The organism is Bradyrhizobium jicamae (genome assembly GCF_018130215.1).
Taxonomy (GTDB): domain Bacteria; phylum Pseudomonadota; class Alphaproteobacteria; order Rhizobiales; family Xanthobacteraceae; genus Bradyrhizobium; species Bradyrhizobium jicamae_A.
The window spans coordinates 1-110,896 of sequence record NZ_JAFCKQ010000022.1 but is presented as its reverse complement, the minus strand read 5'-3'; the positions used below and the strand labels follow the sequence as shown (position 1 = coordinate 110,896).

The 110,896-nt window shown below is 63.4% G+C and carries 106 protein-coding genes, 3 tRNA genes, 2 pseudogenes and 1 riboswitch (1 of these 112 cut by a window edge); of the genes and pseudogenes, 54 read left to right on the top strand and 57 right to left on the bottom strand.

Features of this window, described 5'->3' with window-relative positions:
• Positions 1-552: the end of an acetylornithine deacetylase gene (gene argE, locus JQ586_RS23010; protein ID WP_212396895.1), read on the top strand. It extends 621 nt beyond the left edge of the window; 552 of the gene's 1,173 nt are visible here — the last part of the coding sequence; its start codon lies off the left edge, out of view; it ends in the stop codon at positions 550-552.
• 110 nt (positions 553-662) lie between these two features.
• Here the strand turns inward: argE and JQ586_RS23005 are convergent, their stop codons facing one another.
• Positions 663-1,016: an NIPSNAP family protein gene (locus JQ586_RS23005; RefSeq protein ID WP_212396894.1), complete on the bottom strand. Its 354-nt coding sequence runs from the start codon at positions 1,014-1,016 to the stop codon at positions 663-665.
• Between the two features lie 59 nt (positions 1,017-1,075).
• On the bottom strand, positions 1,076-1,990 hold the full coding sequence (locus tag JQ586_RS23000) for a DMT family transporter (RefSeq protein WP_212396893.1): 915 nt from the start codon (positions 1,988-1,990) through the stop codon (positions 1,076-1,078).
• A gap of 420 nt (positions 1,991-2,410) precedes the next feature.
• Between JQ586_RS23000 and JQ586_RS22995 the strand changes: the two genes are divergently transcribed.
• Positions 2,411-3,760 carry a hypothetical protein gene (locus JQ586_RS22995; protein WP_212396892.1) on the top strand — a complete coding sequence of 450 codons (1,350 nt, stop codon included), beginning with the start codon at positions 2,411-2,413 and terminating at the stop codon, positions 3,758-3,760.
• Between the two features lie 91 nt (positions 3,761-3,851).
• On the opposite strand, the gene JQ586_RS22990 is transcribed toward JQ586_RS22995, so the two are convergent.
• Together JQ586_RS22990 and JQ586_RS22985 are read right to left on the bottom strand one after the other, a co-directional pair.
• Positions 3,852-4,910, bottom strand: a complete 1,059-nt coding sequence (locus JQ586_RS22990) for a phosphotransferase family protein (RefSeq protein ID WP_212396891.1) — start codon at positions 4,908-4,910, stop codon at positions 3,852-3,854.
• A 146-nt stretch (positions 4,911-5,056) separates the two neighbouring features.
• A complete protein-coding gene (locus JQ586_RS22985; RefSeq protein WP_212396890.1) occupies positions 5,057-6,289 on the bottom strand; it encodes an acyl-CoA dehydrogenase family protein in 1,233 nt (410 codons plus the stop codon).
• Between the two features lie 193 nt (positions 6,290-6,482).
• Here JQ586_RS22985 and JQ586_RS22980 point away from each other — a divergent pair, with 193 nt between their 5' ends.
• Complete coding sequence (locus JQ586_RS22980; RefSeq protein WP_212396889.1) at positions 6,483-7,172, top strand: TetR/AcrR family transcriptional regulator; 690 nt, start codon at positions 6,483-6,485, stop codon at positions 7,170-7,172.
• 73 nt (positions 7,173-7,245) lie between these two features.
• Here JQ586_RS22980 and JQ586_RS22975 read toward each other — a convergent pair whose 3' ends face one another.
• Both JQ586_RS22975 and JQ586_RS22970 read right to left on the bottom strand, forming a co-directional pair.
• The gene (locus JQ586_RS22975) at positions 7,246-7,641 is read right to left on the bottom strand and encodes a RidA family protein (RefSeq protein WP_212396888.1); all 396 of its coding nucleotides are present in this window, start codon (positions 7,639-7,641) and stop codon (positions 7,246-7,248) included.
• 109 nt (positions 7,642-7,750) lie between these two features.
• The gene (locus JQ586_RS22970) at positions 7,751-8,977 is read right to left on the bottom strand and encodes a CaiB/BaiF CoA-transferase family protein (protein ID WP_212396887.1); all 1,227 of its coding nucleotides are present in this window, start codon (positions 8,975-8,977) and stop codon (positions 7,751-7,753) included.
• A 236-nt stretch (positions 8,978-9,213) separates the two neighbouring features.
• Between JQ586_RS22970 and JQ586_RS22965 the strand changes: the two genes are divergently transcribed.
• On the top strand, positions 9,214-9,456 hold the full coding sequence (locus tag JQ586_RS22965) for a hypothetical protein (protein WP_212396886.1): 243 nt from the start codon (positions 9,214-9,216) through the stop codon (positions 9,454-9,456).
• Between the two features lie 37 nt (positions 9,457-9,493).
• Here the strand turns inward: JQ586_RS22965 and JQ586_RS22960 are convergent, their stop codons facing one another.
• Positions 9,494-11,269 carry an acyl-CoA dehydrogenase family protein gene (locus JQ586_RS22960; protein ID WP_212396900.1) on the bottom strand — a complete coding sequence of 592 codons (1,776 nt, stop codon included), beginning with the start codon at positions 11,267-11,269 and terminating at the stop codon, positions 9,494-9,496.
• 255 nt (positions 11,270-11,524) lie between these two features.
• Between JQ586_RS22960 and JQ586_RS22955 the strand changes: the two genes are divergently transcribed.
• On the top strand, positions 11,525-12,463 hold the full coding sequence (locus JQ586_RS22955) for an IclR family transcriptional regulator (protein WP_212396885.1): 939 nt from the start codon (positions 11,525-11,527) through the stop codon (positions 12,461-12,463).
• Positions 12,464-12,521: 58 nt separating this feature from the next.
• Here JQ586_RS22955 and JQ586_RS22950 read toward each other — a convergent pair whose 3' ends face one another.
• The 3 genes from JQ586_RS22950 to nirB are packed head-to-tail and all read right to left on the bottom strand — an operon-like array spanning position 12,522 to position 18,019.
• The gene (locus JQ586_RS22950; RefSeq protein WP_212396884.1) at positions 12,522-15,221 is read right to left on the bottom strand and encodes a nitrate reductase; all 2,700 of its coding nucleotides are present in this window, start codon (positions 15,219-15,221) and stop codon (positions 12,522-12,524) included.
• A gap of 12 nt (positions 15,222-15,233) precedes the next feature.
• A complete protein-coding gene (gene nirD, locus JQ586_RS22945) occupies positions 15,234-15,563 on the bottom strand; it encodes a nitrite reductase small subunit NirD (protein WP_212396883.1) in 330 nt (109 codons plus the stop codon).
• The gene (gene nirB, locus JQ586_RS22940; protein WP_212396882.1) at positions 15,560-18,019 is read right to left on the bottom strand and encodes a nitrite reductase large subunit NirB; all 2,460 of its coding nucleotides are present in this window, start codon (positions 18,017-18,019) and stop codon (positions 15,560-15,562) included. The genes nirD and nirB overlap by 4 nt, the downstream gene beginning before the upstream one ends.
• Before the next feature lie 623 nt (positions 18,020-18,642).
• Here nirB and JQ586_RS22935 point away from each other — a divergent pair.
• From JQ586_RS22935 to JQ586_RS22925, 3 genes are read left to right on the top strand one after another with little or no spacing between them, the layout of a single operon-like run.
• Entirely contained in the window at positions 18,643-19,902 is a 1,260-nt protein-coding gene (locus JQ586_RS22935; protein WP_212396881.1) for an MFS transporter, read from the top strand.
• 32 nt (positions 19,903-19,934) lie between these two features.
• Positions 19,935-21,644 carry a bifunctional protein-serine/threonine kinase/phosphatase gene (locus JQ586_RS22930; protein WP_212396880.1) on the top strand — a complete coding sequence of 570 codons (1,710 nt, stop codon included), beginning with the start codon at positions 19,935-19,937 and terminating at the stop codon, positions 21,642-21,644.
• 50 nt (positions 21,645-21,694) lie between these two features.
• Positions 21,695-22,732 carry a phosphotransferase gene (locus tag JQ586_RS22925; protein WP_212396879.1) on the top strand — a complete coding sequence of 346 codons (1,038 nt, stop codon included), beginning with the start codon at positions 21,695-21,697 and terminating at the stop codon, positions 22,730-22,732.
• A gap of 3 nt (positions 22,733-22,735) precedes the next feature.
• On the opposite strand, the gene JQ586_RS22920 is transcribed toward JQ586_RS22925, so the two are convergent.
• Positions 22,736-23,443 carry an NrtR DNA-binding winged helix domain-containing protein gene (locus tag JQ586_RS22920; RefSeq protein WP_212396878.1) on the bottom strand — a complete coding sequence of 236 codons (708 nt, stop codon included), beginning with the start codon at positions 23,441-23,443 and terminating at the stop codon, positions 22,736-22,738.
• A gap of 119 nt (positions 23,444-23,562) precedes the next feature.
• On the opposite strand from JQ586_RS22920, the gene JQ586_RS22915 reads away from it, so the two are divergent.
• Together JQ586_RS22915 and JQ586_RS22910 are read left to right on the top strand one after the other, a co-directional pair.
• The gene (locus JQ586_RS22915) at positions 23,563-24,609 is read left to right on the top strand and encodes an SPFH domain-containing protein (protein ID WP_212396877.1); all 1,047 of its coding nucleotides are present in this window, start codon (positions 23,563-23,565) and stop codon (positions 24,607-24,609) included.
• Positions 24,593-25,528 carry a sugar kinase gene (locus tag JQ586_RS22910; RefSeq protein ID WP_212396876.1) on the top strand — a complete coding sequence of 312 codons (936 nt, stop codon included), beginning with the start codon at positions 24,593-24,595 and terminating at the stop codon, positions 25,526-25,528. Before JQ586_RS22915 ends, JQ586_RS22910 begins: the two co-directional genes overlap by 17 nt.
• An 18-nt stretch (positions 25,529-25,546) precedes the next feature.
• Here the strand turns inward: JQ586_RS22910 and JQ586_RS22905 are convergent, their stop codons facing one another.
• From JQ586_RS22905 to JQ586_RS22880, 6 genes are all read right to left on the bottom strand, one after another.
• On the bottom strand, positions 25,547-26,065 hold the full coding sequence (locus JQ586_RS22905) for a GNAT family N-acetyltransferase (RefSeq protein ID WP_212396875.1): 519 nt from the start codon (positions 26,063-26,065) through the stop codon (positions 25,547-25,549).
• Positions 26,066-26,164: 99 nt separating this feature from the next.
• The gene (locus JQ586_RS22900) at positions 26,165-26,908 is read right to left on the bottom strand and encodes an HAD family acid phosphatase (RefSeq protein WP_212396874.1); all 744 of its coding nucleotides are present in this window, start codon (positions 26,906-26,908) and stop codon (positions 26,165-26,167) included.
• A gap of 39 nt (positions 26,909-26,947) precedes the next feature.
• Complete coding sequence (locus tag JQ586_RS22895; protein WP_212396873.1) at positions 26,948-28,891, bottom strand: GMC family oxidoreductase; 1,944 nt, start codon at positions 28,889-28,891, stop codon at positions 26,948-26,950.
• Positions 28,892-28,902: 11 nt separating this feature from the next.
• Entirely contained in the window at positions 28,903-29,646 is a 744-nt protein-coding gene (locus JQ586_RS22890) for a hypothetical protein (protein WP_212396872.1), read from the bottom strand.
• Positions 29,647-29,709: 63 nt separating this feature from the next.
• Entirely contained in the window at positions 29,710-31,293 is a 1,584-nt protein-coding gene (locus JQ586_RS22885; RefSeq protein ID WP_212396871.1) for a hypothetical protein, read from the bottom strand.
• A gap of 62 nt (positions 31,294-31,355) precedes the next feature.
• Complete coding sequence (locus JQ586_RS22880; RefSeq protein WP_212396870.1) at positions 31,356-32,576, bottom strand: metallophosphoesterase; 1,221 nt, start codon at positions 32,574-32,576, stop codon at positions 31,356-31,358.
• Between the two features lie 352 nt (positions 32,577-32,928).
• On the opposite strand from JQ586_RS22880, the gene JQ586_RS22875 reads away from it, so the two are divergent.
• Complete coding sequence (locus tag JQ586_RS22875) at positions 32,929-34,440, top strand: ATP-binding protein (RefSeq protein WP_212396869.1); 1,512 nt, start codon at positions 32,929-32,931, stop codon at positions 34,438-34,440.
• 47 nt (positions 34,441-34,487) lie between these two features.
• Here the strand turns inward: JQ586_RS22875 and JQ586_RS22870 are convergent, their stop codons facing one another.
• The gene (locus JQ586_RS22870; RefSeq protein WP_212396868.1) at positions 34,488-35,138 is read right to left on the bottom strand and encodes a GntR family transcriptional regulator; all 651 of its coding nucleotides are present in this window, start codon (positions 35,136-35,138) and stop codon (positions 34,488-34,490) included.
• 116 nt (positions 35,139-35,254) lie between these two features.
• Between JQ586_RS22870 and JQ586_RS22865 the strand changes: the two genes are divergently transcribed.
• From JQ586_RS22865 to JQ586_RS22855, 3 genes are all read left to right on the top strand, one after another.
• Positions 35,255-36,499: an OpgC domain-containing protein gene (locus tag JQ586_RS22865; RefSeq protein WP_212396867.1), complete on the top strand. Its 1,245-nt coding sequence runs from the start codon at positions 35,255-35,257 to the stop codon at positions 36,497-36,499.
• 157 nt (positions 36,500-36,656) lie between these two features.
• Positions 36,657-37,826, top strand: coding sequence for an OpgC domain-containing protein (locus tag JQ586_RS22860; RefSeq protein ID WP_212396866.1), 1,170 nt, complete (start codon positions 36,657-36,659; stop codon positions 37,824-37,826).
• A 338-nt stretch (positions 37,827-38,164) separates the two neighbouring features.
• Positions 38,165-39,736 carry a hypothetical protein gene (locus JQ586_RS22855; protein WP_212396865.1) on the top strand — a complete coding sequence of 524 codons (1,572 nt, stop codon included), beginning with the start codon at positions 38,165-38,167 and terminating at the stop codon, positions 39,734-39,736.
• Between the two features lie 12 nt (positions 39,737-39,748).
• Here the strand turns inward: JQ586_RS22855 and JQ586_RS22850 are convergent.
• Positions 39,749-39,822: transfer RNA gene (locus tag JQ586_RS22850), tRNA-Gly, on the bottom strand.
• Between the two features lie 539 nt (positions 39,823-40,361).
• On the opposite strand from JQ586_RS22850, the gene JQ586_RS22845 reads away from it, so the two are divergent.
• Positions 40,362-40,748 carry a YciI family protein gene (locus JQ586_RS22845; RefSeq protein WP_212396864.1) on the top strand — a complete coding sequence of 129 codons (387 nt, stop codon included), beginning with the start codon at positions 40,362-40,364 and terminating at the stop codon, positions 40,746-40,748.
• Positions 40,749-40,801: 53 nt separating this feature from the next.
• Here the strand turns inward: JQ586_RS22845 and JQ586_RS22840 are convergent, their stop codons facing one another.
• Positions 40,802-41,605 (bottom strand): lytic transglycosylase domain-containing protein, encoded by an 804-nt coding sequence (locus tag JQ586_RS22840; protein ID WP_212396863.1) that lies wholly within the window; start codon positions 41,603-41,605, stop codon positions 40,802-40,804.
• A gap of 240 nt (positions 41,606-41,845) precedes the next feature.
• Between JQ586_RS22840 and JQ586_RS22835 the strand changes: the two genes are divergently transcribed.
• The 3 genes from JQ586_RS22835 (at position 41,846) to JQ586_RS22825 (ending at position 43,891) form a co-directional block, all read left to right on the top strand.
• Positions 41,846-42,187, top strand: coding sequence for a MerR family transcriptional regulator (locus tag JQ586_RS22835; RefSeq protein ID WP_212396862.1), 342 nt, complete (start codon positions 41,846-41,848; stop codon positions 42,185-42,187).
• Positions 42,188-42,215: 28 nt separating this feature from the next.
• A complete protein-coding gene (locus tag JQ586_RS22830) occupies positions 42,216-42,602 on the top strand; it encodes a VOC family protein (protein WP_212396861.1) in 387 nt (128 codons plus the stop codon).
• Between the two features lie 143 nt (positions 42,603-42,745).
• Positions 42,746-43,891, top strand: coding sequence for an L-dopachrome tautomerase-related protein (locus JQ586_RS22825; protein WP_212396860.1), 1,146 nt, complete (start codon positions 42,746-42,748; stop codon positions 43,889-43,891).
• Here the strand turns inward: JQ586_RS22825 and JQ586_RS22820 are convergent.
• Positions 43,879-44,211 (bottom strand): hypothetical protein, encoded by a 333-nt coding sequence (locus JQ586_RS22820; RefSeq protein ID WP_249147972.1) that lies wholly within the window; start codon positions 44,209-44,211, stop codon positions 43,879-43,881. The genes JQ586_RS22825 and JQ586_RS22820 overlap by 13 nt on opposite strands.
• A gap of 191 nt (positions 44,212-44,402) precedes the next feature.
• Here JQ586_RS22820 and JQ586_RS22815 point away from each other — a divergent pair, with 191 nt between their 5' ends.
• Positions 44,403-44,789, top strand: coding sequence for an NUDIX hydrolase (locus JQ586_RS22815; protein WP_212396859.1), 387 nt, complete (start codon positions 44,403-44,405; stop codon positions 44,787-44,789).
• Between the two features lie 26 nt (positions 44,790-44,815).
• Here JQ586_RS22815 and JQ586_RS22810 read toward each other — a convergent pair whose 3' ends face one another.
• From JQ586_RS22810 to JQ586_RS22800, 3 genes are read right to left on the bottom strand one after another with little or no spacing between them, the layout of a single operon-like run.
• Positions 44,816-46,060 (bottom strand): amidohydrolase family protein, encoded by a 1,245-nt coding sequence (locus JQ586_RS22810; RefSeq protein ID WP_212396858.1) that lies wholly within the window; start codon positions 46,058-46,060, stop codon positions 44,816-44,818.
• Positions 46,061-46,078: 18 nt separating this feature from the next.
• Entirely contained in the window at positions 46,079-46,585 is a 507-nt protein-coding gene (locus JQ586_RS22805; RefSeq protein ID WP_212396857.1) for a GAF domain-containing protein, read from the bottom strand.
• Complete coding sequence (locus JQ586_RS22800) at positions 46,582-47,940, bottom strand: MFS transporter (RefSeq protein WP_212396856.1); 1,359 nt, start codon at positions 47,938-47,940, stop codon at positions 46,582-46,584. The genes JQ586_RS22805 and JQ586_RS22800 overlap by 4 nt, the downstream gene beginning before the upstream one ends.
• Before the next feature lie 90 nt (positions 47,941-48,030).
• On the opposite strand from JQ586_RS22800, the gene JQ586_RS22795 reads away from it, so the two are divergent.
• Positions 48,031-48,957, top strand: coding sequence for a LysR family transcriptional regulator (locus JQ586_RS22795; protein WP_212396855.1), 927 nt, complete (start codon positions 48,031-48,033; stop codon positions 48,955-48,957).
• Between the two features lie 71 nt (positions 48,958-49,028).
• Here the strand turns inward: JQ586_RS22795 and JQ586_RS22790 are convergent, their stop codons facing one another.
• Positions 49,029-49,595, bottom strand: a complete 567-nt coding sequence (locus JQ586_RS22790) for a MarR family winged helix-turn-helix transcriptional regulator (RefSeq protein WP_212396854.1) — start codon at positions 49,593-49,595, stop codon at positions 49,029-49,031.
• Between the two features lie 410 nt (positions 49,596-50,005).
• On the opposite strand from JQ586_RS22790, the gene JQ586_RS22785 reads away from it, so the two are divergent.
• The gene (locus JQ586_RS22785) at positions 50,006-51,871 is read left to right on the top strand and encodes a tannase/feruloyl esterase family alpha/beta hydrolase (protein ID WP_212396853.1); all 1,866 of its coding nucleotides are present in this window, start codon (positions 50,006-50,008) and stop codon (positions 51,869-51,871) included.
• Positions 51,872-52,037: 166 nt separating this feature from the next.
• Positions 52,038-52,463, top strand: coding sequence for a hypothetical protein (locus JQ586_RS22780; RefSeq protein ID WP_212396852.1), 426 nt, complete (start codon positions 52,038-52,040; stop codon positions 52,461-52,463).
• Positions 52,464-52,468: 5 nt separating this feature from the next.
• Here JQ586_RS22780 and JQ586_RS22775 read toward each other — a convergent pair whose 3' ends face one another.
• A complete protein-coding gene (locus JQ586_RS22775) occupies positions 52,469-52,921 on the bottom strand; it encodes a universal stress protein (RefSeq protein WP_212396851.1) in 453 nt (150 codons plus the stop codon).
• Between the two features lie 126 nt (positions 52,922-53,047).
• On the opposite strand from JQ586_RS22775, the gene JQ586_RS22770 reads away from it, so the two are divergent.
• On the top strand, positions 53,048-53,446 hold the full coding sequence (locus tag JQ586_RS22770) for a hypothetical protein (RefSeq protein WP_249147968.1): 399 nt from the start codon (positions 53,048-53,050) through the stop codon (positions 53,444-53,446).
• A 37-nt stretch (positions 53,447-53,483) separates the two neighbouring features.
• On the opposite strand, the gene JQ586_RS40595 is transcribed toward JQ586_RS22770, so the two are convergent.
• The 4 genes from JQ586_RS40595 to dctP form a co-directional block, all read right to left on the bottom strand.
• Positions 53,484-53,759 (bottom strand): hypothetical protein, encoded by a 276-nt coding sequence (locus tag JQ586_RS40595; RefSeq protein WP_249147979.1) that lies wholly within the window; start codon positions 53,757-53,759, stop codon positions 53,484-53,486.
• A gap of 253 nt (positions 53,760-54,012) precedes the next feature.
• Positions 54,013-55,293 carry a TRAP transporter large permease gene (locus JQ586_RS22765; RefSeq protein WP_212396850.1) on the bottom strand — a complete coding sequence of 427 codons (1,281 nt, stop codon included), beginning with the start codon at positions 55,291-55,293 and terminating at the stop codon, positions 54,013-54,015.
• Positions 55,294-55,326: 33 nt separating this feature from the next.
• Positions 55,327-55,905: a TRAP transporter small permease gene (locus JQ586_RS22760; protein ID WP_212396849.1), complete on the bottom strand. Its 579-nt coding sequence runs from the start codon at positions 55,903-55,905 to the stop codon at positions 55,327-55,329.
• Position 55,906: 1 nt separating this feature from the next.
• Entirely contained in the window at positions 55,907-56,941 is a 1,035-nt protein-coding gene (gene dctP, locus JQ586_RS22755) for a TRAP transporter substrate-binding protein DctP (protein ID WP_212396848.1), read from the bottom strand.
• Between the two features lie 324 nt (positions 56,942-57,265).
• On the opposite strand from dctP, the gene JQ586_RS22750 reads away from it, so the two are divergent.
• The 5 genes from JQ586_RS22750 (at position 57,266) to JQ586_RS22730 (ending at position 63,015) form a co-directional block, all read left to right on the top strand.
• The gene (locus tag JQ586_RS22750; RefSeq protein ID WP_212396847.1) at positions 57,266-58,399 is read left to right on the top strand and encodes a sugar ABC transporter substrate-binding protein; all 1,134 of its coding nucleotides are present in this window, start codon (positions 57,266-57,268) and stop codon (positions 58,397-58,399) included.
• Between the two features lie 66 nt (positions 58,400-58,465).
• A complete protein-coding gene (locus JQ586_RS22745; RefSeq protein ID WP_212396846.1) occupies positions 58,466-60,013 on the top strand; it encodes a sugar ABC transporter ATP-binding protein in 1,548 nt (515 codons plus the stop codon).
• Entirely contained in the window at positions 60,006-61,118 is a 1,113-nt protein-coding gene (locus tag JQ586_RS22740) for an ABC transporter permease (protein ID WP_212396845.1), read from the top strand. The genes JQ586_RS22745 and JQ586_RS22740 overlap by 8 nt, the downstream gene beginning before the upstream one ends.
• The gene (locus JQ586_RS22735) at positions 61,115-62,074 is read left to right on the top strand and encodes an ABC transporter permease (RefSeq protein ID WP_212396844.1); all 960 of its coding nucleotides are present in this window, start codon (positions 61,115-61,117) and stop codon (positions 62,072-62,074) included. Before JQ586_RS22740 ends, JQ586_RS22735 begins: the two co-directional genes overlap by 4 nt.
• Before the next feature lie 41 nt (positions 62,075-62,115).
• On the top strand, positions 62,116-63,015 hold the full coding sequence (locus JQ586_RS22730) for an SMP-30/gluconolactonase/LRE family protein (RefSeq protein WP_212396843.1): 900 nt from the start codon (positions 62,116-62,118) through the stop codon (positions 63,013-63,015).
• 52 nt (positions 63,016-63,067) lie between these two features.
• Here the strand turns inward: JQ586_RS22730 and JQ586_RS22725 are convergent, their stop codons facing one another.
• From JQ586_RS22725 to JQ586_RS41590, 4 genes and pseudogenes are all read right to left on the bottom strand, one after another.
• Positions 63,068-64,384, bottom strand: coding sequence for an MFS transporter (locus JQ586_RS22725; protein ID WP_212396842.1), 1,317 nt, complete (start codon positions 64,382-64,384; stop codon positions 63,068-63,070).
• A 218-nt stretch (positions 64,385-64,602) separates the two neighbouring features.
• Positions 64,603-65,709 (bottom strand): ABC transporter ATP-binding protein, encoded by a 1,107-nt coding sequence (locus tag JQ586_RS22720; protein ID WP_212396841.1) that lies wholly within the window; start codon positions 65,707-65,709, stop codon positions 64,603-64,605.
• A gap of 11 nt (positions 65,710-65,720) precedes the next feature.
• Positions 65,721-66,536 carry a substrate-binding domain-containing protein gene (locus JQ586_RS22715; protein ID WP_249147966.1) on the bottom strand — a complete coding sequence of 272 codons (816 nt, stop codon included), beginning with the start codon at positions 66,534-66,536 and terminating at the stop codon, positions 65,721-65,723.
• Between the two features lie 45 nt (positions 66,537-66,581).
• A pseudogene (locus JQ586_RS41590) lies at positions 66,582-66,704 on the bottom strand (LacI family DNA-binding transcriptional regulator); the annotation flags it as partial.
• Positions 66,705-66,972: 268 nt separating this feature from the next.
• On the opposite strand from JQ586_RS41590, the gene JQ586_RS22710 reads away from it, so the two are divergent.
• Genes JQ586_RS22710 through JQ586_RS22695 form a run of 4 tightly spaced genes read left to right on the top strand, consistent with a single transcriptional unit; the run spans position 66,973 to position 70,448 of the window.
• Positions 66,973-68,223 carry a sugar ABC transporter substrate-binding protein gene (locus tag JQ586_RS22710; protein WP_212396839.1) on the top strand — a complete coding sequence of 417 codons (1,251 nt, stop codon included), beginning with the start codon at positions 66,973-66,975 and terminating at the stop codon, positions 68,221-68,223.
• Between the two features lie 58 nt (positions 68,224-68,281).
• Positions 68,282-69,220: a carbohydrate ABC transporter permease gene (locus tag JQ586_RS22705; RefSeq protein ID WP_212396838.1), complete on the top strand. Its 939-nt coding sequence runs from the start codon at positions 68,282-68,284 to the stop codon at positions 69,218-69,220.
• Positions 69,220-70,035 carry a carbohydrate ABC transporter permease gene (locus JQ586_RS22700; protein WP_212396837.1) on the top strand — a complete coding sequence of 272 codons (816 nt, stop codon included), beginning with the start codon at positions 69,220-69,222 and terminating at the stop codon, positions 70,033-70,035. The genes JQ586_RS22705 and JQ586_RS22700 overlap by 1 nt, the downstream gene beginning before the upstream one ends.
• Positions 70,032-70,448: a carboxypeptidase-like regulatory domain-containing protein gene (locus tag JQ586_RS22695; RefSeq protein WP_212396836.1), complete on the top strand. Its 417-nt coding sequence runs from the start codon at positions 70,032-70,034 to the stop codon at positions 70,446-70,448. The genes JQ586_RS22700 and JQ586_RS22695 overlap by 4 nt, the downstream gene beginning before the upstream one ends.
• Before the next feature lie 4 nt (positions 70,449-70,452).
• On the opposite strand, the gene JQ586_RS22690 is transcribed toward JQ586_RS22695, so the two are convergent.
• From JQ586_RS22690 to JQ586_RS22675, 4 genes are all read right to left on the bottom strand, one after another.
• Entirely contained in the window at positions 70,453-71,124 is a 672-nt protein-coding gene (locus JQ586_RS22690) for an SDR family oxidoreductase (protein WP_212396835.1), read from the bottom strand.
• An 18-nt stretch (positions 71,125-71,142) separates the two neighbouring features.
• Complete coding sequence (locus tag JQ586_RS22685; protein WP_212396834.1) at positions 71,143-72,318, bottom strand: Gfo/Idh/MocA family protein; 1,176 nt, start codon at positions 72,316-72,318, stop codon at positions 71,143-71,145.
• Entirely contained in the window at positions 72,315-73,382 is a 1,068-nt protein-coding gene (locus tag JQ586_RS22680; RefSeq protein WP_212396833.1) for a sugar phosphate isomerase/epimerase, read from the bottom strand. The genes JQ586_RS22685 and JQ586_RS22680 overlap by 4 nt, the downstream gene beginning before the upstream one ends.
• Before the next feature lie 137 nt (positions 73,383-73,519).
• Positions 73,520-73,605: transfer RNA gene (locus JQ586_RS22675), tRNA-Tyr, on the bottom strand.
• Positions 73,606-73,802: 197 nt separating this feature from the next.
• Between JQ586_RS22675 and rlmB the strand changes: the two genes are divergently transcribed.
• The gene (rlmB, locus tag JQ586_RS22670) at positions 73,803-74,630 is read left to right on the top strand and encodes a 23S rRNA (guanosine(2251)-2'-O)-methyltransferase RlmB (protein WP_212396832.1); all 828 of its coding nucleotides are present in this window, start codon (positions 73,803-73,805) and stop codon (positions 74,628-74,630) included.
• 165 nt (positions 74,631-74,795) lie between these two features.
• On the opposite strand, the gene JQ586_RS22665 is transcribed toward rlmB, so the two are convergent.
• From JQ586_RS22665 to JQ586_RS22650, 4 genes are all read right to left on the bottom strand, one after another.
• Entirely contained in the window at positions 74,796-75,221 is a 426-nt protein-coding gene (locus JQ586_RS22665; protein ID WP_212396831.1) for a hypothetical protein, read from the bottom strand.
• Between the two features lie 76 nt (positions 75,222-75,297).
• Complete coding sequence (locus JQ586_RS22660; RefSeq protein WP_212396830.1) at positions 75,298-75,792, bottom strand: hypothetical protein; 495 nt, start codon at positions 75,790-75,792, stop codon at positions 75,298-75,300.
• Positions 75,793-75,963: 171 nt separating this feature from the next.
• Complete coding sequence (locus tag JQ586_RS22655) at positions 75,964-76,677, bottom strand: urease accessory protein (RefSeq protein WP_212396829.1); 714 nt, start codon at positions 76,675-76,677, stop codon at positions 75,964-75,966.
• A gap of 72 nt (positions 76,678-76,749) precedes the next feature.
• Complete coding sequence (locus JQ586_RS22650; RefSeq protein ID WP_212396828.1) at positions 76,750-77,466, bottom strand: dienelactone hydrolase family protein; 717 nt, start codon at positions 77,464-77,466, stop codon at positions 76,750-76,752.
• Between the two features lie 212 nt (positions 77,467-77,678).
• Here JQ586_RS22650 and JQ586_RS22645 point away from each other — a divergent pair.
• From JQ586_RS22645 to JQ586_RS22620, 6 genes are all read left to right on the top strand, one after another.
• Positions 77,679-77,753, top strand: a tRNA-Thr gene (locus tag JQ586_RS22645).
• Positions 77,754-77,874: 121 nt separating this feature from the next.
• Positions 77,875-78,063 carry a hypothetical protein gene (locus tag JQ586_RS22640; protein WP_212396827.1) on the top strand — a complete coding sequence of 63 codons (189 nt, stop codon included), beginning with the start codon at positions 77,875-77,877 and terminating at the stop codon, positions 78,061-78,063.
• Between the two features lie 183 nt (positions 78,064-78,246).
• Complete coding sequence (locus JQ586_RS22635; RefSeq protein WP_212396826.1) at positions 78,247-78,645, top strand: hypothetical protein; 399 nt, start codon at positions 78,247-78,249, stop codon at positions 78,643-78,645.
• 75 nt (positions 78,646-78,720) lie between these two features.
• Positions 78,721-78,900, top strand: a complete 180-nt coding sequence (locus tag JQ586_RS22630; protein WP_212396825.1) for a hypothetical protein — start codon at positions 78,721-78,723, stop codon at positions 78,898-78,900.
• A gap of 302 nt (positions 78,901-79,202) precedes the next feature.
• Complete coding sequence (locus JQ586_RS22625) at positions 79,203-79,829, top strand: hypothetical protein (RefSeq protein ID WP_212396824.1); 627 nt, start codon at positions 79,203-79,205, stop codon at positions 79,827-79,829.
• A 393-nt stretch (positions 79,830-80,222) separates the two neighbouring features.
• Complete coding sequence (locus JQ586_RS22620; RefSeq protein WP_212396823.1) at positions 80,223-80,477, top strand: hypothetical protein; 255 nt, start codon at positions 80,223-80,225, stop codon at positions 80,475-80,477.
• A gap of 70 nt (positions 80,478-80,547) precedes the next feature.
• Here the strand turns inward: JQ586_RS22620 and JQ586_RS22615 are convergent, their stop codons facing one another.
• From JQ586_RS22615 to JQ586_RS22600, 4 genes are all read right to left on the bottom strand, one after another.
• On the bottom strand, positions 80,548-80,793 hold the full coding sequence (locus JQ586_RS22615; RefSeq protein WP_249147965.1) for a hypothetical protein: 246 nt from the start codon (positions 80,791-80,793) through the stop codon (positions 80,548-80,550).
• A 174-nt stretch (positions 80,794-80,967) separates the two neighbouring features.
• Positions 80,968-81,693, bottom strand: a complete 726-nt coding sequence (locus JQ586_RS22610; RefSeq protein ID WP_212396822.1) for an outer membrane protein — start codon at positions 81,691-81,693, stop codon at positions 80,968-80,970.
• A 277-nt stretch (positions 81,694-81,970) separates the two neighbouring features.
• Positions 81,971-82,369, bottom strand: coding sequence for a hypothetical protein (locus JQ586_RS22605; RefSeq protein ID WP_212396897.1), 399 nt, complete (start codon positions 82,367-82,369; stop codon positions 81,971-81,973).
• A 549-nt stretch (positions 82,370-82,918) separates the two neighbouring features.
• Positions 82,919-83,245, bottom strand: a complete 327-nt coding sequence (locus JQ586_RS22600) for a His-rich protein BRANT (protein ID WP_249147961.1) — start codon at positions 83,243-83,245, stop codon at positions 82,919-82,921.
• Positions 83,246-83,535: 290 nt separating this feature from the next.
• Between JQ586_RS22600 and JQ586_RS22595 the strand changes: the two genes are divergently transcribed.
• Positions 83,536-84,087 (top strand): lipopolysaccharide assembly protein LapB, encoded by a 552-nt coding sequence (locus tag JQ586_RS22595; protein WP_212396821.1) that lies wholly within the window; start codon positions 83,536-83,538, stop codon positions 84,085-84,087.
• 202 nt (positions 84,088-84,289) lie between these two features.
• Here JQ586_RS22595 and JQ586_RS22590 read toward each other — a convergent pair whose 3' ends face one another.
• The 5 genes from JQ586_RS22590 to JQ586_RS22570 form a co-directional block, all read right to left on the bottom strand.
• Positions 84,290-84,571, bottom strand: a complete 282-nt coding sequence (locus JQ586_RS22590; RefSeq protein ID WP_212396820.1) for a hypothetical protein — start codon at positions 84,569-84,571, stop codon at positions 84,290-84,292.
• A 74-nt stretch (positions 84,572-84,645) separates the two neighbouring features.
• Positions 84,646-87,795, bottom strand: coding sequence for an efflux RND transporter permease subunit (locus JQ586_RS22585; protein WP_212396819.1), 3,150 nt, complete (start codon positions 87,793-87,795; stop codon positions 84,646-84,648).
• The gene (locus JQ586_RS22580) at positions 87,792-89,243 is read right to left on the bottom strand and encodes an efflux RND transporter periplasmic adaptor subunit (RefSeq protein ID WP_212396818.1); all 1,452 of its coding nucleotides are present in this window, start codon (positions 89,241-89,243) and stop codon (positions 87,792-87,794) included. Before JQ586_RS22580 ends, JQ586_RS22585 begins: the two co-directional genes overlap by 4 nt.
• On the bottom strand, positions 89,240-89,641 hold the full coding sequence (locus JQ586_RS22575) for a FixH family protein (protein WP_212396817.1): 402 nt from the start codon (positions 89,639-89,641) through the stop codon (positions 89,240-89,242). Before JQ586_RS22575 ends, JQ586_RS22580 begins: the two co-directional genes overlap by 4 nt.
• A 100-nt stretch (positions 89,642-89,741) precedes the next feature.
• Positions 89,742-90,128 (bottom strand): hypothetical protein, encoded by a 387-nt coding sequence (locus JQ586_RS22570; protein WP_212396816.1) that lies wholly within the window; start codon positions 90,126-90,128, stop codon positions 89,742-89,744.
• 253 nt (positions 90,129-90,381) lie between these two features.
• Here JQ586_RS22570 and JQ586_RS22565 point away from each other — a divergent pair, with 253 nt between their 5' ends.
• The 6 genes from JQ586_RS22565 to JQ586_RS22540 all read left to right on the top strand — a co-directional run bounded on the left by JQ586_RS22565 (position 90,382) and on the right by JQ586_RS22540 (position 96,322).
• Entirely contained in the window at positions 90,382-90,588 is a 207-nt protein-coding gene (locus JQ586_RS22565; RefSeq protein WP_212396815.1) for a GDCCVxC domain-containing (seleno)protein, read from the top strand.
• Positions 90,589-90,809: 221 nt separating this feature from the next.
• Positions 90,810-91,361 carry a hypothetical protein gene (locus JQ586_RS22560; RefSeq protein WP_312017001.1) on the top strand — a complete coding sequence of 184 codons (552 nt, stop codon included), beginning with the start codon at positions 90,810-90,812 and terminating at the stop codon, positions 91,359-91,361.
• 177 nt (positions 91,362-91,538) lie between these two features.
• A riboswitch (ZMP/ZTP riboswitch) is annotated at positions 91,539-91,624 on the top strand.
• A gap of 34 nt (positions 91,625-91,658) precedes the next feature.
• On the top strand, positions 91,659-92,951 hold the full coding sequence (gene glyA, locus JQ586_RS22555; protein WP_212396814.1) for a serine hydroxymethyltransferase: 1,293 nt from the start codon (positions 91,659-91,661) through the stop codon (positions 92,949-92,951).
• Between the two features lie 195 nt (positions 92,952-93,146).
• A complete protein-coding gene (locus tag JQ586_RS22550; RefSeq protein ID WP_249147959.1) occupies positions 93,147-94,145 on the top strand; it encodes a putative zinc-binding metallopeptidase in 999 nt (332 codons plus the stop codon).
• Positions 94,142-95,176, top strand: coding sequence for an ATP-grasp domain-containing protein (locus JQ586_RS22545; protein ID WP_212396812.1), 1,035 nt, complete (start codon positions 94,142-94,144; stop codon positions 95,174-95,176). The genes JQ586_RS22550 and JQ586_RS22545 overlap by 4 nt, the downstream gene beginning before the upstream one ends.
• Before the next feature lie 102 nt (positions 95,177-95,278).
• Positions 95,279-96,322: an ABC transporter substrate-binding protein gene (locus tag JQ586_RS22540; protein WP_212396811.1), complete on the top strand. Its 1,044-nt coding sequence runs from the start codon at positions 95,279-95,281 to the stop codon at positions 96,320-96,322.
• Between the two features lie 22 nt (positions 96,323-96,344).
• On the opposite strand, the gene JQ586_RS22535 is transcribed toward JQ586_RS22540, so the two are convergent.
• Complete coding sequence (locus JQ586_RS22535) at positions 96,345-96,818, bottom strand: cupin domain-containing protein (protein WP_212396810.1); 474 nt, start codon at positions 96,816-96,818, stop codon at positions 96,345-96,347.
• Positions 96,819-96,882: 64 nt separating this feature from the next.
• Here JQ586_RS22535 and JQ586_RS22530 point away from each other — a divergent pair, with 64 nt between their 5' ends.
• Positions 96,883-97,365, top strand: coding sequence for a MarR family winged helix-turn-helix transcriptional regulator (locus tag JQ586_RS22530; RefSeq protein WP_249147957.1), 483 nt, complete (start codon positions 96,883-96,885; stop codon positions 97,363-97,365).
• Between the two features lie 270 nt (positions 97,366-97,635).
• Here JQ586_RS22530 and JQ586_RS22525 read toward each other — a convergent pair whose 3' ends face one another.
• On the bottom strand, positions 97,636-97,878 hold the full coding sequence (locus JQ586_RS22525; protein ID WP_212396809.1) for a DUF6894 family protein: 243 nt from the start codon (positions 97,876-97,878) through the stop codon (positions 97,636-97,638).
• A 330-nt stretch (positions 97,879-98,208) separates the two neighbouring features.
• On the opposite strand from JQ586_RS22525, the gene JQ586_RS22520 reads away from it, so the two are divergent.
• Both JQ586_RS22520 and JQ586_RS22515 read left to right on the top strand, forming a co-directional pair.
• Complete coding sequence (locus JQ586_RS22520; protein WP_212396808.1) at positions 98,209-98,838, top strand: DUF1326 domain-containing protein; 630 nt, start codon at positions 98,209-98,211, stop codon at positions 98,836-98,838.
• A complete protein-coding gene (locus JQ586_RS22515; RefSeq protein WP_212396807.1) occupies positions 98,835-99,650 on the top strand; it encodes a DUF2182 domain-containing protein in 816 nt (271 codons plus the stop codon). Before JQ586_RS22520 ends, JQ586_RS22515 begins: the two co-directional genes overlap by 4 nt.
• A gap of 145 nt (positions 99,651-99,795) precedes the next feature.
• Here the strand turns inward: JQ586_RS22515 and JQ586_RS22510 are convergent, their stop codons facing one another.
• Positions 99,796-99,987, bottom strand: coding sequence for a hypothetical protein (locus tag JQ586_RS22510; RefSeq protein WP_212396806.1), 192 nt, complete (start codon positions 99,985-99,987; stop codon positions 99,796-99,798).
• A gap of 267 nt (positions 99,988-100,254) precedes the next feature.
• Here JQ586_RS22510 and JQ586_RS22505 point away from each other — a divergent pair, with 267 nt between their 5' ends.
• The 3 genes from JQ586_RS22505 (at position 100,255) to JQ586_RS22495 (ending at position 103,243) form a co-directional block, all read left to right on the top strand.
• The gene (locus JQ586_RS22505; protein WP_212396805.1) at positions 100,255-101,505 is read left to right on the top strand and encodes an LssY C-terminal domain-containing protein; all 1,251 of its coding nucleotides are present in this window, start codon (positions 100,255-100,257) and stop codon (positions 101,503-101,505) included.
• A 227-nt stretch (positions 101,506-101,732) separates the two neighbouring features.
• On the top strand, positions 101,733-102,614 hold the full coding sequence (locus tag JQ586_RS22500) for a dienelactone hydrolase family protein (RefSeq protein ID WP_212396804.1): 882 nt from the start codon (positions 101,733-101,735) through the stop codon (positions 102,612-102,614).
• A gap of 95 nt (positions 102,615-102,709) precedes the next feature.
• Positions 102,710-103,243: an invasion associated locus B family protein gene (locus JQ586_RS22495; RefSeq protein WP_249147973.1), complete on the top strand. Its 534-nt coding sequence runs from the start codon at positions 102,710-102,712 to the stop codon at positions 103,241-103,243.
• A 12-nt stretch (positions 103,244-103,255) separates the two neighbouring features.
• Here the strand turns inward: JQ586_RS22495 and JQ586_RS22490 are convergent.
• The 3 genes and pseudogenes from JQ586_RS22490 to JQ586_RS22480 all read right to left on the bottom strand — a co-directional run bounded on the left by JQ586_RS22490 (position 103,256) and on the right by JQ586_RS22480 (position 106,367).
• Positions 103,256-104,425, bottom strand: a pseudogene (locus JQ586_RS22490) (OpgC domain-containing protein).
• 253 nt (positions 104,426-104,678) lie between these two features.
• On the bottom strand, positions 104,679-106,070 hold the full coding sequence (locus tag JQ586_RS22485; protein WP_212396802.1) for a serine hydrolase: 1,392 nt from the start codon (positions 106,068-106,070) through the stop codon (positions 104,679-104,681).
• A gap of 21 nt (positions 106,071-106,091) precedes the next feature.
• A complete protein-coding gene (locus JQ586_RS22480; RefSeq protein WP_212396801.1) occupies positions 106,092-106,367 on the bottom strand; it encodes a hypothetical protein in 276 nt (91 codons plus the stop codon).
• Between the two features lie 1,350 nt (positions 106,368-107,717).
• Here JQ586_RS22480 and JQ586_RS22475 point away from each other — a divergent pair.
• A complete protein-coding gene (locus JQ586_RS22475; RefSeq protein WP_212396800.1) occupies positions 107,718-109,493 on the top strand; it encodes an adenylate/guanylate cyclase domain-containing protein in 1,776 nt (591 codons plus the stop codon).
• Positions 109,494-109,620: 127 nt separating this feature from the next.
• Positions 109,621-110,577 (top strand): dihydrodipicolinate synthase family protein, encoded by a 957-nt coding sequence (locus tag JQ586_RS22470; RefSeq protein WP_212396799.1) that lies wholly within the window; start codon positions 109,621-109,623, stop codon positions 110,575-110,577.
• Positions 110,578-110,896: the final 319 nt, after the last annotated feature.

Below are 110,896 nucleotides of genomic sequence, written 5' to 3'. Positions count from 1 at the left end.
GCAGAGCTGATATCGGAAATCCGCCGCCGCGCCGCGCTGCTGGCCGCGGATGTCGAGCCGGGCAGCCTCTACGACGTGCCGCACTCCACCCTCCTCACCAGCATCGTGCACGGCGGCGCGGCGCTGAACATCGTGCCCGACCATTGCGTCGTCGAGTTCGAATGCCGCGGCATCGGCATCACCGAATCCAGGGAAGTGACGGATGCGATCATCGCCTGGGCGAAGGCCGAGATCGAGCCGGCGATGCGGGCGAGGCATCCGGAATGCGGCATCGATTTCGAGGAGATCCTCGACTATCCCGCACTCGACACCAGGGCGGACGCGGCCATCGTCACGCTCGCCAAGCAGCTCGCCGGACGCAACGACCACGCCAAGGTCGCCTTCGGCACCGAGGCCAGCCTGTTCGTCGACATGGCCGACGTGCCGTCGGTGGTGATAGGTCCCGGCGGAATCGCGCAGGCCCACACGCCGGATGAGTTCATAGAGATGTCGCAGCTCGAGAGCTGCGGGGAATTCGTCGCGCGGCTGATCGCGCATTGTGCGAAGGGCTAGCGCAGATTCCTGGCCCGCATGCACGAAGCGACACGGGGGGCAGCTTCCCGGATATCGCCGCTTCCTTTGCCACCACGGACAAGTCACCCGGGCTACGGACTCGTCCGCCCCTACCCGGCCGCCAGCAAGCTGCGTGCCCGCGCCGGCGAATAATCCACCGGCGTCAGCAGCCGGTCCTCGATCTGGCCGACCATCAGGCCGTGCTCGGCATGGGTCACCCGCTTGATCTCGGACCATTCGGCATCGGCCATGAAGGCCGCCCAGGCCGCGGTCTTGGCCGCCTCGTCGGGCCATTCCAGCAGATAGACGAATTCGGTGCGGTCACCGAACTTCGTCTCCCACATGGCGGCGAATTTGAAGCCGTATCGTCCCGTCATGATGCGGGCCGCATGGTCGCGGAAGCGGGCGTGAAACGCGGCCTTGTTCTTCTCGAATATCTCGTAGATGCGCAGTTGCTGGATCATCGCCGCCTCCTGTTGCCCGCAGAGATGGGGACGCGGTGCCGGCCTTCAAGCGCGCCCGTTCACAACCCGTCCGGCGGGAGGCCCGGCGCCGTTGCGGCCGGGCGGAGCTTGTCGCGCTTTCGCTCGCGGTAGAAGGCGTAGAGGCCGGAGGCAACGATGATCCCGGCACCGGCGAGCATCGCCGCGTCGGGCCTGTGGCCGAACACGAGATAGCCGAGCAGCATCGCCCACAGCAGCGCGAAATAACGGAACGGCGCCACCGCCGAGATGTCGCCGGTGCGCAGTGCCACGATGATGCATTGATAGCCGATCAGGATCAGCACCGCGGCGAGCGCGAGCAGGCCGAGCGCGTGGCCGGACGGCGGGCGCCAGCCGCCGAGCGGAACCAGACTGACTGCGCCCGCCGTCGTGACCGTCACGGTCGTCACCAGCGTGATGAACAGGGTCGGCAATTCGGTCGGGATGCGGCGCGTCGCAAGATCGCGCACCGCACAGAAGCCGACCGAGGCCAGCGCCAGCAATGCGGCCTGGCTAAAGCCCTCCGCGCCCGGCCGGACGATCACCAGCACGCCGATGAAGCCGGCCGTGATCGCCAGCCAGCGCCGCCAGCCGACCGGCTCGCCGAACACCAGCGCCGCGCCGAGCGTGATGACAAGCGGCAGCGCCTGGAAGATCGCCGACGCGTTCGCAAGCGGGATCTGCGAGAGTGCCGCCATATAGGTCAGCGTGCCGCCGATCTCGCCAAACACGCGTAATGCCACCGGACCGATCAACAGAACGCGGAACGAGCGCAATGCCCCACGATGCGCGGCAAGCGCCGCGACCAGCACCATCGACACCAGGCCGCGGACGACGAGGATCTCGCCGATATTGACCTCCGCGGATACCGCCTTGGTGATGGCGTCGTTCATCGTGAAACTGGCCATGGCCGCGGCCATGAACAGGCCGCCGCTTATGTTTGGAGATAGCTTCAAGATGAGAAATTCGGTTCGGGACAAGGGCAGGTTTTCTGACCAATCCCATTGCCAAAGCGCAGCGGCAAACTCAAGCCGCATGCCGCATTTTGTCGCTCCGTGGTGTCGCGCTGCCGGCATTGCGAAAGCTTGCGCGCAGATACCATCCATGGTTGAATAGAAAGATAGTGAACGTTTAAAATTGAACGCAAATCCATTGCTGGACGTTTGTTCCGGAATTTTCTTGTCGCGCCCTTCGACGCACAAGAGGTGCAGTTTCGACGTGTAGGCGCCAATCGCTCGTCCCGTCTCCGGCACACGATTGATGCGCGCGAGCAGAACGCCGTTGCACGCCGCAGGAGGCCCGCTTGAGTGCCGCAAGGGCCAAAGAACGTCTCGAACGACGTCGATGACGTTCCTTGGAGCCAAAGGCGATTACTCATGTCCAATCTTGCAGAAATTCTCAGCGACGGCGTGCTTCGCGCAGTCGCCATCGCCACCTTCAGCCTGCTCGTTCCGCTCGGCGTCTATGTCGGCCGCATGAACGTGCGGGCCTCGCGCCGCGAGGTCGTGCTCGATCTCGAGCGTCTGTTCCAGTTCGCCAAGTCCGATGGCCGTCCGATCATCCTGCCGTCGTTCGAGCTGGTCAAATACAAGTACGATCCGGATTCCAATCCCGAGCGGGCCGGCTCGACCAACGCCAATTCGATCCGCTTCTACATTTTCCCGGTCGCGATCTACGTGCTGCTGGCGTTCCTCTGCTTCGAGTTCGCATTCTCGCCGACGCCGCGCCAGCCGGGCAATCCGAGCTTCTATGCAAGCCCCACGGGCTGGCAGGGAATGGTGACCTACACGTTTCTCAGCAGTTACGTCTGGACGCTGCAATACCTGGTGCGGCGGATCGCGAATTTCGACCTGTCGCCGATCTCGTTCTTCACCTCGTTCCTGCACATCACACTGGCCCTGTTCGTCAGCGCGGCGGTGGCGCAGAGCGGCGTCCTCGACGCGCTCGGCGACAAGCCGAAGATCGCCGCGGCGTTCGTGATCGGGTTCGTGCCTGACCTGTTCATCTCTGCGCTGATCGCGAAGTTCCCATGGATCCGGCTGCGCCGCGTCAGCCCGGCCAGCAAGGCGCTGCAGGAAGAGCTGCCGCTCGACATGATTCTCGGCATCGATCCCTTCATGAAGCTGCGGCTCGGCGAATTCGAGATCGAGGACGTGCAGAATCTCGCGACCATGAATCCGATCCAGATCTTCGTCGAGACGCCCTACGGCCTGTACGAGGTGATCGACTGGGTCGCGCAGGCGCAGCTCATCCTGGCGGTCGGGCCGGCGCGCACGATCGCGCTGCGCGACATCCATATCCGCACCATCTTCGATCTCGAACGCTGCCTCGACAATCCGCTGCTGAAGGAGCGCGTCGCCTACATCCTGCTCGGCCTCGACGTCAGCAACTTCGCCGCCGAGACGCCTGCGGTCTCGCAGGCCGGCGCCAAGGGCAGCGAGCGCAAGCTCGATCCGAAGGATATTCTGAGCGCCGTCATCGCCTATGTCAGGGACGATCTCCACGTCCGGCGGCTCCGCCAGATCTGGGACGTGATCAACTCCAGCCTGGACGGGCGCTATCAGGACGAGAAGGATCACCACCCTGCGATCGCGAAGGGCATCGACGATGCGAAGCCGTCGCCGCGAAAGCCCGTGTCGTCGGAACCGGCCGCGCCGACGCTGCTGAAGCCGAAGAACGGCAGCAGCGACAAGGGACCGAAGCCGCCGGCCGGCACGCCGCATTGAAAGCGCGTCGCTCAAACGAAAGGCCCCGCTTGCTGCGCGCAGCGGGGCCTTGATCATTGAAGCGCAGCGGTCTCGAAACGCGCGGCTTGCCTCAGGTTGCGCCGGCTTTCTGCGCGTATTCCCACGACGCCTTTGACAGCGGCACGGTGCGCTTGGCCGATTCGAGAGCCTTGGCGTTCGCGGCGGTGCCGTCGCGCACCCGCCCGGCAATGCCCTGCGTGATGCCCGCGAGGCGGAACAGATTGTAGGAAAAATACCAATTGAGGTCGGGCACGGCGATGCCGGTCACCTTGCAGTAAATCTCGGCGGCCTCGTCCTGGCTCGGAATGTTCAGCGCCTCGAGGTCGGCGCCGGCGAGGCCCGGCATGGTCCACTGCATCAGCAGATAGGTGAAGTCGGCCATGGGATCGCCGAGCGTCGACAGTTCCCAGTCGAGCACCGCCTGCACCCGCGGCTCGGTGGCGTGGAAGATCATGTTGTCGAGGCGATAATCGCCGTGGACGATCGAGACGCGCTGCTGCTGAGGCACCGTCTTCGGCAGCCATTCGGCGAGCTTCTCGAATTCCTCGATATGCTGTGTCTCGGAGGCCCGGTATTGTTTGGTCCAGCGATCGACCTGCCGCGCGAAATAATTTCCCGGCTTGCCGAAATCGGCGAGCCCGATCGCTTCCGGATTGAAGAGGTGAAGTTTCGCCAGCGTCTCGATCTTGCTGGTGAAGATCTTCCGGCGCGCCTCCGGCGGCTGGCTCGGCAGCGTCGGATCCCAGAACACCCGCCCCTCTTCCATCGACATGATGTAGAAGGCCGAGCCGATCACGGCATCGTCGGTGCACAGCGCATAGGCTCTGGCGACCGGGAAGTTCTGCTTGCCGAGCGCGGCAATGACGCGGAACTCGCGGTCGACCGCGTGCGCCGACGGCAACAATTTACCGAACGGCTTGCGGCGCATCACGTAATTGCGGCCGGGTGTCTCGAGCTTGTAGGTCGGATTCGACTGCCCGCCCTTGAATTGCAGGACCTTCAGCGGGCCCTGGAATCCCTCGACATTGTCCTGCATCCAGGCAGCGAGGTTCGTCTCGTTGATACGATGACGCTCCTCGACTTCCCTTGTGCCGGAAAATTCCTCGTCTTTTCTGACGCCGTCCGCCACGATGACGCTCCCTCAACTCAGTTCTTGGAGAGCGCCATCCGCGGCGACGCTCCCTAAATCAGGCTGGCTTGCCAGCCTGATTTCGTTTCTATCTTGAAGCATGATGTTTCGGAAAGCCGGTGTCGACTTTTCCGGATCATGCCTGGTCAGTGCGTCTTGTTTGCATACTTCCGAAGTTCAAGTCTGGCAATGGCGCGATTGTGCACCTCGTCCGGACCGTCGGCGAGACGAAGCGTGCGGATGTGGGCGTAATCCCTGGCGAGCCCGGCTTCGTCCGAAACACCGCCGCCGCCATAGGCCTGGATCGCCTGGTCGATGATCTTCAGCGCCATGTTGGGCGCGGCGACCTTGATCATCGCGATCTCGGCCTGCGCGGTCTTGTTGCCGACCTTGTCCATCATGTCGGCCGCCTTGAGGCACAGCAGGCGGTTCATCTCGATGTCGGTGCGGGCCTCGCCGATGCGCTGCTCCCACACCGAATGCTCGATGATCTTCTTGCCGAACGCGGTGCGCGAGGCGAGCCGCTTCACCATCTTCTCCAGCGCCTCCTCGGCCTTGCCGATGGTGCGCATGCAGTGATGGATGCGGCCCGGACCGAGGCGGCCCTGCGCGATCTCGAAGCCGCGGCCCTCGCCGAGCAGGATGTTCTCCTTCGGCACGCGCACGTTCTCGAGCAGCACCTGGGCGTGGCCGTGCGGCGCATCGTCGAAGCCGAACACCGGCAGCATCTTCTCGACCTTGATGCCGGGCGTATCGAGCGGCACCAGGATCTGCGACTGCTGCTGATGCTTGGCGGCGTTGAAATCGGTCTTGCCCATCAGGATCGCGACCTTGCAGCGGGGATCGCCGACGCCCGACGACCACCATTTGCGGCCGTTGATGACGTAGTGGTCGCCATCCTTCTCGATCCGCGTCTCGATGTTGGTGGCATCCGACGAGGCCACCGCCGGCTCGGTCATCAGGAAGGCGGAGCGGATTTCGCCGTCGAGCAGCGGGCGCAGCCATTTGCGCTTCTGTTCCTTGGTGCCGTAGCGCATCAACACTTCCATGTTGCCGGTATCGGGCGCGGAACAGTTGAACACTTCGGAGGCCCAGGAGATGTGGCCCATCTCCTCCGACAGCAGCGCGTATTCGAGATTGGTCAATCCCGCGCCGTGGAATTCATCGTCCTCATGCGAGGACGGCGGCATGAACATGTTCCAGAGGCCTTCGGCCTTCGCCTTCTTCTTCAGTTCCTCGAGGATCGGGATCACCTTCCAGCGCGGGCCTTCGGCGTCCTGCTTGTCATAGATCGGCACCGCCGGGCGGACGTGCGTGGTCATGAAGGCCTGAACGCGCTCCAGCCATTCCTTCTGCTTGGCCGAGATGGTGAAATCCATGGGACGCTCCTCGTTTCCTAGATTTTGGGCCGCACTGTCCACCTCGCGCCCGGAGCCTGCAAGGGCTTTCGCGGATCGCGACCGTGGTGTGCCAGAACGCCATCGGCGCGAGATGCCGATTGACATTTCCGGCTCTTCAAACGATAGTTTCATACAAATGTTTGAAAAGCAACCGCAGCATTGGGGGTGACCCATGCCGAGCGATCAGACCCGATCCGCCATTCTCGCCGCCGCCGAGCGGCTCTATGCCGACCGCGGCTTCGGCGACGTCACGCTGCGCGACATCGTCGCGGAGGCCAACGTCAACCTCGCTGCGGTGAATTACCATTTCGGCTCAAAGGACGAATTGATCGCCGAGCTGTTCGTCACCCGCAGCATCCAGACCAACCGCGAGCGTCTCAATGAATTGAAGGTGGCGGAGGAGCGCGGCGGCGGCCGCGCCTCGATCGAGGACATCATGCGCGCGCTGGTCGGCCCGACCTTGCGCGGCTGCCTCGGTCCCGACCGCGAAGGCTCGACCGCCGCGCGCTTCATGATCCGCGCCTCGATCGAATCGGTGCCGCCGATCCGCCGCATCAAGAACCGCGAGGTCGATCATCTGCGCAAATTCGCCGCCGCGATGCGCCGCGCGATGCCTGCGAGCAACGACACCGAGCTCTATTGGGGCCTGCACTTCGCGCTTTCGATGGCGCACCACACCATCCGCGAGAAGGAACGGCTGCTCAAATTGTCCGAAGGCAAATGCGACCTCGACGACGTCGCTGGGATCATCGACCGCGTGGTCACGGTCTCGGTGATGGCGCTGACGATCGGCGAAGTCGCGAGCAAGCCTCCCGTACGGCCGGCGGTCATGCATGGACGGCTGACGCGCCAGGATTTGTGATTTGGCCCGACCTCACCTCTCCCGCAAGCGGGAGAGGAAGCGCGGTTTCTCTGCGGTCAGCCCACCGCTCTCCTCACACCATCGCGATGCAATCGATCTCGACGTCGAACGGCCCGGTCCATTCCGGGATGCAGACGAAGATCCGCGCCGGCGGCTGGTGCGGGAAGTATCGCGCATAGATCGCGTTGAACGTGGCAAAATGTTTTGCCGAAGTGCAGAACACGTTGCACTTCATCACATTGTCGAGCGAGGCGCCGGCGGCCTCGAGGCAGCTCTTGAGCTGCGCCATCACCAGTTCACTCTGCTGCTCGATCGACGCGCCGGCGGCGATCTCGCCGGTTGCCGGATCGAACGGCGGCAGGCCGGACACGAAGATCATGTTGCCGGCCCGCGTCACCGGCGAGGCCGGCGCCTTCCAGCGCTCCAGCCAGGTCGAGATCGGTTCGACGCGGACGACTTCCCGTTTCATTGCGGACACCCTTCGATGGACGATCGATGGCGTCAGGCTAGCACGGCAGCGTCAACCATGTTTCGATGCCGGTCGAAATGTTGCAACCGCGATGCGGAACCGGCTTCCGTTACAGGATCCCCTGTGCCTTCAGCGCGTCGACCCTGGCCGCGTCGTAGCCGATCGTCGCCAGCACGTCCCTGGTGTCGGCGCCGAGCAGCGGCGGGGCGCGGTAGTCGGTGATCGGCGTACCCGAGAAGGTCAGCGCATTGCGGATCAGCGACAGCTCACGCTCGAAGGGATGATCGACCTTGATCCGCATGCCGCGCGACTGCACATGCGGGTCGTTGAACACCTGCTCGAAATCATTGATCGGACCCGAGGGCACGCCGGCCTCCTCCAGCTTGTCCAGCCAGTAGGCCACCGGCTTCTTCAGGAACAGGCCGGCGAAGATCGCCATGATCTCCTTGCCGTGCACGACGCGGTCGTTGTTCCTGACGAAGCGCCTGTCGTTGGCGAGCTCGGGCTCGCCGAGCACGGCGCAGGTGCGCTGGAACTGGCCGTCATTGCCGACCACCAGCATCAGTTCGCCGTCGGTGCAGCGGAACACGCCGGCCGGCATGCCGCCATTGCCCCAGGTGCCGCGCCGCGGCGGGGTCTTGCCGTTGACGAGATAGATCTGGGCCCAGTGCGACAGCGACGCGATGACGGTGTCGAACAGGCAGACGTCGACATGCTGCCCATCCCCGCCATTCGCCTTGCGATGAAACAGCGCGGCGAGGATGCCGATCGAGGCATTCATGCCGGTCATGTAGTCGACAATCGAGGGACCGACCTTCATCGGGCCTGCGCCGGGCTCGCCGTCGAGATGGCCGGTGACGCTCATCAGGCCGCCCATCGCCTGCAGGATCGCGTCATAGCCGGCGCGCGGCGCATAGGGGCCGGTCTGGCCGAAGCCCGTCACGGAGCAGTAGATGATGCCCGGGTTGAGCTTCCTGATGGTCTCGTAGTCGAGCCCGTAGCGCTTGAGGTCGCCGACCTTGTAGTTCTCCATCATCACGTCGGCCGTCTTGGCGAGCTCGCGGATGATCTCCTGCCCTTCCGGCTTGGCAATGTTGACGGTGACCGACTTCTTGTTGCGGTTGGCGCATAGGTAGAACGAATTGTTGTTGTTCTGCCTGCCGTCGGGATCGGCAAGATAGGGCGGGCCGAAGGCGCGGGCGTCATCGCCGCCGCCGGGGCGCTCGATCTTGATCACCTCGGCGCCGAGATCCGCCAGCATCTGGGCCGACACCGGGCCCGCAAGCACCCGCGTCAGGTCGACGATCTTGATGCCCGAGAGTGGCAGAGCCGACATGTAAGCTTCCTCCGATATGTTGCGATCTGTTGATTGTGTGGCGCCGGGGCGGTGCCCGCGCGCGGCAGAGCTTGGCGATACACCATTTTGGCCGCGCGAGCACTGCATTGTCCGCATGACACCATCCGCCTGCGGCTGACGTGGATCGTACCGGAACCGGCCGTCCGCCGCGCGAAATTGTGAAGCGGCTGCGGTCGAATCGGACGATATGGTCCGCCCGACGAGGAGGCAGGACGATGCGGCCGATGACCAGGATGGGATTGATTTTGGCGATGCTTGCAGCCTCGCTGCCGGCGGCAGGCGCACGCAGCGGCGGTCATGGACATGGCGGCATGCATATGCGCCACATGCACGGCGACGGCGCCGGCACCTTTGCCTCCGACAAGCGCCACGGCGACGATCCCTATACCAAGGCGGCCTCCGAGGAGGAGGACCGCCTGCTCAACACCAGGCTGAAGAGCATCTGCCGCGGCTGCTAGGTGTCCTCGACAAGGACACGTCCGCAGTGTATCGCCCTCAGGCCGTCAGGCAGGCGACCGCCCGGTCCAGCGGCACCGGTTCACCGGCAAGCACCAGCGCGATCGCGTCGCGCTCCCACGCATCATCCGCCGGAGCGAGCGGATCCTTCGCCGTCAGGCGATGCTCGAGCACGAAGCGCGACAGCAGCAGCCGCTTCGCGTCAACGTCCGCCTGACATCCCTCCCATGCCAGCACGATCGCGGAGGCCGCATGGTAGAGCGCGCTGGCCGCCAGCCGCGCAGAGTGCTCGGGGACGCGATCGTCGGCCACGCGCTCGGCGAAGGCGACAGCGCGGTCGAACGCCGTGCGAAGGCGCCTTGCGAACGGCTCGGGCAGGTCCTTCGCCTCGCTGAGCCGGCGTTCCATCGCTGCCGCCAGCGCGCGGTGCGCTGCGCTCTTGCCGACCGCGCGCGTGATGATGTCGAGTGCGTTGATGTTGCTGGTGCCTTCCCAGAGCACGCCGACATGGGCGTCGCGCACCAGCCGCGCCTGCACCCACTCCTCGATATAGCCGTTGCCGCCGCGCGTCTCCATCGCGCCGGTGGCGACCGGAATGTTGTCGCGGCAGGCCCGGTACTTCAGGAGCGGCGTCAGGATGCGGACGAGGTCCTTTGCCTCATCGGAACCGGCGTTCGCCCGGTCCATCGCCGATGCCGCCACCATCATCATCGACAGCGCCTGCTCGCTCGGCACGATCAGCTTCATCAGCTGGCGGCGGAGCAAGGGGAATTCGATCACCTTCCGGCCGAACGCGACCCGCGCCCCGGCGCTCGCCATGGCCTCGTTGACGCAGCGCCGCATCATCGCGGCGGCCCGCACGCCATGCGACAGGCGCGAGAGATTGACCTGCTCCATCATCTGCTTGAGGCCTTGCGTGGGGTCGCCGACGAGATAGGCCACCGCATTGTCGAGACGGATCTCGCCCGACGCCATCGACCTGGTTCCGAGCTTGTCCTTGAGGCGCACGATCCGGTAGGTGTTGCGGCGGCCGTCCTTGAGGCGGCGCGGCAGCGCGAAAAGCGCGAGACCCCTGGTGCCCGACGGCGCACCTTCCGGTCGCGCCAGCATCAGCGCGACGTCGGCATCGGCATGCGAGCAGAACCATTTGTCGCCGCTCAGGCGCCAGACGTCGCCGTCGCGGCGCGCAATGGTTTCGATGGCGCCGACATCGGAGCCGCCGGCGCGTTCGGTCATGAACTGGGTGCCCTTCCACAGCGTCGCCATGTCAGCCGACAGCATCTTCGGCAGCAGGTAGTCCTTCAGCTCGTCGGAGGCGAATTTGCGGATCAGGTGCGTCGACGTGTCGGAGACGCTGATCGGGCACATCAACCCGAACTCGCTCTGAACGAACAAATACTGGAACGCATATTTCGCGACCGCCGGCAGCGGCCGGTCCATGCCGAGCACGCCGCCGCGATGGCTCATGGCGTGGAACTGGAAATCGCCGAAGGCGATCGCCTCCATGTCGCGATAGGCCGGATGATAGTCGATCCAGTCCTCGTCGCGGCCATACGCGTCCCTCGGATTGAGCACCGGCGCATGCTTGTCGGCGATCCGGGACAGCCGGTCGAGCCGGCCGCCCGCGAGCTCGCCGAGCCTCCGGAAATGCGGCTCCAACTGCCGATGATCGGCCTCCGACAGATACAGCCTGAGCAGGTCGCGAAACCCGCGGTCGAGATCGTAGAAATTGAGGCCCGCACAATCCGGCGAGATGTGGCGCGCTGGATCCGGCGTAACCGCGGCATCAGCGCCGCGAACATCATGCGCGCTCATCTGCATCGGAGATCTCCCTGGGTGCTGCTTTCGAACCTGACGCGCAAGATCGGCAACGATCGCCGCGTTGTCCATGCCGGGAAGGGCCCGCGCAAATAATTCCAGATACGTGGAGGAAATGCCGCGCGGCCGCGGGTCCGCCAAGTCTTGACCTCCGTCGGTTTCGCGGCACATTCGGTTCGCACGAGGCGCGCCAACGCCGTACCGCGCCGCACCATGAACGCCCCTCACACGGGGGCCAACGGACGACAACAGATGAAGGGAGTTCGCTCCGACACGCCGTCCCTCTCCCGCCGGGGACGCAGGCGCATCGTTGCCGAGCGCGCCGGTCCGCGCGCCGATGATCCCTCGGCGACCGTGATCGAGGCGAACCGGCACGACGAGCTGTTTCGTCCCGCCGATGGCGACACCGATCCGTCCGTCGTCAAGTCGGCGCATCGCGTGCTGCGCATCTTCGAATATTTTGCCGAGATCGAGCGCCCGGCAACGATGACGGAGATCGCGCGCCGCCTGAACTATCCGACATCGAGCACCGCGGCGCTGCTCAAGAGTCTCGTCGAGCTCGGCTATCTCGACCACGCGCGGCAGGAACGCACCTATCGGCCGACGGTCCGGGTCGCCCTGCTCGGCGGCTGGATCAAGGGCCAGACGATTCCGGGTCTGACGCTCGACGACATCACCCGCGAACTTCGCGACGCGACGCGGCTGACGACGTTCGTCGTGGCGCGCAATCAGCTCTACAGCCAGTATCTGCGTGTGCTGCAGGGCACGACGCCGGTCCGCTACTATCTCGAACCCGGCGCGCGCCGGCTCTTGACCCACTCGACGCCCGGCCGGCTGTTCCTGAGCCTGATGAATGATGACGACGCAAGACGGATCGTCCAGCGCATCAACGCCGAGGAAGCTGCGTCATGTCAGGTGCGGTTCGCAGACATCCAGCAGGCGCTGGCGACGATTCGCCGCCAGGGCTTTGCCTATACGCGCGAGATGGGAACGCCGGGCCTGAGCGCGATTGCAATGCGCCTGACCGACTCGGACCAGACCCCACCGCTCGCGATCACCGTTGCCGGCCCAAGCTCGATGATTTCAGCGGAGGCCGGCACGATCATCGCGACGATGCGCGGACTGGTCGAGCGCCACTCGCCCGGCCTGCTGCCGCAGGTCGACAGCGCTGCTCCGCCTCAGGAAACCTGAAGGGACCTGAATCCATCCGGCTCCATCATTGAGATGTGCGCATCTCCACAGCACACCCCTACTCCGTGAGCGACCCCGCCAGCTGCGGCTGCGCCGCGGCGGCCGATGACGGCAGTGGTATCGCCGTGGTCGCGATCAGCTTGCTGATCTCGGGCTTGCAGCCGCCGCAATTGGTGCCCGCCTTCAGGCATTGTCCGATCGCCTCGACGCTGTCGGCGCCGTTGCGGATCTCCGCCGTGATCTGGTTGCGGCCGATGCCGAAGCAGGAGCAGACGATCGCGCCCCTGTCCTCGCCGTCTCCAAACGGTTGTCCGGCCAGCAGCGACATCCGCGCATTGGCCGAGAGCTCCTGCTCGGCGAATAGGCCGATCAGCCACACCCGCGACGGCAGCGTGTGGTTCGGCGCGATGAATACGCAACCCTCCAGCCGGCCGTCGCGCACCGCAGCGTAGCGGTAGCGGCCCGCGGCCGGATCGCGGTAGGCGATCCACTCGATCGCGACATCGTCGAGGCCGAGCTGCGTCCGCGCCCAGTCGCGCCAGCTTTCGGGACGCTCATTGCCGGTCAACTCCAGCCGCCAGCAATTGCCGGCCTGGCCGTGAACCCAGTAGCCGCTCGCCGGACGCGTGATCTCGTTGCGGCTCAGGATGAAGGCGTGCCATTTCGGCCGGAAGGGATCGGCCTTGACCGGCGTGTGCTTGGACTCCGGCTGGCCCGACAGCGGATCGACGGCCGGATTGACCAGCGCATTGACCCGGCCGGCGCCGGCGAATTCCTCGTTCCAGTGCATCGGCACGAACACGCAGCCGCGGCGTTGCTCCGACGTGACGACGACGCGCGCGATCATCTTGCCCCAGGGGCTCGTCAGCCGCGCCAGCCCGTCATGCTTGACGCCCGCCATCCGCGCATCCTCGGGATGGAATTCGGCATAGGGTTCGAAGATGTGCGACAATAGCCGCGCCGTCTTTCCGGTCCGCGTCATGGTGTGCCACTGGTCGCGCACGCGGCCCGTATTGAGCACCAGCGGATAGTCGCGGCTGGTCGCGTTGCGCGCGGCGCGCGGCTTCACCGCGACGAAGCGCGCCTTGTGATCGGGCGTGAAGAAGTGCGGCGTCTCGAACATCCGCGCGGTGCCCGATGGCGCGTCGCGCGTCACCGGCCATTGCACCGGCTCGAGCGCTTCGTAGGCCTGATCGTCGCAGGTCGCCAGCGCCGAGATGTCGAAATCGCGCCGGCCGCCGTTCTCGAAGCCGGACAGCTCGGCATGCTCGCGGAACACTTCGGCCGCAGCAGCGTAATCGAAGCCGGCATAGCCCATGCGGCGGGCGACGTCGCAGACGATGTACCAGTCGGCCCGCGCCTCACCGGGAGGCGGCAGGAACGGCCGCTGCCGCGAGATCCGCCGCTCCGAATTGGTGACGGTGCCGTCCTTCTCGCCCCACGCCAGCGCCGGCAGCAGCACATGGGCATGGCGCGTGGTGTCGGTGTGGCGCATGCAGTCGGAAACGACGACCAGCTCACAGGCATCGAGCGCCGCTCGCACGCGGTCCGCATCGGGCAGGCTGACCACCGGATTGGTCGACATGATCCAGACCGCCTTGATGCGGCCGTCGGCGATCGCATCGAACATGTCGACCGCCTTCAGCCCGCCCTTTTCCGCCATCACGGGGGCGCGCCAGAAGCGCTGCACGATATCGCGGTGCGCGGCGTTCTCGAGATCCATATGCGCGGCAAGCTGGTTGGCGAGCCCGCCGACCTCGCGGCCGCCCATCGCATTGGGCTGGCCGGTCAGCGAGAACGGCCCCATGCCAGGACGGCCGATGCGCCCGGTGAGGAGATGGCAATTGATGATGGCATTGACCTTGTCGACGCCGCTGGTCGACTGGTTGACGCCCTGCGAATAGAGCGTGACGACGCGTTCGGTCCGCGCAAACCAGTCGAAGAACAGTTCCAGCGTGCCTTCCGTCAATCCGCATGCCCCGGCTGTGCGCGCCACGGTCTGGCCGGCCACCTGCGCCAGCGCGTCGGCGACGCCTGACGTGGCGTTGCCGACGAAGTCGCGATCGATCACGTTGTTGCCGGCGAGATAGGCTAGCAGCCCGTTGAACAGCATGACGTCGCTGCCGGCGCGCAGCGGCAGATGCAGGTCGGCGCCTTCGCAGGTCGCGGTGCGGCGCGGATCGATCACGACGATCCGGCACGCCGGGTTCTTCTCCTTGGCGGCCAGCATGCGCTGATGCAGGATCGGATGGCACCAGGCGGAGTTGGAGCCGACCAGCACCAGAAGATCCGCCTGCTCGAGGTCCTCGTAGCAGCCGGGCACCGTGTCGCTGCCGAACGCGCGCTTGTGCCCGACCACGCTGGAGGCCATGCACAGCCGCGAATTGGTGTCGATATTTGCGGTACCGACAAAGCCCTTGGAGAGCTTGTTGACGACGTAATAGTCCTCGGTCAACAGCTGGCCGGAGACATAGAACGCGACGGCATCCGGCCCGTGCTCGCGGATGATGCGCGCGAATTGGCCTGCGACATGATCGAGCGCGTCGTCCCAGGTCGCCGGCTGCCCGTTCATCAACGGCGCAAGCAGCCGCCCTTCGAGGCCGATGGTCTCGGCGAGCGCCGAGCCCTTGCTGCAGAGACGGCCGAAATTGGCCGGATGCTCCCGGTCGCCGGAGACGGTGACCTTGCCATCCGCGTCCCTGTCAGCGACGACGCCGCAGCCGACACCGCAATAGGGACACGTGGTCTTGACGGGCATTGGCTGAAGGCCTCAGCTCGCAGGCACTGTCTGTCGCAGCGACAGCCACACCACGCCGTTCTCGACCTTGGCCGGGTGCGCGCGGGTACAGCCCTCGTCGGGCGCGACCGCTTCGCCGGTTGCAAGTTCGATGACGAAATTGTGCAGCGGACAGGTCACGCGCTTGTTGTGCACGATGCCCTGCGACAGCGGCCCTCCCTTGTGGGGGCAGCGGTCGTCGAGTGCGAACACGTCGTCTTTCTCGGTGCGGAACACCGCAACGTTGCCGCCGGGCGTCCGCACCACGCGCGAGCCGAGCCGCGGGATGTCGGTCAGCGCGCCGATCTTGATCCACTGGGTCATGCGAACTCCAATTCGGCGAGCGGGGCAAATTCGTTGCGGTCGACGCCGCGGCTCGCGCGCTCCGCCCACGGGTCGGTCTGCGCGAATTGCTGCGAATGGGCGAAGCGTTCGAACAGCGCCTTTCGGTTCTTGACGTCGTCGACGACGCGCTTCCTGATCTGCTCGAGACCGACGCGGTCGCACCATTTGTACATCCGCTCCAGGTACCAGCCCTCCTCGCGATAAAGCTGGGTCAACGCCACGATCACCTCGAGCGCCTCGTCCTCGGTCTCGACCTTGGTCAGGAACTCGGTGCCCTTGATGTGCAACCCGGCGGCGCCGGCGAAGTGGATCTCGTAACCGGAATCGACGCAGACCACGCCGACATCCTTGCAGGTCGCCTCCGCGCAGTTGCGCGGGCAGCCGGAGACGCCGAGCTTGACCTTGGCCGGGGTCCAGGAGCCCCACATGAACTTCTCGATCTTGACGCCGAGGCCGGTGGAATCCTGGGTGCCGAACCGGCACCATTCCGAGCCGACGCAGGTCTTCACCGTGCGCAGGCCCTTGGCATAGGCGTGGCCCGACACCATGCCGGCGTCGTTGAGATCGGCCCACACCGCGGGCAGATCCTCCTTCTTGACGCCGAGCAGGTCGATGCGCTGGCCGCCGGTGACCTTGACGGTCGGAATGTTGAACTTGTCGGCGACGTCGGCGATCGCGCGCAGCTCGTTCGGCGTGGTGACGCCGCCCCACATCCGCGGCACCACCGAATAGGTGCCGTCCTTCTGGATGTTGGCGTGGACGCGCTCGTTGATGAAGCGCGACTGCTGGTCGTCGCGATATTCGCCGGGCCATGTCGCGACCAGATAATAGTTCAGCGCCGGGCGGCAGGAATGGCAGCCGTTCGGCGTCTTCCATTCCATGAAGCGCATCACATGGGGAATCGACTTGAGCTGCTGCTCGATGATGACGCGGCGCACGTCGTCATGGCTGTGATCGGTGCACTTGCACAGCGGCTTGACCTTCGGCGCCGCCGAATAGTCGCCGCCGAGGGTGAAGGCCAGCACCTGCTCGACGAGGCCGGTGCAGGAGCCGCAGGACGACGATGCCTTGGTGTGGGCCCGCACATCGTCGAGCGTGAACAGCTTCTTGTCCGAGATCGCCTTGACGATGGCGCCCTTGCAGACGCCGTTGCAGCCGCAGATCTCGGTCTCGTCGCTCATCGCCGCGACCGAGCTCTGGCCGCTGACGCCGCCCTCGCCGAGATTGGCGGCGCCGAACACCAGCCGCTCGCGCATATGCGAGACGTCCGTGCCGTCGCGCAGGTGTTGGAAGTACCACGGGCCGTCGATGGTGTCGCCGTAGAGCACGGCGCCGACGATCTTCTTGTCCTTCAGGATGATGCGCTTGTAGACGCCGCGGTTGGCGTCCTGCAGCACGATCTCCTCCTTGTCGGGACCCGGCGCGAAATCGCCGGCCGAGAACAGGTCGATGCCGGTCACCTTCAGCTTGGTCGACGTGACCGAGCCGTCATAGGTGGCAAAGCCCTTCATCGCGAGATGGTTGGCACAGACCTTGGCCTGCTCGAACAGCGGCGCGACCAGGCCGTAGACCTGCCGCCGATGCTGCACGCATTCGCCGACCGCATAGATTCGGCCGTCATAGGTCTGCATGGTGTCGGAGACGACGATGCCGCGCTCGCAATAAAGGCCCGCCTTTTTGGCGAGCTCGAAATTCGGCCGGATGCCGACCGCCATGACGACGAGATCGGCCGCCATCTCGGTGCCGTCGGCGAAGCGCACGCCGGTGACGCGGTCCTCGCCGAGGATCGCCTGCGTCTGCGCCGGCATCTTGAACACCATGCCGCGCTCTTCCAGCGACTTGCGCAGCAGGCCGCCGGCGACCGGATCGAGCTGCCGCTCCATCAGCGTGTCGAGCAGATGCACGACGGTGACATTCATGCCGCGCTTCATCAGCCCGTTGGCGGCCTCGAGGCCGAGCAGGCCGCCGCCGATCACGATGGCGTTGCGGTAGGCGGTCGAGGCCTCGATCATCCGGTCGACATCGTAGATGTCGCGGAAGCCGATCACGCCCGGCAGGTCCTTGCCCGGCAGCGGCAGCACGATCGGGTTGGAGCCGGTCGCGATCAGCAGACGGTCATAGGGCGTGCGCTCGCCGGTCGCCGTGACGACCTCGCAGGTGCGACGGTCGATCATGCTGATCGTCTCGCCCTTGCGCAGCGTGATGTTGTTGTCCTCGTACCAGTCGACGGTGTTCAGCATGATGTCGTCGACGGTCTTCTCGCCGGCCAGCACCGGCGACAGCAGGATGCGGTTGTAGTTGCCGTAGGGCTCGGAGCCGAACACCGTGATGTCGTAGAGATCGGGCGCGCGTTCGAGCAGCGCCTCCACGGTGCGGATGCCGGCCATGCCATTGCCGATCACCACCAGCTTTTGCTTCGTAACCTTGTCGAGCATGGTCTGCCTTTCAATTCCGACGACGCTGCTCAGCGACGCGGCATGCGTCGTCGATCAACATCGATTGAGGTTGGGATTGTTAGGAAGCCCAGCCGCGGGCGCAGACCGTCTTCAATGACGATCAAGTTTCCTTTGCTTCCTGATATTCAAAACGCATGCCAACTTTGGACGACCAAATTATCCAGCAAAATCAATACGTTTTTGACCACTTCGGATTTTCATGATTATATCGGGCGTGGATCGCCGGCCGAATTTTTAGCCATGCCGGTCATCTCTTGTGCACCCCAGCATTCGAGTCAGCGATGACGATCGTCAACGCGGAGCAGCAGCGGCGTCGCGCACCAATGCGCGCGTCGCTCAAAAAAGCACCAGCCTGCGCGTTTACGCGGCGGGTGCCATCGCAATGACATTCATCGCGCACGGCGCAGATGCGACGACAACGCCTTGCGATTGCAGGCGAAGCGCAGCGTTTTGATTCGATGGCACGGTTATTGCTGCCACTTGTTCAATCGAGCGCGCCTCAACGACGAGAGCGGCTCTCGCTTTCACCAACAATCCATCCCGTTGAGCCGAAGCCGCGGCGGCACCGCGCGCGTCGGCCCCACGATTGCGAGGCTTGAGCAATGAAGTTTGCCGAATTCAGGAAGGCGGGTCACCTGCCGACACTCCTGGCCGCGTTCCTCTATTTCGATATCAGTTTCATGGCGTGGGTCGCGCTCGGCCCGCTGATCGTCTACATCGCGCGCGACATGAATCTGGCTGTGAACGAGAAGTTCACGCTGGTCGCGATCCCCGTGCTGGCCGGCGCGCTGCTGCGCGTGCCGATGGGCATCCTCGCCGACACCATCGGCGCCAAGCGCACCGGCATCATCGCGCAGCTCATCGTCATCGCGGCGACCGCTGTGGTCTGGCAACTCGGCCTCCCCAGCAAGCTCGCGGTCGTATTGTTCGGCGTTGTGCTCGGCATCGGCGGCGCATCCTTCGCGGTCGCCCTGCCCCAGGCCAGCCGCTGGTATCCGCCGCAATATCAGGGCGTGGTGATGGGCATTGCCGGCGCCGGCAACATGGGCGTCGTGCTCGACACGCTGCTGGCACCGTCCATCGCCGAGCATTGGGGCTGGCAGGCCGTGTTCGGCTGCCTGCTGATCCCGATGCTGATGGTGCTGGCCTATTACGTCGCGGCCGCCAAGGACGCGCCGGGCGAGCGCAAGCCGGTTTCGCTAAAGGCCTACGGCGCGCTGTTGAAGGATTCCGATACCCGCTGGTTCATGTTCTTCTACTTCATCACCTTCGGCGGCTTCGTCGGCCTCGCCAATGCGCTGCCGCTCTATTTCACGGTGCAGTATCACGTCTCCGGCGTTGCGGCGGGCCTGCTGGTGGCGCTGATCGTCGCGTTCGGCTCCGGCTTCCGCCCGGTCGGCGGCCTGATCGCCGACCGCATCGGAGGCATCCGCTCGCTGTCGATCCTGTTCGGCATCGTCGTGGCCGCCTATGTCGTGATCGCCTTCATGCCGGAAGGGCCGACCGCGCCGACGCAAGGCGGCTGGGCGCTGATGGCGATGCCACGCATCGCCTGGATCTCGGTGCTGCTGTTCTCGATCGGCGTGCTCGCGCTCGGCATGGGCAACGGCGCGGTGTTCCAGCTGATCCCGCTGCGCTTCCGCCAGGAGATCGGGCTGATGACCGGCCTCGTCGGCTGCGCCGGCGGCATCGGCGGCTATTTCCTGGCGCAGACGCTCGGCACCGCCAAGGGCATGACCGGCTCTTTCGGCGTCGGCTTCCTGTTCTTCGGCTTCCTGGCGTTGCTTGGCTTCATCGGACTTGCCATGGTCAAGGTCCGCTGGCGCACCACGTGGGGCGCCGTATCGGGAGCGCGCGTCTAGACGACCACGCGCTGAAGGCCTGACAAGGTACAATGCGCGTGGCGAACGGGTCGCAACGGGATCTCGGGGTTCGCGTCGGTTTCGCCAGCGAGACCGGCAAGCGCGACGCGAACGAGGACTATGTCGCGGCCTGCCTCGGCAGGCCCGGCGCCGTCAGCCGCGACATCGTTGCTGCGGTCGCCGACGGCGTCGGCGGCCACAAGGGCGGGCGCGAGGCCGCAGAGGTCGCGATCCGCAGCTTCATCGATGCCTTTTATTCCCTGCCGGAGACGCTCGGCGTCCGCCGCCGTGCGGCCCGCGCGCTGGAAGCCGCCAACAGCTGGATCCACAGCCAGGGCCGTGTCGACGCCGCGCGCAGCGGCATGGCCTGCGCGTTCACCTCGCTGATCCTGTCGCGGCGGCAGTGTCACGTCATCCATATCGGCGACACCCGCGCCTACCGGCTCAGCGAGGACCGGCTGGAGCGGCTGACCCAGGACCACATCGCCGGCCGCGGCGATCTTGCGCATCTGTTGAGCCGTGCCATCGGCTTCGAGGAATTCGCCCGCTTCGACACCACCAGCGTCGGGCTCAGGCAGCACGACCGGCTCTTGATCTGCAGCGACGGCGTGCACGGAGCGATCAGTGACCAGCGCCTCCACGACCTGCTCGGCGCGCGCACGCCGCCGGATGAATCCGCCCGCGCCATCGTCGATGCCGCGCTCGCCGCCGGCAGCAGCGACAACACCACCGCCCTGGTGCTCGACGTCGTCGACCTGCCGCCGGCCGACCGCGACGAGCTCACGCACGCGATCGCAACGCTGCCGATCCTCGATCTGCCCGAGAGCGGCGACATGATCGACGATTTTGCGCTCGGTGACGTGCTGTCCGACGGCCGTTACAGCCGCCTGTTCCAGGCGACCGACAAGCGCGCCGGGCGCGAGGTCGTGCTGAAATTCCCGCATCCGCGCGTCGCCAGCGAAGGCTCCTACCGCCTCGCTTTCGTGCGCGAAGCCTGGGTCGCCTCGCGGGTGCGCAGCCTGTGGATCGGCGAGATCATCGAGCTGCCCGCCGAGCGCCAGACAAGGCTCTATTCGGTCATGCCGCTCTACCAGGGCGAGACGCTGGAGCAGCGGCTGAGCCGCGCACCGCGGCTGTCGCTGTCCGAAGGCATTGCGATCGCGACCAAGCTGGTGCGCGCCGTCACCGCGCTGCACCGCGCCGGCATCATCCATCGCGACATCAAGCCCGACAACGTCATCCTGCTGACCGACGGCGGCCTGCGCCTCGTCGATCTCGGCGTCGCGCGTGTGCCGTTGCTGGAGGATTTTCCCGCAGAGGACATTCCGGGTACGGCAAGCTACATGGCGCCTGAGCTGTTTGCGGGCAACGCGGGCAACGAAGCCTCCGACCTGTTCGCGCTCGGCATCACCGTCTATCGCATGTTCACGGCGAGCTACCCGTTCGGGGAGATCGAGCCGTTCTCGCGGCCGCGCTTCGGCAAACCGGCGCCGCTGTCACGCTACCGGCCGGACCTGCCGGCCTGGCTCGATGCAGTGATCGGCAAGGCGCTCAGCGTCGATCCCGCGCAGCGCTTCGGCGATGCCATCGAATTCGCCCACGAGCTCGAGAACGGCGCCAGCTGGGCCGGCCCCGCGGCCACCAGCCGCAAATCGCTGCACGACCGCGATCCCGTGACGTTCTGGAAAGTCTTGTGCGCGATCCTGGCTGTGATCATCGTGGTGCTGCTGGCGCGGCACTGAGGTGAGGCGCGGCGATTTCCGCCAGCACAAGGGCCATGCTAGCGTTGGCCATGAGCACAACGGACTTCGATACGCTTCCGCCAACCCTGCGTGATGCGGCGCGCGCTGCGCTCGCTGATGTCATCGGCGCAGCTCCGGTCGATGCCGTCGCGCCGGTGTCCGGCGGCATGACGGCGGCAAGACTGTTCCGGATCGATGCCGGCGGCCATCAGTACCTGTTACGCCTCGAGGGAACGGTGAGCCCGTTGCAGCGGCTGGGCTTCGAACCGCTGGAAAGCCCGCTGCGCAATCCGCATCAGTATGTTTCGTTGCGCATCGCCGCCGAGGCCGGCATCGCGCCACGGCTCCATTACGTGAACGAGGCGTCACGCGTGGTCGTGATGGACTTTGTCCGTCGGCAACCGCTGTCCACCTATCCGGGCGGCCTGCCCGCGCTGACGCGGGCGCTCGGCGAACTGCTGGCGCGGCTGCAGGAAACACCGACCTTCCCGTATTTCGTGCGTTATCCCGACATCGTCGGCCGGCTCTGGGCCCATGTCGGCCGCACCGGCCTGTTCGCACCCGGTGTGCTCGATCGGTACAGCGAGCATTTCGAGCGCATCCGCGCGGCCTATGTCTGGGACGATGCGCACTCGGTCTCCAGCCACAACGATTCGATTCCGCCCAACATCCTGTTCGACGGTGCCAGGCTCTGGATGGTCGACTGGGAATCCGCCTATCGCAACGATCCGCTGGCCGATATCGCCATCGTCAGCGGCAGCATCGCGCGAACGCCTGAGCTGGAGCAGATCCTGCTGCGGGCCTGGCTCGGCGGCGCGCCTGATGACGCATTGCGCGCCCGCCTCAAGCTGGTGCGCGCCCTCACCCGCCTGTTCTATGCCGGCGTGGTGCTCAGCGCGTCGGCCACCACACCGCGCACGGCGCCCGACACCGACGTCGCGGCGCCGGCGCTTGCCGAACTCGAACATGCCCTCCGCAGCGGACGCCTGAAGCGCGGCACGCCGGTCTTCTACCATGTGTGCGGCAAGGTGCTCCTCGCTGCCTTCCTGTCAGACGGCCTCGGGCCGGGGTTCGATCTTTCGGTGTGAGGCTCAGCCCGGCGGGTTGAACGTCCGGGCGAAGAACACCGGAGCTTTCGCCTTCTTCAGCCGGTAGAGCTGCGCCGGGCGGTTCGGTCCCTTGCGCATCCTGGCGACCGGCTCGATCAGGTCGGCGGCGAGCATGCGGGTGCGGAACGCGCTCTTCTCCAGCGGGCGGTCGAGCACGATCTCGTAGGTGCGCTGCAATTCCGGGAGCGTGAACTCCGGCGGCATCAGATAGGCGGGCAGCGAAGTGTATTCGACCTTGCTGCGCAGGCGCTGGATCGCGGTGGCCAGGATCTCGGCATGGTCGAAGGCGAGGCGCGGCTTGACCTTCTCGCCATCGACCGCGAACCACTGCGCATCCGTGGCCTGCACGCCGCCCGCCGCCTGTTCCGGCAGCAGCGCGAAATAGGCATGCGTGGCAGACCAGCCGCGCGGATCCCTCGCCGCACTGCCCCAGCTCCCGAGCTGCTCCAGATAGGGGCTGACCACGCCGGTCTTGTCCTTCAGCTTGCGCGCCGCGCAGGCTTCCAGGTCGCGATCAGCGGCGATATCGACGAAGCCGCCGGGCAAGGCCCAAGCCCCTGGAAACGGCTCGTTTTTTGCCGTCGGCCGCTGAACCAGCAGGACCTGGAGCGCGTCCGACCTGATGGCAAAGATGACGACATCAACAGTCGTCAGCGGCCTCGGGAAGTCGAGTTCCGGCCTGTCCGACATTCTACCCGCTCCCTCCGATGGAGTGAACCTTTTCACGTCTCCGCTTGACAATAGCATACTTAGTTGTACAGTCCAACTAACTTAGTTGTCCAGACACACTTATAACGGGAGTGCACGCCATGTTTGGTTTCCGCTTCATCAAGGCCCAGCCGACCACCTATCTGATGAAATTCCGCCGCGGCGCGGTGACCGAGCAGGGAGCCGGCCTTTCCGGCTTCTACTACGGCCCCGTCACCTCGCTGGTCGCAGTCCCGATCGGCAGCCGCGACGCAGCCTTCATCTTCCAGCAGATCGCTCGGGACTTTCAGGCCCTCACCATCCAGGGTCATGTCACCTATCGGATCAGCGAGCCGCAGAAGGCTGCCTCCATGCTCAACTTCACCCTGAAAGCAGACGGCAAGACCTATGAATCCGACGACCCCGAGAAGCTGTCGCAACGAATCCTGGCCACCGTCGAGGTGCTGGCGCAGCAGGCTACCAAGGAGCTGACGCTGAAGGAGGCGCTGCAGGCCGCCGATCGCATCGCCGGCCTGATCGAGTCCGGGCTGCGCGGCCGCGCCGATATCGCAGCGCTCGGTCTCGAGATCCTCGGCGTCTCCATCCGCGGCGTGAAGCCGACACCCGACACCGCCAAGGCGCTGGAGGCCGAGGCGCGCGAGGCGATCCTGAAGAGCGCCGACGAGGCGATCTTCGCGCGGCGCAATTTCGCGGTGGAGCAGGAACGCGCCATCCGCGAGAGCGAGCTCGACACCGAGATCGCGGTCGAGCAGAAGAAGCGGTCGATCCGCGAGACACAGATGGATGCCGAGGCAAGCGTTGCGGCCAAGCAGGCCGAATTGCGCGAGGCCGGCATGGTCGCCGACATCACGCTGGAGAGCAAGCGCAAGGATTTCGTCGGCCTCAACGCCGAGAACACGAGGACCCTGGCCGATGCCGAGGCCTATCGGGTCGGCGCGCTGATGAAGATCTTCGAGGGCGTCGACACCCGCGTGATCCAGGCGCTGGCAGCTGCCGGCATGCAGCCGGGCCAGCTGATCGCGCAGGCCTTCAGCGGGATCGCGGAGAAGGCCGAACGGATCGGCCAGCTCAACGTCTCGCCCGACCTGCTCAACACGTTGCTGGAAAAACCCGCCGCCGTGGAGGCCGCCCGTGCCCGCCGACAATGATCGCAAGGTCGTTCTCGTTACCCGCAAGACGCGGCTCGAGGAGCTGATCGCGAAATACCTGACGGCGGCTCAGGCGCGCTTCTATGTCGAGCATCTCGGCGCTGACTTCTCCGACTATCAGCGCGAGCATGACGTCTACCAGGCCGAGCGGCACCTCACCGTGCAGGCGCTGGAGCAATGGGGCCGCTACCAGATCATCGACCGGAGCTTCCTGCCGAACTTCATCTTCGGTCCCTCCGACATCGTGGTCGCGCTCGGCCAGGACGGCGTCGTCGCCAACACGATGAAGTATCTCGACGGCCATCCGCTGATCGGGCTCAACCCCGATGCGAAGCGCCATGACGGCGTGCTGCTGCCCTTCGTGTCGCGCGACCTCCCTGCCCTGCTCGGCGAGGTCGCTGCCGGCAGACGCGGCCACAAGGCGGTGACGATGGCCAAGGCCGAACTCACCAACGGCCAGGTGCTCCACGCCGTCAACGACCTCTTCATCGGCGCGCGCACCCATACCTCCGCGATCTACGAGATCGCGACCGCCGAGCGGAAGGAACGGCAATCCTCGAGCGGCCTGATCGTCTCGACCGGGCTCGGCTCGACCGCCTGGTTCAAGAGCGTCGTCACCGGATCGCTGGCGATTGCCGGCGCATTCGGCGGCGGCAACAACGCCCCGCCCTATCTGCCGCAAGCCTGGGACGCCGGCGCGCTTCGCTTTGCCGTGCGCGAGCCGTTCCCGAGCCGCACGTCGCAGGTGAGCCTGGTCTGCGGCAACATCACGCGCGCCGAGCGCCTCAGCGTGCGGTCGCTGATGCCCGAGAACGGCGTGATCTTCAGCGACGGCGTCGAAGCCGACCGGCTGGAGTTCAATTCGGGCACGGAAGCGCTGATCGCGGTTGCGGAACGCGAGGGACGGCTGGTGGTGTGACGGCGCGGCGGGCTGCGCTCACCGCTTCGCGTCGGCAAGATCCTTCGCCATCAGGATGTCGTCGTAGTAGCGGCCATCGATCTTCAGGGCGCGCTTTTCCAGACCGTACTCCACAAAGCCCGCGCGCTCGTAGAGCCGAATGGCCGATACGTTGCCCTTGACCACGGAGAGCTGGACCAGCTCGACCGATAGCGCGGCAAGCGCAAGCGCGGCCTCGAGCAGCAACCGGCCGACGCCGGCGCGGCGAGCCACCGCCCGCACATACATTCCGACCAGCATGCCCTTGTGGCGCCGCTTCGGCCCGTCGCCGACGAGCAGTCCCACGGTCCCGACCAGTTCGCCGCCCCGAAACGCGCCGAGCATCACGGCACCGCCATCGAGCCGTTCCGCGAACCAGCCGACCGGCCGAACGCATTCCGTCTCGAACGCGCTCGCGAATGCTTCCGGACTGGTCAGCAGCGCCTCGAGGCGAACTTCGCGGTAGATGGCGGCATCAGGGCCTGTCAGGCGCCTGATCTCGATCGGGGATGCGGTCATTCGGTTGGGTCCGGGCGTGACGAAGAGGACACGATGAATAGTGCGTCCCGGCGCCGGCGTCACCAGAAGAAAGGTCTTCGCCGCGAACTGCAATTCCCGCTATTTGATGAAGTAGAACGGGTTCGGCACCTTGAAGCGGCATCCGGAGTTGTTGCCGTCGATGTCGCTCATCTGATCACCGATATTGGCGATGATGGTATAGCCCTCGGCCGCGACCTTGGCGCGTTCCGACGTCTTGAAGGCCTGCACGGTCGGGAACTCATCCCTGTCGGGACGGGTGTGGAGCTCGGTCCAGGCGTAGCCGGCGTGATCGAGATTGATGACGGTCGCATCGCGCTGCGAATCATGACGCCCCGTGATGAAGATCACCGCGATGCGCTTTCGCTTCGCTGCCTTGAACAGATCTACCGCTCCGGGCAAAGGCTCCGCGCTCGCCATCGCGATCCACTTGTTGAAGCCGCAGGGGCCCGCCGGCAACACGTCGCAGGCGCCGCCTGCAATGAAGCCGAAATTGTCCGCAGCCAGATTCGGCCAGTTGGTCAGCGACGTCTCGTCGATGTCGAAGACGATCGCAGGCGACTGAGCCTGCCCCGAATAACTATCGATGAACATCTGGGCCACGCCGAACACCGCCGCGACATCGGCCAGGTAGAAGTTGTCGTGATAGTCGGTCAGCCGCGCCTTGACGTTGTCGATGTTGAGCGGCGGAGGCGGCGCGTCGGGAATGTGATTGGGCGGCATCGCCGGGCATTCGTCCGCGATGGCGGCGCATGGCGCAATCGCCAGCATCGCGACAACGGCCGCCGCGACGAGACGGCTGCGTCTGCTGGCCCAACACGTCATGTCTGCTCTCCCGGTTGATGCAGCGTCCACAGCGTCGCGTCATCCCTGCGTCTTGAGGTCGCCGGCGATACTGTCGGCCGTCCGCATCGCCAGCGCGGAGATCGTGAGCGTCGGATTGGCCGTGCCGCCGGTCGGGAACGTGCCGCTTCCGACCAGATAGAGGTTGTTGTGGTCATGCGAACGCTGGAATGAATCGACGACGGATGTCTGCCAGTCATCGCCCATGCGGTAGGTGCCCATGATGTGACCTGCACCGCCATAGGTCAGTGTCACCTTTTCTCCGTCGATCATCTCATCGAAGGCGGCGGGGTCGCCCGCAGCGGTCTCGGTGAAGTCCTGGGCACCCAGCTTCCGGAACATCAGTTCCTTCATGCGATAGGCGGCGACGATGCCTTGCTTTGTGTAGTGGGAAATGTCGTAGGACACCTCCGGGCGTGGAAGCTTCAGTCCGTCGAAGACGGTTTTCGACACCGTCACCTTGTTTCTCGCCTCCGGCGTCTGCTCGACCAGGAATCCGATCCTGAACTGGCGCGTCATCAGATCGTTGAGCTTCTGGGCGAGGCCGGCGCCGAACAGAGCGTCATTATTCTGGGGGAGTTGGGTGAACTGGCGCTGGTTGAGGCCGCTGGAGTTCATGCCGTTGACGAAATCGACTGTTGTCACCAGGGGGTCGGCACCGAATGCACCGCCGGCGATCACGTAGTTCCAGCCTTCATTGCCGATGTCGACGCGGAACGCGGCGCGCCTGGCGCGGAACGGACCGTCGCAGAGATCGCCGATACCCGACGTGATGAGCGGACCACGATAGGGGAACACCGGCTTCGCGGTCATAGGCAGCAAGCCCCAGGCGACGTAATAGGGGTGATCCATCAGGTTGCAACCAACCTGGCCGCTTCGGTTGCTCACGCCCTTCTCGGTGCGGCCCTTGTTGTTCGACATCAGAAGCAGTCGCGGCGTTTCGATGGCGTTGGCCGCGATGACATAGACCTTTGCCTTGACACATCCCTCCCCGGTGCGCGGCCCGGCCTCCTTTTCATATTTAATGAAGTTGATCTGGCTGACGCGACCGACCGGCCCGTCCTCGACAACGATCTCGCTGGCGACCGCGTGGTCGATCAGTTGTGCGCCGCGGTTGGTCGCCTCGTTCAGCGTGATGGTCGGGTCGTATTTCGCCTGGATCGGACAGATCGGAATGCAATTTGTGTTGCCGGCGCAGGCCCGCCGATTGCGATACGGTTGGGAATTGCGCGCCGCCGGCAGGCTTCGCACCTTGATCTCGTTCACGGGCTTTCCCATGCCGAGAAACCTGGTGTCGTCGTCGGTCAGTTGCGTCAGCGCCGCGCCGATCCGCTGGTCGAGCAGCGAGGGCGGAATGCGTGGCATCGGGTAGCTGTAGTCCTTGGAAAAGCTGACGCCCAGAAAGCTTTGCTCCTTCACGTCGGCAGAGACGCCGAGCTCGGCCTCGGCCCTCGCATAATAGGGGCTCAGCTTTTCGGCGCTGATGGCATTGGGCCAATCGGGCAGAGGAAAGTCCTTCTGGTTCTTCCCGTAGTTCGACTTGGAGCGGAAATCGCCCGGCACCAGCCGCAGCGAGGTGCCTAGCCAATGCGCCGTGCCGCCCGCGACACGCTCATATGTGCTGGGAAACGGTGCCGGTCCCTTCTGGACGAGGTAGCTTTGATCGGGCTTCTTCCACCTGTCGGGCAACAGACTGAGGACGGTCGGCCTGCCCGCCGCCACGTCCTTGGGATTGATCATGTTGCCTTTCGAATCCACGAAGTCCGGCGGATATGCACTCTCCGGCACCTTGGCGTCGGCCTTGTAGAAACGCGACAAGTATCCGTTGATGTTCGGCGGAACGCCCGCGCCCGCCTCGAGAATCACGACGCTGATGCCTTTCTGGCTCAGCTCATTGGCGATGATTGCCCCGGCGAAGCCGGAACCGACGATCGCGACATCGCATTTGATGCAGTTACCGGCCATGGCGCGCTCCGTCAGGGAATTGTCGACGTGATCAGGCCGATATTGGACCGATCGCCTGAATCATTCGGATCGTTTGGATCGCGCGACCAGTAGCCAAACTGCAGATTGCTGTAGCCCATCGGATGGGCCTGGGCGATCTGCCAGATCAACCCCTGTGTGTAGGCTTTTGCCGAAACCACCTGAGAGCCGATGAAGGCCCGCTTTCCAGCCTGATCTCCCGGTGGCGTCACATTGCTCTTGAGGTCGGCCGGCTCGTACCAGGAGCCGAGATACCAGAGCAGCACGATGCTGCGCGCGAGGAATTTCGAGTTGTCATCGCTCTTGTTCACTGCGGCGGCGATGTCCGTCGCCGAATTGCGATGATCCCTGGCGATCTGCAGCAGATTGCCGAATGACGAGGTCTTGTCTGCCGCGACGATGAACCTGAAATAGTCGTCCTTGATGTTGAAGGGGTCGATTGTCGGCCTCTGATCCAGGATGTCGCTGGAGCCAACCATCGTGAACTCGGGTGCCAGCGTGGCTATGTGGACGCCGGTGAGCGCCGCAGACAGCACCAGGAACGCCATCATGTCCCTTGGCGATTTCGCGTCGGGCGCATCCGCATAGGCCGATCCGGCAATCGGCAGAACGGTTGCTACCGCCGTGGTCGCAACCGAAGCGGCAAGCAGCGAACGACGAGACAGGTCTCCGGCTTGATCCGGCGGCGTTCCCGCTGCTGCGACATCCCTGCTGCGATGATGCGGTGATGATGCCATGGCCGCCCTCAGCTCCTGCGATAGACCAAATCAAGACGATGCCGGATGTGCGCGAGATCGCGTCTACTGCGCCTTCTCCAGCATGAACGTGAAATCCGACTGGTTGAGATGGATCGCGCCGGGTTTCGGGTTCGACGGACGCTTCTGGAAGCTCACCGCGTTGCCGTGGCAGGCGATGCAACTCGACGACGCCAGCGGCACCTCTCCCTGGCTGTAGGTCTCCAGCGTCGAATTCGCCATGAACGTCGGCGCCGGCGAGCACGTCATGTCCGGCTGCTTGACAAAGTCGGTCGCGGGCGTGGGTGCCTCGAAGCTGAGCGAATGCAGCGATGTGCAGGCGAACGTGCTCGGCCATTGGGTGTTGACGAGCATGTAGTGTTCCCAGACGGTCCCCTTCAGCATGCTCTGGAAGATCGTGTTCATGTTCCGCGTTGCCGGCTCGAGCGGCGTCTCGCGGACGATCTGGCTCTTGAATGAATTGTCCTTGCGGAAGCTCAGCCTGAGCGCGGGATCCGGATCCCAGGGGCGCGGCGGCGTCGCGTTCTCGTCGGCACACCTGCCCTTGCAGCTCGTGCTGAAGAAGCTGTAGGGGCCGTTGAAGCGGCCGGCTGAGACCTCGCCCCTGTCGGGCACGTTCTTGACATGCTCGAACGAGGTCCAGATCCACTGCGGACGGGCGATGGTCTTGTGAACGGCATGGAACCCGATCAGCCCAAGGGTCTCCGGCAGGCATGGCCGCTTCGCCTTGGGATCGCCCGGCGGCATCAGGACGAGCGCCTCCACCATATGGAAGTTGCCGGCCCTGATCTCCTCGGGCACCAGGATCTTCCAGGATACCTTGAGCATGAAGGCGCCGAGCGTCGGCGGCGCATTCGCGCCCGGCGGTTGGTCGTTGCCGGGCGGGAAGTCCACCAGCAGGTCGGAATTCGCCGCTTGTCCGGCCTTGCTGTAGAGATGGTTGGTGTTGATGTAGTCGAACATTTCCCGATTCATCAGGATGTCGAAGATCGCGTAACGACCATGCTGATCGATCAACGGACCGGTCTTGAACGGCTCGTTGAAACTCTCCTCGATCATCTTCACGATCATCCGGTCGGGCATCTCCTTGTGCGCCGCCTGGCATTCCGCAGGCATCAACCGCTCGCGCTCGGCGGCAATGGCGGCTTTGTCGGCCGGCCATTTCGGCGGCTGCATCTTGACCGGCAACATCACGTCAAGCAGTTGCTTGAAGTTGCCCATGTCTTCCCACTGGGTGCGTGCCCTGGCGGATGCACCTTCGATGGGATCGCCACTGGCGGGTGAATTCAGTGCGATGAAGGTTCGCCAGGAGTAGAAGTCGAAGGCGCGCTGCAGGTTCTCGAGCCCCTCCTTCTCCTTGCCGATCGATGGATTGGCGTGGTCCTGACAAGGCAGGCCTGAATGCAGGATCAACTTCCTGACGTCGTCCGCGATCGGAAGCAGGCCCGACGGGAATGCGCCGGTCAGCGAGACCGCAAACGGATCCGGCTGGAACGGGTCGGGCTTCGCCGCGGGAACGCAGCCGAGCCCCGGCGACTTGGCTTGAGCCGCCCTTGCCGGCGACGCCGGCGGACCGACGATCAGGCCAACGGCCACAAGACCAACGGCAAATATCCGGCTGTAGCGCATCGGTATCTCCCTACAATCGAGAGACGGCCATGGCCCGTGAACCACCGGGCCCGGCCCGGCATTCACAAGTCGATCTCAACACTATCGTAGGGTGCGAGCACCTGATTCCCGGGATTTGTTGCGGGATCGGGCACGGCAACGTAGTCGCAGACGATCTTCTTCGTCGTCACGGTGATCCGCAGATAGCCGTGCTGCGAGTCGTTGAAGTTCTCGAGCAACTCCGGCTCGCCGGCGATCTGGATCGGCAGCTTCTTCTGGTTCAGCGCGTCGTGGAAGGAGGGCCCGAGCATGTGCAGCTTCTTCTTGTAGCCACCGGCGCCGGCGACGATGAAGGGCACGTTCTTCTTGTCGAGCAGCGGGGCCGAAAAACGCTGATAGTTGTGGACGTGCCCGGTCAGCACCAGGTCGGGCGCGCGCTTGGCCTCCGTGCAGCTCTCGTCCAGCAGCGATTTGAGGCGCGTGCTGCCTGGATGCGGGCCGTAGGCCGAGTAGATCGGATGATGGATGGCGAGGATCACGGGCAGCGATTTCGGCGCGGCCTGCATTTCCGACACGAACCAATGCCGCTGGGTGTCGCTCACCTGCCCGCCTTCGGGGCAGTTGCTGTACATGCCGATCACGGTCACCAGCGGCGTGTTCAGGGTCCAGAACACGTTCGGCTGCGTCATCGTGCGGCGCGGCGCCTCGAGGTTGTCGGGGCTGATCACCGCGGACTGGGCACAGAAATTGCGCACGAAGGCCTGCAAGCTGGTCTCGCCCGTGGTCGGGTTGACGTCGCCGTCATGGTTGCCCGGAATGGCGACGATCGGCGCATTGTAGTTGAGATAGGGCTCGTAGAATTCGGGCCAGTAATTGACGCTCTCGCCGGCGTAGTAGACGACGTCTCCGAGGTGATAGAAGAACGAAGGCCGTTGCGGCGGCTTCATGGTGTTCATGTCGCATTCCATGAAATGCGACACGCCGTCGATATAGGTCGGCGTGGTCACGCCGCCGGTGTCGCCAACCGAATGGAACACCAGCTGCTTGCTCCTGGTGATCTGCTGATAGGTATCCGGATCGATCAGTGACTTCAGGTCCATCCGGAACGGCGGCAATCCGGTCGCCGGCGGCAAATCGCGCCACGGCTGGTTCTGATCCGCATCCTGCACCGTGTGGAAGCCCGGCGGATTCTTGTCCGGTGCAAATGAATGCCCATGCCGCGACTTCGGCATGCTCTTGTGGTGCGCCGCAAGCCCTTCCCTGGTGAGAACCGTGCGGCCTTCCGCTTGGGGACGCCTTGCCATGATCGGCCTCCGCTCTGAAATGAATACGGATCAAAATGCGCCGGCAAAAAGCGAAATCGGAAAATGTTCAAATGGAGCCGACGGAGGAATGATTGCACGTCGTCGGCAAGAATGCAACCTTAGGTTTTTGCTCATATTGAGCCTAAAAAGTCCTCGAATTTTTCTCGCATTTTCATCGTCTATTCCGACAATCCACAGCCTTTTGGTTCGTTGAGATCGCCTGGGATTTTCTTCTTGCCAGAATGCCGTTGCGCAGCTGTACACAAGCGCCGCAATCTGGAAGCGTGAAGCGCTCGACTGGCCGCGATCAGCTTGATAAGCCCCTCGCCTCAGGGAGACTTTGAGTCGAGACATGACCGTTGCGATCGAGATGGGGCATACGACGGCAGGCGGCTCGGCTACCCTCGACCTCGAAGAGCTGCTTGCAACGCGCCTGCTGGTGCAAGGTAATTCGGGGTCAGGCAAATCGCATCTGCTGCGCCGGCTGCTGGAACAGAGCGCTCCCTGGGTGCAGCAAACCATCGTCGACCCGGAAGGCGATTTCGTAACGCTGGCCGAACGCTTCGGTCACCTGGTGATCGATGCCGAGGACCATACCGAGCGGGGCCTGCAGGTCGCCGGCGAGCGAGCGCGCAGCCACCGCGTCTCCACAGTGCTCAATCTCGAGGGGCTCGACGCCGAGAACCAGATGCGGCGGGCGGCCGCCTTTCTCGGCGGGCTTTTCGAGGTAACCCGCGACCACTGGTACCCGATGATCGTGGTGGTCGATGAGGCGCAGATCTTCGCGCCGGCGGTCGCCGGGGAAGTTTCGGATGAGGCACGCAAACTCTCTCTCGGGGCCATGACGAATCTGATGTGCCGTGGACGCAAACGCGGACTTGCGGGCGTCATCGCGACCCAGCGACTGGCAAAGCTTGCCAAGAACGTCGCGGCGGAGGCCTCCAATTTCCTGATGGGCCGAACCTTCCTGGATATCGACATGGCGCGCGCTGCCGACCTCCTGGGCATGGAGCGGCGACAGGCCGATGCCTTCCGGGACCTCGAACGCGGTCAGTTCATGGCGCTGGGCCCTGCCCTCTCCCGCCGTCCGGTCGGCCTGCGCATCGGTCCCACCGAAACCGAGCCGCGCAATGCACCGCCAAGACTGATGCCGCTGCCCGGAGCCACATTGGAGGACGCACGCGCCATCATCCTGGCGGCACCGCCACCCGAAAATATCCGACCCCAGCGCCGGCCGGCGCCGGACCTGCTCGGCCAGCTCATGGCTGCAAAATCGGCCGAACTGGAGATGCGTCCCGAAGCTGAAGAGCAGCCCGTCAGCGCCGAGGAGTTGGCGGAGCGGCGCGAGCGGCTGGATCGCATTCTATGCGCCATCCTTGCGGAGCCCGACGCGGGGTTCCGCGCCCTCGGCGTCCTCTATCAGGAGTTCGTCGTCCGCTGCCGGATCGAGGGCCTCGGTTCGTCCGTTCCGGACCTCGGCGAATTCCGGCGCATGCTGACGCACGCCCGTGCCGGCCTCGCAACCGACATCGCACAGGATGACACGTGGCAGGATGTCTCGGTCCGCGCCGCCATCCTGCCCGATGATATGCAGGGTGTCTTCATGATGATTGCCCGCGCGGCGAAGCAGGGTTGGCCCTGCCCAAGCGATGCAGCGATTGCGCGTGCCTATGGCACACATTCGTTTCGCCGCGCGCGGCGTTTGTTGACCTATATCGAGGAGCAAGGCCTGATCGTCTGCCAGCTTGATGGCGCCGGTCGCCGGATCGTGACGCTCGTCGAACTGGCTTGGGCGACTGCACCGGGCGATCCCAATGCAGAGGAACCGACGGCGGAGAGCGGCCACGGCAGCCCGACTCCGTGATGCGCGATGGCTGCGGAGATCCCGGCACTCGCGGCCTGTAGCGGTGGTCATTCGAGATCGATGGAGGCGACCATGTCGGCGAAGACAGTGCCTCCAACGGCGATATGCGCACGCATCGCCTGCTGTGCTTCAAGTTCGTGTCCCGCTTCGATGGCTGCCAGCACGCGCGCGTGCTCATCGAAGGACGCCGCCAGACGCGCCAGCCGCGACAGACTCTGGTGCCGGAAGAACCGCATGCGAAGACGGGTTTCCGTAACCAGATCGGCCAGGGAGACATTGCGCGCGCCCGCGTAGATGGCCTCGTGAAAAGCGGTATTCAACTTGATGTAGCCCGCCGTGTCGCCGGAGCGCACGGTTGCTGCAGACTCCCGGTGTATTTCACGCAGCGCCGTGCGTTCGACATCGGTCATGCGGCGAGCTGCGAGGCCGGCAGCCTCGGCCTCCAGCGCGGTGAGGATTTCGACCATGCCGATCGCCCGCTGAGGCGTCATGCTCGCGACGACGGCACCCTGGCGGGACTTGAACTTGACGAGCCCCTCATCGGCCAAACGGAGCAGCGCTTCCCGCGCCGGCGTGCGAGACACCCCAAAACGCTTGGCCAGGCCCTGCTCGTCCAGTCTGTCGCCCGGCAGCAGCCGTCCCTCGACGATATCGCTCTCGATCCGTCGGCAGAGTTCATTGGAGACGCGAGCGCGCATACCGGCAATCGCCCTTATGTATGCTTAGGCTAATCTAAAAAATACATATAAATCGTCGACCAAGCAAGGATACTCTCAGTTCCAGTGCCTTTGGTTGAATTCTGCTTGGAAAACCCATGACCTCGTCCGAGGACACTTCCGGGACCAAATGGGCCGCCCTCGGGCCAGACGCTTCCTCGCTGACATCAGCGTCAAAGCCGGCCTTTGCGATTGCCGAAGGTCAGCGGGAATTGCGCCTCGACCTGTTCCGCGGGCTGGCGCTGTGGCTGATCTACATCGACCACGTCTCGCCGGACCGGCTGACCTGGTTCACGGTCCGCAACTATGGCTTCAGCGATGCCGCCGAAATCTTCATCTACATCTCCGGTTTCACGGCAGCGCTGGTCTACGGCAGGGCCACGTTCGAGACCGGCTTTGTGATTGGGACGGCGCGCGTGCTGCGGCGCGTCTGGCAGATCTACACCGCGCATCTCCTGCTGTTCCTGGTCCTGATGGCCGAAATCGCTTACGTCGTGGCAATTTCGGACAAGCCCGCGTTCTACATTGGCGAGATGGAGGTAGCCGACTTTTTCAAGGAGCCGGGCCCGGTGATGATCCAGACGCTGCTGCTGCGATTCCGGCCGCTGAACATGGATGTGCTGCCGCTCTATATCGTGCTGATGGCGTTCCTGCCGCTGGTCTTCCTGCTTGCGCGATTGCACCGCGATCTACCGCTGTTTGCTTCGATCGTGCTCTACGTTCTCACAATCCGGTACGACCTGCACTTGACCACTTATCGGGACGGCTTCTGGTCGTTCAATCCGTGCGGGTGGCAGCTGTTGTTCGTGTTCGGCGCGTGGTGTGCGCTGGGCGGCGGACGGCGATTGTCTCCGATACTGGATTCCCCGCTCGTCTTCTGGCTGGCCGTCACCTATCTGTGTGCGGCGTTTTTCGTGACCCTGACCTGGTACATCCCGGCGCTGGAAAGCTTCATCCCCGGCTGGCTGGCGCGTCTGATCTACCCCATCAACAAGACCGATTTCGATATCCTGAGGTTTGCCCATTTCCTGTCGCTTGCCGTCGTGGCGTTGCGCTTTGTTCCGGGCGGCTGGCGGGGATTGAAGTCGCCCCTGGCACGCCCCCTCATCCTGTGCGGGCAGTATTCGCTGCAGATCTTCGCGCTTGGGGTTGCTCTCTCATTCGCAGGTTACGCCATTCTGACGGAGCTTGATGCCGGCCTGGTGCTGCACGTGATCGTCGGTATCGGTGGAATTCTGGTGATGTGCGGCGCCGCAAGGATTTTCACCTGGTACAAGCGGTCGACGACGGTGCGCGAGCGCGCCAAGCCCGTCGTTTTTGACCTCACGGTGCAGACCCGATGATCGCCTGGTCACATGAAATGGCAGCCGGTCGACGTCGGACCGCGATCCGTTCGATCTTGCACGGCCTGCCCCTATCGCACCGCCGAACGCCGCCGGTTGTCACCGCCGTTTCCGAAACGAAGTTTGAAGGCTTTCTCAAAAGACTGGATTTATCGACATGGCAAACGAGAGCAAGGACCTTTTTGTCGTCGAACGCGACCTGAGGCTGGATTTGCTGCGCGGCCTCGGTCTCTGGATGATCTTCCTCGATCATATCCCTGACGATGTCGTCTCGTGGCTCACGCTGCGCAATTACGGCTTCAGCGATGCGGCCGAGTTCTTCGTCTTCATATCCGGCTACCTGGCGGGCTTCATCTATGTTCCGATCATCGCCGCGGGCCAGTTCATGCCGGCCCTGAAGCGATTGTGGAATCGCGTTTGGCACATGTATGTCGCGCACATCCTGCTTTTCCTGTTCTTCACGGCGCAGATCGCCCGCGTCGCGAGGAAATGGGACAACCCGATGTACAAGGACGAATTCAACGTCGCAAACTTCCTCAATCATCCCGACGAACTGATCGGCAAGGCGCTCACGCTGCAATACAAGCCGGTCGACCTCGACGTGCTGCCGCTCTACATCTGCCTCATTGCGGTCTCGCCGTTCGTGTTGTGGCTAATGCTGCGCCGCCCCAATCTGACCCTGGCGGGCTCGGTCGTGCTCTACCTGTTCGCGCGCTACTTCGGCTGGAATCTGCCATCCTACCCGAAAGGCGCGACCTGGTACTTCAACCCGTTCTGCTGGCAATTGATCTTCTTCGCCGGCGCCTGGTGCGGTTGCGGAGCGGTCAAGCAGATATCCGAGATCCTGAAGTCGCGCATCGTGTTCGGCATCGCGATTGCCTGGATCCTGTTCGCGCTCTTCATCGTCATGGGCTGGCACAGCGAATTTCTCAAATCGCTGGTACCACCATGGCTGAACAAGGCGATCTATCCGATCGACAAGACCGACCTGGACATGCTGCGATTCACGCACTTCTGCGCACTCGCACTGGTCGTCTCGCGTTATCTCGATCACGATTGGGCGGGATTGAAGTCGACGCTGCTGCGCCCACTGGTGCTCTGCGGCCAGCATTCGCTTCCGCTGTTCTGCCTCGGCGTGTTCCTCTCCTTTGGTGCGCACTGGGTCCTGGTGCAGTGGAAGAGCGCGTTCATCGAGCAGTTCGTGGTCAGCTTCGCCGGCTTCGCGATCATGACTGCCGCCGCTTGGCTGCTGGACCGGGCGGAACGGGTGCCAAATCTCTTCGTCGATGTGGAGCAGGCTCCCGGGACGAAGCCGAGCGCGGCCTGATGCGATCCGTTCACCGACCATCGTCGGCGCTCTGATCGACATGAGTGGCGCACCGGATTCGCTCGACGGGGCCTGGCGTGACATTCAGGCTCCCGTCAGGCGATACTGAGACCTGCAGGGCGCGCGCCAGTGCGCCCGCAAATCCGCCGGGTGCCATGGCCCTGGTTCTCCGATTGGTTTCCGAAGAGCTTGCATAGATGACACCCGCCCCGTCACCTCGGACGAAGACGCAACAGGCTCGGAATCGCATTTCCGCCGCGACGAAATCTGACCTGGCGAGACCGGCTTTCCGGTTCCTCCCTTCCGATCCTTGCGATGCGCTCGCTTGCGTGGCGCTTGTGCTGCTCACAGCCGTGGTGCTGGCAACTTGCAAGGACTACGCCATCTCCAACGATGAAGTCGTGCAGCATCATTATGGCGAGTTGATCATCGCGTACTATCGCAGCGGCTTTTCAGCTCGCGACCTGTTCAGCTTCGAGAACCTCTACCTCTATGGCGGACTGTTCGACGTCATCGCCGTGGCGCTCGCCAACGTCATTCCCGTCGATCCGTATGCACTCCGTCACATCCTTTGCGCACTGATCGGGGTAAGCGGGATCGCTGCTGCGGCGGCGACGGCGCGATCGATTGCGGGACCGCGCGCGGGCCTGGGTGCCGCGATCGCGCTTGCGCTCTGCGGGGCGTGGTATGGCGCGATGTTCAATCACACCAAGGATATTCCGTTCGCCTCCGCGATGGCGGGGACCACGCTGTTTCTCGTCCGCATCGGGCGCCGATTGCCGTCGCCCGGCACCGCCGATGTTGCAGCGTTCGGTCTGCTGGCCGGCGCGGCGCTCGGGCTGCGCAGCCTGGGCCTGCTTTCGCTCATCTATCTCGGCTTGACGATCGCGCTCAATCTACCCTGGCGCGAACGCGGCGGACGGCTGCGCTTCGCCGCCCGATCTGCGCTCAAGGCCTTGCCAGCCGTGGCACTGGCCTGGCTCGTGATGGTCCTGGCATGGCCGTGGGCTGCGCTGTCGCTGCTCAATCCAATCCGTGGCCTGCTTGTCTTCTCGGAATTTCATTATCCGATCCGCACCGTTTTCGCGGGGCGCACTTATGAGATGGCCGATGTGCCGCGGATCTATGTTCCGGCCTATCTTTTGATCCGTGTGCCGCTCGTCACGTTGGCCGGCGCCGCGTTAGGATCGATCTCGCTGTTCCGCAGACTGTACGGAGACGATTCGCAGCAGCGACGGCGTGATCTCGCGCTGGTGTTCCTGACAGCGATCATCCCGGTGGCGAGCCAGTTGCTGTTTCGGGGCCCGGCCTTCACCGGGATGCGGCATTTCCTGTTTGTGTTGCCGCCCCTCGCGGTGCTCGCCGGTGTCGGCTTCAGCGCTTTGCTCGATGCGATCGAGGTGCAAGACAGGCGCCTGGCTGCCGGCGTCGTTGCCGTGGTCAGTGGGTTCTTTGTATGGGAGGGCGTCACCCTCGTTCGGCTGCATCCTTACGAGAACCTGTCCTATAACGCGCTCGTCGGAGGTCTGCCCGGCGCATTCCGCCGCTATGACATGGACTATTGGTTCAACAGCATGCCCGAGGCCGTCCGCAAACTCGAGGCATTCGTGCGCGATAGGCCGCCGGTCGACCCGCTACCGTCGCCGCAGATCTTTTCGGTCGCTGTATGCGGCGAGCGTGTGGCATTCGATCACACCGTTACGCTGCCGCAATTGCATTGGGACTTCAGGCACGAATGGAGCGAGTCCGAGTTCTTCATTGCGCCGACACAGATGAATTGTGACCAGGATCTGGACGGCGAGGTCATCGCCACCGTGGAAAGGTTCGGCGTTCCCATCGCCTACGTGAAAGACCGGCGGGCGATCGTGAAACGGCCGTTGGCAACCGTCGCCGGGGCCGAACCGCGATAGCGAAGAAGCAATTGGAGCGGGTGAAGGGAATCGAACCCTCGTATTCAGCTTGGAAGGCTGCTGCTCTACCATTGAGCTACACCCGCGTCGGGCGATCACCTAACACGGCCGGGCGGCGGCCTCAACTGCCCCCGCGGCTTTGGTCCCGGCGGGACTGCCGTGGTCTCCCGGCCCGCGGCCCCGTTCCCTCACACTCCGGGGCGCGGCTGGCCTTAACAGCAGTCGATTCGGCGCCTATATTGATGGTCCCATCAACAAAGAAAGGAGGTGATCCAGTGTCTTGTCTCAAGCGCTGTCACCTCGCTGGGATCGCCCGCTAGGCTTTGACCATTGAGCCTGGCATCGGGGCGCTCTCAGCCCTGGACCAGCGAGACAACAAAACCGGGCGCGACGGGAGTCATCCCGCCGCGCCTTTTGCTTGGGCGATTCGCAGTCGGAAGCCGGAGCCGGCGCGGCCACCAGCGGCTGCTGCCATTCAAGGCCGCTCCACGCGATCATTCCCGGACAGTTTCATTGATCCTCGGGTCGCGACATCAACCGCACAGGATTCGCCAAACGAATTGTCGGACCGGCCGGCGCGCAAACGTCCTTTGGACGGTCACACAGCACACGAGGAGAGCAACTGATGCTTTATGCCATCCTGGCCTATCACGTCGAAGCCGAGGTCAAGTCATGGACCGCGGACGAGGATGCGTCCGTCATGACCGGCCTGCGGGGAGTGCACCGGCGGTTGGCAGGACAGCTCGGCCCCGCCGCACGGCTCGGCGACACCAGGGACGCCCGCACCCTGCGCGGACCCGGCCACGGCATGGTGATCGACGGACCGTTTGCCGAGACCAAGGAGCAGTTGCTCGGCCTCTATGTGATCGATTGCGTTGACGAGGACGCTGCGCTCGAGGCCGCCCGCGACCTGCGCAGCGTCAATCCGACGGCGGTCTATGAGATCCGTCCGATCAGGGTCTATCTGCCTGGCGCACCTTTTCCGGCGACAGAAGGCGCAGGCGACGTGTGAACGGTGTTATCGGCACCGCTCGGAGCCTCGTTCGTTCCGATGGAGCCTGGCACCTACTCGTCGCCGCCGTCGATCTGCCGTCCCATGATGGCGATCGCCTTCTGATAGACCTGCGCGGCGTTCCATGCCTCGATCGCGGCGAAGTTGGGTTCCCCGGGCTGATAGCCAGCGCCTGCCCGCCAGCCATGGGCGCGCAGGAAATTCGCCGTCGAGTTCAGCGCATTGGCGGCAACGTCGAGATTGCCGGTGCCGTAGTTGAGGATGTTCTTCGGCATGAACTGGGTCTGGCCGACCTCGCCATGCATCGAGCCGCGCTGGCCAGCGGAAATGGCGCCTCGATCGATCAGCTTCAGCGCCGCATAGAGCTGGTCCGTGAAGAAGTCCGGACGGCGGCAATCATAGGCAAGGGTTGCGATCGACGACAGCATGTTCTGGTTGCCGCGCTGGCTGCCGAAGCCGGTCTCCATGCCCCAGATCGCGATCAGCGGCCCCGGCGGCACGCCGTAGCGCTGCTGGATCGAGGCGAACAGCGCCGCCTGCGACTGCTTCAGAGAGCGGCCGCGCGACACGATGGTCGAAGCGCCGCGCTTTGCCATGAACGCCCCGAGCGAAAGGCTGAAACTATGCTGGCTGCGGTCGGCGGCGATGGTCGCACTGGCGTAGTTGGTCTGCATCAGCGCGCCAAGCGCGGCCTGGCCGATGCCCTTGGCCCTCGCCTCCTCGGAAAATTCCCGCTTCCAGTTTTCGAAGCCGCCCGGGCCGTTGCCGCATTGCGCCGCATTGGCCTCTGCGCCCGGCGTTGCAACAAGCAGGATCGCAGCGAGTGCCGCCGTCGCAAGCCGTCCGCTTTTGGTCATCCCAAAACTCCTCCGCATGTCCCGGCGCGCGCCGGCTCGTGCCGCTGACGATGGCCACAGGCACATGACCCGGCGATGAACGGCCGGCAGGGTTTCGCGCACGATATGTCGCAACGGCCGGATTCGCCATCCCGCCCGGAGCAGGGCATCGGAGCCATTTGTGTCGAAGCCGCCGCAAGGAGGCGCTTGACATTGACATTAATGAGAGGGTGCTAGGCCGGCCTTCGACAGGAGATCGCGATGAAGATTCAGGAGGCCGCGCGCCATCTCGGCGTCAGTTCCCGCGTCCTCAGGCACTACGAGGCAGCGGGCCTCGTGGTGGCGCGGCGGACCATGAACGGCTATCGAAGCTTTTCCGCCGCCGAGATCGAACGCGCCGCATGGGTGCGGGATTTGATCGCCTCGGGCTTCTCGACCCGCGAGCTGCGCAATCTCCTCACCGCGCTCGAAGACGGGCCGCGACGGGCGCGCGTCAATTGCGCCGCGGTGATGCAGGACAAGCTCGACCAGATCGATCGTGCGATCGCCGCGCTCCGCAGGCGGCGGCGCGCTTTGGCCCGCCGACTGGCCGGATCGGACTGAAGCCACCACGACAAATGAGGACATCGCCATGAAAGTGCTCAATATCCTGGCACGACATTACCTGCCGCTGCACAGTCTGGACGATACCGTCGCGTTTTATGAGGCCCTGATCGGTCAGAAGGCCCGGCTGCGCTTCGACTATCCCGAATATGCGCTGCGGCTCGCCCAGGTCGCCTCGATCCTGTTCATCGCGGGGACCGAGCAAAGCCTCGCGCGCTTCAGGGCCACGCAATTGACTTTCATGGTCGACGACATCGACGCGTTCGCAAGACATCTGCCGAGCGTCGGCGCCACCGTGCTCGAGGCACCGAAGCAGGTGCCGACCGGCCGCAACATGCTGGTGCGGCATCCGGACCAGATGCGCGTCGAATATGTCGAGCACCACGACAAGCATCCGGCAGACGCGCTGCCGTAAGCGCATGTCAGCGCCCTCACGGGCGAACCGCCGATCAACAGCCTGCGATCACCCGGATCGGATGCCTCCCATGACGGAACAGCTGGTTGGGTTGCCAAGTTGTGGACGGGATCCGTCGCACGAACATTGACAGGGAGGTCCCGTTGTCCAGGCCAATGCTGCTGAACGTGATCCTGGTTTGCATCGCCCTGTCTCCGATGGCGGCCCATGGTGAGGGCCCGGCACCTGCAACCAAGATCGGACCAGCCCCCGAAACGGTGAAGGCCTTCCAGGATGACTTCCGCCTCGTCGGCATCGGCGTCTCCGCGAGGGGCCGCGTGTTCGCGACTGCGCCGGCCGGTCGGGTCCGGTCGAGCGACAGCATGGTCGAAGTCAATCCCCGCACCGGCGAGCTGACGCCATATCCCGACGCTGCCTGGAACAAGTTCGACGAGCAGGGCAAGGGCGCTTCGCAGTGGATCTCCGTGCAGGCGCTCTGGGTCGACGGCAAGGATCATCTGTGGGCGCTCGACTCGTCACTGCCCAAAGTGGATCAGGACCGGCTGCCGCCGAAGCTCGTCGAATTCGACCTGTCCAGCAACCGGATCATCCGGCAGTACGACTTCACCGGCGTGGTCTCGCCGAAGGATGCCCTCAACGACGTCAGGATCGATGTCGTGCACAATTTCGCCTATCTGACCAACGCCGGCAACAAGGGCAGCCTGGTCGTGCTCGACCTGAAGACGGGAAACGCGCGGCAGGTGCTGGTTGCGGATCGCTCGACATTCGCCGATCCCAAGCAGCATCTCATGATCGGCAAGGAGGCTGCCCTGCGGCCGGACGGTTCGGTCGTTGCAATCCACGCCGACGGCATCGCGCTGTCGCCCGATTCACAGTGGCTCTATTATCGCCCGCTGACGGACCACAATTATTGGCGCGTTCCGACTGCAGCGTTGCGCGACACACGGCTGTCCGACGCCGAGCTCGCAAAGAAGGTCGAATATCTCGGCAGCTCGGTGCTGAGCGGCGGCCTGATCATGGACAGGAACGGGACGCTCTACGGAGGCGATCTGGAGCAAGGCAGCGTCGTCGCCATTACGCGAACGCCGAGCCATACATTGGCCACCAAGGTCTTCGTTCGCGATCCCTCGAAACTGTCATGGGCGGACGGCTTCGCGATCAGTCAGGGCTATCTCTACATCGCCGACTCCCATCTGTGGGAAGTCGCCTTCAAGAACGACCTGCCGCGCTCGGGGCCGTTCACGATCTTCAGAGTGAGGCTTCCGGAACGCCGCCGTTACGCGCGTTGATGTCTGCTCCGGTCGATCAGCCGCGCCGTCATGCACGTTTGCTGCTGAGCGCGAACAGCTGACGCTTCGCCGGCAGAATCACGACGGGCGCCGCAGCGCGGCGCGGAAACCCTGCTAACGAGGATCGGCTCGCGGTCGCCGAGCATTGCCCGCTCCTCAACGAGGCGGGTCATGACCATCCGCATCTTCAGCAGATCCCCGGCAACGAAGGCGCAATCCTCATCGCGGTTGATCTGCTCCCGCACGATCGCCTCGGCCTCAAGCATGCTGACCCGCAACGCCCTGATTTGCCTGCGAATTTCGCTGATACGGTTGTCCATCGCATTGCCTCCTCACCATGGAGGACGAAAGGAACATAACAAGAACAAAATGTCAATCGAACCCGCGATCCCTATTGCAGCAACCGAAAGCGGCAATCGGTCCCAGCACGAGCCCATTGGAACAACGCCATGGACTTGTCTATTGGAATAGACAAGTTAGAACACATGCGATTCTGTTTGTGAAATTGCGAATGACCAAGTCCTCAAAACTGGTTGCCGCGAAGCGCGGCAAGATCCTTCTGGTGAGACGCCGATCTGACGGGCTGTGGATGTTCCCCGGCGGCCGCAGGCGTGGGCGTGAATCCGGAAAGGATTGCCTGAAACGCGAAATCAAGGAGGAACTGCCGAAACTCAAGCTCGGCAGGCTCAGCCTCTGGAAGGAAGTAACGGCAAGGAACAAGCGCTCGGGGCGCAAGATGAGCGACGCGATCTTCGTTGCCAAGCAGGCCAAGGGCCGTCTGGCGATCGGCGACAAGAAGGAGATCGATCGCGCGGCCTGGCAGAAGCCCCGCGGCATCCGCCTGACGCCGACCTCGCGCTACATTCGCGATCGCCTGTTTCCGCGGAAGGCTCGCTAGTCTAGCGCGTCCGCAGTGCGCGGGAGCTATTCCTCCAGCCGGTCGATCTGGACCTTGCCGGCCTTCATGACCAGCGGAATGCGGTCGCCCTGGCCAAGCAGGCAGGAGACATCACGCAGCGGATTGCCTTCGACCACCAGCATGTCGGCGAACGCATCGGCTGCGATGCGGCCGAGCTTGCCGTCCATGCGCAGCACCTCGGCGCCGACAATGGTCGCACTCGCGATCACCGCCTGCGGACCCAGCACTTCGGCGCGAATGCGGAATTCGTCGCTCTGCAGCCGCTGCGATGGTCCGAGCAGGTCGGTGCCGAAGCCCATCTTCACGCCGGCCTCGCGGTAGATCGACAGCGAGCGCAGTCCGGCATCGCGCACGTCGGCGACCTTGGCGACGCTCGCCGCAGGCAGGCCGTACTTGGCGCCCTCGCTCGCTAGCGCCTCATACGTGACGAGGGTCGGGACCACATAGGCGCCCTGCTCGGCCATCAGCCGCGCGGTCGGCAGGTCGACCAGATTGCCATGCTCGATGGTGCGCACGCCGCAGCGCACCGCGCGCTCGATCGCTTCGGCCGTGTAGGCATGGGCGAGCACATAGGTCTGGCGCGCCCGCGCCTCCGCGACGATGGCGCGAATCTCGTCCTCGGAATAACCATAGGCCCCGATCGGATCGGTCGGCGACGCAACGCCGCCGGACGCCATGATCTTGATCTGGTCGGCGCCCATCTGCAGCTCCTCGCGCACCGCCTTGCGCACCGCATCGACGCCGTCGACGACGCGCGACAGCGCGCCGACCCGCACGCAGCAGGAGCAGGTCGGGTCAGCCAGATAGTCCGAACGCGACCGCCCGTCGCCGTGCCCGCCGGTCTGGCTCAGCGCGCGGCCGGAGACGAACAGCCGCGGACCATCGGTCAGGCCGGTGTCGATCGCCTGCTTGAGCGCGTAGCCCGCGCCGCCGGCGTCGCGCACGGTGGTGAAGCCCCGCTTCAGCATGCCGCGCAGCAGCATGGTGGAGCGCAGCGTCACCAGCACATTCGCCATACGCGCCTGCGCCGCCAGATCGAGCTCGATGGCGACCGCATGCACATGCAGATCAATCAGCCCGGGCATCAGGGTCTTGCCCTTCAGATCGATGGTGCGATCCGCTGACGCGGAGAGCGGCCGGTCGGACACCTCCTTGATCAGATCATTCTCGACGAGCACGTGATGCCCTTCGAGCAGGTCTGGCTGAAGCGGGTCGAGCAGCTTGGCATTCTTGAAGAGTGTCGTAGGCATGGCGATGTCCTGTCTGGGTTAGGACGCCGCCGGCGCAAGCAACGCCGGCAATGCGAGTTGGGCAAACGGGCGGCAGGCGGCGACGTCATCGTCGTCGTACCAGCACGCTTCATGGAGCAGATTGAGCGAGCCGAGCGTGCGTCCGCGCCAGCGCACCGGCATGTTGAGCACGCTCGCGCAACCGAGCGAGGCGATCAGCGCGTGATCGGCGAACACCGCGCTGAGGTCATCGAGCGTGCGGCCGATATAGGGCTCGCCCCGCTCGAGCACGGCCTCGGTCCACGGCCCCGCCGCGAGCCGCTTGCGCCCGCCGGCGGGATAGGACACCGGTAGGTTGGAATACAGCCGCGCAGCATCCGATGTCTCGCCGTCATAGGCCAGGATCGTGAACAGCTTGTGCCCGATCGCAGCGTGCAGCGCGCGATCGAGCGCCGCGAACAGCGCGTCCGGCTGGTTGGCCTCATCGTGCGCGAGCGCGACGTCGACCAGCAGCCGATCGGCCTGCGTATCCTTGCGGGGCCTCATGCGGCTTCGCTCGCGGCGATCTCTTCCAGCGAGCGCCCGCGGGTCGGCACGCCCATCAGCACGACGGTCAGCGCTCCGATCAGCAGCACGGTCGTGGTGACGCCGAATACGCCGGCGAAGCCGAAGTTCGGATAGAGGTAGCCGACCAGGATCGGCGAGACGATTGCGCCGATGCGGCCGATCGCCGACGCAAGCCCGGCCCCCGTGGTGCGGATCGGCGTCGGGAACACCTCGGCGGTGTAGGCATAGACGCCGGCATAGGTGCCGTTCATGAAGAAGGACAGCAGGATGCCTGCGGTCATGATCGCGCTGTCGCTCGAGGCGAAGGCAAGCCCGAGCGCGCTGACGCCGCCGAACAGCATGTAGGTGGCAATGGTGGCCTGCCGGCCGATGCGCTCGTTGAACCAGGCGGCGCTGAAATAGCCGGGCACCTGCGCGCAATACATCGTCAGCGAATAGCCGAAGCTCTTGGTGATGCTCATGCCGTTCTGCACCAGCAGGCCGGGAATCCAGACGAAGAACGAGTAATAGCTGAAGGTGATCGACAGCCACATGATCCAGGTCATGGTGGTGATGCGGGCCTGCCGCCCGGCGAGCAGCGACGCGAAGTTGGCCGCCAGCGTTCCCGCCGGTACCGGGGGCGCGATTGCCTCAGCCACCGGCTGCGGCAGCGCATGGCCCGATCGCGCGAAGCTTGCCTCGATCTTGTCGAGAACCGCTTCGGCCTCCTTCTCGCGCCCCCGGCTCTCCAGCCAGCGCGGCGATTCCGGGAGCGAGCGGCGCCACCACAGCAACATGACGACGGGGATTGCGGTGAGGACCAGAACGACACGCCAGCCATTCTCATAAGCGGGAACGATGAAATAGCCGAGCAAGGCCGCTGCCACGAAGCCGAAGGAGAAGAAGCCGGCCAGCGCGCCCGTAAAGCTGCCGCGGTAGCGCCGCGCCACGAACTCCGCGAGGTAAGGCGCAATGATCGCGCTCTCGGCGCCGGTGCCCATGCCTGCCACCACGCGGGCGGCAAAGAATGAGGGCCAGCTATCCACCGTCGCGCTCACCAGCGATGCAGCGCAGTAGAGTGCGAGCGCCGACATCATCACCGCGCGGCGGCCGATCAGGTCGCCCAGCGTGCCGGCGAGCAAGGCGCCGAACAGGAAGCCAACGAAGGTGCTGCTGCCGAGCACGCCGGTCTGGACCGCCGTGAGATTCCAGGCGGTGCGCACAACCGGCAGGATGAAGGCGATCACGGCCGCATCCATGGCGTCGAACATGTAACCCAGGCCACCCATCAGCAGCAGGTGGATGTGGAAACGCGAGAACGGAAGGCGCTCGATACGCGCCGATATCATCGACATGAAACTCCCCCCTCAATCGAGGGGGATGATAGACAAACTTGCCATTATCCGAATAATTTATAATTGTGATCCCATACATCATCATTGTGAATGTCACTGATGTCGTTCCGCAGGCTTGACCTCAATCTGCTGAAAGTCTTCGAGGCGCTGATGACCGAGGGCAGCGTCACGCGCGCCGCCAACGCGCTCAAGATGACGCAGCCCGCGGTCAGCAACGCGCTGGCGCGGCTGCGCGACGCGCTCGGCGATCCGCTGTTCGTGCGTGCAGGCACCGGCATCCGCCCGACGCAGCGTGCCACGGCATTGTGGGATCCGATCGGCGACGCGCTGGAAAGCGTGCGCGGCGCGCTCGACGAGGTGGTGTTCGATTCGCGGAGAGCGCAGACCGAGTTCAGCCTGTCGATGTCGGACTACGTCGCCTCGCTGGTGATGCCGCGGCTGTTGAACCGGTTCAGCGAGGTGGCGCCGAATGCGCGCATCCGGACCGCGCCCAACACCATCATCGGCATCGCCGACCAACTCGAGGACAACCGGGTCGACTGCGTGCTCTCGGTCTATGTCAACGAGTCGCTGCATCCGGCGCTGATCCGCGCCCGCTCGCTGTGGACGGTCGAATACGCCTGCTTCATGCGGCGCGATCATCCGCTGGCTGCCAGAAAGCGGCTCAGCGTGAAGAGCTTCCTCAGCGCCAAGCATGTCGATGTCAGTCTCGCCGGCCGGACCTTGCCGACCTACGACCAGTTCCTCGCATCGCGCGGGCTGTCGCGCAACCTGGTCGCGATCGTCAATCACTACGGAACGGCCTACGAGACCGTGCGCCAGTCCGACCTGATCGCCGTGCTGCCCCGCGACCTGCGCGGCGAGTCCCGCCATGCGCCGTTCCTGCACGCGATGCCGCTGCCGCTCGAGGCCCCGCCGCGCATCGTCAGCCTGTTCTGGCACCAGCGCAACGATACCGTGCCGGCACAACGCTGGCTGCGCGAAACGCTGGTGGAGTTGTTTGCGAGGATGGAGTGAGGGCATGGGCCACAAACCAGTCATCGCTTCAGGCAACTGGCGACCTCGTCCGCCTTTCCGCGCCCCGACCGTCAGGTCTCCTGCAGGAAGACCGACAGCGCCCGCCGCAATTCGCGGTACGCGTGCGGTCCGATCTTGGCAGCGAGGCGCTTGTCGCTTTCGGCCGCTGCGGGCCTGATGCGGCCGAGCAGCGCCGTGCCCTCGTCGGTCAGATAGAGCACGTAGTAACGCCGGTTGATCGCGGAAGCGGTGCGCCGCACCAGGCCGCGACCCTCCAGGTGATCCACCAGCCTGCCCAATCCGGCCCGCTCGATCGACAGCAGTTGCGCAATCGCAAGCTGATTGACGCCGGGATTGGCATCGATCACGCAGAGGACGGAGAACTGCGCCGGGCTGATGTCAAACGCGGACAATTGCCGGCCGAATTCCCTGAAGACCCAAAGCTGGGCCCGGCGCAGGCTGTAGCCGAGCAGTTGCGATAGGTCGCCGAGGGCGAGCGGTGAGGCCGCCGGCTTTGCCAGCGCCGGCTTATCCGCCTGCGTCGCTCGCGGCTGCTGTCGTGACGATTTCGCCGCGCGGCCTGCGCGGCGCGGCCTGTCGCCGGGCCGCTTCCCGACACCTGCCTTCTTCGGCTCCATCGACGTCAATCTTTCCCAAGCTCGCTTCCCAAGCCCGCAGCCGAGGATCGGGGATTCGAGGGCGCGAGTCCACCGGCGCAGCGCGCAGCCGCAAATGCCACGTCAGGTTGCGTGGCGGCATCCGACTTCGAATCCATGTTGACATGGCAACATGGCTGCGCAAGGATCGCTGGAACCCGCCGCATCACGAGCCGGTCCAGGACAACATCCAAGGGAGATAACGTCCGTGCACCCATCAAGGGTGGACAACGATGAGCGCGTTGTGACGTGCCACGGCGAGATGACATCGTACCCCGTCACAAGCGCGCTGCGGTCAGGCCGGCAGGACGGCCGCGATTCCGCCGGCGGGCTCGGCTGCGCGGACTGCCGCCGGTCCGGCAAGAATTCTTCATCACCAGGGAGGGACTGACATGAAGCGACTATGGTTGGCGTCGACGATCGTTGCAGGCTGGGCGGCACTCGGTGCGCCGGCAACGGGCCAGGCGAGCGAAGGACTGCCGCCGGGCGGCGTCGCGCCGCGTTCGTCCTGCGCCGGCCTCACCGGGCTCACGCTGGCGAACACGCAGATCCTGAGCGCGACGCAGAAGTCGGGCTATTGCAACGTGATCGGCGTGATCAACAAGCGCACCAGCACGCAGGATCCCGATCATTTCACCTACGCCATCGGCTTTGCGCTCAACCTGCCGAATACCTGGCACGGCCGTTTCGAGATGATGGGCGGCGGCGGCACCGACGGCAGCCTGCAAAGCGACCCGCAAGGTTCGGCCGGTATCGAGCTCGGACAAGGTTGGGCGGTCGCGGCCGACGACGGCGGCCATGAGGACAGCGCGAGCAACGCGGTCGGCGGCTATCAGGACGACGACGCGAATGCCGGAGGCTCGGCCCATTTCGCCATCGACGCCCAGGCACGCCGCGACTACGGCTACAACGGCATCGAGAAGACGGCGACGGTCGCAAAGCAGATCATCTCCTCCTATTACGGCCTCGACACCGTCTATTCCTACATCATGGGATGCTCGAACGGCGGCCGCGACGCGATGGTCGCCTCGCAGAAATTTCCCTGGCTGTTCGACGGCGTGATCTCGCAGAACCCCGGCTTCAACCTGCCGCAGGCAGGACTTGCGGAAGCCTGGAACGAGCAGGTGCTGGGCAGGCTCGCCACCACAACTGACGTCAACGGCCAGCCGTTCATCGCGAGCACCTTTCCCGCCCAGGACATGGAGGTGGCCTCAGCCGCGATCCTCAGCGCATGCGATGCGCTCGACGGCCTGGTCGACGGCATCATCGACAACTACCACGCCTGCACCGCCAGGAAGGTTTACCCGGCGCTCGCCAGCTACACCTGCGGCACCGGTTCGCACGGCAGCACGCCGCATGGCGGCAGCTGCCTGACCAGCACCCAGGTCGATGCGCTCAAGAAGATCTACAGCGGGCCCGTCAACTCGAACGGCCAGCGGCTTTATTCGAACTGGTTCTGGGACGCGGGAATCTGGACGCCACCGTCGGCGCCGGGCGCCGGCTGGGGCTTCTGGAACGTCGTCACCGCACCGGTGCCTGGTGTCAACACCGCGATCAACCTGACGCTCGGCGCAGGCGCGATCCCGATGATCTTCCAGACACCTCCCGTCGTCACGCCGGTCAACGGGCCGACCGGCCAGGAAGCCTTCGTGTTCCACTTCAACTTCGATACCGACGCGCCGAAGATCTTCGCCAGCACCCAGGCCTATCCGGAGAGCTCGATGGACTTCATGGCGGCGGTGTCGACCGACCTGCGGCCGTTCAGGCAGCGCGGCGGCAAGCTGATCGTCTCCTCGTCGGTCAATGACGGCATCTTCTCCGGCGCGTCGATCGCCCGCTGGTACCGCAAGATGAGCCAGCGGATGGGCAGTCAGACCGGGGATTTTGCCCGGCTGTTCATGGTGCCGAACATGGCCCATTGCGGAGGCGGTGCGGCCACCACCAGCTTCGCCGGAAACGAACTCGACGCGATCACGAACTGGGTCGAGAAGGGCATCGCACCGGACCGCATCGTCGCGGCGAACACCAACGCGACCTCTCCCTACCCGGCCGGCGCACCGTTTGACCCGCGGGTCGCGGTCAACTTCCCGACCGGCGGCACGCGGCCGCTATGCCCCTATCCGCGCATTCCAGCCTACCAGGGAAGCGGCATGACCAACAACGCGGCCAACTTCGCCTGCGTCGATCCCCAGTTCAAACCGGGCGGCGACCACGACTTCTTCGACGACGACGACGGTCGCGGCAACAACGCACAGTGATTCCTTCACCAGGATGCTGCGCCCCATTGCGGGCGCAGCATCGCCTTTCGAAGGCCACGGACCGCAAGCCGGAGCATGCGACCTGCCGCGCGGAACGAACCCCGGATTGGGTCGTTAGCCCGATTGCATCGCAATCGGGGAAGCAATCACCATGACAGACCCATCAATGCACGCCGACGCACGCCAATGGCGATCGTCAGGACCATGGCTGGTCGTCGCGCTCATAGTCGTCCTCGTCGCCGGCGGCTTCCTTTGGATGGCCTACGGCACCGGAATGCAGTGGGCAGGCTCGCAACAAAAGGCCCAGCTGTCGCCGCCTCCTGCGGACCCGGCGATCGAACAGATCAAGCAGACCCTGGCATCGCTGCAGCAAGCCGTGCAGGGAATTCAGTCCGACCAACAGAAGCTGGCTGACCAGATCAATGGCGTGCAGCGGAACGTTTCCACTCAACGCGGCGACCAAAAGCTGCTGTCGGACCAGTTGGGCTCGCTGAGCGCACGGGTCGACGCGCTGGCGTCGGCCAGGGCGGAGAGCCCCGCGCCACAGCCCGCTCCGTCACCTCAGGAAAGGACCAAGCGCGGCAGGCGATAGCCCACTCAGGCCGCTCGGGCTTCAGCCCGTGACTGGCAAACCAGCACGGGGATCTTCGCCTGCACCAGCACCTTGTTTGTCACGCTGCCGATGAGGAGCATGGAGAGCCCGCTGCGTCCGTGCGATGACATCACGATGAGGTCGCAGCCTCTTTCCTCGGCTGCTTCGATGATGGCCTGATGGGGTGGCCCGCTCTCCACTCGACTTATCTCGCAGGACACGCCGGCCTCTCTGGCTGCATGTGCCGCGCGATCGAGCGCGCTCGTGGCCTCTTGCTTGCGTATCTCGGCATATTTTGCGAGCAGTTCACGGTACTGCCCCCCTACTTCTGAAAGGGGCTCCACGACGAAGATGACTGACGCTTTGGCCCCGAGGGATTTCGCGAGCGCCAACCCGTGCCTCACCCCATGCTCAGCCAGTTCCGACCCATCTGTCGGAATGAGAATATGCCGGTACATGCTTCACCTCACGTTTGTCTGGACGACCTGCCGCTCCTCCCGAATGCAAGCTCGGCGCCTGGAACACCGTCTTGAGCTGGATCAAAATACCACCTGGCGTGCAGCAACCCAGATATCCTTGCACCCTTGATCCAGATCATGGCGGACGTGGAGCCATCGTCGCGAATCATCGTGGTAACGGCTCGACTGCTCCACCTCTTCGACGATGGTGGTTGTGATGCGACTGCCGTCGAGATCTTCCTCTTTGCCGGGAGCACGCTGATGTGGGTGCTGATGTATGTGTTCTCCTACTCGGTTAGCCCGGCCGCCACGAGCGACAAGGCAGAATGGAGACTCCTCCCGACCGTGGTGTTTCAGGAGTTCACCAGCGAGGAGCGATGCAGCAAGGCCAAGGCCACACTTGAAGGCAGTCTGCAAGAGGCAGGAGCCAGGCTGAAAAGCGGCCTGGAAGACTTGAAAGCCGTCGGCAAGGCCGACCCAGCCCAAATCATCATTGCCTACAATGTAGAATGTCTTCCGAAGTAATTCCGGTGATGTGGCCGCACCCCGTCAGCACTTCTCCCTACTGACAGAGGTGTTGGCGGCCATCCTCGCCGTGGAAATACGTGCCGGGCTGACATACAAAGCCCTGACCGTTGGAAGGATAGTGATAGTAGCCGTAAGCCCCGGCCGCAGCCGCTGCTCCAACGGCGGCAGTACCGTACACTGCCCTTCGTGTCTGACGACGGGCAACACCCGCAACACTCACAGGTGTCAAAGGTCGACCGACGCGCGCCTGTGCGCTCTCAACAGAGAGCGACACGCCGCGTTGTTCCGTCCAGCCGGCGGATAGCAGCATGGCACACCCGAAGGCGAACGTCGCAAGTGCGATTGTCTTTGGATTTCTCGTCACGACTTATCCTCCAATCCAGCGTTCCTGGCGTGTCTGGTTTGGAGGCCGTGGCCCCGGAGACGCTTGATCTGGATCAAGGTTTGGTGCCCTGCCCGATCAAAATGACCACGCGCGAGCCTTCGAGATCGACCGTCAACCGTCAAGTCCCGTCCGCGAGTTCAAGGCATTACCGATGATGGTCCAGCTCACTGCGCATCAGCTAGTCTCCGTAGACCGCGTGCGGCAGCCACATCGTCAGCGCGGGCACGTAGGTGATGATCATCAGGACGATCAAAAGCAGGATCAGGAACGGCAATACGCCGCGGATGACCTCGCCGATGGGGGCGCGCGAGATCGTCGACAGCACGAACAGATTGAGTCCGACCGGAGGATGCACCAGCGCGATCTCCATATTATGCGTGAAGATAATGGAGAAGTGAACGGGATCCACGCCCAGCGCAGGCAGGACCGGCGCCAACAACGGCAGCACCAACAGCAGCGTCGCGATGACCTCAAGAAAACAGCCCAGCACGAGCAGCAAGACATTGATGGCCAACAAGAACTGCCAGGTGGCCAGATGGCGCGCCAACACCCATTTGACGAGTTCGGCCGGAACGCCCGAGGCTGTCATCCAGTGACCGAATGCCAGCGCCGCAGCGACGATCAACATGATCGCGCCGGCACTCTTGAGTGCGTCCGCAACGACCCACAAGGTTTCCGACCAGTGAAAGCCCCGGTAATAGACGAGGCTGACGGCCAGCGACACCACCGCGGCGATCGCGGCGGCCTCGGTCACCGTCACGATGCCGCCATAGATGCCGATGAGCACGATGACCGGCACGATGAGGGCCGGTATTGCTCTCATCGTCACGCGAAGGCGCTCGGCCCAGGGAAGTTTCGGTTCGACCGGGAATTTCCGTCGCCGCGCGTCATACCAGACCCAGCAGAAGAACACTGTCGCCTGCAACAGACCGGGCAACAGGCCGGCAAGGAACAGACGGGGCACCGACTGTTCGGCAACGATGCCGTAAAGGATGAGCGCCAGCGAGGGCGGGATCACGATGCCGATCGTGCCGGAGGCGCCGACCACGCCCAGTGCGAAGCTGCGCGGATATCCCTTCTCGATCATCGCCGGCAGTAGAATCGTTCCCATTGCCAGCGCAGTCGCAACCGACGAGCCCGATATCGCCGCAAACAGCGTACAGGCCACGACCGTGACGAGCCCGAGGGACCCCCTGATGCCGCCGAGCCAGGCAGCGGAGACGTCAACCAGCGCTTTGGCAACGCCGCCGTGGCGCATGAAGGTGGCCGCCATCACGAACAGCGGCAACGACATCAATGTCGGTGAATTCAGGTGATCGATGACGATCTGGGCGACGCCGACCAATGGCTCGCCGGAGGCGACATAGAGGACGGCCGCACACAGCCCAAGTACCAGGAAAATCGGCATTCCGAGCGCCAGAAGGCCGAAGAACAGCAAGAGCAACAGGACCACCGACATGACTGCTACCGCGCCCCGCCTGCTCCAATGTCCCTAATCGGCTCCAGGCGGCAAAGCACCTGTCACACCGGCTCGTTCGTGCTCGGGGATATGTCCGACGGACATTATCTCGGGATCGAAGGCGAACAGGTAGCGGTAAAGCCTTGCGAGATAGCGCCCGGTCATCAGCAGCGCTCCGGTCGGGATTGCCGCAGAATAAAGCCACATCGGAAACTGCAGATCCGACGAGCTGCGCTCGTCCAATTGCCAGGAGGTGGCAACGATGCTCCAGCCGTACCAGGCAAGCCCGACGCAGAACACCAGCGCGGCGATGCAATTGAGCACCTCAATCCAGCGCTGGACGCGCGGCGAGACGGCTCGGAGCACGAGGTCCGGCCGCACATGGCCGTCCGTTCGCACCAGTTGCGACGCCGCAAGCATGATGCCCCAGACGATCAGGTAGACGATCACCTCCTCGGCCCAGGAGATCGCATAGCGCGGCGCGATATAGCGGCCGGCGACCTGTACGAGGCCGACGAGCATCGCCGCCAGCCCGAGCAGGCCGATCATGAACCGCTCGACCTTGTCCCACCATGTGTCTTGCAGGAACCGTCTGCTGTCGGGGGAAGCCATCTCAGCTGTGACTGCCGACTGCATCGCTCACGAGCTTGACGATATCGGCCGAAAGCTTGGCATCGCGGATCAGATCAGCTTGCGCCTCGACCATGCGCTTGCGGTCAGCCGCGATTTGGTCCGGCGAAGGATCGCCGAAGGTGACACCATGCGACTTCATCGTCTCGCGCGCGTCGGCTTGCGATTTCGCCGACATTGCCCGGTAGCGTTCGACGTTCTCGGCCCAGATATCGCGCATCAGCTTTCGGTCGGGCTCGCCGAGCTTGGACCAGAATGCGTCGCTGACCATGGGGATGTAATTGGCGAAGAACTGGTGGTCGGCGTAGGAATATTTCACTCCGGCGTCCCATAGTTTGGCCGAGGTGCAGCTTTCGTCCGAGCTTACGAATCCGTCGAACGTCCCTTGCGACAGGGCAAGCGGGACGTTCGGCCATGGCGTCACGTTGGGGATGGCATGCACGAAGCCGATGCGCCAGGAAATGCCTGCGCCACCGGGGCTGCGGATCTTCAGGCCGTTGAAGTCCGCGAGCGTCCGAATCTCCTTTTTCGTCGTGTACCAATTCTCGTTGCCGAGATCGAGCCAGTGGCCGAGAATGTGCGAGCGCACCTTGGCCTCGATCTGCTTTTCGACGAGTTCGCCCGGAGGGCCGTCCGTGCAGCGGTGAACGACGTCAGCCGGCTGGCCGTAGAGAGCTGGCAGCTGGGCGTAGTCCGCATCGGGCACGAGCCCGGTGATGGTCCAGGTGCCGGGTGCGGCCATGTCGACCTGGCCCTGGATCAGGGCCTTGCTCACATTGAGATCGGCGAAGAGCTGGCCGGAGTGGAAGACTTCCGACTTGATCTTGCCCCTGCTCGCCTCGTCCAGCTTGGCGAGGTAATCGACAATCGCCTGATTGCGGGGATGACTGGGCGCGGTATCGAGAGAGCAGCGCAGCTTGATGGTGTCGTCCGCCCGCGCTTTGCGCATCAGGTAAGGCGTCGCGAACGCCCCCGCGACGCTGCCCATGAAGACACGCCGATTCCATCTCGAAATCATTGCTCTCCTCCCGATGCTCTTTCTTGGTGTTTTTCATTGATATATCTCGGAACGATTGCGCCGGCGGCGTCGATTTGCAACGAAATTCAGGCGCCACGGCCTTCGTCCATTAGGCCAAAGAGCCTTTACCACATGGTGGCATTTTGCTGCAGCGCGGCCGATCGGCTTGCCCCAAGACTTGCTTTGGCGTGAGCAGAGATATCGCGCGCCTCGGCTTGTGCGCATCGCAGGTTGCGTGTCAATCTGGCCCGCAGGTGCACGGGACGCTCAACTCCCGGCACGGCGATCGGATCGGGAAACAAAAAAGCTCAGGGAGGAGACAACATGAAAACGTGGACGCGTAGCCTTGCGACGCTTGCCTGCGCCGGCTTGCTTGTATCAGCGACAAATGCCTGGGCGGGCCCGAAGATCGTCTCCGGCCCGGGCGCCGACCCGGCCTGCTTCAAGCCCTGGTCCAATCAGACCAAGTTCTTCCAGTGGGACAAGAAACCCGGCCCCTACAAAATAGCCCTCGTCAACGGCTTCGTCGGCAACACCTGGCGCATCCAGATGGTGAAGACCGCCAAGGCTTTCGCGGAGCAGCCGGGTATCAAGGAGCACATCAAGGAGTTCAAGGTCGTCTCGACCGGGACCGATGTTGCGGCGCAACTCGGCGCCATGGAGGACTTCATCAATCAAGGCTTCGACGCCATCGTGACCATTGCGGTGGCACCCGACGGGTTCGACCGCATCATTCGTCTCGCGGACAAGAACAATGTCGTGGTGGTCCCCTTCGACAACATCCTCGACACCGACAAGGTGATGATGGTCAACGAGGACCAGAAGGAAATGGGCCGCGCCTCGGCGAAATGGCTGATTGATGAAATGGGCAAGAAGGCCGGCGATATCCTCGAGGTGCGCGGCCTGCCCGGCAATTCGGTCGACCGCGACCGCCATCTCGGCTTCCGCGAAATCATGGAAGCTTCCGGCAACAAGTTCAACATCACGGAGGTGGTGGGCAATTGGGATACCGGCACCTCCCAAAAGGTGACCGCCGATGCACTTGCCGTTCACGGCCATTTCGACGGCATCTTCACGCAAGGCGGCTCCGACGGCACCGTCCAGGCGTTGATGGCCGCCAAGCACCCCTTCGTACCGATGTCGGGTGAAGGCGAGAACGAGTACCGCAAGCAGATCGCCGACCACTGGAAGGACGGCCTCAAGGGCATGTCGTACGGGCAATCGCCGGCGCTCGTTGCCATCGCTACCAAAGCAGCCATCTCGGCGCTGCAGGGCAACGTCATGCCGCAGCTCATCTCGATCCCGATCCCGGTCGCCACTTACAAGGACCTCAAGCCGGGTACGAATTACTGGCCCGACCTCAACGCGAACTTCTTTGCCCCGAACCAGTTCACCCCGTGCGGCGTGAATTTCACGGCACCCGAGATCATGGCGCAGAGCGAAAAGAACACCCAGTGAGCGCCACGACCAACCTCCAGTCACGGCCTGGCGTCCGCCAGGCCGTCGCGGGGTGAAGTCCGCGCCATGCAGGATACCGTCCCGACGCAGTCCGCTTTCCTCACGTTAGCCGGCATTTCCAAGCGTTATGCCGGCGTGCGTGCGCTCGACGGCATCGAATTTGCCTGCGAGCGCGGCAAGATCCATGCCGTGCTGGGTGAAAATGGTGCGGGCAAGTCGACGCTGATCAAGATCATCGCCGGCGTGGTCCAGCCCGATGCCGGCACCATGTGCCTTGCCGGCAACCAGGTCAGCTTCGCCACACCGTCGGCCGCCAACGCGGCCGGCGTCGTCTGTATCTTCCAAGAGTTGTCGTTGATGCCCGACCTTTCCGTCGCGGACAATATCTCGATCGCTTCACCGCCGCGACGCTTCGGCCTCATTGACGCCAGGGCGCAACGCCGCCGTGCTGAAGAGCTGCTGGCCGAGATAGGCTGCGAGGACGTCAACCCGCTGATGCGCGTTCGCGATCTGCCGCTGTCGCGGCGGCAGGTGGTCGAGATCGCGAAGGCGCTCGGCAAGAGGCCGCAGCTCCTGATCCTCGACGAGGCCACCTCGGCCCTCACCAGCGCCGATGTGGAGAAGGTCTATGCGATGCTTGCGCGGCTCAAAGCCGAAGGAGTCGCCATCCTCTACATCTCTCACCGCATGCACGAGGTTGAGGCACTCGCGGACCGGGCGTCGGTGTTTCGAAACGGACGCCATATCGAGACGTTCGACAAGGGCGCACGCTCGACCGCCGACATCGTTCAGCTGATGATCGGTCGCGATATCGCCGCCCAGTATCCTGCAAGACCGGCCCGCAAACCGATGACGCCGGTGCTGGCACTTGAGAATCTGTCCTGGGAGAAGCATCTCGATCGCATCTCGCTTTCCGTGGGCACCGGCGAGATCGTCGGCCTCGGCGGCCTCGATGGACAGGGCCAGAAGTCGCTGTTGCTCGCCTTGTTCGGCGTGCTGCGCGGTGTCACCGGGCGCATCATGATCGACGCGCGCGAAGCACGGCTCGGCTCGCCTGCGGCGGCGAAGTCGGCCGGCGTCGCGCTCGTGCCCGAGGACCGCAAGACCGAAGGATTGATGCTGCCGATGTCGATCACCGACAATCTGACGATCGCATCGCTTGGCGCCATCTCGACCGGGCCTTTCGTCGACCGCGCCAAGGAAAGCACGGCGGTCGAGCGCAGCATCGCGCGGCTGCAGGTCAAGATCGGCGCGCCGGGCGATGCGGTGTCGACCCTGTCGGGCGGCAACCAGCAGAAGGTGGTGCTCGCCAAATGGTTGATGACCGAGCCGCGCATCATCCTGCTGAACGACCCGACGCGCGGCATCGACGTCGGCACCAAGCAGGAGCTGTACCGACTGATGCGCGAGCTTGCCGATCAGGGCGCCGCAATCCTGTTCTATTCAACCGATTATGACGAGCTGATCGGCTGCTGCGACCGGGTCGCGATCATGTATGATGGTCGCATCGTGCGGGAGCTCGAAGGCGACGAACTCACCGAGACCAATATCATCGCGAGTTCCCTCAACGTCCATACCGAAACGCCGGCCACTGCCGGGACCGCCCATGCTTGATGACCTCGCCATCAGGGTGCGCCAGAACATTGGCCTCCTCACCGCCATCCTGCTGTTCTGCATCCTCTACCTGCTCTACAACTTGACGCACCCGAAAGGCTTCTCCTCGGCCGTGCTGGTGCAGAACGGGAACGAGATATTTGCGCTCGCCATGCTGGCCATGGCGCAAACTGTACCTGTGCTCGCATCCGGACTTGATCTCTCGGTCGGCGCCGTGATGACCATGGTGGGCTGCTTTGCGAGCTACCTGTTGGCCGGAGCGGTCGGCGGCACGCCGTTGCATCTTGATATCTTCGGCCTGCAACTCGGCCTCGGTACCTTTCCGGGTGGCACGAGCGGCATCCTGCTCGGATTGGCCGCATGCGCTGTGATCGGACTCATCGCCGGGTTCGTCAATGGCTGCATCGTCGTTTATGGACGCATCCAACCGATCATTGCCACCCTGGCAACGGGCGCGGTCTATATCGGCATCGCGCTGTTCCTGCGCCCGACGCCAGGCGGCAAGATAGACGAAGATCTCAATTGGGCGCTGACCAACTCGCTCGGCGACTTCGCCGCCACGGTACACATCTTCAACGATGGATCGGCAACCTGGTTCAGCCCTATAGCCTGGATCCCCGTGCCGTTCGTGCTGCTCGTACTGATTGCGCTCCTCGTATGGGTGCCGTTCCGACGTTCGGTGCTCGGCCGCGCCGTCTACGCAGTCGGTTCGGCCGAGGGAGCGGCCTACATGTCCGGACTTCCGATCGCGCGCGCCAAGATTGCCGCGTTCACGCTGGCCGGCTTCTTTGCCGGCTGCGGCGGGCTGTTTCTCGCCATCCAGACCTCGTCGGGCAACGCGGATATTCCGCAGGCCGGCGCCTATACGCTCAACTCGATCGCCTCCGTCGTTATCGGAGGAACCTCGCTGCTTGGCGGCACCGGAAGTGCGATCGGCTCGATCTTCGGTGCCATGATCTTGCGGGTGATATCCTTCTTCTTCCGCATCTTCGATATTGCCCCCTTGCTGCAGCCGTTGTTCGAGGGCCTGATCCTGCTGATCGCCGTCAGCATCGGGGCGCTCGGCGTGCTGCGCGTCAAGAACACGCTGGAGCTCTTCCGATGACGACGGTGACGCTCGGCCTGTCACGAGACGACCGCCCTATCCTGATTGCCGCCCTGTTCATCTTCGTCATCCTGGTGGCGGGCACCGTCTATACGTTCGCCCGTTTCGGCAGCGCCCCGCTGCTGTCGCCGACCTACCTGCTGCAGCAACTGCAGGTAGGAGCCTTTCTCGGCATCGTGTCGGCCGGAATGATGGTCGTCATTCTGATCGCCCAGATCGATCTGTCGGTGCCCTGGACGCTTGCAGCGGCTGCCATGATGGCCACGTCGATCGGCGGGCCCCTCGCCATCCCCGTCGGGCTCGGCGTCGGCCTCCTGGTCGGCATCATCAACGGAATCGGGGTCGCCTATCTGCGCGTGCCTTCGATGATCTTCACGTTAGGAGTCAATGCGGTGATGCGCGGGCTGATGGTGGCGCATACAGGCGGCTATGCGCCGCAGACGACCGCGACCGAGCTGATGCGGACGCTCGCTGGCGATCGCACGCTCGGCATCCCCAACGCATTGTTCGTCTGGGCGGCGGTGTCGGTGCTGGTGGCTGTCATCCTGCAGCGCACGCCACTCGGCCGTTACATCTATGCCATAGGCAACAGGGAGTCAGCGGCGTATCTCGCCGGCATCGATACTCGCCGCGTCACCGTCATCTGCTTCGCGCTGTGTGGCCTCGCTGCCGCTCTCACCGGCGTGCTGCTCGCCGGCTATTCCACCAAGGCCTACCAGGGAATGGGCGACACCTATCTGCTGCCCTCGATCGCTGCGGTCGTGATCGGTGGTACGAACATCCTGGGTGGCCGTGGTCGCTATCTCGGGACCCTCGTCGGCGTCGTGCTGATCGTGCTCCTCAACAGCGTGCTTTCGATCATGGAGATGCCCGAGGCCGGGAGGCAGGTGATCTACGGCCTCGTCATCATCCTGATGCTGCTCGTCTACGGGCGTGGCGAACGCGTCACCAGCTAAGCCAGAGAGGCGTGGCTCGAACCATCAAAGAAGGAGGAAGAATGCTCCCCTACGTCATCCACGATCAGCGATTTTCGAATCTTGTGTTCGGTCACGTCAACCTCGAGAAGCTGGCGAGCGGATGCCGCTGGGCCGAGGGGCCTGCATATTTTGCCGCGGGTCGGTACCTGATCTGGTCCGACATTCCCAACAACCGGATGATGCGTTTCGACGAGACGGACGCATCCGTATCGGTGTTCCGAAATCCCAGCTTCAATTCCAACGGCAATACCGTCGACCGTGACGGGCGGTTGATCAGCTGCGAGCATCTCATGCGGCGCGTCACGCGCACCGAGCACGACGGATCGATCACGGTCGTTGCGGATCGATTTGACGGTCATCGCTTGAATTCGCCCAACGACGTCGTGGTCAAATCGGATGGCTCGATCTGGTTTTCCGACCCGACCTACGGCATCGACAGCGACTATGAGGGGCTGCAAGCCAAGTCGGAGATCGGGGCCTCCAACGTCTACCGGATCGATGGCGCGACCGGCAAAGTTTCCCTTGTCGTGTCCGGACGGGTAAAGCCCAATGGACTGGCCTTCTCGCCGGACGAAACGCTGCTTTATGTCGCCGATACCGGCGCGACCCATGTCAGCGGACTTCCCGCAACAATCTGGTCGTACAAGGTCGACGGACAGACGGTTGGCGATGCATCGCTGTTTGCAACCTGTCCGGACGGACTCTATGACGGCTTTCGCTGCGACATTCACGGCAACATTTGGACGTCGGCGGGCCGCAGCGTCTTTTGCTATTCGCCGGATGGGACGCATCTGGGCACGATCCCGATCGGAGAGATCGTCGCGAATGTCTGTTTCGGCGGACCTCGCCGCAACAGGCTCTACATCTGCGGGCAAACCTCGCTATATTCGATCTATCTGAATACGCGGGCAGCCGTTTAGGTTGGACACGCAATCGCACGACACGCACGTCGTGGCGTACAGCGGTGCAGGATCAGTGCACCGCGCTGGCCGCCGTGGAGTCCGACGGCACTTGCTGCCTGGCGAGCGTTACCACCAGCACGAACCCGATCGCAGAGAGGCCGGCGAGCGGCAACAAGCCGAGCGCAAAGCTTCCGGTGGCGTCCTTGATCGTGCCGAGCAGGTAGCTGCCGAAAAACCCGCCGAGATTGCCGATCGCGTTGATCTGGGCGATCGCCGCCGCAGCTACGCCCGGCGACATCCACTCGGTCGATAGCGCCCAGAACGGCCCCTTCATGATGTAGGTCGCGGTCACGGCCACGCAGAGAATAACGATCGTCGGCGCCAGCGCGCCGGAGAGGCCTGCCATCGCAAGGCTTGCCGCAAGCAACGCCAGCGGAATCGCGGTGTGCCATTTGCGTTCGCCGGTGCGGTCTGAATTGCGCCCCCAGAGCAGCATCAGTACCGATGCCACACCGAACGGGATCGAGTTCAGGAGACCCGTCTGGATATCGGTCAAGCCGAACGACTTGATGATCTGCGGTTGCCAGAGGGACAGGCACTGGCTCGCGCCAGACGCGCCGGCGTAGATCAGGGATGCCGCCAGCACATATTTGTTGGAGAAGATCTCCCACAGCGACAGATGCCCGACCTTGGCTTTTGGTGACGAGTTTTCCCGCGCGAGCCGGGTAGCAAGCCAGCGTTGTTGCTCCTCGCTCAGCCACGGTGCGCGTCCCGGCCGGTCGGCCAGATAGAAGAACGCGACGATACCGAGAATGACGGCGGGAGCCGCCTCGAGTATGAACATCCACTGCCAGCCGTGGAGGCCCAGCAGACCGTCGAACTGGAGCAGGCTCGCCGAGATCGGTGAGCCAAAGAAGCTCGAGAGGGGGATCGCCACCATGAACAGCGCGACGATCCGACCGCGGTAGTCGGCGGGAAACCAGTAAGTCAGGTACAGGATCACGCCGGGAAAGAAGCCAGCCTCCGCAGCGCCGAGCAGCAGGCGAACCGCATAGAACGAATTGGGGCCGACCACGAGCGCCATGCAGGCAGAGACGAGGCCCCACGACACCATGATGCGGGCGATCCAGATCTTCGCGCCAACCTTCGCCATCGCGAGATTGCTCGGCACCTCGAACAACACATAGGTGATGTAGAACAAGCCCCCGCCAAGGCCGAAGGCAGCGGCCGACAGCCCGATATCGTTGTTCATCTGCAGGGCAGCGAAGCCCACATTGACCCGGTCGACAAAGGCAATGAAATAGCAAAACATCAGGAAGGGAACGATGCGCCACGTGACGCGCTTCATCGTCGTGGATTCGAGCTCCTCTTCCGGTGTCTGCGCCATCAATGTTCCTCCGTCAGCCTGTCTGGCTGCTTGATTTCGACCGGAAGATGCACGGACAATACGCAATCTTCGACCTCGTACGGCATCTGAGCTTACCTTGCCGCGTTTGGCAACGCCGCCGGTTCCGACTCGAGGTTGATCGTCCTGCGACGGCACGGTCAAGCATTTCGATTCCCTCTATAGGATTCCGGTGCGCGTCGCGGCCATGACCAGGCGGCCTATGGCAAGCCGCTCCTGGATGAATTGACGGCATTCAGGACGTTCCTGCCCGATGCCGCATCGAATATATGGGCGCGCTCCGCATTCACCCTGAGCTTGATTTGCGAACCGGGGGCCGGTCGCTGATCCGGCCGCACCCGCGCCGTCATTGAGGTACCGAAGGCGCTGGTAAAGACGAGCGTGTCCGAGCCAAGCGGTTCGACCACTTCGACAGTTGCCGGCAGATCCACCCATCCCGGGGGAAGAGTGCCTGCGGCAATATCGACGTCCTCGGGGCGAATACCGAAAACGACGTTGCCGCCGGTGCCGCCTGCTCCCTGGCGCCGAACGACTTCTCCCTCTCCCAGCTGTAGCGTATCCGCGTCGACGGCGCGCGCAGGCAGGAAGTTCATGGTGGGCGCCCCGATGAAACCGGCCACGAACAGGCTTGCCGGCGCGTGATAGACCTCGTCGGGCGACCCGGTCTGTTCGATATGCCCTCCGTTCATCACGACCACACGATCGGCAAGCGTCATGGCCTCGATCTGGTCGTGCGTGACGAAGACCGTGGTGACGCCGAGCCGCTGATGCAGCTTCTTCATCTCAACCCGCATGGCGCCGCGGAGCTTCGCATCGAGATTTGACAGAGGTTCGTCGAAGAGAAAGACCTGCGGCTTGCGGACGATCGCGCGCCCCATGGCGACCCGCTGACGCTGACCGCCGGACAACTGCTTGGGCCGACGGCCGAGATACGGCGTGAGGCCAAGGATTTCCGCAGCGTCGCGCACACGGGCGTCGATCTGCTTGCGCGGCATTTTCCGATACAGAAGTGAAAACGCCATGTTGTCGTAGACGGACAGATGCGGGTAGAGAGCGTAATCCTGAAACACCATTGCAATATCGCGATCACGCGGCGCGGTTTCATTGACGTTGCGCCCGCCGATCAGGATCTCACCATCAGAAACCTCTTCGAGACCCGCGAGCATGCGCAACGTGGTCGACTTGCCACAGCCGGAGGGTCCGACCAGCACGATGAATTCGCCATCATCGATCGACAGATCGATGCCGTGAACGACTTCGATTGTACCGTAGCGCTTGATGAGTTTACGGAACTCTACCGTTGCCATACCACCCCGCTTCACGTGCTCTCGCGCGGCACGAGCTCGACGCCAAGGTCGAAGCTGCCGCCGCCATCGGTCGTTCCTTCGAGCCGACCGCGCAGCAGCTTCGCGATCTGCAGGCCGATCTCGCGACCGGGCGGCCGCACGGTTGTCAGAGGCGGCTCGCAGGCGGCTGCGAACTCAAGATCGCCGAATCCGCAAATCTTCAAATCGCCGGGGACGGCGAGGCCAAGTCGCCCAGCCTCGAACAGCGCACCCAGCGCAATCATGTCATTGCTGCAGAACACGGCATCGATTCCCGGATTGCGCGCCAGCAGTTCCTTCAGCCCGGTGGCGCCCCCTATTGCACTGGCCCGCTCGGGCAAGTGGACTTCGATCGGCGCATCGTAGCCCGACTGCACAGCAGCCTCGACAAAGCCGGTGCGCCGATCCGCGGTCCGGTAATCCTTATCCATGTAGGCGCCGATGAAGCCGAGCTGCCGCGCGCCGCGCCTGGCAAGATGCTGAAGGACGATCTGCCCAACGGAACGATGAGAGAAGCCGACGATCATGTCGATGGGATGATCGGAGAGCTCCCACATTTCCAGCACGGGAATCTGGCTCGACAGCAGGGCCCCCACGGTCTCGCTTTGATGACGGCGGCCGGTCAGGACCATCGCGGCCGGAGACCACGCGAGGAAGGACGACACGAGCTGCCGTTCCGTCTCCGCCGAATAGCCGGTGTTGCCGAGCAACAACTGATAGCCGCTACCGGCCATACCTTGTTCGAGTGCCTCGATCGTTGCCGCAAAGAAGGAGTTGATGATCGACGGAATGATCACGCCGATTGTCATACCGCGTGCACTCGCAAGGGCGCCAGCAACCACATTTCGCCGATAGGACAGTCGCGCTATTGCCTCGTCGATGCGGCCTCGCACATCGGGCGAGACGATGTCGGGCTGACGTAGCGCCCGTGACACGGTCGAGATCGACACACCCGCAAGCCTAGCCACATCCGCCATTCGCGAGCGAGGCAGACCAGTGCGATAGCGTCTCGAGGGCTGCACTTCCACCATCGCCAGACCGCATGAAGGCTGAACCGAGCCAAGAATGAAAGCGCTTTCACGTTCCTGTCAATCAAGATTGCACCGCAAAATTGCCCAATATGTCGAAGATTTTTTGAGCCCTTGACCGCGTTCATGCAAGCGCTAACATTTGCGACAAGAACCATGATGGTGACGACGGATGCCCTTCGAGAGCGTCCGCGTTCGCGAGCCGGGAGGATGTGCGATGGATCGCAGAACGGTTCTCAAGACAGGTCTGGCAGCCGCCGGAACACTCGCGATGCCCGCTTACCTGAGGGCGCAATCGAACAAGAAAATCAGCGTCCTGACCTGGAACATCGCCGACCAGGAAGCGCTGTTCAAGGAGGAGTTCGACGAGTTCAAGAAGGCCAATCCCAGCGTCGAGATCGAGTGGCTCGACAAGAAAGGCCCCGACCTTCCGGCTTTCTACCAGACTCAATTGGTGGCCGGCACGGCACCTGACGTGATCGACATTCAAGGCGCGCTATGGGTCGAGTGGGCCGCGAACGGCGCTCTGCTGGATTTGACGCCTTACTTCCAGAACGATCCCGCCTTCGTGAAGATGTTCAATCCGGACTACATGTCCTCCTTCGTCTACGACAAGAAGAACTACCTCGTACCGTTCTACGTCGCGAAGACCCTGCTCTACTACAACAAGACGATGTTCAAGGAGGCCGGGCTCTCCGGACCGCCCAAAACGTTCGACGAACTCCTCGCCTCCGCCCAGGCGATGGGCAAGGGAGAGAAGACAGGCTTCCTGACGCTGAACTTCGACTGGCTGTACTGGCCGCTCATGAAGATGAACGGCATCGAACTTCTCACACCCGATTACAAGAAACCTGCCTTCAATACGCCGGCCGCGGCGGAACTGCTCGATCGTCTCGCCAAATCCACTGCCGCAGGCGCGATCAACAAGATCGCCTGGACCGGCCGCTGGGTCGAACCGAACGGCGCCTTCGCGTCCGGCACGGTGGGCATGCTCCAGGCCCATTCGGCATCCTACTTCTTCGTCAAGGGACAGGGACGCTGGATCAACCCCGAGACGCTGGGCGCAACCCAGGCGCCCGGCGACTGGTCGACGCCGACCAACCACGGCTTCGGCGTCTCAAAAAGCTCAGGGAATCCCGAGCTTGCCTTTGCCCTCGTCAAGCACATGACCAGCGTGAAATGGGCCACCCGGCTTGCGCAGATCCGCCGCGTGCTCACTGCGAACATCGAGGCCGACAAGGCCGGTCTCGAGTCGGTGAAGGCGGACGATCCCCTGGCGTATGCCGTGCTTCAGACCCAGCTCGAGCACACGGACAAGATGACCGGCAACTGGCCGCTGGCGAACGATGCCCAGATCAAGGAGGCGTTCTGGCCGGAATTCCAGAATGCCGTTCTCGGCCGCAAGGATGCCAAGACCGCGCTTGCCGACGCCGAACGCGCCGTTACGCGAGTTCTGCGCCGGTCATAATCAACGGCATCGGCGCGATCCGCCACGAGCGGCATCGCGGTCGGCCGAGGGAATGCTGATGTCGGTGACGGCAATAGATACGGCAGACGTACGGCCCCGTTTCACCAGGCGACGATCGACGCGCAGGGCAATCCTGATCTGGAGCTTTCTTGCGCCGTCCCTGCTGATTTTCCTGCTCTACCGCATCCTGCCCCTCGGCTGGAACCTGCTGCTCTCCTTCGAAGCATGGTCGCCGCTCAAGCCCGCGGTCTTCATCGGCTTCGACAACTATCAGGAGATGTTCTGGGACGACGACGTGTTCTGGCAGGCGCTCTGGAACACGCTCGGGATCATTGCTTCCGCCCCGCTCGGCATTGCCATCGCGCTCGGGCTCGCGCTGCTCGTCAATTCCGACATCCGCGGACGCGACGTCTATCGCACCCTGATCTTCCTGTCCTATCCGCTGATGACTGTGGCGGTCGCGATCATCTGGCGCTGGATGTTCGACGAGCGCGTCGGACTCATCAATTTTGTCGCGCGGTCGCTGCATCTGGCAGACCAGCCGATTCCCTTTCTCAACTCCTTCACATGGGCGCTGCCCTGCGTCATCGCCGCCAACATCTGGCAGATGCTCGGCTTCTACATGATCATCATCCTGACCGGCCTGCAGACCATTCCCGGCAATTTGTACGAAGCAGCCGAGATCGACGGCGCAAACTCCTTCCGCCGCTTCCTGCGCATCACGCTGCCGTTGCTGAGACCGTCGCTGTTCCTCTGCTTCGTCATCGGTATGCTCAATTCGGTGACAAGCTTCGACCTGATCTACGTCATGACCAATGGCGGCCCCGGCCATGCCACCGAAATCCTCGTGACCTACATCTACAAGCTCGCCTTCAACCAGACACGCTTCGATTACGCGGCGGCGATCACGGTGGTCTTCTTCATGCTGCTCCTGGCCGTGACCTGGGCCGCCAACAGGCTCTCGGGCGGAAATGTCGGCGCGGTGGAGCACGATTGATGACCAGGCGGCAGCGGCGCTGGCCGATTCACCTCGCACTCATCGCCGTGTGCTTCGTCATGCTGGTGCCGTTCTACTGGGTGCTGAAGACCTCGATCTCGGGAGAGAACATCTTCTCCTATCCGCCCAGCATCGTTCCGCGGGATCCGCAGCCCTTCTATTATGTCGACGTCTGGTATGCGATCCCCTTCGCGCGATACTTCTTGAACAGCGTCGTCGTGTCAATTCTGACGATCGTCGCGAACGTCGTTCTGAATGCGATGGCAGGCTATTCACTGACGCAAACCTTTCCGGGAAAACAGATCGTCCTGATGCTGTTCTTGTCCTGCATGATGATTCCGTTCCAGGCGACGATCATCCCGGCCTACCTCATCACCGGTAAACTCGGGCTGCTCGACTCCTATCTCGGCCTCGCCCTGCCGATGTTCTCGACCATCATCTGCATCTTCGTGTTCAAGGCGAGCTTCGATGCGGTGCCCCGCTCGCTGATCGACGCAGCTCGTGTCGACGGGCTGTCCGAATGGCGGATCATCTGGAAGGTAATGATGCCGCTCGCCAAGTCCGCCGTCGCGACCAACGTGATCCTCTCCTTCATCTGGTCCTGGAACAACTTCATGTGGCCTCTGATCGCAACCCGCTCGCAGGACATGCAAACGCTGCCACTCGGGCTGGCGCGCTTCATCTCCTATCAGGAAGATACGACGGGCGCCCTCTACGCCTTCTGCATCATGGTGCTGGCGCCGGGCATCCTGCTCTTCCTGCTTGCGCAGAAGGAATTCGTCCAGGGCCTCACCACCGGAGCAACCAAGGGATGAGCATCAGGGACGATCCTGCCGCCCCGCGGTGGAGGCGCTGGCTGCTCAACCGGTTTGTGCTGGTGCCGGGTACACTTGCCATCATCGCGATCGTCTGGAATGCCTGGGTCTTCACCCACAATCACGGCAAGATCGCTGGCCGCGTGGTCGACGCCTCCGGGAGGGCGGTCGAAGGCGCGGAGGTCAAACTGTGGGTGTTCAACTTCACGACCTTCGTCGAACAGGCCTCGACCCAGAGCAAAAGCGACGGGTCATTCCAGTTCACCAGCAACCCGTCGCACAACATTCAGCTCAGTGCCGAGAAGCCTGGCGTCGGACGGTCGCGGATACCGGTCAGGCTCTATTTCCAGTCGGAAGACCTCACCTTGAAGCAGCCGCTTCAGCTCACCGAGGCGGCAACGGAGGGAAAATAGCGCCTCACCATGGCAACGGCTGGTCGTGATAGGTGACGAAGCTGCCGGTGTGGTGCGGGCCGGCACGATGGATGACGCCGCGCATGCCAGCGACACTTTCGGCCACCGGCACACGACCGCCCGGCTCGGTTGCCGCCCATCCCGGATGCAGCGCAAGAACGCAGATTTGGCGCGGCGCGAGGTCGACGGCCAGCGTCTTCACGATCATGTTGAGGCCGGCCTTGCTGGAACGGTAAGCATAGGAACCGCCGGAGTTGTTCAGCGCGATCGAGCCCATCCTGCTCGAGACGAACGCCATCATCTTCGCTTCGCTCCGCGCGACCTGCTCGACGAAACTTTCGGCCATCTTCATCGGGCCAAGCAGGTTGGTCTGGAGAATGCGCTCCCAGAGCGCGTAATCGGTTTCGCCGAAGGGCGGATGGGGCCGGCCGATGCCGGCATTGTTGAGGAGGATGTCGATCGTATCGTGCCTGAGCCGCCGCGACAGGGCTTCGATCGCCGTGTGATCGGTGACGTCGAGCTTTACCACCTCGATATTGCCACGGATTGCCACGGTCTCGGTCGCTGTAGCAGGATCGAGACAGGTCGCGATCACGCGATGTCCATCGCCCGCATACTGCCGCGCGAACTCGACGCCCAGCCCCGTATCGCAACCCGTCACCAAGATTGTCGCCATCGTACCCCCGAGTTCGGATCAATTGGCCAGACGAACCACGGATCCGTCCCGCTTCGAACTCTCCAGGCATGCCGTCACGAAGGCAAGTCCTGCGACGCCATCATCGATGGTCGGCACCAGCATGGAGCCTCCCGAGGTCGCGCAATTGCGGCGCAGAAGCATCATGTCGGCCAGTCCGCAATAAAGATTTGCCACCGCCTCCTGCAGTCCCTCAGGATGACCGGGGCGCATCAGGCGCGATGAATGCTGCGCATCGGTCGTCAGCATCGGCTGACCACCGGAAATGGTGCGGACCTCGCCATCGAGAGAGGCGATCGCGAGCTCATTGTGCCTGCCGTGCTGCCACTCCATGTGTCCCTTCTCGCCATAGACGCGCAACCGGACATGGTTGGACATGCCGGCCGCCGCGTTGCTGACCTCGAGCTGTCCGCGGGTTCCATCGGCGAGACGGAAGCGGACTTGCGCGATGTCATGCACCTTGCGGCCGGGGACCATTGTCCCGACATCGGCCGACACGCGTTCGAACGGCTGCCCCGTGACGAACGAGACGAGATGGTGCGCGTGGGTACCGATGTCGCCCAGCACGAGGGACGGCCCGCTGCGCTCGGGCTTCAGCCGCCAGCGCAGGTCTGCATCAGCATCGAGCTCGACGGCAGTCGCAAGCCCGCCCGCGAGATACTCGATCTGCACCAGTCGGAGCGCGCCGATTTCGCCAGCCAGGCAGCGCGCGCGCATCTCGCGCACCATCGGATAGCCGGAATAGGTGTGCGTTACCGCAACGGCGCAGCCGCTCGAGATCGCCAGGTCCCGCAACTCCAGCGCCTCGCCCAGTTCATTGCACAGCGGCTTCTCGATCATCACGTCGAGCCCGGCCGCCAGGGCCAGCTTCAGATACGGTGCGTGGCTGTCGTTCGGCGTGATGATGGCAAGCGCTTCAACGCCATCGTCTCGCGCCCGCTCCTTTGCAATGAATTCCTCGACGCTGCCATAGCAGCGCGCCTCGGGCAGGCCGATGGCGAGACCTTCCGTCCTCGACCGCTCCGCGCGCGAGGACAACATGCCCGCGACCAGCGCGAAGCGCTGGTCCATGGTTGCGGCCACGCGATGGACGGGTCCGATCATGGACGGCGGAGCCCCGCCGATGATGCCGAGACGAAAGGGTCGCCCGAGCGCCTTCAGGACGGGATTGGTCATGAACGCCTCGCGATGCCCAGCACGTGATCGATCGTCTCCGCAGGCATGGATGCGCCGAGCGCCGCGTCGAACGATCGATCCGACACACGGATGATGTGCCTTTCGATGAATTGGGCCCCTTCGCGCGCGCCATCGCCCGAATTCTTCAGGCAACACTCCCATTCGAGCACGGCCCAGCCGTCATAGCCGCAACGGGTCAAGCGATCGAAGATGCTTCTGAAGTCGATCTGGCCGTCGCCGACGCTGCGAAAACGTCCTGGCCGGTCGAGCCAGTCCTGGTAGCCGCCATAGACGCCGCTCGCGGCACCTGGCGTGAACTCTGCGTCCTTGACGTGGAAGGCGCCAATGCGCGCGTGATAGCGGTCGATGAAGCCGAGATAGTCCATCTGCTGCAGCAGGAAATGGCTGGGATCGTAGTTGATCTTCACCCGTGGATGATGATCGACGCAGGCAAGGAACCGCTCGAACGTCACGCCGTCGTGCAGGTCCTGTCCCGGATGGAGCTCGAAGCAGAGATCGACGCCGGCGCGATCGGCGTCGTCGAGCAGCGGACGCCAGCGACGGGCAAGCTCGTCGAATGCGCGCTCGACAAGGCCTGCTGGCCGCGGCGGATAAGGATAGACATAGGGCCAGGCGAGTCCGCCCGAGAATACGACGACCTTTCCGGCGCCTGTTGCCGCGGCGCGGCCGATTGCGCGCCGCAAGTCTCGCTCGGCTTGCGCCTGGCGCGCGGCAGGCCGGCCGCGAACATCCGGCGCGGCCAGGGCATCCATGGTTTCGTCATAGACGGGATGCACGGCCAGCAGCTGTCCGGAGCGCTGCGCCGCAATCTCGCTGACGACCATGCCCGCTTTGGAGATGACGGATTCGATCCTGGCGAGCGCGTCTTGCTCAGGCAGGTCCGCCAGATCCTTCAGCCGCGGGTCGGAGACCGGGATCTGCAGCGCCTTGAAGCCGAGCTCCTTTGCCCATTCGGCGAGGCCGCCAAGCGTGTCGAAGGGAGGGTGTGCCCCGATGAACTGGCTGATGAACAGGCCAGGCCCGCGCATGGTTCTTGGCTTCATTGGCGCTTCCGGCGGTAAGGATCGACTTTGTATATCGCGGCACGAAAGAAGAATGCGCAGTTCCTGGTCGGGATCGCGTCGCAATCCGTTCCCAGTCTGAACGGCTCGCAAAATCTCGGAAAGTCAAACGAACAAGATGGTGGGGGAGGCAGGACTCGAACCTGCGAAGCCATGAGGCGGCTGATTTACAGTCAGCTCCCTTTGCCACTCGGGACACTCCCCCGTCCAACAGCATCAAGACCGGCCGCGCGAGTGGCGGCGGACCGGGTCATCGAAATGACGCTGATAACCGCGCAAGGCCCGGTTCGGGTGCGCGGTCGGGCGCCGTTATGGGCGAAGGGACCTGCCAAAGTCAACCAACCCGGCGAGCAATTTGCCGGTTAAATTGCCATTCTGCGACACCCGTGACACAAGCCTCACATGAGCGATCGCGACGGCAAACCCAATTTCCGAAACAAGGGCGGTAAACCCTTCGAAAAAGGGCGGAAATTCGCCCGCAGCTCGACCTGGCGGGAGCGCGAGTCCGGTTCCGACGGCCCGGTCATTCTCTATGGCTGGCACACGGTGTCGGCAGCCCTTGCCAATCCCGAGCGCCATATCCGCAGGCTTTACCTCACCGAGAACGCCGCAAGGCGGCTGGCCGAGGAGAATATCGAGACCCCGGTCACGCCGGAGATCGTCCGCCCAAGCACGATCGACCAGCGGCTCGGCCCCGACGCGGTGCACCAGGGGCTCCTGGCGGAGGCCGATCCCCTGCCCTCGCCGGGCATCGACACGCTGGAACTCGAGGGCATTGTCCTTGTGCTCGACCAGATCACCGACCCGCACAATGTCGGCGCCATCCTGCGCTCGGCCGCGGCGTTCGCGGTGAAGGCGATCGTCACCACCGCGCGCCACAGCCCGGAGGCGACCGGCGTGCTGGCGAAGTCGGCGTCCGGCGCGCTCGAACTGGTGCCGCTGGTCACCGTGCAGAATCTTGCCCGCGCGCTGACCGAACTGAACGACCGCGGCTTCATGACCGTGGGACTCGACAGCCAGGGCGCCGAGGATCTCGGCAAGGTCGAATTGCAGCAGCCGCTCGCGCTCGTGCTCGGCGCCGAGGGCAAGGGCCTGCGGCAACTGACGCGCGAAACCTGCCGCGTCGTCGCCCGCCTCGACATGCCCGGCGAGATCAAGAGCCTCAACGTCTCGAACGCAGCCGTGCTCGCGCTTTATATCGGCGCGAGCCGGCTGGGGTTGATGGGGTAGCAGCCGGCCGAGCCGTCATTGCGAGCGAATCGAAGCAATCTATACGGCAGCAAGCGGAAGTATGGATTGCTTCGTCGCTCGCGCTCCTCGCGATGACGGGCCAGACAGCAAAGCGCCCGCTCGCGAACAGCGAACGGGCGCTTCTGATCTCTGCCGATCGTAAGATCAGTAGTAGCGGCGCAGCACCGGATGGCCGTAGTGATAGCCGTAGCCGTAGTGCGGACGATAGTGGTGATAGGCGTGGTAGCCGTAATGGTGATGGCCGTAATACGGACGGCCATAGCCCTCGCGGTAATACGGATGCGGCGCCCAGTTGCCGGGGCCGGTGTAGGTCGGGCCCTGGTTGACGTAATAATACTGCTGCGTGGTGCCGGGATAGACCGCATCCGGGTCGGGCAGGCGTTCGACCGCGCCGAGGCCGCCGCAGGGGTTGCAGCCGCCATAGCCATAGCCATAGCCATGGCCGTAACCATAACCCACGACCGGTGCAGAATAGACCGGCGCGGCGCACGGACTGAAGCCGCAGGCCATTGCGGGCGCAGTGGCCATGACGGCCGCCGCCGCAATCATTCCAGTGATCATGTGACGCATTGCTCTCTCCTGTAGGTATTTTTCGTTGGCTTCGTTTGCTTTGGGTCTTCTTGGGTTTTCTTGGGCTTCTCGAAGATTATGGGTACACTTTCGGGCGTGGCGGCCGCGGCGGCGGGAGAAGTCCCGGCTGCTGCTGGCCATTGAACTGCGGCGCGTAGATCACAGGCGGCGGTTCGACCGGAACGTTCGATTGCGCCGGCAGCGGCGCCGAGTGCGCCGACCATGACTGGTGATAGCTCTCGGCCGGCTTCGGCAGGGAGCGGTTCGCCGGCGGCTCGATCTCGACACGGCCATAGCCGGGAGTGTGGCCCATGCTCGGATAATAGTGGCCGACATTCGGCTCGGGATCGATCGGGCGGCCGCCATAGACGGTCGGCTGCATCGCCTCGTTGCGGCCGAGGCCGGTCTCGCCCTCGACCACGGCGTAGGACGCATCGACGCCATTGATGATGATGGGGATGCCGGGGCGATAGGGTACAACGATGTCGAAGCCGCCGCCGGCCCTTGCTGTCGAAGTCATTGCCGTCGAGGTCAAGGCAGCCAAAATCGCCAGTGCAATGCCAACGCGCATGTCACGCAACGTCCCGTTGTTCGAGTGCAACCTAAAGCAACGCGCGAGCGCAAGGGTTAAGGTCGCCGGCCAAACTGCCGGTAAGCCTAACACCCGAGCGTCAGCGCCCGCTCAATGTTGACCAAACAGGATCAGGAATGGTTAACGCGTGTGTTGGGATGCGTCCGAGCGTCAGGCGAAGGCATTCCCGACGATCGAATGGACCCCGATCGCGATGGCGACGAGACCGACCGCGACCTGAAGGCCGCTGTTGGCCCAGGTCAGCCAGCGCGCCGAGGCGGCCAGCGGCAGCGCGATCACGCTGGACAGCATGCCCATGCCGATCATCGAGCCGACGCCGAACAACGCGACATAGCCGAGCCCGATCACGGGATTCGGGGCCTGCGACACCGTCAGCACCAACAGCGCCGCCGAGCCCGCCATGCCGTGCATCAGCCCGACCAGCAGCGTGCGCCAGCGGAAACCATGCGCATGGGCGTGCGGCGCGCGCGCGTGCGGCAAGGCGGACGCAAGCGCCGCCGTTTCTCCGGCATGGCTATGAGCGTGGAAATGCGTGGTGCCGTCGGCATGGGCATGACGGTGGAAGTGAATGCGGTCGCGCCACAGCCGCCACAGCACGTGCGCTCCGAGGCCGACCAGCATGAACCCGACCGCGGTCTCGATCGGCTGCGCCACCGTCTCCGGGATCGCGCGCCCGAGCAGGATGGCCGCGCCTGCGAACACGAACAGGGTCAGCGTGTGCCCGAGCCCCCAGGTCAGGCCATGCTTGACGATGTCACTGAGGCTGGTGCGGCGGGCCGCGATGCTCGAGACCGCCGCGATGTGATCCGGCTCCAGCGCATGCTGCATGCCGAGCAGAAAACCCAGACTCAAGATTGCGAACATCACTCCCCCGGGCCGCGCGCCCACTCGTCGCTCGATAACACTCGCGGATCCAACACCAGTTCGCCGACCTTGTCAGGCCAGCACCTCGTCAAGCAGGCCATGCATCGCGGCCCAGGAACGGCGGTCGGCCCGCGCATCGTACAGCGCCGAGCGCATGATCGAGCCGTCTGCCGTCGGATTGGTGAAGCCGTGCAGCGTGTTGCCGTAGCTCGTCACCTGCCAGTCGGCAACCCCGGCCGCACGCATCTCCTCTTCGAAGGCGGTGACTTGATCCGGCGGCGCCAGCGGATCATCGGCGCCGGTCAGGACCAGCACGCTCGCCTTCACTGCGCCCTCGGCCGCAGGCAATCTGGTCGAGAGAACGCCGTGGAAGCTGACCACGGCCTTCAGCTCGGCGCCATCGCGTGCAAGCTCGAGCACAACGGAGCCGCCGAAGCAGAATCCGATTGCGACGCATCTCGTGGCATCGACCTCGGGCAGCGCCACCAGCGTTGCAAGCGCGGCACGGCCGCGGGCGCGCAGCGTCGCCGGCTCCTTGCGTAGCGCCCCGACCAGGTTCAGGGCGTCCTCCAGACTTTCAGCCTGCCGCCGGTCACCGAACATGTCGGCGGCGAGCGCGACATAGCCACAGTCGGCAAGCCGGCGCGCCCGCTCCATTGCGAAATCGCCGAGCCCGAGGCCTTCGTGAAACACCAGCGCGCCGGGGCGCTTCCCACCCGCTTCGGCGAATGCGAGATACCCGCGCAGACTGGCTTCGCCACAGCGGTAGTCGATGTCGCGCGTGTACATTGCAATTCTCGTCCAAACCAACAGGAGATGGAACTTCACACCGCTTTGAACGCGCCACAAGATCAAATCGGGACGCCGGTGACGGCGCCGAAAACGATGAAAAGGCGGCCCGCCGGCCGACTTTTCCCTCCCCGGGGCCGGCGAGCACACCGCCAGGTTCTGGCCCTCGCCCGGCAAGTCTGCTATGCGAGCCGGCAAATCCATCACCCTTCGCCGGCTTAGCTCAGCGGTAGAGCAGCAGTTTTGTAAACTGAAGGTCGGGGGTTCAATCCCCTCAGCCGGCACCAGTCCTCGCCCCGTGTCGCTGGCATGATTCGCGGGAAGATTCCCGTAGGATCACGCATCGTCAGCAACATTTCTGTCCTTGCCGGCCAAAAGCGTGTACGCTCGTGAGGGGTGGATTCAATCATGACCTACTTGATCCTTGCCCGTGACGGCACCAGTCGGATCGTCCTGAAGCGCGACAGCGAGGACGCTGCCGCGAAGAAGGCGCGCGAACTCAAGGAAATGGGCTGGTTCGAGGTCGAGGTCCGCGAGGACCTGGGCCTTAGTACCAATCCGGCCGTACAGGGGATTGGCGGGCAAAGCCTGCAGTGAGCGGTCGGGACCGGCGCCCGGTCGTTTGACAGCCGAAGGCGCGCCGTCGGCCGGACCATGACGCGCGCCCGTAACGCACGCAATGGCCTTCAAGACCTGCTCATCGATCCCCCGAGTTGCATATCCCGCGAATTTCGCTGATGGATGCGTTCGGCATGCTGCCAAAATCGCAGGGATAACGACATGCGGCTCGACAATCGAACGATCCTGATCGCGCTGGTGATCCTCAATGTGGCCGCCATCGGCCTGTCGGAAATTCAGCGGCGCGCGCTGGTCGAACACTCGCTGTCGTCGCAGCGCGAGTTTCGCAGTGAAGCCGGTGAATGGAGCAAGCAGCAGGCGGACGCCCTGAAGAAGGTCTCTGCGGAACTCGCCGCGGTCGAGGCCAGGGTCAATGCGATCCAGATCGAGTTGGAATCCGGCGAGACGACCAAGAACACCGCCGCGCAACTCGCCGGGATCATGGCCCGGGTCAACAGGGTCGAGATCCAGACGGCCGAGTCCGCTGCCGCAAACAAGCAGATCACGGACATCTACAATCGGGTGCAGGAGATCCAGACGACGCTTCGCGCATCGAAGTAGGCGGCTGCACGCACAACTCACGGCTCCGTCAATGAACCTTTAGGGACCGGACCGTACTTATCGGTGAGGTCCCCCATGTCCGACACCGCTCATTACCGCTTCCAATCCGATCAGGCGAAACGGCTGGCCCGTCAGGTCACCGACGACGCCGTCCGCGCAAAGCTGCTTGAAATGGCCGAGGAGTATGGCCGCTACGCCGACATGATCGAGGCTCGCGCAGCCGAGCGTCGCGGCGCCGCCGAGGCCGCCGCCTAGGAGGAGCCCACGCTGGGGCTTCTCGAATCGGCCGCCTCGCGTCGGGCGACGCGATCGTCGTCATTCTCGTCCCGATTTTCGGTTGCCCGCACCGTACCCTGCCCTTCCCCCCGGTATCCCGCTATTCCTGCCTCGGCCCGGTGTCTCGGATTTGTCACCTTGCTGGCAAAACAACCGTCTTCGTTAGCCATCATTGTGGTCAAAGCTTGATTCCGCCAAGTTGCTCTGCAAGATCATCGTTTTGACGCGTTTTCTTCACGCGAACCGGTACCCACTTCGCTGGAAAACGCCCTGGGTGCGCCATGAAGTGGATGAAAGAGCGCGACCTGCTGCTCGCGCAGACAGCGGCCTTCGTACAGTCGGTGACGGGCAAGCGGCCCAACATCGAGGCGCAGAGCGCCGCGCTGCAGGCGGCCCTCCAAGCGCGGCAGGCTCAAGCACAGCCGGGTGAACCACGGCAATCTCAAACACAGCCGGCCGAAGCACAGCCGGCACAAGCACAGCCGACTGAAGCACAGCCGACTGAAGCACAGCCGACTGAAGCACAGCCGGCTCAAGAGCAGGTTGCGCAAGCGGAGATTTCGGAGCCGCAGGCCCCGCAAGCGCAGACCCCGGTGGACGCTGGACCGCCATTGCCGGAGGCCACCGTGACGCCGCCATTGCCGGTGCCGACAGTGATCGAAGGTCCGCCGACTGCCGCGTCGGCGGCTCCGGCCACGGCTGTGACGGTCGTCGAGGTCCCGCCGACGCCGTTGCCGCAATTCGCACGGCTCGACCTGCGCGGCGACTTCCAGTCCGAGGTGCGTGACCGCGTTGCGAGTTTCCGCGCGCAACAGCAGCGCTTCCTGAAGGAGCGTGAGGAGTATTGCAGCTCCACCATGGCCAAGGTGCGCGCCGCGATCCGCGACCTGCCGCACTCCGACAAGTAGCCTCGGCAGACCTTCCTACGGAGATGAATTCGCCGAGCCGTCGGGCGGTTATCGCGTCTCCTGATGTCACAAGGCCCAAGCGCTACAGCCAGGCCCAGACCAGCGCCAGATTGGCGGCACAGGCCGCCAGCAGCGCTACGGTCAGCGCGACATGGACGCGCTCATCGGGGGTCGGGATCGCTCTCATGGGGCGGAGCATCCGGCGATTCTACCCGCGGAGTCCCGGGGATTCTTTTTTGCCGGGTTTACCACTCGTTAGGGACTCAAACCTTCGTCGAACGGACCGAAATGTGCCATCTTTTTCGCTCACGGTTCCGTGATCAAGACAACGGCCGCCAGGGCTGAAACTCGCAAGGCGGTCACGGCGTTGTCCGGCGTTTCACGGAGCTGTCGATGGCCTACGCGCTGTTCTACCAGGATGCCAAGCTGAGCAAGGCCTACCCAACCGAGGCCGACGTCTGGAAGCTGGCAAGGAAATCCGGCCTGGTGGTTGACGCGACGTCCGATGACGAAAAGGCCTCGCCGCGTCCTGTCCTCGACAATGACTACGAGATCCGTCCATGCCAGCTCGACCCGGATGAGGACCCGGCCAAGAACAAGGCCGATGCCGACCGCGAAGCGCGGCTCGAGCCCAAATTGAGTTCGTGAGAATTCGGGACGACTTCGGTGCCGGCGCGCTGGCGCGAACCGGGTCAAAGGTCTGCGATACCTGCGACGCCTAGGGCGTCGCCGTCACCAGCGAAGCCTGCTCGGACGGAAGTGAAACGCACGCCTTGCGGCGATGCAGACCCCGGATCGCGCCGGTCACCTTGAGCACCTTGCCGTCCGTGCAGGATGCGTCCTGGACGAAGGCAACTTCATAGGGCGCGAGAACCAGGGGTTCTGATTTCAGGACAGTCACGGTCTGGGCAAGGCACGGCATAGCGACCGCAGAGAAGATCAGCCCTAACGCAAAGCTACGCATGTTTGTTTGTCCACCAGCCCCGGCAGACCCACAATAACGCATGTCAGTGAAAGTTCCGTGCAATGCAGAAATTATTTTCTGCATTGCACGAATGCCGCCGGCGCAGACCGCCTCAAGACGAGACCAAGCAAAAAGGCCGGCGCGTGGCCGGCCTTCGATCAGACGACGGGAAGCTCAGTATTTGGCGGCAACCGGACCGCCCCAGCCGAAGCGGTAGTTGATGCCGAGCTTGACGGTGTGCTCGTCGTTCCGGAAGCTCGTACCGACGATGTCGGCCGGACCTGACGTGAACGTGGTCTTGCCGAAATTGTAATACTGGTACTCGGCCTTTGCCGACCAGTTCGGGGCGAACATGTATTCGAGACCGGCGCCGACCGTGTAGCCGTCCTTGTGGTTGGCGTCGGTGGTGAAGGCTGTCGGTACACCGCCGACCGAGGCGGTTATGTTGTTGTTGTCGCGCCAGGCGTAGCCGCCCTTGGCGTAGAGCAGCGTCGGACCCCAGGTGTAGCCGAAGCGGCCAGTCACCGAGCCGATCTGGTCAGTGTTGCCGGTCACGAGCGTGCCGGCCGGAAACGTCGTCCCGTTGTTCGAGCCGCCGGGCAGCCACGAATACTGCGCCTCGACACCGACAACCCAGTTGGGTGCGAACTGATAGTCGAAGCCGCCCTGGACGCCGCCCACGAAGCGAGCGTCGCTGCCCATCAGGTTGGTGCCGTCGGTGAACGCGCCGCCGACATGGCCGCCGATATAGAAGCCGGTCCAGTTGTAGACCACCGCCGGCGCGGTATAGGGCGGCGGTGCCTTCGTATAAGTGCGGGCCGGTATGTCAGCAGCCAGCGCCGGGCTCGCGAGAGCAGCCAGAGTGGCCAAGGCAACGGTGCCGAGCAGAAACTTCTTCATCTTGATCCCCGTGACTTACGCTGCGCTGTTAATCCAAACAACGTGACCTCAATTGGGTTGCTTTGGGGCAATGCCGTAGCCGTGAAGTTTCCCGAACCGTGATCGAGGTGCAACAACGCCCGTTGGTTCCATGCCACAGCAGATTTTTTTACCCGTTAAGCCGCCGCAATTCACCCTGACGGAAGTCGCAGATGGCTAAGCGCAGGTTCAACGCTCGCCGAAAAGTGATCGGAATGCGCTAACCGCCCGGTCACGGCTTGCGACGGCGCGCCGCGCCTCAGCGCGTCATCTTTTCCAAGTCGGGGAACGGCGCATAGGTCACGCCGGCGCAGGGCTCGGCGGCATTCTCGATGATGCGGTCGAGCCGGCCGTCAACGAACAGGATGCCACGGTCGCGCGAGGAGCGGTAATTGCCGTCGGTGTCCTTCGGGCTGTAGCGCAGGCAGACCACGTAGCGCAGCCGGCCGCCGACCGTCCGCTGCACCGGGTCGGCAATCCCGGCATCGTGCACGCCCACCGGATTGTTCAGGTAGGTCTTCATGAATGCCAGGATCTCGGGCCTGTAATTTGCCGGAAACGGCTGGTCGGCCACGCCGCGGTCGGCGGTAAAACTGATCGGGCCTGAGTCCTCGCCGCCGCCGGCGCAACCGGTCAGCCCGATCGACAGCAGCAGCATCGCCGTCAGTTTCGCCGAAGTCCCCAAATGTCGCAGTCCCTGATCCCCGGGTCAGCCCCTGATCCCCCGGGTCAGTCCCTGATCCCCGGGTGGGGTGTCTTAGACTGCTTCGCGGGCCAAGGGAATTCGCAACTCGGTTATCTGCGCGGTCAGGAGCCGGGCTGCGGATCGTCGAAGGGTCGCGGCTGATTGCATCGGCAAACTTGCGCATCAGCCGCGCCGACATCATCGACACCGGCGGCTGGCAGAAGGCCTACGGCCTGAGCGCCGGGAATTGGGTGTTGATCCGCCCCCGACGGCTATGTCGGCGCGATCGTCTCATCTCGGGAAATCGGGGCGCTCGAATCCTATTTCCGCAGCGTCGGCCTCAACTGACGCCCTCTTTCGAGCATGGTCTGTTCGGAAGACCGGCGGCACGCTCGAACGCACTCCGGCCCGCCGCCATTGGGGAAGCAATGGCGGACGGGCCGGGTCTGACATCCACGGGCACGGCGGGGGCAATGTGGATCGAACAGCACCCGCGGATCAGATTCAGCTGCGCTTGACCGGTCAGCTATGCTTGACCGGCGCGACGTGCTTGGTCGCGATCTTCGCCCGGGCGTGCTTCGCAACGTGCTTCGGCGACTTCACCTTCAGCATGCCCATGTGCTTGTGGTAACGATGATGGCGATAGTGCTGGTGATGGCGGCCCATCTCCGCGTTGGCGTTCAGAACCTTCGACGGGGTCTGCTCGCTCTTGACGACGGGCGCGGCCTTGGTCGCAGGCGCAGGGGTGGTCACGGGCGCGGTGTTGCTGGTCTTGCCCTGCTCGGCCGCGAATGCAGGCGCTGCGATCACGGACATGGCGAGCAGCGCGGCGGAAATCGTCTTCAGCATGGGTGGTCTCCTCTTCCACGGGGATCGCGAGGTGTTCGGCCGGATGGTCGGTCTCGCCGATCAATGCACGCGACCTTAGGGGCCGCGCGCTGAACCCGTTCTGAAGCCCGCGGACGGAATTCATTCATGTGAATGACATCTTCGTCATGTTCCCCCGGACGCCGTTGTACGGGATCACACGGAATCGTGCGCACGGCCGGGAATGTTCCGAAGCCGCGGGTGTTCAAGTCGGCAGGCTTCGGTGTAGGCTTACCGGGCGCGATCAGAAACGATCAGGAGCGATGAAGACAATGAGCAAGACGACACGGTTTTTGACCCTCGCGGTGCTCTCGATGACGCTGGCGGCAGGACCCGTCATCACGGCCTATGCCAATGGCAGCGACGAACCGTCGCCGCCGGCTTCCGACAGCGGCAAGGGCAAGGCGACCAAGAAGACCAAGAAGGACAAGAGCTCCTCGATCGACGACCAGAAGTTCCTGGCCGGCTATCACGCCGCCTATGCCACGATCTATGACCGCCACGACTATGCCTCTGCGATCGAGCAGTTGAAGGCACTTGGCCATGATGACCGCGCCGACGTCGCCAATCTGATCGGCTATTCCTATCGCAAGCTCGGCGACTACAAGGTCTCGCAGATCTGGTACGAGCGCGCGCTCAAGGCCGATCCCAACCATGTCCGCACCTGGCAGTATTACGGCCTCTGGCAGCTGGAGCAGGGCAACCGCGACCAGGCGCAGTATCACTTGAACAAGATCGCGCAGCTCGCCGGCACCAACAGCGAGGAATATCGCTCGCTCGCCGCGGCGCTGGAGAAGCCGCCCGGTACCGGCCTGGTTTACTGATCGAAACACCCGCCAAGCATCGAGCCGGCGCGATCGCAATGACCGCGCCGGCTTTTTCGTCAGGACGTGGTGACGGGCGCTCCGACCACGCGCCGGCGGCGGCCGAGAACGAGGAGCAGGAGGAACGCCGCGAGCCCCAGAAGGGCGCCGCTGCCGAGGCGTCAACTGGTCTGTGAGGCCTGTGTGAGGTCAGCCCCGAATGTCACGGATAATGCTCGTTGCGCCGGTCGGCCTTCGTCCCGCGGTTCACGCCGACCGTGTTGCCGGCCGCCCCGTTATCCGGCTTGGCCGGACGCGCCGCCTTCTCGATGGGCGGGCCGCTGTCGCCGGTCTTCTTGTCGCTGTTCAGCGCCTGGCCGGTCGTCGTGACATTGGCCCCCTTTCCACCTTCCACGGCGCCGCCGGACGGGCCGGAACTTTGCGCCAAGACGGTCCCTGACAGCATAAGGGCCGCCATCAGCATTGCCGCGGCGTGGAGTTTCATGGAGAGGCCTTTCTGCGCGCTGGAATGCACAGCAACGCGCCAACGCCCAAGGCGTTCCCGCGACGCAGCACCGATTAGTGCGCAGCGGCCTGGGCCACCTTCCTCCCGACCGCCCCCCGAAGCCCAAAGCCCTTCACTAAGGCAAAGATCGCCGGGATCACGATCAGCGTCAGCAGCGTCGACGAGATCATGCCGCCGATCATTGGAACCGCGATGCGCTGCATGATCTCGGACCCGGTGCCGGTGCTCCACATGATGGGCAGCAGCCCCGCCATGATCGCGACAACAGTCATCATCTTCGGCCGAACGCGCTCGACCGCGCCTTCGATGATCGCGCCGTGGAGATCCTCGCGCGCGACGGCGCGCCCCTCCGAGGTTCGCCGCGCGGTGATCTCCGCCAGCGCCTGGTTGAGGTAGATCAGCATCACCACGCCGGTCTCGGCGGCGACGCCGGCGAGCGCGATGAAGCCGACCGCGACCGCAACCGACATGTTGAAACCGAGCACCCACATCAGCCAGAGGCCGCCGACCAGCGCGAAGGGCAGCGACAGCATCACGATCATGCTCTCCGCGATCGAGCGGAAGTTGAGATAGAGCAGCAGGAAGATGATCGACAGCGTCACCGGCACGACGATCTTGAGCCGCGCGGTGGCGCGCTCGAGATATTCGTATTGCCCGCTCCAGACCACATAGGCATCGGGCGGAAACTGGATGCTCGCCCGTACCGCGCGCTGCGCGTCCGCGACATAGCCGCCAAGATCGCGGTCGCGAATGTCGACATAGATATAGGTCGCCAGTTGCCCGTTCTCGGTCCGGATCGAGCTCGGCCCGCGCGCGGGGGTGACGGTCGCGACTTCGCCGAGCGGCACGGCCCCGCCTGATGGCATCGGCACCAGGATGTCGCTGGCGATCGCCGATGGATTGTCGCGGAGGTCGCGCGGGTAGCGCATGTTGACGGTGAAGCGCTGCCGGCCCTCGACCGTCGTGGTCACGCTCTGACCGCCCAGTGCGGTCGCGATGGTGTCCTGCACGTCCTGCACCGCAATGCCGTAGCGCGCGAGCGCCTCCCGGTTCGGCGTGATCTCGAGATAGTAGCCGCCGAGCCCGCGCTCGGCATAAGCCGACGAGGTCCCCGGCACAGTCTTGAGCACCCGCTCGATCTGCCTCGCGAGCTTGTCGATCACAGCAAGGTCCGGGCCGATCACCTTGACGCCAACAGGCGTACGGATGCCGGTCGAGAGCATGTCGATACGCGCCTTGATCGGCATGGTCCAGGCGTTGGAGACGCCGGGAAATTGCAGCGCCTTGTCCATCTCCGCGATCAGGCTGTCGACCGTCACTCCGGCCCGCCATTGCTCCTTGGGCCTGAGATTGACGATGGTCTCGAACATCTCCGACGGCGCGGGGTCGGTGGCGGTCGCCGCGCGGCCGGCCTTGCCATAGACCGAGGCGACTTCCGGGAAGGTCTTGATGATACGGTCCTGGGTCTGCATCAGCTCGGACGCCCGCGTCACCGAGATACCCGGCAGCGTGGTCGGCATGTACAGCAGCGTACCCTCATTGAGATTGGGCATGAACTCGGTGCCGAGCTGGCGCGCCGGCCAGACCGAAACCGCGAGCACGGCGAGCGCCAGCACGATCACCAGCGCCTTGGCGCGCAGCACGCCCTTGATCACGGGGCGGTACATCCAGATCAGCAAGCGGTTGATCGGATTCTTGTGCTCGGGGACGATCTTGCCGCGCACGAAGATCACCATCAGCGCCGGCACGAGCGTGACCGACAGCAGGGCCGCCGCCGCCATCGCAAAGGTCTTGGTGAAGGCGAGCGGGCTGAACAGCCGTCCCTCCTGGGATTCCAGGGTGAAGATCGGCATGAACGACACGGTGATGATCAGGAGGCTGAAGAACAGCGCCGGCCCGACTTCGGCGGCCGCCTCGATCAGGATCGCGATCCGCGCTTTGCCGGGATCGGCGCGCTCCAGATGCTTGTGCGCATTCTCGATCATGACGATCGCGGCGTCGATCATCGCGCCGATTGCGATCGCGATGCCGCCGAGGCTCATGATGTTGGAGCCGATCCCGAGCAATTTCATCGCGCCGAACGCCATCAGCACGCCGACCGGCAGCATCAGGATCGCGACCAGCGCGCTGCGCACATGCAGCAGGAACACGATGCACACCAGCGCGACGACGAGGCTTTCCTCGACCAGCGTGCGCTTGAGCGTGGCGATCGCGGCATAGATCAGGTTCGAGCGGTCGTAGACCGGCACGATCTCGACCGATTTCGGCAGGCTGCTCGCGATCTGTGCGAACCGCTGCTTGACGCTCTCGATCACGTCGAGCGCGTTGATGCCGAAGCGTTGCAGCACGATGCCGCCCGCCACCTCGCCCTCGCCGTTCAGCTCGGTGATGCCGCGCCGCTCGTCGGGGCCGAGTTCGACGCGCGCGACGTCGCGCAGCAGCACGGGCGTGCCGTTGTCGGTCTTCAGCACGATATTGCCGAGATCGTTGATGCTCCTGAGATAGCCCTTGCCGCGGATCACATACTCGAACTCGGACAGTTCGACGGTGCGGCCGCCGACGTCCGCATTGCTGGCGCGGATCGCCTCGCGCATCTTCTGCATGCTGATGCCGAGGTCGCGCATCCGCTGCGGATCGAGGATCACGTTGTACTGCTTGACGAAGCCGCCGACGCTGGCGACCTCGGCGACGCCTTCGGCCTTGGCCAGCGCGAATTTGAGATTCCAGTCTTGGATCGTCCTGGTATCGGCAAGGTTCAACTGTTTCGACATCACCGCGTACTGGTAGACCCAGCCGACGCCGGTCGCGTCCGGACCGATGGTCGGCGTCACGCCGGCCGGCAGTCGCGACGCTGCGCCGTTGAGGAATTCAAGCACCCGCGAGCGCGCCCAGTAGATGTCGGTGCCGTCCTCGAAGATCACGTAGACGAAGGAGACGCCGAAGAACGAGAAGCCGCGCACCACCTTCGATCGCGGCACCGTCAGCATCGCCGTGGTCAGGGGATAGGTGACCTGATCCTCGATCACCTGCGGCGCCTGGCCGGGATACTCCGTGTAGACGATCACCTGGGTGTCGGAGAGATCGGGGATGGCATCGAGCGGCAGATGGAGCAGCGCGTAGAATCCGGCGGCCGCGGCAAAGCCGGTGCCAAACAGCACCAGGAGAAGATTGCGCGCCGACCAGGCGATGACACGGGCGATCATGGCCTGGCTCCCATGCTCTTGTCGCTGGAGAGATCGGCATTCTCTGACCGATCGGCTTCGGCAAACCCCTTCAGCGCGGCCCTGAGGTTGCTCTCGGCGTCGATCAGGAAGTTGGCCGATGTCACGACCGCGTCGCCCTCGGAAAGGCCGTCGCGGATTTCGACATAGCCGTCGCCGCGCCGCCCCAGTTTGACCTCGCGCGGCTCGTAGCGGCCACGGCCCTTGTCGATCAGCACGGTCTGCCGGCTGCCGGTGTCGAGCACGGCGCTGTCGGCGACCGCAAGCACCGGCGCCTGGCCGCCGGTGTCGATCTCGGCGTCGACATACATGTCGGGTAGCAAGGCGAGATCCGCATTAGGCAATTCGATCCTGACCCGCGCCGTGCGCGTCTCCTTGTTGACCTGCGGATAGATCACGCCGATACGGCCTTCGAACCGGCGGCCAGGATAGCTGCGCGCCCGCACCGTAACGGGTTGCCCGATCGCGATGCTACCGAGATCGCGCTCGGCGACGTCGATCACCGCCCACAGCAGCGAGACGTCGGCAATCCGGAACAGCACGTCGCCCGGCTGCGCACGCATACCCTCGATCGCATTGCGCTGAAGCACGATGCCGTCGCGCGGCGACGACCACTGGATCGCGATGGGCACGGTCCGGCTCTTTTCCATCTCTGCGATGAAAGCCTCGGGCACGTCGAGGTTCACCAGCCGCTGCCGGGAGCCTCTCCCGTAGGGCTCGATGCCTGCAATGGCCTTCGACGTGATGGTCGCAAGATATTCGGCAGCCGCGGAGGAGACCGCGGGGCTGTAGATCTCCATCAGCGGCTGCCCCCTGGTGACGCGGCTGCCGGTCGTGACGTCGGCGACCTTCTGCACATAGCTTTCGGCGCGCATTGCGATGACCGAGACGCGCCGTTCGTCGAGCTGGATCGTGCCGGGCGCGCGCACGAGCGTCCTGATCCGGCGCAATTCCGCGGGCTCCGAGGTGACGCCGGTGCGCTGGATCCTGCCGGGCGACAGCGTCAGCGAACCGTCGTCGCTGTCGTCGCCTTCGTACACGGCGATGTAGTCCATCCCCATGGAGTCCTTCTTCGGCACCGGCGAGGTGTCGGGAAGCCCCATCGGATTGCGGTAATATTTGATCTTGCGCTCGGCCTTGGCCTCGGCCGTCGGCATCGCCGCTGGCGGCTCGACCTCCTCGAAGCCGAGATCGGCGCCCGCCGGAACCGGTCGGTAGTCCCGGCCATCCTGCGTCCGCTTCGGGGTCAGCGAGTAGAACGGCCTGCCGTCCGGATCGCGGAAATAGAGCGGCGCGCCCGTCTCCGTCGCCTGCACAGCTGATGCGACGAGATTTGACGTCGATCGCGGCTGATAGAAGCGACCGATGAATGCGACGCCAACCGCTGCAACAATCGCAGCGGCGGCGCCGGCAAGGCCAAGGCGGGTCATTTCGCAGCCGTGACGACGAGTTTGTTGTCGACCGTGCCGGTCTCGCCCTGCACCTTGGCGCCGAGCGAAAGCTGCCAGCGTCCGGCCATGCTGAAATTCGCCTTGAACCGGTAGCTGCCCGGCTCCGAAGCAGGCATCGGCATCACCTTGGTGACCATCTCCTGCATGCCCTCGGGCGCCATGTCGAGCCGCGTCGCGAAGATGACGGCGTCCGGGACGGGCTTTCCGGTGATCTTGTCGACCAGCCGCACCGTGACGATGCGATCGGCACCGACCTGGACGGTCGGCTGGGCGAGCTGAAATTCGTAGTTCTTGATCTCGGCGCGCGCGGGCGAAGCCGCCATGGCAGCACCGATCAGCGCGGCCAGAGCGGCGCGCGCCAGGTTTGAATTGGTCATGTCTGTTGTCCTCGACAGGTCTGATGAACCGCGTGCGCGGCATACGACGACACGCGCGTCACGCGACGCGCGCGGCAGCGATCAGGCGCTTGCGCGCCGGTCAGACGTTGCTTCGAGGTGGATGGTCAGGGGGCTTGGCGCCGAGGCCGTCGAGCAGGAGATCGTCATGCGCAGCGAATTGGCTGCGGAGCGGATGGCGCTCGATCAGCGTCACAGCCCCGGTCGGGACCGGCAGCGGCACGCTCAGCATGCAAAGCGCAACGAACGGACAGCCGTCGCAGGTCTTGCTCTGGGTCTGGTCCGGACAGCACGGCATGTCCTCCGACATGACACGCATGTCAGCCTGCATCTCGCCGGCCATCATCTGCATCGAGGCTGCTGCGTCGCCCGGCATCAGCCGGGCAAACGCCGGCGCCACGGGCGCGAGCAAAAGCCCGGCCCCGACGAGCAGCAGAATCCAGAGATTGGCGATGCGCCTCGGATGCATGCCGCCTTGTCGCATGTTCGCGACCGGCCTGCAAATCAGGCCGAGATCACGATCTCGCCAGCCCGCGCCAACTGGCATGGCGCTTCATTCAGTCGGTCACGCCTTCGACAGCGCGGGATCGACCGGCATTTTCCGCATCGCTTGGACGATAGACTGAACGAACCAATGGTTTATGATCATGGATCGACTGACCGGCATGCCTATTCGCCAAGGTCTTCATCGTGGAAACCTGCGGCCGAGTGGAAAGAAGGCCATGCAACTTGTCTCGACCCTGACCTGCCCCGCTTGCGGCTTTGCCGCCACCGAGACCATGCCAACCGACGCCTGCCAGTTCTTCTACGACTGCAAGGGCTGCGGCATCCGTCTCAAGCCGAAAGCCGGCGATTGCTGCGTGTTCTGTTCCTACGGTTCGGTGCCCTGCCCGCCGGTCCAGGAAGCGGGTCGCTGCTGCGACCGTTGATTGTCTGCTGTAACACCATGTAAAGCGCTCGTACACGTCGATCGCTCCAACGTCTCCCGGAGAATGCTTATTCCAGCACTGTCGCACGAGCTCGTCCGTTCCAACGCGAAGGCTGAATGTCGCGGGCGACCCGTGAAAAGGTTTTGGTTCTCCTGCTCGACTGAGGTTAAGGTGCGCATGGCGGGCCTTGAAAACAGGCCTCGTCCTCGAGGGTCGGCACTGTGAAGCGAATTCTGAAGGTATTGACCTATATTGCGGCCGGCCTCTATCTGCTGGTCGACGCGATATTCATGACGCTCGCCAGGCCGATTGCCGACTGGATCGGCAAGCATGTCGAGCTTACGAGATTGAGGGCCTGGATCAAGTCGCTGCCGCCGTATCAGTCTCTTGCCTTGTTCTCCGTACCGGTGATCGTACTCGAGCCGATCAAGCCCATAGCAGCCTACCTCGCGGCTACCGGCCAGTTCCTGAGCAGCGTTGTGACATTCATTGTCGGCGAATTGCTGAAGCTCGTCCTGGTGGAAAGGCTATTCAGCCTCACGCGAGAAAAGCTGATGCGCATTCCCACCTTCGCGAAGTTGTACACAATGTACAGCCAGGCCATAGCGTGGCTTAAAGCGACGGAGGCCTGGCGTACCGTCCGATTGCTCGTGAAAGGCGCTCGCGACTTCTTCAGGGCAACGAGAGCGCGGACAACGCGCTGGTTGTTTCGTCGAAGCGACAGGCAAAGCAGGCTGCACCTGAATCGGCCGGATGGCTTTCCGGACCACTAGACCCGCGGGCCGCGCCACGTCTTACCAGGCTGTTCGGCATCCCTGCCTTTGTCGCGCCCATGCCGATCCGGACGAAGCCAAGCCTCATGCCGGAGCGTCAAAATATGAGTTACGAACCCTTGTGAGTCCTCCAGGGATTGATTAGCCTTCTGCCCGCGATGAGCATCGAAGGCTCATCGCCCCTCGCGCGACTGGCGAGCTTGCGTGGAATTGACCACGGTGAAGCGCAGAGGGTTTTAAAGCCGATCGCCTGGGCACCTTTCAGCTGAACACACAGCGACTTAGGGAGCCCAGACCATGCCGTCATTCCGGAACGAACTCCACGTCAACGATTCCGAAATTGCCCTTGCTCTCGAGGGCGAGGAACGCCGTCAGCAAGATGGCGTCGAGCTGATTCCTTCCGAGAACTACACCTATCCGGAGGTTCTCGAACTGCTCGGGTCAGTGTTCACCAACAAGTATTCCGAGGGATATCCGGGGCGCCGGTATTACGGCGGCCAGGAATTTACCGATCGGATAGAGGACCTTGCTCGACGGCGAGCTTGCGCGCTCTTCCGCGCCGAGCATGCCAACGTCCAGCCTCTGTCCGGATCGCCAATGAACCAGGCCGTGTATCTCGGCCTGCTGAAGCCCGGCGATACGATCCTGGCGATGGACCTGTCGCACGGCGGCCACCTCACGCATGGCGCGCCCGTGTCGCACATGGGGCGGCTGTTCAACTTCGCCCGTTACAAGACGCAGCCTTCAAAGGGTGGCGCCATCGATTTCGATGAGCTCCGCGCAACGGCCCGGCAGGTCCACCCGAAGTTGGTGCTATGCGGCTACAGCTCCTATCCGCGCGACCTGGACTACGCTGCCTTCAAGAGCATCGCCGACGAGGTGGGCTCAATTACCATGGCCGACGTGAGCCACTACGGCGGCTTGATCGCCGGCAACGTTCTACGCAATCCGCTCGATGCGGGTTTCGACATCATGACGACGACGTCGCACAAGACCCTTCGCGGGCCGCGCGGGGGGATCATCCTTTGCCGCCGGCAGTTTGCCGGCAAGATCGACGCGTCGGTGTTCCCCGGACTGCAAGGCGGTCCGCACATGAATGTCGTGGCCGCGACCGCCGTAACGTTGAAGAAGGCAGCGACGTCGGACTATCAGGCCTATGCGCGGCTGGTCATGCGCAATGCGAAGGTTTTGGCCGAAGCGCTGATGGAGCGCGGGATGAAGCTGATCACCGACGGAACCGACAATCACATGATGGTCGTGGATACGGTGGCGAGCGCCGGACTGGACGGCGGCGTGGCCGAAGGCATTCTCGACGCCGTCGGAATCACCGCAAACAAGCAGATCATTCCCGATGACCCGCGTCCGCCGCTCAAGCCGAGCGGCGTTCGCCTCGGTACGCCGGCAGCGACCACGCGCGGCATGGGTGAGCCCGAAATGCAGCTCATCGCCGAACTGATCGCTGAGTCTCTCCGGTCGAATGGAGATGCCGAAGTCGCAAGACGGCTCAAGGCGACGAGCATCGAGATGTGCCGCGCCTTCCCGGTCCCGGGAATCGCGCCGCCGTTCAGGGTGGCCGAGCCGGTGAACTAGTCCAGGAGTAAGCGCCCCCGAACTCGCTCGACCTCCGTTGATACTTCGGTTTATCTGAATTTATTGCCGGGCAACCTCGCCTGGACACCAACGGCGCGAAGAATCGGCGGTTGTTGCCAGCGGCATCCCGTGGCACCATCGCCGGCGTTCATGTCATAGGTGCTTATGCCGTCTCGTAAATACGCCTGGGAGGAAATGACGGACGAGCAGTTGCTCAGGCAGCGGCTCAGCAGCCTGAGGGTTCAGGTCAAGGGCACGTGGCTCGAGGATTGTGCTGGTACTCTCAACGAAGAACTCGAGGCGCGAGGCATCCGGCTGCGGCCGCACGTCTGGATCTCGAGCGAATGGTTCAGTCCGGCAGACGTGCCGGGCATCGCCATTCCGTTCTATCTTGCCCACCCCCGCTTGATGAAACTCGAGAAGAAAATGATGCTCGAGGTTGAGGGAGGAACCTGGTCGGAGTGCATGGCGATTCTCCGTCACGAGGCGGGCCATGCCGTGCAGCACGCCTACCAGTTGCAGCGGCGCCGACGGTGGCAGCAGCTGTTCGGTCCGTCTTCGAAGCATTATCCGCTCTACTACCGGCCCAATCCGGCCAGCCGGCATTACGTCCAGCATCTTCGGCGCTGGTATGCGCAGAGCCATCCGGACGAGGATTTTGCCGAAACCTTTGCGGTGTGGTTGCGACCGCGATCGAACTGGCGAACGCGCTACGCCGGTTGGCCGGCGCTGAAAAAGCTCGAATATGTCGACGAACTGATGGGCGAGATCGCAGGTGTCCGGCCGCCGATCACGAAGCGGGATCGTGTCGATCCGCTGTCCAGCCTCGGCCAGACGATTGGGGAGCACTACCAGAAAAAGCAGGCGTTCTACGCTTTCGAGCCGCCGAAGACGTATGACCGGGATCTCCTGCGTCTGTTCTCCAGCGATCAACGGCATCGACGGGCGCAGCCGGCCGCTGCCTTCATCAGGCGGCACCGTGCGCAAATCAGGCAACTGGTCGCGCGATGGACCGGCGAGAACCAGCTTACGCTCGATGCCGTCCTCGATGACATGATCTCACGCTGTCGCGAACTCGATCTCCGCGCCCCGGGCTCCGAACGGAAGCTCGTGATCAACTTCACCATCTTGTTGACCGCCAAGACCATGCACGCGCTGTTCGGCCCGTCGCGGCGGAAATGGATCGCACTATGAGGCGGCTGCGCGTTCTCGTCCTGATGCATCCGGACTGCGTCCCCCCGGAGACGACCGACGGATACACCGCGCAGGAGATCCATGGATGGAAAACCGAGTTTGATGTCGTGAGCACCTTGCGTGCCGCAGGCCACGATGTTCGTCCGCTCGGCGTGCAGGAGGAAATCAAGCCGGTGCGCGACGCGATCGAGGATTTCAAGCCGCACGTCGTGTACACCTTGCTGGAGGAATTCCACTATTCGACCGGGTACGACCAGCACATCGCGAGTTTTCTCGAATTGATGAAGGTCCCCTACACCGGCTGTAACCCGCGCGGCCTGATCCTGGCGCGCGGCAAGGATCTGTCCAAAACGCTGGCGCACCATCGCCGCATCGCGGTGCCGGCCTTTGCCGTATTTCCGATGCGCCGCAAGATCAAGCGGCCCTCGCGCCTGGCCATGCCGCTCATCGTCAAGAGCCTGAGCGAGGATGGATCCTATGGAATATCGCAAGCCTCCATCGTCGATACGGACGACCAGCTGGCCGAACGCGTCGCCTTCGTTCACGATCGGCTCGGAACCGCCGCCATCGCCGAGCAATACATCGAGGGGCGCGAGCTCTATGTTGGTGTGCTCGGCAACAATCGGCTGCAGGTGCTCCCGATCTGGGAGTTGAAGTTTGGCAATCTGGGCGGCCAGGGAGCACGGCAAATAGCCACCCAAAAGGCCAAACACGACGTCAGTTACCAGGAACGTGTCGGAGTTGAAGACGGGCCGGCCGACGACCTCGCGCCGGAAGTGTCGGCCCTGATTCAGCGAACGGCGAAGCGCATCTACCGGACGCTGGGGCTCGATGGGTACGCGCGCATCGACTTTCGCTTGTCTGTGGAAGGCACTCCATATTTCATCGAAGCAAATCCGAATCCCGAAATCGCGAAGAGCGAGGAGTTCGCTACGGCGGCCCGGCATGATGGAATTGATTACCCGGACCTCCTGCATCGCATCCTGAACCTCGGAATAAGCCGGGCAAAGGCGGGAGCATCCGTCGGCTAAGGCCGATCCAGGGATGTAACGCATGAGCAACTACGGCTGGCGGCAAGCGAGACCACGACGATCACGTCCATGTCCATGCGGGCGATCCCGGGGAGGAAGTGGATGAACGGAACGAGGACCATTGCATCCGGGCTCTTCGCGGCGGCGCTCGCGTTCGCGCCGCAAGTTGCCCACTCGCAACAGGCGGCACAGCTGCTTGAATTCAACTACGGCATTCCCACCGCCGACCATGCGACTGTATTCGTCGCCCAGGATCTCAATCTGTTCGAGAAGGCCGGGTTGAAGCCGAAGTTCTTCTATTTTCAGTCCGGCGCGCCGCTGTTCGCTGGTCTCAGGAGCGAAAGGCTGGACGTTGTCACCGCGGGGTTGGCGCTGACCTTCGCGCTCGGCCAGGACATTCCGCTCAAGTTTCTGTTCTGGGAGGCCAACAATGCCGCTGCCGAGGGCCTGATCGTCGATCCCAAAGGGCCCGTGAAGTCGTACCGGGACATCGGCAAGGCCCAGAACATCGGCGCGGCTTTGGGAACCTGCGCCGAGGTCAGCCTCTATCTCATGGCGAAGAAGGTCGGCATCGATTACGCGAAGCTCAACGTCGTCAACGTTGTAGCGCCAAAGCTTCGTGATGCGTTCCTGAGCAAGTCGATCGACGCCGGCATTTCGTGGCCACCTTATTCGCTACAACTGCAGTCGGAAGGCTTTCCGATCGCCAGTTTCGACGAGGACTATCTCGAGCCGGGCGGCGTTTGCCCCGGATTGACCGCCGTGCGGCCGGCGTTCGTTGAGGCACATCCCGAGATCGCGGAGCGGCTCATTGCCGTCGAAGCGATGGCGCGTGAGGAGATGCAGAAGAACCCGCAAGTCGGCGTGGATGCCTTCGTCAAGCATCTGTCGGTAACGCCGGAGGTCGCGAAGGCGACACTCGATCGCGAGTGTTGCGGTCGCGTGCCGAGTTTTGCCGATCAGCTCGATCCGTCGTCGCCATTCTCGATGACGTCGAAGGATCGCGGTCTTGTCGGGAAGCTGTTTCTGGCAAGTGAGGTGCTTGCAGCGACCAGGGCGATTCCAATACCGATTCCGCTGGAAAAGATCCAGGCGGCGGTCGATCCGACCTACCTTCAGAAGTATGTGGACTCCCACCCAAAGTGAGTGGAGCGCCCCGCAGGCGTCGCTACGCTTGAGGCAGGGCCAGCGTGAGGCCATGGCGACGCATGATTTCCGCCATCTTTGCCCGGTCCGGCGGACCAACCGCCTGGTCGATCGCCTCGGCACACTCGCGGAAATACTGCGGGCCTTGCGCGGCCGGCGTAATCACGCAGAGCGCCTTCACGTCTCGATCGCCGTGATTGTCAAACCGGTGAACGGCGCCACGTGGAATGCATAGCGCCTGTCCCGGTCCAACGTCGACCTGTTTCCCGTTGACGGTCCAGGTCATCACCCCGTCGATGCCGTAAATCGTCTCTTCGTAATGGTCGTGGCTGTGCGCCGGGCCCGGCAGGCGCTGCCCCGCCGGGACAATCAGCTCGAAAGCCGAGATGCTGCCACTCGAGTTCTCTCCCGTGATCAGGAAGCGGACGACGAGCGGCCCGACCCGGATGGTTTCCTCGGAGGGATTGACGCGGAAGTTGACGGCTTGCTGCAGCATCGCGCTTCCCCTACGGTCAATTGCCTTTACTTTTAAAGTAAATTCCCTTTACTGAAAGCTGTCAATGCCCTCCACACTGAAAAATCGACCTGCCAACCCCAAGGATATGTTGATCGGCGCCCTGCTGCGTGTCCCGGCGCAGGCGATCCATCGTCGCCTCATCAATGACCTTAATGCAGCCGGCTTCAAAGAGCTGCGCCTGCCCCATATCGCGGTGTTGCAATTCCCGGGACCAGATGGCGTTCGCCCGAGCACCCTCGCCGAGCGCGCTGGCATGAGCAAGCAAGCCATGAACCAGCTGCTCGGGAGCCTTGAAGGTCTCGGCTATATCGCCCGGTCCGATACGCCCGACGAGGGCCGCGCGCGAATAGTCCGCTTTACCAAGCGCGGCCACGCCGCATACTCGAAGATCCATGACATCCTCCGCGACATCGAGCGTGAATGGAGTGCCGAGCTCGGGCCTGCGAGTTTCACACAGCTCAAGGCGCTATTATGCCGTGTCTGGAATAGCCCGCTGATTCAGTCGCCGGCGGGAAACGGCACATAGGATTGATCATCGGCGCGCAGCCTTGCCTTGTTAGGAGCCGCGATACTCACTCAAGCCTGCCCTCTATCTGCCTCCGACCGTCACACGATGGCCCAAGCGCTCAATGAAAAGGCCGACGCCGAAATTTCGCTGGACGCCATCGAAGTCACCCAGACTGTCCTTTGGGGGTCCGAGAGTTGGGTGCAATCGCGGTGGTCCTGAGAGCGAAATACCGTCGACCTACGCCAACAACACTTGTCCTTTGGCGCTCACGTTCAGCCGCAGGCCGCCTCAGTTGCGGGGATGTTCAACGACAATGAAGGCTCTGACAATGCATCGCGTGCGCTCGCCGTCATGCACCTCAATGCCGACATACGTTCCTGCCTGTTCGTCGCTACGGCCGATCCGCCCGATGATTGCAGCAACTGCACGGAACGCATGGCGACACGCAGCCTGCTCGTCAGGAAACGAACGCCCTTTGTGGTCTTCGATCTGTTTTCCATCTTGGTGCTTGTGAAAGTAAAAGCGGGCCATCTATCTCGGTTTCCCAGAAAATGGACCGCTTATCGCAAGTTTGCTCGTCAAGTCTTGTGATTGCGAGCCGAGAATTTGGGATTTCGCGCCAGCTCACGAATCAGCGAACAGGCATTGGGCAAGGTGTGGAAGAACGCGTGGTCTTACCGTCCGACGATGTCGCGTTTTGACCCGACGCGGAATTCGGAGAAGGCAGCAAGGCCGCAGCGCCTCGATGGATGTTTTCACAGCAGGCCGCTATAATGCTTGCCGCGGAATAGGTCAGCTTCCAATACCCATTGTGATTTCGCGATTGACCGTTGACCAATATGTTTCAAGGGGAGGCAAAAAATGGCGGCTGCCTGGCAGATATCGGGAGACTATTTCGAGAACTGCAACTGCAGCGTGGTCTGTCCCTGTCTGGTGTCGAAATCCGCGCCGCTTACGTCGAAGCCAACCGAAGGCGTGTGCGACGTGGCGCTGCTCTTTCACATTGACAAGGGAAGCTATGAGAGCACCGCTCTCGACGACCTGAACGTGGCGCTCGCAGTCCATACACCTGGGCCTATGGCAGAAGGAAATTGGTCAGTTGCCGCCTACATCGACGAGCGCGCCAACGAAAAGCAGACGGAAGCACTGGGCGCCATTTTTACGGGAGCGGTCGGCGGACCGATGGCGCATTTCGCGCCGCTGATCACGAAAAACCTTGGCGCGAAGAAGGTTCCGATCACCTATAGCGTGAAAGGCAAGACACGCTCCGCCGAAATCCCGGGTATCCTGCGCATGAGTGTTGATCCGCTGCCGACCGCACATCCAAGCGGCGAGATGTGGGCAAATATCGGTCATCCGGTCAGTCCCGACAAGCTTGCTCTTGCCGTGGGGGCTCCCGGAAATACCTTCAGTGATCACGGGATGCGCTGGGACAACTCCGGCAAGAACGGCCACTACGCGCCGATCCGGTGGTCAAGCACGTCCGGATGAACAAATCGGCCTTCGAAGCCATCCTGCGCCGCGACCGCATAATCATACTAGCTTCGCTGGTGGTGCTGACCGTACTCGCCTGGTTCGACCTGATCCGGCTTGCCGACGATATGGAAATGGGCGGCATGGACATGACGGGCTTCCGCATGATCCCGGCTGGTCAGGCTCTGATGATGCCGGCCAGCGCCCCCTGGCAACCGATAGAGTTCGCTTACGTGTTCGTGATGTGGATCGTGATGATGATTGGCATGATGACGCCATCCGTCGCGCCGATGATCCTGGTTTACGCACGTGTTGGGCGCCACGCGACCGAAACCGGGCCATTCGCCTCAGTTGCATGGTTTGCGGGCGGCTATTTTTTGGCTTGGGTCGCCTTTTCACTCGTGGCGACGTCGCTGCAATGGGCTCTTGAGCGTGCCGCCCTGCTCACGCCGATGATGGCTGGCACCAGCAACATTGTCGGCGGCATGTTGTTGATCCTCGCCGGGCTCTACCAGTGGACGCCGCTGAAGGACGTTTGTCTCCGACAATGCCAGGCGCCGCTTGGCTTCATCTTGAGCCGTGGCGGTTTCCAGAGGGCCACGACCAGTTCGTTGGCACTGGGCTTCCGCCATGGCGGCTACTGTCTCGGATGCTGTTGGGCGCTCATGGTTCTCCTCTTTACTCTCGGAGTGATGAACCTGTTCTGGATTGCTGCGCTTGCCATTCTCGTTCTGCTGGAGAAGGTCGTACCGTCAGGCCGCGGGATTGCACGGATTGCGGGCCTCGCCTTTCTTGCCGGGGGCGTGTGGATGCTGTTCCAATCGAGCTGAGTCGAGCCCACGCGGACGCGTTCGCCAGCCGCTTGATCCGTCAACCGATGTCGTGTTCTGGCCCCGAGCAGACCAACGATTGCGCCAACAAGAGGAGCCCCGCCAGACTCGCGCGGGGCTCTCCATACGAGACACTGACGCAGCGTTAGACTTTGCAATGCAGCTGATCGCCGTGGACGCTCAGCTCGCCGCCACCAAGGATGCAGCCGGCCGCGAACCCGAGCCGATGGAGGAGATCCCCAATGCCACTCCCGCTCACGAGCTCCAGCTGCTTCTCATCCAGTTCGGCATTGTCGACATTGCCGCGTGCCGCATATTCCATGTCGAGTTTGGTCATAATCAAGCTCCTTTGAATGGGGCGAGACCATCTCACCACCTGACACGCTCTTAGTCTCGTGCATCGGGTGAGCACTGTGACTGACCTCACAATCGGCCTCAGCAAGCGGTCCCCCCTATTCCTTGGCGCGGCCATATCGAGCAACTGACCGAATGCGTTCGGATCGAGGGCCGTGGGCCATTCCAAAACGCAATCCTTGATTCAAATCAACGAGTGTCCCGCGCGAACCGACAACCAATTGCCATTGCCATCAGGGAGTATAGCCAGGTGACCGAATTCTTCCGGTCATTCCCGATCTTTGCGGCGATCCTGCTGGCGGCTGGCGGCTGCAGCAAGGCGCCGCCAGATCCTGCCGTCCGCGAGGTTTTCGAGGCGCGCGCGATCACGCAGCAACAGGGGCCGGTCACCGCTCGCGCAGCGGTTCTCGCCGATGACGAGAGCGAACGTTACTTTGGTGTTTCTCTGGCCGATAAGGGCATGCAAGCTGTATGGCTCAGCGTCAAGAACGATATCGACGGCCCGCTCTACTATCTGCCGGCGACAACGGATGCGAACTATTACACGCCGCCGGAGGCATCCCGGATATTTCACGCATGGTGGCCAGGTGAAGCCGATCGACAGAGGGGGTCGTTCTTCGCGCGGCAGGCGATGCCCGAGATCATCGGGGCCGGCCAAGTCGCGTCTGGAATTGTGCTGACCCATCGCGAAGGTGGGGTCAAATTCGTTCGTGCCGCTTTTGTCGGCGCTGGCGAGCAATTTGAATTTCGCTTCGTGATCCAATTGGACAGAAAGCTCTATGCTGCGCAAAACATCGATTTCAACGCATTGCCCAAGGCGACCGAGAACGTCGACCTCGCCGGCCTGCGCAGGAAGCTGGAGGAACTACCTTGTTGCACCTCGAACAAGGAGGAAGACAGACATGGAGACCCGCTCAACCTGGTGATTGTCGGTAGCGGCGCCGATGCCATCTTCCCGTTCATAGAGCGGGGGTGGCGCCTCGATGAACCGCTGGATGTGCATAGCATCCTGAGAACGGTCGGGGCTTTCGTCTTCGGAACGGAATACACGACTTCGCCGGTCAGCCCCCTTTATGTTTTTGGTCGTCCGCAAGACATTGCCTTGCAGAAGGCCCGGAACAGCATCAGTTTGCGCAACCATTTGCGGGTCTGGCACGCGCCATTCACCTTCGAGGGACACGATGTCTGGGTGGGGCAGATCAGTCGTGATATCGGCACGAAGCTGACGACCCAGACATGGTCCTTCACCACGCACCGGATCAGTCCGGAGGTGGATCAGGATCGTTACTATATTCTCCAGGACCTGTTGTTGACCGGCGAAGCCTACCGCTTCGCCTTCGCAGGCGGAGTCGGCGTTTCGAGCCCGATCAATCCACGGACAAACCTTGGATTTGATCCCTATGTGACGGATGGCCTGCGGCTCGTCATCTTTCTCGGTCCGCAGCGAAAGCCGGCCGGCCAGGTCGAATTCATCGACTGGGAGCGGCCGTCGCCACGGTGACAAGTCTCGTTCCCGTCCGACGAATGGAGATGCTTGACTTCCGCTGATGGCTCCAAACCGACATCTTCGCTCATCATGCGGATTTCCGCCTTCGACGGCGTCGCGGACAAGCATCGGGCATTCGACGAGGTCGCGTTTTGACCCGTTCCGGACCGGAAGCCTTGATCTAAGTCAAACGGGTCCAATTCGGCGTGCCTAGCGTTATCGTGCTACTTCGGGAGAAGCACATGCTGACGCGCGTGGTGCAGGTTTTCTTCCTTTTCACGGCGCTGGTGCTTGCTGCCTGCGATCATGCTTTGGCAGAGGATTCCGCTGCATCTCCAAAAATCGAGGAGGAGATGTTTGCACTGCCATTCCCCTTGCCAATACTTGCCTACGTGGTGCGTCCTGTCGGCGAAGGGCCGTTTCCCTTGCTGATCATGAACCACGGGATTTCGCTGGGCGCCCAGGAGCGTTCCATGTTTCCGCCCGTTGAATATCGTGCCGCTGCACACTGGTTTGCACGGCACGGCTATTTCGTGATTTCACCGCTGAGATATGGAGCCAGCAGCCTCGATATAAAGGACCAGGGCGTTTTTGGATCCGTCTTTGGGCATGTCGGCAGTTGCGACAATCCGAACTTTCTTGGCCCGGGGCTCGCCATTGCCACCTTGAACGAATGGCTCATTGAGTACATGAGCACGAGAGAGATGATCGCTCCCACCAAGGTGATCGTCGTCGGTCAGTCGGGCGGCGGCTGGGGCTCCATTGCGTTGGCGAGCCGGAACCCGCCTTCTGTTCGCGCGATCATCACTTTTGCCGCAGGGCGTGGCGGCCGAGTGGACGGTAAACCGAACAACAATTGTGCTCCCGACAAACTCGTTGCTGCGACGGGTATTTTCGGTCTCACCTCGCGCGTGCCGATGCTTTGGATATATGCGGAAAACGACAGCTATTTTGGACCGGAGCTGGCGGGACGTATGCACAAGGCGTTTGAGGCTAGTGGAGGACATGCCGAATTTCACATGCTGCCAGCATTCAAGGACGACGGCCATTTCCTGATCGACTCGCCAGAGGGTGTGCCGCTCTGGGCGCCTCTCGTGACCGAGTTCCTTGAAAGGCACTCGTAGCTCCAGGCCACAACGAAAACGGGCGCACAATGAAGCTACTAGCCATGGGAAGTGCTCAGCCATTCGTCCGCATTGGACTAACGAGTGCTGTCTTGATGCTTTTGACCGCAACTGTCGATGCACAAGATCGGAAAGCTCTAGACGAGAAGCTTCAATTGAGACCTCCCCCAGTGCATCTGCCGGAAAGCATCCATTATTCCACATGGCGCAAGGTGTGCTTCAAAGGTTCCGACGGCGCAACGCTTTGTCGGACAACTTCCACCGGCACCGACGTCGCAGGTGTGGTCGTCGTCCGTGTGGATCTGATTGAGCGGGCCGATGCTCCTCTCGCCCGGTTGCAGCTTTTCGTACCTCAAGGGCTTTCTGTGCAAGCTGGAGTAAAAGTGAGTGTTGATCAGGGCGCGCCCACCATCGTGCCTTATACTTTCTGCCTCACCAACATCTGCATCGCGGCTGCTTCAATTACCCCGAGCGCAGTCAAAGAAATGGAACCGGGCCAAACGCTCAGAATTGAGCAAACCGATTTCGACTCCTCCCCCGTCACGATAAATATTCCATTAGGTCAGTTCGCTGCTGCTCACAATGGCCCTCCGGCAGCGTCTTACGATTTCAATCTCGACACGGAGTGAAGACTGCATTTCCTACTCGGCCATGTAGTGCTCCGGAGTCGGGAATAGGGTGGGAAGACTGCGATACCAAGTGGCGAGCCAAGCTATGCCCACCAGCAGGGCAATGCCTACGATGCTGACAAGCATCTGGGCCAAGATGCCGCCGCTGACCTGCACGAGGATCCAGTGAGCGGCAAAGGAAAGAAAGACGCCAAAGCAAAATACGGGTAGCGAACGCTGACCACACAGGATCAGCGGGCGCAGCCGTCTGGAACGGAGCCACGGCGCATCCGCTGGGAGAAAATGCAGCAACGCGATCATCGCGGCCAGGAAATGGATGAGGCGCAGCGGGTCAAGGTTGGATTTGTCGATCGGATAAATCGCGCGACGTAGAGCCTCTGGCACAAATCGCTCCAAGCTCGGCACATGCCATGTCATGACGATCAGGAACGCGAAGGCGAGCCACGCCACCGCGACAATCGTGATCGGGCGAGAGAGTGCAGTCGACCTTATCCTCGGCCCGCTACCAAAGCCGCACCAAACGCCGAATACAAACAGGAACTGCCATGCGAACGGGTTGAAATACCATTTGCCCCCCCGGAAACGAGGGCAAATTCCAATCGAAATGTCGGGCGGCAAAATAGAAGACCGCAGAGCCGAGCAAGGTCAAGTTCGGCCGACGCAGCAGACACCACAACAACGCTGGCGCCGCGAGAACCAGCACGATGTAGAGAGGAAGGACATCGAGGTTGACCGGCTTGTACTTGAGCAGCAGGGCCTGCCCGATCATGATGTCGGGACGGTCAAGAAATTGCGCCACGTTGAACGCGTCCTTGTACATCGGATTGTCAAAGCGAGCTGCGGTACGAGCGATCTGAGCGACAAAAAACAGGAACAGGAAGATGTGAGCGACATAGAGCTGCGACGCTCGCGTCCAGAGCCGCTTTGTCGCGGCTAAGAGCTGCCCGTTCCTAACGGCGGGTCCGTATGCAAATCCTATCGAATAGCCGGAGACATAGACGAAGAACTCCGCTGCGTCGCTGAAGCCGTAATTGCGGATCGTGAACCAATTGAGGAAGTTATTCGGAATATGGTCGAGGAGATTATCCACTGGCCGATGCCGCGCAGGAAATCGAGCCGCAGGTCGCGCTTGGGCGGCGGCAACAGAAGCGTGTTGCGCGGCTCTGTGCTGCTTGCATCCATGTCCTGACCTTCCGCGCGGGATGAGCTCAAGATACAAGCATGGCTTGAGACAGCTGATTTGGTTGATCCAGATCAAAGCTCGCGGTCAAAAGAGGGAACTCGAAACAGGTAGGTCGGTTCTTGGCCCCAAACCGACATCTTCGCTCATCATGCGGATTTCCGCTTTCGACGGCGTCGCGGACAAGCATCGGGAATTCGACGAGGTCGCGTCTTGACCCCGAGCGGACGTCGCGAGCCGATTGCCGCATGCAGATCACTGAGGCAGCGCCACCCCGGCGATTTGCATGACGCCAAGCTGGTCGAACAGCTCAATCTGTTCACCGTTCAGTACAGGAATGTAGCAGCGACGTCTGGCACCCGGGATCGAGATACAGAGCTTATCCTCCGCGACCGTCCATGTCCCGGCTGCAGGTCCAAGGGCCTCGTCCCAGTGCGGATAGGTCATCCGGCCGTCGGGCTCGAATCGCATTGTGAACGGACCATCCCTGAGCTTGGTACCGAAGCTGATCGTCCTGCCCTGGAATTTTGCGGCCAGGGTCTCACCTGTCGGCCGTTCGCCGGTCGCTGCTGTGAGCGAGGCATCGGGCCCCGGATCATAGCCCTCGGCCTTCAGGATCAGCCAGAAGAGCCTGGCAATACTACGCATCGAAGGTTCGGTGAAGGGCGTGTCGCGGTCGACACGATGCACCACGACGAGGTCGAGTGCGGGCACGACCAGGGCGTATTGCCCGCCGGCACCTTCGGCCAAAAAGCTGCCCTCGGGCAAAGTCACCGTAGGCGCAACGGCACCGCCCAGAAAACCGATCCACCAGAGATAGCCATAGCCCTGCCCGGACGCCGCTCTCGAATAGCCACGCGTGCTCTCTTCCACCCACTCCCGCGGCACGATCTGGTGTGCGGCCCAATTGCCTCTGTGCAGATAGAGAAGTGCAAAACGCGCCAAGTCCCGTGCGCTCATGCGGATCTCATAGGCGGGGTGGATAGACGCTTCGCCGCGGACGTAGCTGCCATCCTGTTGCCGGTAGTCCTGCATGCCGATTGGCTTTGCGATCTTTCGGTCGAGCGCCTCGAAGAGGCCGGTGCCAGTTGCGTGCTCGTAGATCGTGCCCAGCACGTTGAAGTCCCAATTGTTGTAGTACCAGAAGGTGCCGGGCGGGTGGCTGCCGCGCGGCGGTCTCATCTTGGCCATGTCCGGCGTCTCATAGAGCGCCGCATGGTAGACCCCGGAACGCGCTTCGAGGAGTTCGCGCACCGTCGCGCCCTTCTCGATCCCGGTCAGGCCAGGCGGATTATCGTCGATGCCGAGTTCGCCAAGCGTGCTGTCGAGGTTGATCAGGCGATCCGACACTGCGATGCCGATCAGGGCGCTGAGCAGGCTCTTGCGGATTGAAGCGAGCTCCATTGGCTTCGTCGTATTGCCCCACTCGGCCACCACCTTTCCGTGCTGAACGATCACAACCGCGCTCGAGCGAATCTGATCCGAAAAGGATCGCGCTTGGGCCAATTCGGTCTCTGACCAGCCCAATTCTGCAGGGGTGACGCGCTCCCACTCCGCTGCCGGGAAGCCATCTTCAGCTGTGGCAGGCCCGAACCGAACCAAAGCGCCGAGCAGCGCGACGGCGAAAACAATCTGGCGAATATACATTGGATCCCACGCGCCGCCGCCCTAATATCGACGGTCTGGCAGCCACGGCAGCCAATGCTTGATTTCTGCAATTGGGTCCGTGGTCAGCAGGCCGACGGCATGCAAGGCGATCGCGAGACAAAAGATGAGCGCGAGCACTTTGCCGAGCACCACCATGAAGAAGGCAGTCGGCTCGCGATCTTCCGAATATTGCGACAGCTCTCCGTAGACGGTCCCTGTGGAGTAGGACGAATAGATCCCCCAGGCCGCACACAAGGCCAGCACTCCGAAAACCGATGCGATCACCCACTGAGGCATTGGAAACCACCATAATCCGACCGCGCCAATCCTATCAGGCGCGCCCTAATTGCTCGTTATCGGCTCCGCGTGGGGCTTTGGTCCCGGGCTGGGGGCGGAATGTCGAGGGGACTTCACAACCACAGGCCTTTTTGGCGCCACCCGCGTATGTCTGATTGTGGCCCTTCGCGACCGTTTGCGCGGCACGGGGAAACGTCCGAAGTTGAGGTGAGACCGGAAGTCACCCGCGAAAGTTCAGGCCGACGCTCATGACCCGCCGCGGCCGTTACCCTCGGGTTAGTCAGGAATCAGGTAGAGAAAAGCGATAACAATCGCCACGGGTGCAAGGATAAACAGCAGGGCCATCCCTCTCTCATAGGTCTTGGAGTGGGTGGTCCGTCCCCTCGCCTCGTTCGGTTCACTGGATGGGGCAATCACGGGCTATCTCCTGCAACGCGTGGTCGGCATCACGCCGCCAGTGATCCGCGCCGACAGTCCGCGCGGTCGCCAATCATTGGCGTCAGAAACGGCCTCCCGTAGTTTGATCCAGATCAACGATTGTGTTGTGGCAAGAGCGCGCGTCGCCAGTGGCGATATGGCTGCGCTGACACCTCCCGGCAGGAGCCCGATGTCGGATTCGGACCGACATGGACCACCCGGAACTAGTTCAACGCAAACCAGACCTTGGCAACAAACGTCGCTCCGCACCAATTCGAAACCAGGCCATCCGGATTGGTGGCGAAATTACGCGGCCACCTGGCTGCGCGTTTGGCGGCGGGCTGTGTCGGCAAGTTGACAGTGGCGGCCGTCGCGCCGGCGTACAACCGCGCGACAGCCGTGGGGTGCCATGTGCCCCCCCGTGGAGCCGGGATGCCCTTCACCTGCAAATCACCGGCGATCTCGCGAACCGTGGTCATCTCTGGCGCTACTTGCGGCTTCGGGCTGCGGGCGACGCGCCTGGATCCACTCGCTCCGAGACTTTCCTACATGCAGGCATCGATAGCTTACGGCCATTTCTTTGCTGGACGATACGGCGAGGCGTCTAGCTGGGCGGAAAGATCGATCCAAGAACAGATTTCACCGGTTGCCCTGCGTGTGTTGGCTGCGAGCTTGGCGCTCGCTGGCAAGCTTGAACACGCCCGGGACGTGGCTGTCCGCTTGATGCAGCTCGTTCCGGCACTTCGCGTCTCGCACATTAAGACGTTAATCCCTATTCGCCGCCCTGACGACTTGGCTAGGCTTGAAGAGGGCCTGCGGCTTGCCGGGGTGCCCGAGGGGTAGCTTTGGTCAAGTTCGGGACCGTTACACTTGGTTGACGAGGGCGCACCCTCTAGCCCACACTGGTCGCCTTAGGTTGGCATTGGGGCACGCATGTCAGACCCTGTGGCAGTCAGCCGGAAGCTCGTCGCAGTCTTCGCAGCGGACGTCGAAGGCTATAGCCGCCTAATGGGAGCCGATGAGGTCGGCACGCTCAAGGGGCTAACCGAACGACGCGCAATCCTCGACAGGCTCATTGGGCAGCACAGGGGTCGCATAGCGAACACGGCGGGAGACAGTGTCCTTGCGGAGTTCGGGAGCGCTGTGGAGGCGGTGCAGTGCGCGGTAGACGCGCAGATTGCCTTGGCCGAAGCGAACGCCGGTCTCGCACCTGATCGCCGCATCAGCTTCCGCATTGGTATCCACATCGGCGACGTAATGGTACGCGCTGGGGACCTCTTCGGTGACGGCGTGAACGTTGCCGCGCGTCTACAGTCGATTGCCAAGCCGGGTGGCGTGTGTATCTCCGGGACCACCTATGATCAGGTACGGAAGGTCCTGCCCATGACCTTCGTGGACCTTGGTGTTCAGCAGGTGAAGAACATTCACCAGCCGATCAGGGCATATTGGGTGAGTGCGCCGAGTGAACCGCAAGCGGCCGATCCCGCGCTTGCTGCCGAGGCTGATGCCTTGCCCCCGCTGCCCGACAAGCCCTCCATCGCAGTCCTGCCTTTTCAGAATATGTCGGGTGATGCCGAGCAGGAGTATTTTGCCGATGGGATGGTCGATGAGATCATCACAGCGCTCTCACGGTTCAAGTCCCTGTTCGTAGTCGCCCGCAATTCGAGTTTCACGTTCAAAGGTCGATCCGTTGACATCAAGGAGGTCGGGCATACGCTGGGCGTTCGGTACGTGCTTGAGGGCTCGGTGCGCAAGGCATCGGGAAGAGTTCGCATCATCGGACAGTTGATTGATGCTGTTGCAGGCACGCACCTATGGGCGGACAGGTTTGAGCGTGATCTAGTTGACGTTTTCGCGCTGCAGGACGAAATAGCGGGGGCCGTTGTTTCAGCCATTGAGCCAAAATTGCTTCAAACAGAGATTGCAAATGCGACACGGCGGCGAACGGAGAGCCTCACCGCATACGATTTTTATCTGCGAGCCTTGCAGCAGTTTAATGCTACGAGCCGCGAGGGGATAGCGGAAGCTCTAAGGCTTACAAAACGCGCTTTGGAGCTGGAGCCTCGGTTCGACGCTGCGGCTGCGATGGCGGGTATCTGTCATATGCAGCGCGTCCTTTTTGGCTATGCCGTCGACCCTCAATTCGAGCGCAACGAAGCCGTTCGGCTCAGTCGCCTAGCATTGAGCATGGACGACGGTGATGCGGAGTGGTTGGCGGACGCCGCTTTGATTTCGGCCTTTATGGTCGGCGATTGTGAAAGCGCAATCGAAATGGCCGACCGAGCCGTTGCGCTCAACCCCAATCTGTTTCTCGCGTGGCATTGCAGAGGCTGGAGCTATAGAATTGCCGGCAATCCGGGGGAGGCGCTTCGCAGCTTTGAACGCGCTGCTCGTATGAGCCCAGTTGACACGCGGCTGCACCTAACGTTCGCTGCAATGGGGAGTTCCTTAATTGAGCTTCGTCGCTTTGACGAAGCTATTCTCGCAGCTAGGAGGGCGCGACGCCAGAGCCCCTCCTACTCTGCCAGCTACCGTTGTCTCGCGTCGGCTTTCGCCCATCTCGGTCGCAACGCCGAGGCGCGCGAAGCGGCGGAGCGCGTGATGGAAACGGATCCCACGTTTACAATATCCGGGTGGATTGCGCGCGGCGGGCAAGAAAACTCGAAGGTGCAGATTGAGGGCCTTCGGAAAGCGGGACTGCCCGAATGAGCCCGGTGTATCCCCTCGTTTCCCTGTGGCGAACACGCAGCTCGTTTCGGCTCGGCAGGCGCACGCGGATTTCGGAGGCTGTCTCCTTTCTGATATCATGCGACTCTGGCCCCGGGAGGTTCTGCCGATGCCGCGCTTTTCAACATACCAGCCCGCAGGGGTCATCCCAGCCGTCCTGCTGCCGTTCAATGACGATCTGTCGATCGACCACGCGAGCTTCAAAACTCACCTGACTGATGTCGCGAGTGTCGAAGGCATCTCCGCCATCACCGTGAACGCGCACTCGACGGAAGTCGCCTCTTGTACGGCCGACGAGCAGCGCCAGGTGATGGAGATCGCCGGTGACACGGTCGGCGATCGCCTGCCAATCATCCACGGCGTCTATGCCGAGGGAAGCATCGAGGCGGCGGCGATTGCCCGCCGCGCGGCAGCCGGCGGCGCGTCAGCTTTGCTGGTGTTCCCGCCCGGACCCTTCACACTGGGCCAGTCCGCGGAGATGGTCCTTGCCCACTTCCGCCGTATCGCCGACGCCACGGATCTGCCGCTCATCGCCTTCCAGTATCCCCGCTCCACTGGCCAGGGCTATCCGTTGCCTACGCTGCTGCGGCTTGGGGACGAAATCCCGACGCTGCGCGCAATCAAGGACTGGACGCCCGAGGTGCCACAGCACGAGGTCACGATACGCTCGTTGCAGGGGCTGAGCCGTCCGATCAACGTGCTGTCCACCAACAGTCCGTGGCTGTTGTCCTCGCTGGTGCTCGGTTGCAACGGCCTGCTGTCGGGCTCGGGGAGCGTGATCGCCGAATTGCAGGTGCGACTATTCCGCGCCGTCAAGGCCAATGACCTCGCCGAAGCCCGCCGCATCAACGATCGTATCCATCCCCTTGCACGCGCGTTTTACGCCGACCCGTTCGTGGACATGCACAATCGGATGAAGGAGGCGCTTGTGCTGCTCGGCAAGTTGTCCCGGGCCGTGGTCCGCCCGCCCCTGGTCAAGATTTCCGAAGCCGAGATCAAACGCATTCGAGAGGCGCTGGTCGAAGCCGGAATGCTGTCCGGGGCGAGCGAAACCCGCGCTGCGTAATAGTTTGACCTGCCGATGTTTCAATCGCCCCCTGGCACTGATTTGCCCGACGGCGCAAGCCCCCGCGGTAAAAATATTTCGGTTTATCGTAACGGCAAATCAGTGTATAGATCTCCCGTCTCACCCGCTCGAGGGGCGCTCGCGATCGTCACGAACGTTGCGGTGGGATGCGGTGGACGCCGCATGCGTGACTGACGAGAGCGCATGAGGCGGACGGCGAAATCGTGCAGGCCTGACGCCCTGGTGGCAGGTGTCCTGTCAGCAAGAGACCAAGGTCTCTTGCTGACGGCGGTGACAAAAAAGCCCAGTCTCGCCGGGG

What these genes read in the sequence shown, in the direction of transcription:
- JQ586_RS22650 (WP_212396828.1), bottom strand. Translation starts at nt 77,466, where the DNA reads ATGTACACGCGCGACATCGACTACCGCTGTGGCGAAGCCAGTCTGCGC.
- JQ586_RS22570 (WP_212396816.1), bottom strand. Translation starts at nt 90,128, where the DNA reads ATGCATCCGAGGCGCATCGCCAATCTCTGGATTCTGCTGCTCGTCGGG.
- JQ586_RS22840 (WP_212396863.1), bottom strand. Translation starts at nt 41,605, where the DNA reads ATGACCAAAAGCGGACGGCTTGCGACGGCGGCACTCGCTGCGATCCTG.
- JQ586_RS22775 (WP_212396851.1), bottom strand. Translation starts at nt 52,921, where the DNA reads ATGTACCGGCATATTCTCATTCCGACAGATGGGTCGGAACTGGCTGAG.
- JQ586_RS22525 (WP_212396809.1), bottom strand. Translation starts at nt 97,878, where the DNA reads ATGGCCCGCTTTTACTTTCACAAGCACCAAGATGGAAAACAGATCGAA.
- JQ586_RS22870 (WP_212396868.1), bottom strand. Translation starts at nt 35,138, where the DNA reads ATGCGCGCTCGCGTCTCCAATGAACTCTGCCGACGGATCGAGAGCGAT.
- JQ586_RS22735 (WP_212396844.1), top strand. Translation starts at nt 61,115, where the DNA reads ATGACGACGGTGACGCTCGGCCTGTCACGAGACGACCGCCCTATCCTG.
- JQ586_RS22515 (WP_212396807.1), top strand. Translation starts at nt 98,835, where the DNA reads ATGAACAAATCGGCCTTCGAAGCCATCCTGCGCCGCGACCGCATAATC.
- JQ586_RS22475 (WP_212396800.1), top strand. Translation starts at nt 107,718, where the DNA reads ATGTCAGACCCTGTGGCAGTCAGCCGGAAGCTCGTCGCAGTCTTCGCA.
- JQ586_RS22710 (WP_212396839.1), top strand. Translation starts at nt 66,973, where the DNA reads ATGGATCGCAGAACGGTTCTCAAGACAGGTCTGGCAGCCGCCGGAACA.
- JQ586_RS22580 (WP_212396818.1), bottom strand. Translation starts at nt 89,243, where the DNA reads ATGACCCGCCTTGGCCTTGCCGGCGCCGCCGCTGCGATTGTTGCAGCG.
- JQ586_RS22655 (WP_212396829.1), bottom strand. Translation starts at nt 76,677, where the DNA reads ATGTTCGCAATCTTGAGTCTGGGTTTTCTGCTCGGCATGCAGCATGCG.
- JQ586_RS22970 (WP_212396887.1), bottom strand. Translation starts at nt 8,977, where the DNA reads ATGTCGGCTCTGCCACTCTCGGGCATCAAGATCGTCGACCTGACGCGG.
- JQ586_RS22865 (WP_212396867.1), top strand. Translation starts at nt 35,255, where the DNA reads ATGACCTCGTCCGAGGACACTTCCGGGACCAAATGGGCCGCCCTCGGG.
- JQ586_RS23005 (WP_212396894.1), bottom strand. Translation starts at nt 1,016, where the DNA reads ATGATCCAGCAACTGCGCATCTACGAGATATTCGAGAAGAACAAGGCC.
- JQ586_RS22540 (WP_212396811.1), top strand. Translation starts at nt 95,279, where the DNA reads ATGAACGGAACGAGGACCATTGCATCCGGGCTCTTCGCGGCGGCGCTC.
- JQ586_RS22565 (WP_212396815.1), top strand. Translation starts at nt 90,382, where the DNA reads ATGCAACTTGTCTCGACCCTGACCTGCCCCGCTTGCGGCTTTGCCGCC.
- JQ586_RS22495 (WP_249147973.1), top strand. Translation starts at nt 102,710, where the DNA reads ATGCTTTTGACCGCAACTGTCGATGCACAAGATCGGAAAGCTCTAGAC.
- nirD (WP_212396883.1), bottom strand. Translation starts at nt 15,563, where the DNA reads ATGACCCAGTGGATCAAGATCGGCGCGCTGACCGACATCCCGCGGCTC.
- JQ586_RS22965 (WP_212396886.1), top strand. Translation starts at nt 9,214, where the DNA reads ATGCGGCCGATGACCAGGATGGGATTGATTTTGGCGATGCTTGCAGCC.
- JQ586_RS22835 (WP_212396862.1), top strand. Translation starts at nt 41,846, where the DNA reads ATGAAGATTCAGGAGGCCGCGCGCCATCTCGGCGTCAGTTCCCGCGTC.
- JQ586_RS22815 (WP_212396859.1), top strand. Translation starts at nt 44,403, where the DNA reads ATGACCAAGTCCTCAAAACTGGTTGCCGCGAAGCGCGGCAAGATCCTT.
- JQ586_RS22960 (WP_212396900.1), bottom strand. Translation starts at nt 11,269, where the DNA reads ATGAGCGCGCATGATGTTCGCGGCGCTGATGCCGCGGTTACGCCGGAT.
- JQ586_RS22480 (WP_212396801.1), bottom strand. Translation starts at nt 106,367, where the DNA reads ATGCCTCAGTGGGTGATCGCATCGGTTTTCGGAGTGCTGGCCTTGTGT.
- JQ586_RS22765 (WP_212396850.1), bottom strand. Translation starts at nt 55,293, where the DNA reads ATGTCGGTGGTCCTGTTGCTCTTGCTGTTCTTCGGCCTTCTGGCGCTC.
- JQ586_RS22550 (WP_249147959.1), top strand. Translation starts at nt 93,147, where the DNA reads ATGACGGACGAGCAGTTGCTCAGGCAGCGGCTCAGCAGCCTGAGGGTT.
- JQ586_RS22615 (WP_249147965.1), bottom strand. Translation starts at nt 80,793, where the DNA reads ATGCGTAGCTTTGCGTTAGGGCTGATCTTCTCTGCGGTCGCTATGCCG.
- JQ586_RS22600 (WP_249147961.1), bottom strand. Translation starts at nt 83,245, where the DNA reads ATGCTGAAGACGATTTCCGCCGCGCTGCTCGCCATGTCCGTGATCGCA.
- JQ586_RS22685 (WP_212396834.1), bottom strand. Translation starts at nt 72,318, where the DNA reads ATGACCAATCCCGTCCTGAAGGCGCTCGGGCGACCCTTTCGTCTCGGC.
- JQ586_RS22785 (WP_212396853.1), top strand. Translation starts at nt 50,006, where the DNA reads ATGAAGCGACTATGGTTGGCGTCGACGATCGTTGCAGGCTGGGCGGCA.
- JQ586_RS22630 (WP_212396825.1), top strand. Translation starts at nt 78,721, where the DNA reads ATGTCCGACACCGCTCATTACCGCTTCCAATCCGATCAGGCGAAACGG.
- JQ586_RS22520 (WP_212396808.1), top strand. Translation starts at nt 98,209, where the DNA reads ATGGCGGCTGCCTGGCAGATATCGGGAGACTATTTCGAGAACTGCAAC.
- JQ586_RS22875 (WP_212396869.1), top strand. Translation starts at nt 32,929, where the DNA reads ATGACCGTTGCGATCGAGATGGGGCATACGACGGCAGGCGGCTCGGCT.
- JQ586_RS22985 (WP_212396890.1), bottom strand. Translation starts at nt 6,289, where the DNA reads ATGGATTTCACCATCTCGGCCAAGCAGAAGGAATGGCTGGAGCGCGTT.
- glyA (WP_212396814.1), top strand. Translation starts at nt 91,659, where the DNA reads ATGCCGTCATTCCGGAACGAACTCCACGTCAACGATTCCGAAATTGCC.
- JQ586_RS22625 (WP_212396824.1), top strand. Translation starts at nt 79,203, where the DNA reads ATGAAGTGGATGAAAGAGCGCGACCTGCTGCTCGCGCAGACAGCGGCC.
- JQ586_RS22845 (WP_212396864.1), top strand. Translation starts at nt 40,362, where the DNA reads ATGCTTTATGCCATCCTGGCCTATCACGTCGAAGCCGAGGTCAAGTCA.
- JQ586_RS22885 (WP_212396871.1), bottom strand. Translation starts at nt 31,293, where the DNA reads ATGCGCTACAGCCGGATATTTGCCGTTGGTCTTGTGGCCGTTGGCCTG.
- JQ586_RS22950 (WP_212396884.1), bottom strand. Translation starts at nt 15,221, where the DNA reads ATGCCCGTCAAGACCACGTGTCCCTATTGCGGTGTCGGCTGCGGCGTC.
- JQ586_RS22975 (WP_212396888.1), bottom strand. Translation starts at nt 7,641, where the DNA reads ATGAAACGGGAAGTCGTCCGCGTCGAACCGATCTCGACCTGGCTGGAG.
- JQ586_RS22890 (WP_212396872.1), bottom strand. Translation starts at nt 29,646, where the DNA reads ATGGCATCATCACCGCATCATCGCAGCAGGGATGTCGCAGCAGCGGGA.
- JQ586_RS22760 (WP_212396849.1), bottom strand. Translation starts at nt 55,905, where the DNA reads ATGGCTTCCCCCGACAGCAGACGGTTCCTGCAAGACACATGGTGGGAC.
- JQ586_RS22635 (WP_212396826.1), top strand. Translation starts at nt 78,247, where the DNA reads ATGCGGCTCGACAATCGAACGATCCTGATCGCGCTGGTGATCCTCAAT.
- JQ586_RS22905 (WP_212396875.1), bottom strand. Translation starts at nt 26,065, where the DNA reads ATGACCGCATCCCCGATCGAGATCAGGCGCCTGACAGGCCCTGATGCC.
- JQ586_RS22575 (WP_212396817.1), bottom strand. Translation starts at nt 89,641, where the DNA reads ATGACCAATTCAAACCTGGCGCGCGCCGCTCTGGCCGCGCTGATCGGT.
- JQ586_RS22930 (WP_212396880.1), top strand. Translation starts at nt 19,935, where the DNA reads ATGCGCGTGGCGAACGGGTCGCAACGGGATCTCGGGGTTCGCGTCGGT.
- JQ586_RS22510 (WP_212396806.1), bottom strand. Translation starts at nt 99,987, where the DNA reads ATGACCAAACTCGACATGGAATATGCGGCACGCGGCAATGTCGACAAT.
- JQ586_RS22725 (WP_212396842.1), bottom strand. Translation starts at nt 64,384, where the DNA reads ATGGCGCAGACACCGGAAGAGGAGCTCGAATCCACGACGATGAAGCGC.
- JQ586_RS22860 (WP_212396866.1), top strand. Translation starts at nt 36,657, where the DNA reads ATGGCAAACGAGAGCAAGGACCTTTTTGTCGTCGAACGCGACCTGAGG.
- JQ586_RS22595 (WP_212396821.1), top strand. Translation starts at nt 83,536, where the DNA reads ATGAGCAAGACGACACGGTTTTTGACCCTCGCGGTGCTCTCGATGACG.
- JQ586_RS22730 (WP_212396843.1), top strand. Translation starts at nt 62,116, where the DNA reads ATGCTCCCCTACGTCATCCACGATCAGCGATTTTCGAATCTTGTGTTC.
- JQ586_RS22745 (WP_212396846.1), top strand. Translation starts at nt 58,466, where the DNA reads ATGCAGGATACCGTCCCGACGCAGTCCGCTTTCCTCACGTTAGCCGGC.
- JQ586_RS22995 (WP_212396892.1), top strand. Translation starts at nt 2,411, where the DNA reads ATGTCCAATCTTGCAGAAATTCTCAGCGACGGCGTGCTTCGCGCAGTC.
- JQ586_RS22620 (WP_212396823.1), top strand. Translation starts at nt 80,223, where the DNA reads ATGGCCTACGCGCTGTTCTACCAGGATGCCAAGCTGAGCAAGGCCTAC.
- JQ586_RS22530 (WP_249147957.1), top strand. Translation starts at nt 96,883, where the DNA reads ATGCCCTCCACACTGAAAAATCGACCTGCCAACCCCAAGGATATGTTG.
- JQ586_RS22680 (WP_212396833.1), bottom strand. Translation starts at nt 73,382, where the DNA reads ATGAAGCCAAGAACCATGCGCGGGCCTGGCCTGTTCATCAGCCAGTTC.
- JQ586_RS22805 (WP_212396857.1), bottom strand. Translation starts at nt 46,585, where the DNA reads ATGAGGCCCCGCAAGGATACGCAGGCCGATCGGCTGCTGGTCGACGTC.
- rlmB (WP_212396832.1), top strand. Translation starts at nt 73,803, where the DNA reads ATGAGCGATCGCGACGGCAAACCCAATTTCCGAAACAAGGGCGGTAAA.
- JQ586_RS22485 (WP_212396802.1), bottom strand. Translation starts at nt 106,070, where the DNA reads ATGTATATTCGCCAGATTGTTTTCGCCGTCGCGCTGCTCGGCGCTTTG.
- JQ586_RS22880 (WP_212396870.1), bottom strand. Translation starts at nt 32,576, where the DNA reads ATGGCAAGGCGTCCCCAAGCGGAAGGCCGCACGGTTCTCACCAGGGAA.
- JQ586_RS22605 (WP_212396897.1), bottom strand. Translation starts at nt 82,369, where the DNA reads ATGCTGCTGCTGTCGATCGGGCTGACCGGTTGCGCCGGCGGCGGCGAG.
- JQ586_RS22610 (WP_212396822.1), bottom strand. Translation starts at nt 81,693, where the DNA reads ATGAAGAAGTTTCTGCTCGGCACCGTTGCCTTGGCCACTCTGGCTGCT.
- JQ586_RS22920 (WP_212396878.1), bottom strand. Translation starts at nt 23,443, where the DNA reads ATGTCGGACAGGCCGGAACTCGACTTCCCGAGGCCGCTGACGACTGTT.
- JQ586_RS22900 (WP_212396874.1), bottom strand. Translation starts at nt 26,908, where the DNA reads ATGACGTGTTGGGCCAGCAGACGCAGCCGTCTCGTCGCGGCGGCCGTT.
- nirB (WP_212396882.1), bottom strand. Translation starts at nt 18,019, where the DNA reads ATGCTCGACAAGGTTACGAAGCAAAAGCTGGTGGTGATCGGCAATGGC.
- JQ586_RS22980 (WP_212396889.1), top strand. Translation starts at nt 6,483, where the DNA reads ATGCCGAGCGATCAGACCCGATCCGCCATTCTCGCCGCCGCCGAGCGG.
- JQ586_RS22690 (WP_212396835.1), bottom strand. Translation starts at nt 71,124, where the DNA reads ATGGCGACAATCTTGGTGACGGGTTGCGATACGGGGCTGGGCGTCGAG.
- JQ586_RS22535 (WP_212396810.1), bottom strand. Translation starts at nt 96,818, where the DNA reads ATGCTGCAGCAAGCCGTCAACTTCCGCGTCAATCCCTCCGAGGAAACC.
- JQ586_RS22795 (WP_212396855.1), top strand. Translation starts at nt 48,031, where the DNA reads ATGTCACTGATGTCGTTCCGCAGGCTTGACCTCAATCTGCTGAAAGTC.
- JQ586_RS22740 (WP_212396845.1), top strand. Translation starts at nt 60,006, where the DNA reads ATGCTTGATGACCTCGCCATCAGGGTGCGCCAGAACATTGGCCTCCTC.
- JQ586_RS22780 (WP_212396852.1), top strand. Translation starts at nt 52,038, where the DNA reads ATGCACGCCGACGCACGCCAATGGCGATCGTCAGGACCATGGCTGGTC.
- JQ586_RS22820 (WP_249147972.1), bottom strand. Translation starts at nt 44,211, where the DNA reads ATGGACAACCGTATCAGCGAAATTCGCAGGCAAATCAGGGCGTTGCGG.
- JQ586_RS22640 (WP_212396827.1), top strand. Translation starts at nt 77,875, where the DNA reads ATGACCTACTTGATCCTTGCCCGTGACGGCACCAGTCGGATCGTCCTG.
- JQ586_RS22715 (WP_249147966.1), bottom strand. Translation starts at nt 66,536, where the DNA reads ATGACAATCGGCGTGATCATTCCGTCGATCATCAACTCCTTCTTTGCG.
- JQ586_RS22915 (WP_212396877.1), top strand. Translation starts at nt 23,563, where the DNA reads ATGTTTGGTTTCCGCTTCATCAAGGCCCAGCCGACCACCTATCTGATG.
- JQ586_RS22705 (WP_212396838.1), top strand. Translation starts at nt 68,282, where the DNA reads ATGTCGGTGACGGCAATAGATACGGCAGACGTACGGCCCCGTTTCACC.
- JQ586_RS22925 (WP_212396879.1), top strand. Translation starts at nt 21,695, where the DNA reads ATGAGCACAACGGACTTCGATACGCTTCCGCCAACCCTGCGTGATGCG.
- JQ586_RS22500 (WP_212396804.1), top strand. Translation starts at nt 101,733, where the DNA reads ATGCTGACGCGCGTGGTGCAGGTTTTCTTCCTTTTCACGGCGCTGGTG.
- JQ586_RS22590 (WP_212396820.1), bottom strand. Translation starts at nt 84,571, where the DNA reads ATGAAACTCCACGCCGCGGCAATGCTGATGGCGGCCCTTATGCTGTCA.
- JQ586_RS22895 (WP_212396873.1), bottom strand. Translation starts at nt 28,891, where the DNA reads ATGGCCGGTAACTGCATCAAATGCGATGTCGCGATCGTCGGTTCCGGC.
- JQ586_RS22790 (WP_212396854.1), bottom strand. Translation starts at nt 49,595, where the DNA reads ATGGAGCCGAAGAAGGCAGGTGTCGGGAAGCGGCCCGGCGACAGGCCG.
- JQ586_RS22470 (WP_212396799.1), top strand. Translation starts at nt 109,621, where the DNA reads ATGCCGCGCTTTTCAACATACCAGCCCGCAGGGGTCATCCCAGCCGTC.
- JQ586_RS22800 (WP_212396856.1), bottom strand. Translation starts at nt 47,940, where the DNA reads ATGTCGATGATATCGGCGCGTATCGAGCGCCTTCCGTTCTCGCGTTTC.
- JQ586_RS22720 (WP_212396841.1), bottom strand. Translation starts at nt 65,709, where the DNA reads ATGGCAACGGTAGAGTTCCGTAAACTCATCAAGCGCTACGGTACAATC.
- dctP (WP_212396848.1), bottom strand. Translation starts at nt 56,941, where the DNA reads ATGATTTCGAGATGGAATCGGCGTGTCTTCATGGGCAGCGTCGCGGGG.
- JQ586_RS22695 (WP_212396836.1), top strand. Translation starts at nt 70,032, where the DNA reads ATGAGCATCAGGGACGATCCTGCCGCCCCGCGGTGGAGGCGCTGGCTG.
- JQ586_RS22935 (WP_212396881.1), top strand. Translation starts at nt 18,643, where the DNA reads ATGAAGTTTGCCGAATTCAGGAAGGCGGGTCACCTGCCGACACTCCTG.
- JQ586_RS22585 (WP_212396819.1), bottom strand. Translation starts at nt 87,795, where the DNA reads ATGATCGCCCGTGTCATCGCCTGGTCGGCGCGCAATCTTCTCCTGGTG.
- JQ586_RS22665 (WP_212396831.1), bottom strand. Translation starts at nt 75,221, where the DNA reads ATGCGTCACATGATCACTGGAATGATTGCGGCGGCGGCCGTCATGGCC.
- JQ586_RS22955 (WP_212396885.1), top strand. Translation starts at nt 11,525, where the DNA reads ATGAAGGGAGTTCGCTCCGACACGCCGTCCCTCTCCCGCCGGGGACGC.
- JQ586_RS22810 (WP_212396858.1), bottom strand. Translation starts at nt 46,060, where the DNA reads ATGCCTACGACACTCTTCAAGAATGCCAAGCTGCTCGACCCGCTTCAG.
- JQ586_RS22700 (WP_212396837.1), top strand. Translation starts at nt 69,220, where the DNA reads ATGACCAGGCGGCAGCGGCGCTGGCCGATTCACCTCGCACTCATCGCC.
- JQ586_RS22545 (WP_212396812.1), top strand. Translation starts at nt 94,142, where the DNA reads ATGAGGCGGCTGCGCGTTCTCGTCCTGATGCATCCGGACTGCGTCCCC.
- JQ586_RS22660 (WP_212396830.1), bottom strand. Translation starts at nt 75,792, where the DNA reads ATGCGCGTTGGCATTGCACTGGCGATTTTGGCTGCCTTGACCTCGACG.
- JQ586_RS22830 (WP_212396861.1), top strand. Translation starts at nt 42,216, where the DNA reads ATGAAAGTGCTCAATATCCTGGCACGACATTACCTGCCGCTGCACAGT.
- JQ586_RS22750 (WP_212396847.1), top strand. Translation starts at nt 57,266, where the DNA reads ATGAAAACGTGGACGCGTAGCCTTGCGACGCTTGCCTGCGCCGGCTTG.
- JQ586_RS40595 (WP_249147979.1), bottom strand. Translation starts at nt 53,759, where the DNA reads ATGCTGCTATCCGCCGGCTGGACGGAACAACGCGGCGTGTCGCTCTCT.